Annotated in this window: 104 protein-coding genes, 1 rRNA gene and 2 pseudogenes (1 of these 107 running past the window's edge); 7 read left to right on the top strand and 100 right to left on the bottom strand. The window is 49.7% G+C overall.

Features of this window, described 5'->3' with window-relative positions; genetic code table 11:
- From IEW11_RS08535 to sigI, 15 genes are all read right to left on the bottom strand, one after another.
- Positions 1-257, bottom strand: a 16S ribosomal RNA gene (locus IEW11_RS08535); the annotation flags it as partial.
- A gap of 388 nt (positions 258-645) precedes the next feature.
- Positions 646-1,554, bottom strand: a complete 909-nt coding sequence (locus IEW11_RS08540) for a type II secretion system F family protein (RefSeq protein ID WP_188530652.1) — start codon at positions 1,552-1,554, stop codon at positions 646-648.
- A 6-nt stretch (positions 1,555-1,560) separates the two neighbouring features.
- The gene (locus IEW11_RS08545; RefSeq protein WP_188530653.1) at positions 1,561-2,523 is read right to left on the bottom strand and encodes a type II secretion system F family protein; all 963 of its coding nucleotides are present in this window, start codon (positions 2,521-2,523) and stop codon (positions 1,561-1,563) included.
- 12 nt (positions 2,524-2,535) lie between these two features.
- Positions 2,536-3,927 (bottom strand): TadA family conjugal transfer-associated ATPase, encoded by a 1,392-nt coding sequence (locus IEW11_RS08550; protein ID WP_188530654.1) that lies wholly within the window; start codon positions 3,925-3,927, stop codon positions 2,536-2,538.
- Positions 3,928-3,940: 13 nt separating this feature from the next.
- Positions 3,941-4,789 carry a CpaE/TadZ family protein gene (locus tag IEW11_RS08555; protein WP_229725061.1) on the bottom strand — a complete coding sequence of 283 codons (849 nt, stop codon included), beginning with the start codon at positions 4,787-4,789 and terminating at the stop codon, positions 3,941-3,943.
- A gap of 49 nt (positions 4,790-4,838) precedes the next feature.
- Positions 4,839-5,504 carry a Flp pilus assembly protein CpaB gene (gene cpaB, locus IEW11_RS08560; RefSeq protein ID WP_188530655.1) on the bottom strand — a complete coding sequence of 222 codons (666 nt, stop codon included), beginning with the start codon at positions 5,502-5,504 and terminating at the stop codon, positions 4,839-4,841.
- Positions 5,501-5,950, bottom strand: coding sequence for a TadE/TadG family type IV pilus assembly protein (locus IEW11_RS08565; protein ID WP_188530656.1), 450 nt, complete (start codon positions 5,948-5,950; stop codon positions 5,501-5,503). Before IEW11_RS08565 ends, cpaB begins: the two co-directional genes overlap by 4 nt.
- A 19-nt stretch (positions 5,951-5,969) precedes the next feature.
- Complete coding sequence (locus IEW11_RS08570) at positions 5,970-6,359, bottom strand: TadE/TadG family type IV pilus assembly protein (protein WP_188530657.1); 390 nt, start codon at positions 6,357-6,359, stop codon at positions 5,970-5,972.
- Positions 6,356-6,874 carry an A24 family peptidase gene (locus IEW11_RS08575; protein WP_188530658.1) on the bottom strand — a complete coding sequence of 173 codons (519 nt, stop codon included), beginning with the start codon at positions 6,872-6,874 and terminating at the stop codon, positions 6,356-6,358. The genes IEW11_RS08570 and IEW11_RS08575 overlap by 4 nt, the downstream gene beginning before the upstream one ends.
- Positions 6,875-6,959: 85 nt before the next feature.
- Entirely contained in the window at positions 6,960-7,166 is a 207-nt protein-coding gene (locus IEW11_RS08580; protein ID WP_188530659.1) for a Flp family type IVb pilin, read from the bottom strand.
- Positions 7,163-7,552, bottom strand: a complete 390-nt coding sequence (locus tag IEW11_RS08585; protein WP_188530660.1) for a DUF192 domain-containing protein — start codon at positions 7,550-7,552, stop codon at positions 7,163-7,165. The genes IEW11_RS08580 and IEW11_RS08585 overlap by 4 nt, the downstream gene beginning before the upstream one ends.
- Before the next feature lie 7 nt (positions 7,553-7,559).
- On the bottom strand, positions 7,560-7,769 hold the full coding sequence (locus IEW11_RS08590) for a hypothetical protein (RefSeq protein WP_188530661.1): 210 nt from the start codon (positions 7,767-7,769) through the stop codon (positions 7,560-7,562).
- 115 nt (positions 7,770-7,884) lie between these two features.
- Positions 7,885-9,117, bottom strand: coding sequence for a copper amine oxidase N-terminal domain-containing protein (locus tag IEW11_RS08595; RefSeq protein ID WP_188530662.1), 1,233 nt, complete (start codon positions 9,115-9,117; stop codon positions 7,885-7,887).
- 247 nt (positions 9,118-9,364) lie between these two features.
- Complete coding sequence (locus IEW11_RS08600; protein WP_188530663.1) at positions 9,365-10,840, bottom strand: anti-sigma factor domain-containing protein; 1,476 nt, start codon at positions 10,838-10,840, stop codon at positions 9,365-9,367.
- Positions 10,840-11,583: an RNA polymerase sigma-I factor gene (sigI, locus tag IEW11_RS08605; protein WP_188530664.1), complete on the bottom strand. Its 744-nt coding sequence runs from the start codon at positions 11,581-11,583 to the stop codon at positions 10,840-10,842. Before sigI ends, IEW11_RS08600 begins: the two co-directional genes overlap by 1 nt.
- A 328-nt stretch (positions 11,584-11,911) precedes the next feature.
- Here sigI and IEW11_RS08610 point away from each other — a divergent pair, with 328 nt between their 5' ends.
- Complete coding sequence (locus IEW11_RS08610; RefSeq protein ID WP_188530665.1) at positions 11,912-12,346, top strand: SRPBCC family protein; 435 nt, start codon at positions 11,912-11,914, stop codon at positions 12,344-12,346.
- Positions 12,347-12,433: 87 nt separating this feature from the next.
- Here IEW11_RS08610 and IEW11_RS08615 read toward each other — a convergent pair whose 3' ends face one another.
- Genes IEW11_RS08615 through IEW11_RS08650 form a run of 8 tightly spaced genes read right to left on the bottom strand, consistent with a single transcriptional unit; the run spans position 12,434 to position 22,153 of the window.
- Positions 12,434-13,732 carry an MFS transporter gene (locus IEW11_RS08615; protein WP_188530666.1) on the bottom strand — a complete coding sequence of 433 codons (1,299 nt, stop codon included), beginning with the start codon at positions 13,730-13,732 and terminating at the stop codon, positions 12,434-12,436.
- A gap of 58 nt (positions 13,733-13,790) precedes the next feature.
- Entirely contained in the window at positions 13,791-14,498 is a 708-nt protein-coding gene (locus IEW11_RS08620) for an isochorismatase family protein (protein WP_188530667.1), read from the bottom strand.
- A gap of 16 nt (positions 14,499-14,514) precedes the next feature.
- Entirely contained in the window at positions 14,515-15,780 is a 1,266-nt protein-coding gene (locus IEW11_RS08625) for an MFS transporter (protein ID WP_188530668.1), read from the bottom strand.
- 16 nt (positions 15,781-15,796) lie between these two features.
- Positions 15,797-17,842 (bottom strand): dipeptide ABC transporter ATP-binding protein, encoded by a 2,046-nt coding sequence (locus IEW11_RS08630; RefSeq protein ID WP_188530669.1) that lies wholly within the window; start codon positions 17,840-17,842, stop codon positions 15,797-15,799.
- Positions 17,843-17,887: 45 nt separating this feature from the next.
- Positions 17,888-18,778, bottom strand: a complete 891-nt coding sequence (locus IEW11_RS08635) for an ABC transporter permease (protein ID WP_188530670.1) — start codon at positions 18,776-18,778, stop codon at positions 17,888-17,890.
- 35 nt (positions 18,779-18,813) lie between these two features.
- Positions 18,814-19,761 (bottom strand): ABC transporter permease, encoded by a 948-nt coding sequence (locus IEW11_RS08640; protein WP_188530671.1) that lies wholly within the window; start codon positions 19,759-19,761, stop codon positions 18,814-18,816.
- Between the two features lie 21 nt (positions 19,762-19,782).
- The gene (locus IEW11_RS08645; protein ID WP_188530672.1) at positions 19,783-21,390 is read right to left on the bottom strand and encodes an ABC transporter substrate-binding protein; all 1,608 of its coding nucleotides are present in this window, start codon (positions 21,388-21,390) and stop codon (positions 19,783-19,785) included.
- Positions 21,391-21,439: 49 nt separating this feature from the next.
- A complete protein-coding gene (locus IEW11_RS08650) occupies positions 21,440-22,153 on the bottom strand; it encodes an isochorismatase family protein (RefSeq protein ID WP_188530673.1) in 714 nt (237 codons plus the stop codon).
- Positions 22,154-22,380: 227 nt separating this feature from the next.
- Between IEW11_RS08650 and IEW11_RS08655 the strand changes: the two genes are divergently transcribed.
- Complete coding sequence (locus IEW11_RS08655) at positions 22,381-23,280, top strand: LysR family transcriptional regulator (RefSeq protein WP_188530674.1); 900 nt, start codon at positions 22,381-22,383, stop codon at positions 23,278-23,280.
- 380 nt (positions 23,281-23,660) lie between these two features.
- Here IEW11_RS08655 and dgoD read toward each other — a convergent pair whose 3' ends face one another.
- Both dgoD and IEW11_RS08665 read right to left on the bottom strand, forming a co-directional pair.
- On the bottom strand, positions 23,661-24,809 hold the full coding sequence (gene dgoD / locus IEW11_RS08660; protein WP_188530675.1) for a galactonate dehydratase: 1,149 nt from the start codon (positions 24,807-24,809) through the stop codon (positions 23,661-23,663).
- Between the two features lie 51 nt (positions 24,810-24,860).
- On the bottom strand, positions 24,861-25,298 hold the full coding sequence (locus IEW11_RS08665; protein WP_188530676.1) for a GNAT family N-acetyltransferase: 438 nt from the start codon (positions 25,296-25,298) through the stop codon (positions 24,861-24,863).
- 173 nt (positions 25,299-25,471) lie between these two features.
- Here IEW11_RS08665 and IEW11_RS08670 point away from each other — a divergent pair, with 173 nt between their 5' ends.
- Positions 25,472-25,678 carry a hypothetical protein gene (locus tag IEW11_RS08670; RefSeq protein ID WP_188530677.1) on the top strand — a complete coding sequence of 69 codons (207 nt, stop codon included), beginning with the start codon at positions 25,472-25,474 and terminating at the stop codon, positions 25,676-25,678.
- A 201-nt stretch (positions 25,679-25,879) separates the two neighbouring features.
- On the opposite strand, the gene IEW11_RS08675 is transcribed toward IEW11_RS08670, so the two are convergent.
- The gene (locus IEW11_RS08675; RefSeq protein WP_373289314.1) at positions 25,880-26,227 is read right to left on the bottom strand and encodes a hypothetical protein; all 348 of its coding nucleotides are present in this window, start codon (positions 26,225-26,227) and stop codon (positions 25,880-25,882) included.
- 169 nt (positions 26,228-26,396) lie between these two features.
- On the opposite strand from IEW11_RS08675, the gene IEW11_RS08680 reads away from it, so the two are divergent.
- The gene (locus IEW11_RS08680; RefSeq protein ID WP_188530678.1) at positions 26,397-26,903 is read left to right on the top strand and encodes a hypothetical protein; all 507 of its coding nucleotides are present in this window, start codon (positions 26,397-26,399) and stop codon (positions 26,901-26,903) included.
- Between the two features lie 42 nt (positions 26,904-26,945).
- Here the strand turns inward: IEW11_RS08680 and IEW11_RS08685 are convergent, their stop codons facing one another.
- The 9 genes from IEW11_RS08685 to IEW11_RS08725 form a co-directional block, all read right to left on the bottom strand.
- On the bottom strand, positions 26,946-28,613 hold the full coding sequence (locus IEW11_RS08685; protein ID WP_188530679.1) for an ABC transporter permease: 1,668 nt from the start codon (positions 28,611-28,613) through the stop codon (positions 26,946-26,948).
- A gap of 69 nt (positions 28,614-28,682) precedes the next feature.
- Positions 28,683-29,798, bottom strand: coding sequence for an extracellular solute-binding protein (locus IEW11_RS08690; RefSeq protein ID WP_188530680.1), 1,116 nt, complete (start codon positions 29,796-29,798; stop codon positions 28,683-28,685).
- 119 nt (positions 29,799-29,917) lie between these two features.
- Complete coding sequence (locus tag IEW11_RS08695) at positions 29,918-30,979, bottom strand: ABC transporter ATP-binding protein (RefSeq protein WP_188530681.1); 1,062 nt, start codon at positions 30,977-30,979, stop codon at positions 29,918-29,920.
- A gap of 116 nt (positions 30,980-31,095) precedes the next feature.
- Positions 31,096-31,809 (bottom strand): L,D-transpeptidase family protein, encoded by a 714-nt coding sequence (locus IEW11_RS08700; RefSeq protein ID WP_229725063.1) that lies wholly within the window; start codon positions 31,807-31,809, stop codon positions 31,096-31,098.
- A gap of 326 nt (positions 31,810-32,135) precedes the next feature.
- On the bottom strand, positions 32,136-33,011 hold the full coding sequence (locus IEW11_RS08705) for a radical SAM/SPASM domain-containing protein (protein ID WP_188530682.1): 876 nt from the start codon (positions 33,009-33,011) through the stop codon (positions 32,136-32,138).
- A 406-nt stretch (positions 33,012-33,417) separates the two neighbouring features.
- Positions 33,418-35,589 carry a glycoside hydrolase family 2 protein gene (locus tag IEW11_RS08710; protein WP_188530683.1) on the bottom strand — a complete coding sequence of 724 codons (2,172 nt, stop codon included), beginning with the start codon at positions 35,587-35,589 and terminating at the stop codon, positions 33,418-33,420.
- Between the two features lie 44 nt (positions 35,590-35,633).
- Positions 35,634-36,476, bottom strand: a complete 843-nt coding sequence (locus tag IEW11_RS08715; protein ID WP_188530684.1) for a carbohydrate ABC transporter permease — start codon at positions 36,474-36,476, stop codon at positions 35,634-35,636.
- A gap of 6 nt (positions 36,477-36,482) precedes the next feature.
- Entirely contained in the window at positions 36,483-37,361 is an 879-nt protein-coding gene (locus IEW11_RS08720; protein WP_188530685.1) for a carbohydrate ABC transporter permease, read from the bottom strand.
- Between the two features lie 96 nt (positions 37,362-37,457).
- Entirely contained in the window at positions 37,458-38,813 is a 1,356-nt protein-coding gene (locus tag IEW11_RS08725; protein WP_229725107.1) for an ABC transporter substrate-binding protein, read from the bottom strand.
- Between the two features lie 168 nt (positions 38,814-38,981).
- On the opposite strand from IEW11_RS08725, the gene IEW11_RS08730 reads away from it, so the two are divergent.
- Positions 38,982-40,712, top strand: coding sequence for a cache domain-containing sensor histidine kinase (locus tag IEW11_RS08730; RefSeq protein WP_188530687.1), 1,731 nt, complete (start codon positions 38,982-38,984; stop codon positions 40,710-40,712).
- 40 nt (positions 40,713-40,752) lie between these two features.
- Positions 40,753-42,264, top strand: coding sequence for a response regulator (locus tag IEW11_RS08735; RefSeq protein ID WP_188530688.1), 1,512 nt, complete (start codon positions 40,753-40,755; stop codon positions 42,262-42,264).
- Between the two features lie 197 nt (positions 42,265-42,461).
- Here IEW11_RS08735 and IEW11_RS08740 read toward each other — a convergent pair whose 3' ends face one another.
- From IEW11_RS08740 to IEW11_RS08865, 27 genes and pseudogenes are all read right to left on the bottom strand, one after another.
- Positions 42,462-43,097, bottom strand: a complete 636-nt coding sequence (locus IEW11_RS08740) for a hypothetical protein (RefSeq protein WP_188530689.1) — start codon at positions 43,095-43,097, stop codon at positions 42,462-42,464.
- Positions 43,098-43,161: 64 nt separating this feature from the next.
- Positions 43,162-44,079 (bottom strand): Rossmann-fold NAD(P)-binding domain-containing protein, encoded by a 918-nt coding sequence (locus tag IEW11_RS08745; protein WP_188530690.1) that lies wholly within the window; start codon positions 44,077-44,079, stop codon positions 43,162-43,164.
- Between the two features lie 176 nt (positions 44,080-44,255).
- Positions 44,256-45,065, bottom strand: a complete 810-nt coding sequence (gene zupT, locus IEW11_RS08750; RefSeq protein ID WP_188530691.1) for a zinc transporter ZupT — start codon at positions 45,063-45,065, stop codon at positions 44,256-44,258.
- A gap of 261 nt (positions 45,066-45,326) precedes the next feature.
- Positions 45,327-45,413, bottom strand: a pseudogene (locus IEW11_RS25320) (carbohydrate-binding protein); the annotation flags it as partial.
- Between the two features lie 105 nt (positions 45,414-45,518).
- Complete coding sequence (locus IEW11_RS08755) at positions 45,519-47,252, bottom strand: ABC transporter substrate-binding protein (RefSeq protein ID WP_373289315.1); 1,734 nt, start codon at positions 47,250-47,252, stop codon at positions 45,519-45,521.
- 66 nt (positions 47,253-47,318) lie between these two features.
- Positions 47,319-48,155 carry a carbohydrate ABC transporter permease gene (locus IEW11_RS08760; protein WP_188530896.1) on the bottom strand — a complete coding sequence of 279 codons (837 nt, stop codon included), beginning with the start codon at positions 48,153-48,155 and terminating at the stop codon, positions 47,319-47,321.
- Positions 48,156-48,241: 86 nt separating this feature from the next.
- A complete protein-coding gene (locus tag IEW11_RS08765; protein WP_188530693.1) occupies positions 48,242-49,192 on the bottom strand; it encodes an ABC transporter permease in 951 nt (316 codons plus the stop codon).
- Positions 49,193-49,333: 141 nt separating this feature from the next.
- Positions 49,334-50,860 carry a response regulator transcription factor gene (locus IEW11_RS08770; protein ID WP_229725109.1) on the bottom strand — a complete coding sequence of 509 codons (1,527 nt, stop codon included), beginning with the start codon at positions 50,858-50,860 and terminating at the stop codon, positions 49,334-49,336.
- Positions 50,844-52,685, bottom strand: coding sequence for a cache domain-containing sensor histidine kinase (locus IEW11_RS08775; RefSeq protein ID WP_188530695.1), 1,842 nt, complete (start codon positions 52,683-52,685; stop codon positions 50,844-50,846). Before IEW11_RS08775 ends, IEW11_RS08770 begins: the two co-directional genes overlap by 17 nt.
- A gap of 301 nt (positions 52,686-52,986) precedes the next feature.
- On the bottom strand, positions 52,987-53,643 hold the full coding sequence (locus tag IEW11_RS08780; RefSeq protein ID WP_188530696.1) for a rhodanese-like domain-containing protein: 657 nt from the start codon (positions 53,641-53,643) through the stop codon (positions 52,987-52,989).
- A 153-nt stretch (positions 53,644-53,796) separates the two neighbouring features.
- Positions 53,797-55,077, bottom strand: a complete 1,281-nt coding sequence (locus IEW11_RS08785) for an MFS transporter (RefSeq protein ID WP_229725066.1) — start codon at positions 55,075-55,077, stop codon at positions 53,797-53,799.
- Between the two features lie 34 nt (positions 55,078-55,111).
- Entirely contained in the window at positions 55,112-55,345 is a 234-nt protein-coding gene (locus IEW11_RS08790; RefSeq protein ID WP_188530697.1) for a ketol-acid reductoisomerase, read from the bottom strand.
- A 70-nt stretch (positions 55,346-55,415) separates the two neighbouring features.
- On the bottom strand, positions 55,416-56,108 hold the full coding sequence (locus IEW11_RS08795; protein WP_229725068.1) for a class II aldolase/adducin family protein: 693 nt from the start codon (positions 56,106-56,108) through the stop codon (positions 55,416-55,418).
- A gap of 26 nt (positions 56,109-56,134) precedes the next feature.
- Complete coding sequence (locus tag IEW11_RS08800) at positions 56,135-57,658, bottom strand: ethanolamine ammonia-lyase reactivating factor EutA (RefSeq protein ID WP_229725070.1); 1,524 nt, start codon at positions 57,656-57,658, stop codon at positions 56,135-56,137.
- A gap of 78 nt (positions 57,659-57,736) precedes the next feature.
- Positions 57,737-58,852, bottom strand: a complete 1,116-nt coding sequence (locus IEW11_RS08805; protein ID WP_188530698.1) for a cupin domain-containing protein — start codon at positions 58,850-58,852, stop codon at positions 57,737-57,739.
- 16 nt (positions 58,853-58,868) lie between these two features.
- Positions 58,869-60,017, bottom strand: a complete 1,149-nt coding sequence (locus IEW11_RS08810; protein ID WP_229725071.1) for an ABC transporter substrate-binding protein — start codon at positions 60,015-60,017, stop codon at positions 58,869-58,871.
- Between the two features lie 34 nt (positions 60,018-60,051).
- Positions 60,052-61,194 (bottom strand): ABC transporter ATP-binding protein, encoded by a 1,143-nt coding sequence (locus IEW11_RS08815; RefSeq protein ID WP_188530699.1) that lies wholly within the window; start codon positions 61,192-61,194, stop codon positions 60,052-60,054.
- A 19-nt stretch (positions 61,195-61,213) separates the two neighbouring features.
- On the bottom strand, positions 61,214-62,953 hold the full coding sequence (locus tag IEW11_RS08820) for an ABC transporter permease (protein WP_188530700.1): 1,740 nt from the start codon (positions 62,951-62,953) through the stop codon (positions 61,214-61,216).
- A gap of 152 nt (positions 62,954-63,105) precedes the next feature.
- Complete coding sequence (locus IEW11_RS08825; protein WP_188530701.1) at positions 63,106-63,981, bottom strand: LysR family transcriptional regulator; 876 nt, start codon at positions 63,979-63,981, stop codon at positions 63,106-63,108.
- Between the two features lie 11 nt (positions 63,982-63,992).
- Positions 63,993-64,889, bottom strand: coding sequence for a LysR family transcriptional regulator (locus IEW11_RS08830; RefSeq protein WP_188530702.1), 897 nt, complete (start codon positions 64,887-64,889; stop codon positions 63,993-63,995).
- Positions 64,890-64,914: 25 nt separating this feature from the next.
- Positions 64,915-65,403 (bottom strand): tripartite tricarboxylate transporter TctB family protein, encoded by a 489-nt coding sequence (locus tag IEW11_RS08835; protein WP_188530703.1) that lies wholly within the window; start codon positions 65,401-65,403, stop codon positions 64,915-64,917.
- Positions 65,400-66,887, bottom strand: coding sequence for a tripartite tricarboxylate transporter permease (locus IEW11_RS08840; protein ID WP_188530704.1), 1,488 nt, complete (start codon positions 66,885-66,887; stop codon positions 65,400-65,402). Before IEW11_RS08840 ends, IEW11_RS08835 begins: the two co-directional genes overlap by 4 nt.
- 35 nt (positions 66,888-66,922) lie before the next feature.
- Positions 66,923-67,933, bottom strand: coding sequence for a Bug family tripartite tricarboxylate transporter substrate binding protein (locus IEW11_RS08845; RefSeq protein WP_229725073.1), 1,011 nt, complete (start codon positions 67,931-67,933; stop codon positions 66,923-66,925).
- A 31-nt stretch (positions 67,934-67,964) separates the two neighbouring features.
- Positions 67,965-68,582: a cupin domain-containing protein gene (locus IEW11_RS08850; protein WP_188530706.1), complete on the bottom strand. Its 618-nt coding sequence runs from the start codon at positions 68,580-68,582 to the stop codon at positions 67,965-67,967.
- A gap of 32 nt (positions 68,583-68,614) precedes the next feature.
- Positions 68,615-69,154 carry a cupin domain-containing protein gene (locus tag IEW11_RS08855; RefSeq protein ID WP_188530707.1) on the bottom strand — a complete coding sequence of 180 codons (540 nt, stop codon included), beginning with the start codon at positions 69,152-69,154 and terminating at the stop codon, positions 68,615-68,617.
- A gap of 16 nt (positions 69,155-69,170) precedes the next feature.
- Entirely contained in the window at positions 69,171-70,445 is a 1,275-nt protein-coding gene (locus IEW11_RS08860) for a Rieske 2Fe-2S domain-containing protein (protein ID WP_188530708.1), read from the bottom strand.
- 185 nt (positions 70,446-70,630) lie between these two features.
- Positions 70,631-71,395 (bottom strand): IclR family transcriptional regulator, encoded by a 765-nt coding sequence (locus IEW11_RS08865; protein WP_188530709.1) that lies wholly within the window; start codon positions 71,393-71,395, stop codon positions 70,631-70,633.
- Positions 71,396-71,566: 171 nt separating this feature from the next.
- Between IEW11_RS08865 and IEW11_RS08870 the strand changes: the two genes are divergently transcribed.
- Positions 71,567-72,511 carry an amidohydrolase family protein gene (locus IEW11_RS08870; protein ID WP_188530710.1) on the top strand — a complete coding sequence of 315 codons (945 nt, stop codon included), beginning with the start codon at positions 71,567-71,569 and terminating at the stop codon, positions 72,509-72,511.
- Between the two features lie 139 nt (positions 72,512-72,650).
- Here IEW11_RS08870 and IEW11_RS08875 read toward each other — a convergent pair.
- The 38 genes and pseudogenes from IEW11_RS08875 to IEW11_RS09060 form a co-directional block, all read right to left on the bottom strand.
- Positions 72,651-72,854: pseudogene (locus tag IEW11_RS08875) on the bottom strand (4-oxalocrotonate tautomerase); the annotation flags it as partial.
- A gap of 11 nt (positions 72,855-72,865) precedes the next feature.
- Positions 72,866-73,645, bottom strand: coding sequence for a 2-keto-4-pentenoate hydratase (locus IEW11_RS08880; RefSeq protein WP_373289316.1), 780 nt, complete (start codon positions 73,643-73,645; stop codon positions 72,866-72,868).
- On the bottom strand, positions 73,642-74,667 hold the full coding sequence (dmpG, locus tag IEW11_RS08885) for a 4-hydroxy-2-oxovalerate aldolase (RefSeq protein ID WP_188530712.1): 1,026 nt from the start codon (positions 74,665-74,667) through the stop codon (positions 73,642-73,644). Before dmpG ends, IEW11_RS08880 begins: the two co-directional genes overlap by 4 nt.
- A gap of 24 nt (positions 74,668-74,691) precedes the next feature.
- A complete protein-coding gene (locus IEW11_RS08890; protein WP_188530713.1) occupies positions 74,692-75,579 on the bottom strand; it encodes an acetaldehyde dehydrogenase (acetylating) in 888 nt (295 codons plus the stop codon).
- A 17-nt stretch (positions 75,580-75,596) separates the two neighbouring features.
- A complete protein-coding gene (locus tag IEW11_RS08895; protein ID WP_188530714.1) occupies positions 75,597-76,385 on the bottom strand; it encodes a 2-keto-4-pentenoate hydratase in 789 nt (262 codons plus the stop codon).
- Between the two features lie 14 nt (positions 76,386-76,399).
- Complete coding sequence (locus IEW11_RS08900; RefSeq protein ID WP_188530715.1) at positions 76,400-77,851, bottom strand: aldehyde dehydrogenase; 1,452 nt, start codon at positions 77,849-77,851, stop codon at positions 76,400-76,402.
- Positions 77,852-77,887: 36 nt separating this feature from the next.
- On the bottom strand, positions 77,888-78,982 hold the full coding sequence (locus tag IEW11_RS08905; protein ID WP_188530716.1) for a zinc-dependent alcohol dehydrogenase: 1,095 nt from the start codon (positions 78,980-78,982) through the stop codon (positions 77,888-77,890).
- A gap of 25 nt (positions 78,983-79,007) precedes the next feature.
- Positions 79,008-79,835 carry a DODA-type extradiol aromatic ring-opening family dioxygenase gene (locus IEW11_RS08910; protein ID WP_188530717.1) on the bottom strand — a complete coding sequence of 276 codons (828 nt, stop codon included), beginning with the start codon at positions 79,833-79,835 and terminating at the stop codon, positions 79,008-79,010.
- 152 nt (positions 79,836-79,987) lie between these two features.
- Positions 79,988-80,980 (bottom strand): ABC transporter substrate-binding protein, encoded by a 993-nt coding sequence (locus IEW11_RS08915; RefSeq protein ID WP_188530718.1) that lies wholly within the window; start codon positions 80,978-80,980, stop codon positions 79,988-79,990.
- 93 nt (positions 80,981-81,073) lie between these two features.
- Positions 81,074-82,219 carry an MFS transporter gene (locus IEW11_RS08920; protein ID WP_229725075.1) on the bottom strand — a complete coding sequence of 382 codons (1,146 nt, stop codon included), beginning with the start codon at positions 82,217-82,219 and terminating at the stop codon, positions 81,074-81,076.
- A 54-nt stretch (positions 82,220-82,273) separates the two neighbouring features.
- Positions 82,274-83,176 carry an energy-coupling factor ABC transporter ATP-binding protein gene (locus tag IEW11_RS08925; RefSeq protein ID WP_188530719.1) on the bottom strand — a complete coding sequence of 301 codons (903 nt, stop codon included), beginning with the start codon at positions 83,174-83,176 and terminating at the stop codon, positions 82,274-82,276.
- The gene (locus IEW11_RS08930; RefSeq protein ID WP_188530720.1) at positions 83,173-83,883 is read right to left on the bottom strand and encodes an energy-coupling factor transporter transmembrane component T family protein; all 711 of its coding nucleotides are present in this window, start codon (positions 83,881-83,883) and stop codon (positions 83,173-83,175) included. The genes IEW11_RS08925 and IEW11_RS08930 overlap by 4 nt, the downstream gene beginning before the upstream one ends.
- Positions 83,880-84,158 carry a PDGLE domain-containing protein gene (locus tag IEW11_RS08935; protein ID WP_188530721.1) on the bottom strand — a complete coding sequence of 93 codons (279 nt, stop codon included), beginning with the start codon at positions 84,156-84,158 and terminating at the stop codon, positions 83,880-83,882. Before IEW11_RS08935 ends, IEW11_RS08930 begins: the two co-directional genes overlap by 4 nt.
- A complete protein-coding gene (locus tag IEW11_RS08940; RefSeq protein ID WP_188530722.1) occupies positions 84,155-84,790 on the bottom strand; it encodes an energy-coupling factor ABC transporter permease in 636 nt (211 codons plus the stop codon). The genes IEW11_RS08935 and IEW11_RS08940 overlap by 4 nt, the downstream gene beginning before the upstream one ends.
- Before the next feature lie 87 nt (positions 84,791-84,877).
- Positions 84,878-85,393, bottom strand: a complete 516-nt coding sequence (gene nikR, locus IEW11_RS08945) for a nickel-responsive transcriptional regulator NikR (RefSeq protein ID WP_308422718.1) — start codon at positions 85,391-85,393, stop codon at positions 84,878-84,880.
- Positions 85,394-85,903: 510 nt separating this feature from the next.
- Positions 85,904-87,055, bottom strand: a complete 1,152-nt coding sequence (locus IEW11_RS08950) for a Gfo/Idh/MocA family protein (protein ID WP_188530724.1) — start codon at positions 87,053-87,055, stop codon at positions 85,904-85,906.
- 23 nt (positions 87,056-87,078) lie between these two features.
- A complete protein-coding gene (locus tag IEW11_RS08955; protein ID WP_188530725.1) occupies positions 87,079-87,921 on the bottom strand; it encodes a sugar phosphate isomerase/epimerase family protein in 843 nt (280 codons plus the stop codon).
- A gap of 12 nt (positions 87,922-87,933) precedes the next feature.
- Entirely contained in the window at positions 87,934-88,761 is an 828-nt protein-coding gene (locus IEW11_RS08960) for an aldo/keto reductase (protein ID WP_188530726.1), read from the bottom strand.
- 21 nt (positions 88,762-88,782) lie between these two features.
- Positions 88,783-89,205, bottom strand: coding sequence for a GlcG/HbpS family heme-binding protein (locus tag IEW11_RS08965; protein WP_229725077.1), 423 nt, complete (start codon positions 89,203-89,205; stop codon positions 88,783-88,785).
- 24 nt (positions 89,206-89,229) lie between these two features.
- On the bottom strand, positions 89,230-90,258 hold the full coding sequence (locus IEW11_RS08970; RefSeq protein ID WP_188530727.1) for a zinc-dependent alcohol dehydrogenase family protein: 1,029 nt from the start codon (positions 90,256-90,258) through the stop codon (positions 89,230-89,232).
- A 63-nt stretch (positions 90,259-90,321) separates the two neighbouring features.
- Entirely contained in the window at positions 90,322-91,167 is an 846-nt protein-coding gene (locus tag IEW11_RS08975; RefSeq protein ID WP_188530728.1) for a carbohydrate ABC transporter permease, read from the bottom strand.
- Positions 91,168-91,183: 16 nt separating this feature from the next.
- Positions 91,184-92,113 carry a carbohydrate ABC transporter permease gene (locus IEW11_RS08980; RefSeq protein ID WP_188530729.1) on the bottom strand — a complete coding sequence of 310 codons (930 nt, stop codon included), beginning with the start codon at positions 92,111-92,113 and terminating at the stop codon, positions 91,184-91,186.
- Positions 92,114-92,191: 78 nt separating this feature from the next.
- A complete protein-coding gene (locus IEW11_RS08985; protein WP_188530730.1) occupies positions 92,192-93,673 on the bottom strand; it encodes an ABC transporter substrate-binding protein in 1,482 nt (493 codons plus the stop codon).
- A gap of 96 nt (positions 93,674-93,769) precedes the next feature.
- Complete coding sequence (locus IEW11_RS08990; RefSeq protein WP_188530731.1) at positions 93,770-94,657, bottom strand: alpha/beta fold hydrolase; 888 nt, start codon at positions 94,655-94,657, stop codon at positions 93,770-93,772.
- Positions 94,658-94,928: 271 nt separating this feature from the next.
- Positions 94,929-97,220 carry an AraC family transcriptional regulator gene (locus tag IEW11_RS08995; RefSeq protein WP_188530732.1) on the bottom strand — a complete coding sequence of 764 codons (2,292 nt, stop codon included), beginning with the start codon at positions 97,218-97,220 and terminating at the stop codon, positions 94,929-94,931.
- 320 nt (positions 97,221-97,540) lie between these two features.
- Entirely contained in the window at positions 97,541-98,008 is a 468-nt protein-coding gene (locus tag IEW11_RS09000; RefSeq protein ID WP_188530733.1) for an acyl-CoA thioesterase, read from the bottom strand.
- Between the two features lie 113 nt (positions 98,009-98,121).
- Positions 98,122-99,720, bottom strand: coding sequence for a response regulator transcription factor (locus IEW11_RS09005; RefSeq protein WP_188530734.1), 1,599 nt, complete (start codon positions 99,718-99,720; stop codon positions 98,122-98,124).
- Positions 99,713-101,509, bottom strand: coding sequence for a cache domain-containing sensor histidine kinase (locus IEW11_RS09010; RefSeq protein WP_229725111.1), 1,797 nt, complete (start codon positions 101,507-101,509; stop codon positions 99,713-99,715). Before IEW11_RS09010 ends, IEW11_RS09005 begins: the two co-directional genes overlap by 8 nt.
- An 89-nt stretch (positions 101,510-101,598) precedes the next feature.
- A complete protein-coding gene (locus tag IEW11_RS09015) occupies positions 101,599-102,960 on the bottom strand; it encodes an ABC transporter substrate-binding protein (RefSeq protein WP_188530736.1) in 1,362 nt (453 codons plus the stop codon).
- A gap of 105 nt (positions 102,961-103,065) precedes the next feature.
- Positions 103,066-103,854 (bottom strand): carbohydrate ABC transporter permease, encoded by a 789-nt coding sequence (locus tag IEW11_RS09020; RefSeq protein ID WP_188530904.1) that lies wholly within the window; start codon positions 103,852-103,854, stop codon positions 103,066-103,068.
- Between the two features lie 45 nt (positions 103,855-103,899).
- Positions 103,900-104,850 carry a carbohydrate ABC transporter permease gene (locus IEW11_RS09025; protein WP_373289317.1) on the bottom strand — a complete coding sequence of 317 codons (951 nt, stop codon included), beginning with the start codon at positions 104,848-104,850 and terminating at the stop codon, positions 103,900-103,902.
- A gap of 171 nt (positions 104,851-105,021) precedes the next feature.
- Positions 105,022-110,082: a fibronectin type III domain-containing protein gene (locus tag IEW11_RS09030; RefSeq protein ID WP_188530737.1), complete on the bottom strand. Its 5,061-nt coding sequence runs from the start codon at positions 110,080-110,082 to the stop codon at positions 105,022-105,024.
- A gap of 373 nt (positions 110,083-110,455) precedes the next feature.
- Positions 110,456-111,310: a GMC oxidoreductase gene (locus IEW11_RS09035; RefSeq protein WP_188530738.1), complete on the bottom strand. Its 855-nt coding sequence runs from the start codon at positions 111,308-111,310 to the stop codon at positions 110,456-110,458.
- Between the two features lie 28 nt (positions 111,311-111,338).
- On the bottom strand, positions 111,339-112,418 hold the full coding sequence (locus IEW11_RS09040; protein ID WP_188530739.1) for a substrate-binding domain-containing protein: 1,080 nt from the start codon (positions 112,416-112,418) through the stop codon (positions 111,339-111,341).
- Positions 112,419-112,498: 80 nt separating this feature from the next.
- The gene (locus IEW11_RS09045; RefSeq protein WP_188530740.1) at positions 112,499-112,813 is read right to left on the bottom strand and encodes a DMT family transporter; all 315 of its coding nucleotides are present in this window, start codon (positions 112,811-112,813) and stop codon (positions 112,499-112,501) included.
- 113 nt (positions 112,814-112,926) lie between these two features.
- Complete coding sequence (locus IEW11_RS09050) at positions 112,927-114,063, bottom strand: sugar ABC transporter substrate-binding protein (RefSeq protein ID WP_188530741.1); 1,137 nt, start codon at positions 114,061-114,063, stop codon at positions 112,927-112,929.
- A gap of 111 nt (positions 114,064-114,174) precedes the next feature.
- The gene (locus IEW11_RS09055; protein ID WP_188530742.1) at positions 114,175-115,218 is read right to left on the bottom strand and encodes an ABC transporter permease; all 1,044 of its coding nucleotides are present in this window, start codon (positions 115,216-115,218) and stop codon (positions 114,175-114,177) included.
- 46 nt (positions 115,219-115,264) lie between these two features.
- Positions 115,265-115,343, bottom strand: the 3' end of a protein-coding gene (locus tag IEW11_RS09060) for an ABC transporter permease (RefSeq protein ID WP_188530743.1). It continues 887 nt past the right edge of the window; 79 of the gene's 966 nt are visible here — the last part of the coding sequence; the start codon falls outside the window, past its right edge; the stop codon is at positions 115,265-115,267.

The raw sequence follows: 115,343 nt of genomic DNA on the forward strand, positions 1-115,343 counted from the left end.
CTAATGCGCCGCAGGCCCATCTGCAAGTGACAGATTGCTCCGTCTTTCCCAATTCGGCCATGTAGCCAAATTGTGTATCCGGTATTAGCATTCGTTTCCGAATGTTATCCCGGTCTTGCAGGCAGGTTGCCTACGTGTTACTCACCCGTCCGCCGCTAACCATCAGAGAAGCAAGCTTCTCATCAAGTCCGCTCGACTTGCATGTATTAGGCACGCCGCCAGCGTTCGTCCTGAGCCAGGATCAAACTCTCCATAAAAGGCGTCTTTATCTTTCGGCTGAAAGCCGATGGATAATGAGCGCCGAATGTGAGCTGATTGCTCATTACGTTTATTGCTTTTCTATAGCTCAGTGAGCTATAGGGCATTTCGCTCGTTGTTCAGTTTTCAAAGAACAAATTCATTTCTTTTCTTTCGTTTGTTCCAGCCGTTTCGCGACCGGAATTAGAATATACCATACACTCTTTAAATATTGCAAGTGTTTTTTCTAAAAAAATATTAAACTAACTATTAAATACTTTTTAACTCAGGTAACCAACGGTTGCCTGACTGCCCTTTTCATCGGCCAGTCAGCTATTGACGGCAGACTATGCCAGTGTAAATTATTAATCGTTAGTATTCCGATGGAGCATCGCTTCTATTCGCGTTCTACTCGTAAAAGGTACGGAAGAATTGTATCACAGCAGGGCCCAGAAGCACAATAAACAAGCTTGGAAAAATAAACAGCACCAGTGGAAAGAGGATTTTGATCGGCGCCTTCATCGCTTCTTCCTCGGCTCTTTGCCGTCTTTGTTCCCGCACCTCCTGAGATTGTACGCGGAGTACTTGCGCCATTCCGATTCCTAATTTTTCAGCTTGCAAAATCCTGCTGATAACCAGCTTAAGCTCCTCCAGCTGCAACCGGTCTCGCACCCCGAGCAGTGCTTCCCTACGCGTTTTTCCCAAGCGGATCTCCTCTAGACAGAAAGAAAATTCTTCCGATAACACGCCCGTCTTTCTAGATACCAGCTTGTGCAATGCCGCATCAAAACCAAGGCCTGCCTCCAAACTAACGGTTAACATATCCAGTACATCCGGAAGCTCCTTCAATGCCGCTCTGCATCTTTGCTTTGTTTTCAGCTTAAGATAAAGGGATGGCACCAATACAGCAGCCACCATACCTGCCATAATAAAAATCAAACACCCGCCGAAAGGAATGCCAAGCATTACTGCATAAATCCCAAACAGCAAGGGGATGATCAGCAATAAAATGATCTGAAGCAGCCACAGATCGACCGGACTCATCCGCAGCGGCTTACCGGCCCGCATGAGTTTAAGCTCGACCCGGTCTGCTTTTTCTCCCTGCATCCTTATTTGGGAGTGCCGTTTTAAGCTGTGCCATATCGCTTCGAAAACTTCTGCCGAGGCCCCTAGACGCGGCTTCACTCTTGGTCTGGCTACCGGGGCATCGCCCTTCCCAGCTTGCCGGCGTTTTTTGAGGGAGCTGCGATTCTGCGAAACTAAAAGTGTTGTGTAGGCCAATAGGGTAACCATAAAGAAAAACGATAGATACAACATACAGAATCACACCTCAATCCTGGTGAGTTTGCGGATGAATGCAAATCCAATAACTCCTGAAATCGAACCATAAATTAATAAAACGATTCCGAATGGATGAAGAAACAAAGACTCGATATAATCCGGCTGAATCAAATAAATAAAAATGCCGATTCCAATGGGAAGCGCCCCGATCACGAGTCCTGAAAGACGGCCTTGTGCGGTCAACGTGCGAAGCTGGCGCTGGATTTTATTGCGGTCGCGGATCATCTGCACAATCGTCTCCAAAATAACTGCCAGATTGCCCCCAATCTGCCTCTGGATCAAGATGGATTGAATCAGTAGGTCCAAGTCTTCGCTTGGCATCCGCTCTTGTAACTGCTGGAGCGCTGCCTCCATCGTACTGCCGTACTGCATTTCCCTTAGAACAAGCTCAATCTCCTCTTTCATTGGAGACTCCGAATCTTCAGCCACGATTTTCAGAGACTGGGCAAAGCTGAAACCGGCCTTTAAAGAACCGATAACCGTAGTAATCATATCCTGCAGGCTGTCATTGAAACCGTTCAACCTGTCCCGCTGTTTTTTCCGTACCCACCAAAGGGGCAGCATCAATCCGATAACGAATCCGATTAACCCAAATATTATTTTCCCAAAAAGCAAATAAAAAATGGCTGCGCCTGCAGCACTTGTACCCCATTGAATAAGCATGAAATCTTCCGGCCTTAGAGGCGCGCCCGCTCGCGCGAGAAACAGCGCCAAGCTCTCGCTTCTTCGCTTGCTGATCAACCGCCCACGAACATTTCTCGTATACTGCTGAAATTGCTTCACACGTTGGAATTTATTGTTTGCTGACGTCCTTTGATCATGGAGGGATAAATAGTAGGTTAATCTCTTTCTCGTTCTCCGCTCCGATGAAAACAGCATTTGAAAACTAGCTGTAATTAAAAGAAAGAGCGTGCAGGCGAACAACAAAACAATGATCCATTTCATGCTGCTCTCCCCCTACTCCTCGTTCCATGAATCAAAGGACTGGACGAATATATTGGCAGGCATAGGATTTCCCGTGGTTTCCAGTCGCTCATAAAAACGCGGCCTTACTCCCGTCGGGACCAATCTTCCAATCGTCTTGCCTTCTGTGTCCATCCTTTCCTGCTGGTAGACGAAGATATCCTGCAGGACAATGACATCCCCTTCCAAGCCTTGGACCTCCGTGATATTAGTCACTTTGCGGGAACCGTCCTTCAAACGGGATTGTTGAATAATTACATCAATCGCTCCCGCAATTTGCTCACGAATCGCTTTGACCGGCAGCTCCAGGCCTGACATCAGCACCATCGTCTCCAGACGTGCGATCATATCCCTTGGACTGTTGGAGTGACCCGTAGCGAGCGACCCGTCATGCCCGGTATTCATCGCCTGCAGCATATCAAGTGCTTCGCCTCCGCGCACTTCGCCAATTACAATACGCTCAGGCCGCATTCGCAAGGAATTCCGCACCAGATCACGGATCGTGACGGCCCCTTTGCCTTCGATATTGGGCGGACGCGACTCAAGCGATATAACGTGCTCCTGCGATAATTGAAGCTCTGCTGCATCCTCGATGGTAATGATCCGCTCATCGCTGGGAATGAACGAGGACAGCACGTTAAGCGTTGTTGTTTTGCCGGAGCCAGTACCTCCGCTTACAAAAATGTTTAATCTCGCTTTTACGCATGCCTCCAGAAAAGTTGCCATCTCGCGGGTAACCGTGCCACATCGGATTAGATCTTTAATGGTAAAGGGATCTTGGGAAAATTTCCGAATCGTAATGGAAGGGCCTTTTAACGCCAACGGCGGGATAATGACATTCACACGGGAACCGTCCGGCAATCTTGCATCGACCATGGGACTGCTCTCATCTACCCGTCTGCCGATAGGAGCTACGATTTTATCGATAATTTGCATCACATGCTCATCATCACGGAACTGTATGCAAGTCAGCTCCAATCTGCCGTGTCGCTCAACATAGACCTGCCCCGGTCCATTTACCATCACCTCGGAAATGTCGGGATCAAGCAGCAGCGGATTGATCGGTCCGAACCCGGTAAGATCATTAATCAGTTCTTCGACCACTTTCCTTCGGTCAATCTTGCCCTTGAAAGATTCATCCTCCTTCATGATTTCCATGGCCAAGTCATCAAGCTTTAACACGATCGCCTCCACGTTATCCTCCTTCAATTCCTGGAGTATCTGCTTATGCAGCCGTGTTTTCAGCTCCTGATGTTTGCTTATGTGCGTCTGTGGCTCTCTGCCCGGCTGATCTGCCCGTCGAATCTGCGGCCCGATTTCAGTTTCAGATTTAATCTCGGTACCCATAGGGCCGTTACTGGCTTGAATCCTTCCCAATAAACTCATGTTGTCTGCCCCTTTAACCTTTTAATGAATGTAACCTTCTGGCACTATGAATGAGCTTATTCAGAATGGAAGGGGCCTTCGGCTTGTCCATCTCGATATCACGTCTCGTAATCAACTGCTCAGCCATTTTGAAGATCACCTTAGCGATTTCCGTCTTCCCTTGATTCCAGACAAAAGGAATGCCGGAATCTAAAGACTCGCTCACAACCTGAAGGTCATTCGGGATATATATGGGACTCGCTTCTCCAAGCATATCCGGAACATCCGCCGCTCTAATCACGCTTTCTGCGGTGGATCGGTTAATGATAACTTGTATTTTGTATCTTAAGCCGAGCAATTCCAGCGTCTCCAGCATTTGCTTCGTATGTCTAATCGATGCCATCTCTAATGTTGTAAGCAGAAACACTTGGTCGGCCTTCTCCATAAAAGCTACCGTAGACTCCTGCAGACCGACGCCCGTATCGGCGATCAGATAATCATGACCGGTAAATAATGAATTACAGGCGCGTTCAATCACCATCGGAGTAATGAGCTCTGCATATTCCGGACGGTCTGGAGCAGCAAGGACTTTCACGCCGCTGGCATGGGGAGTCAAAAAGCTGGCTAATGTCAATTTGTCCATCGATTCGATTACGACATCCTTAACCGAAAATACCGGGCGCAAATTCATGGCCATGCTGACGTCGCCAAATTGAAAGTCTCCGTCGATGATACAGATCTGATGATTACTTTTGGACAAAGCAACAGCCAGATTGACAGCTAATACCGTTCTCCCGCTTCCGCCCTTGGCACTGCATACGGCTATCATCTCCCCGCGTTTGGCCTTCATCCGCTCCTCCTGCCCCTTGTCGTCATTCGGCAACCTGATAACCTCCTCATCTGGAATGAGCGATATGCGCGCAGCACCGCTCTTAAGCAGCAGGAATCATCCTGCTGTGCAGTATAAGGCTGAGACTGCCCCGTTCACCGGCGTTGATTACCATGACCGCATCCTGCGGCTTCAACTCTAACGTAACCGAGCTGTATACCTCATATTGCGTATCGGGTCCCGCCTCTACCATCCTGCGTCCGATTGCAAGCACACGAACCCTCTCCAGTAGGATGAAGGATACAGCTGGTTTTCCGTCGTGTACGGCAGGGGTCGATATAACATCCACGTAATCCTCCGGTTCAATGAGATTGGATACGGATTGAACTGCGTTCACCTCAACAGTCACCGCACGATAGCCTTCCTGTATTTTGCGGGAAACAAACATTGTTTCCTCTTCCACCTGCCTCAGCCGATGGGATAGAAGAACCTCGCCTGCCGCCAGATCAGCGACGGCGAACTTCCCTTCTGCTTCTTCCGTGCTTTTGATCGTTTGAGGGTGCAGGCCCTTCTCAGGAACTTGAATCATATACAGCATATCTGCAGAAATGGACTGGTTTTTCATGATCGGCTGCCTCGCTGCTATAACTTCCACCCACACGATATCCACCGCTTGCGCGGCATCGAACTTTTTCATATAACTGAAAAATAACGCCGTTGTAATAAGTCCCATAATTATGGCTAATACCAAGGTGAGTTTCACTCTCATGAATGCTCCCGCTCCACTAGTCGGATGGCAACGATAATTGGCTTGTCACCAGCGCGATCCGTTTGAATTTCCGCTGCCGCTGTTACATCGACAGGGGCGGCCTGAATACCGAGCAAACGGGAAAAAGTAAGCGGCACCTGCTTCTTCAGATGGACGCTTACCCTATGCTCCATAATGACCGTTGTATCCTTTAAACTCGCTGTTCCATCATGGTCTTTTACCACTTTTTGCACCACTGCGTACACAGCGGTCGGTTGATTCGTCAATTCCTGCGCCCCGGACAAGACTGCGGCATTTGCCGCGATCTGCAGTCTGATCTTAGATACGTAAACGGCGCCGCCGTCCAAAATCAATGCCGCCACGACCAAAAGGCCAAGCATCACAAAAGCGGCGAGCACAAGGGCGCTTCCACGCTGCTGGGAAAGTAAACGATAGGTTTGCTTCATAGGTATGCCGCTTCTCCTTTCACTCCACCCGAGTGGTAGATTTGGCAGTGATGACAGGGGCAGGAAGAATATTGGAAATGAGTGGAGTGAGGAAATCAAGCTCCTGGGTGAGCTTTACCGTCACATACTCTCCAGAATTTCGCAGTGAGTCATTAGGAGTGATAGAAACGTGCAGATGATCCGCGTCCCCAAGCTTCACATATTCCCGGGCGAACGCTGTAACTTCGCTGTCTGTTTTGCCCATGCCGCCTAAGCGGACGACTTCCTGGACAGCCATGTTAAGATGCATATATCCATACATGATTCGGCAAATGTCAAAAATCCCGCAGATGAGGAGCAGCAGCAGTGGAAGCAGAAGTGCAAATTCGGTAAGAGATTGCGCCCTATTCTCACGAATCAATCGTTTCATCCGATTCCCCACCCTTTTCCGAGAAGAACCATCATGCCGCCTCCGGCTATTGCAATTCCATATGGGCAGGTCGCGGTGACTGAGCCTTTCAATCCATAGAAAGGAAACTTGAGCCCGTATTTTAACCCGTACAAATACATCACGCACGCATGGAGCGCACTCCGGGATCTCTTTCTAACAATCAGGATAAACAGCGCCATTGCCGCTCCGATCAAAGCCATATAGAACGATGTTGCCAAAACAAACAAAGCCCCCTTTAACGCCCCGACCAATGCCAAAAGCTTAACATCTCCCGCTCCTATCCCCCCAAGTAAATACGGAATCAACAGAATACAAAAACCTGTCAAAAATCCCGTTAACGACATGCTAAGCGCTGACCAACCACCGGTAGTCCAATGTCCGAACCAGGCGGTTAGCAGCGAAGGAAACACAATCGCGTTATAAATTTTTCTCTCTCTTAAATCCGTCACAACGCAAACCATTAATACCCCGATCAAGATAACATTGGGCCACATGCGAACCCTCCACCGCTTTGTCTTATATGTAAGCAGCCCCTTATGGAGCAAAGGCCGTAATGTTATAGACTACGCTGGCCCGTTTTTATTGATCTTTTAGATTTCCGAATGATGCTGAATCTTCACTTCCCTGGACACTGGATACTACACCCTGAAAAATGGATATAATCTCATCTCTCAACAAGACCAGAATCGCCACAACAGCCACTGCCACCAACCCTAATATCAGGCCGTATTCCGTCATGGCTTGACCTTCCTCTTCCATAATTAAAGATTTCATTTGGTTCATCATCTGAATCGCTCCTTTTCTTTCTTCTGAAATCGGACCGTATGCCCGACCCGGGTTTTTGAATTTTCCAGCGTGCCTGCCGGCAGCTCAATAACGGAAACGCTGTTTCGGAATACTTGGCCAAGCTTGCCAGGCTGCAGCTTGTTTTCAATTCCAACGATTTGCTGCTGGTCATCCAAATAAATGACATCGATCGCATAGTTCATAAAGAAAGTGTGTATGGATTGGCAAGGAGCAAGATGAAGCCCTGTACCGGATGGAAGATGGTTGGTGAACATTAAGCCTTTCAAACGCCGCAAGAACGTCTGTGCTTCACGTAGTTCATAAGCCAGCAGTTCTTTAGTCTGTGCATTGATCAATTGGGCGGCCGTATAACCCCTAATCTTCATTAGCCCTCTAAAGAACCTGGCTTTTTGTCATTTCGATTTGCGTGCGGTAAAACTGTTCGAATACGCCGTGCTTATGGCCGATCATTCTAACCGGTTGTTTCTCGCGTTTTAATTCGTCGAGCTCTTTTTCCAACCTCTCAATACGGTCGTACAATTGATCCAACAGCACACTAGCCTTTTGATCATCCAGCTTCCAGATACTTAATACCGGCTTCATCCTGCAGGCCTCCCTTTACACTTCTTTAAAACGGTAACGGATGGTGGGGTAAATCATTCAATCGCTTGAATGATTCACCTGCCGGACAATCCAGCAATACCATCATTCTTACTTATTACTCAGAGATAACGATCATTTTGCTTTCGGATTTCCAATCTACTATAGTGCCAAGTGATTCACCAAGAAAGCGCAATGGAATGACCGTACGGCCGTCTACAACTTTTGCAGGAACTTCAATCGTCACTTCTTGACCATTCACAATGGCCGTGGTACTGTCGATCGTCAATTGAATTGTGGTATCCCCATGTTGAATGGATACCTGCTGATTTGCGCCATCCCATTTAACATCCGCTCCAAGCGCTTCCGAGATCGCTCTGAACGGTACTAATGTACGTCCATTTTCAACAAACGGTTTAACGTCAAATTTTGGCACAACGCCGTTTACAAACGCTTTGAGCTCTGTATTGCCGTTTTCTGCGAATGCTTTGTTTAACGCTTCAAAAACTTCAGGATGCTGCGGATTTAGTGCTGCTGCAGTCATAAGCTCCACTGTTGCCTCGTTATATTTACCTGCGCTAACCAGTTCTTCACCAAGTTTAAACCTTGCAACCGAGCTGGTTGGATTGGACTCGACCGCTTTTTCAAGATAAAGCTGTTTGTTCTCCGCGCTACCTTGGCTGCCTGCGAGCTCAGCTTGCAGCATGAAGGAGAGGTAGCTTTCCGGCGCAAGCTCTGCTAACAGCTCAGAAACCTCCTCAGCTTTACTCAGGTCGCCGCTGGCCAGATAAGTCAAAGCCAGTTCAACATACAGCGCTTGATTATTCGGATCAGTCTCTAAAGATTGCTCAAGCTCGTCAATCGCAGTATCAAAATCAACGCCTTGTTTCAATGTAAAAAGATTATTCTCCGCTTGTTGTTTTTCCAGATATTTACCATAATCTGCTTTATCTAAGTTCGAACGAAAATCTGCCAAGCTCGAGAACATGTCGGCGACATCTTCAAAATCAAAATCAGAATCAAAATCAAACCCGGCAAAACTAGGAATAAAGTCTTCCCCGTCACCTAAGCGGGATTCGTAGTCATATGAATCATCATTGTCCGATTCATCGTATGAATCATCATAATCCTCACTTCTCTCCTGATTGCCGGAATCGAAGTAATAGTCTGGAGCGCCCGAGTTACTTCCGGAATACACCGAGCTGCCAACCGTGTCTTCTTCAGATTTCGTTTCCGTTGTCACAGTGGTGCTGGAATCAGTTTGTGCTCCTGTACTGGCGGCATAACCGGTAGAAAGCGGGGTTACAGCCAGCAGTGCTGCTAAAGATAATACGGTGAGTTTTTGTTTCATTTAATACAACCTCCATTTTGGTTTAAGTTTGTTTGCTTAATTTAAAATACGACAGCTTATTTGTTGAAGTGGGGGTTGGTCGACAAAATTAGACATTATTCTTCATTATTTTTTAAGAAATTTTTAGATATCTCAAGTTTCTATGGTTCGCTCTTATGTTATGGTGACTGACGCCTATGCCGGCTGTACATAAAAAATAACCTTACTTTGTACGAATACTAAAGTAAGGTTATGAATTGTTTATCATTTATCTAGCTGCAGATGAAGAAGGCGGAGTGGATACAGAATTCGCTGAGCCACCTCCAGCAGCCCCCGACGGACTGCTAGAGCTTGGCGGGCTACTCGAGCTCGATGAACCTCCTGAGTCTGATGAATCCGAGCCCGAAGAATTATCGGAGTCAGGTGTATTACCGGTGCCGGATGAATTGCCAGAGCCCGATGAACTGCCTGATCCAGATGAAGCACCAGTATCCGGCGGTCCCTCCGAGCCTGAAGCAGGGGCGGATGGCGCATCATCGCTTGACGGGCGATCAGAGCTGGATGGCGCCTCGAAATCTGATTGGGAATCGGTATCCGAAGGTGCCCCGGCATCCGATGGAACATCCGATCCTGATGGGATACCGGATTCAGAAGAGGCACCGTTATCTGCCGATCCATTAGTTACCGCTGGCGCATGTGATTCTGTCGGCCCGCTCGATCCCGATGGGATACCGGAGCCCTCCGACCCATTAGTTCCCGCTGGTTTACCTGATACTCCGGACACCCCGGACGTTCCGGATGGTTGCTTACGTGTCTTACTATTGTTCACATCCCGGGACTGGCTTGGTGAATCAGTTATACTCTGCTGCTGCCCTTCATTTTCAGTTGAAGGAACCGGCATCCCCTCTGTTTGGTTAGAAGACGATTCGACCGGAAACGTTTCTTCCGTTATGTCCGATTGCTCATCTAACGCTTGGTTTATCGCCGTTCCTGCGGATACAAACCATTGTTCTTTGCTTATTCCTGCTTCTTGTAAAATTTGCGCGATTGACTCCGAAGCGGCTTTTTCCAGGCTCAATTGAATGCCCGACTGCCGCTCTGCCTGTTGGATCAAAAGCCATTTATTAAGAGAAAGGTTATGCTCCTTTGCTTGGTCATAAAATGCCTTGCTGGCTTGTTCCACTTTGATAAACCCGTCAATCTGTGCCGCCTGGAGGGTTTCAGCCACCGCAGCCTCGATCGATTTAGCGTCAAGCAGGGATTTCCCTCTTAGCTTTGCAGCAGTAACCATGATGATATTTTCCCTGTCTTTATGGATGTACCCTAGAGCTACTGATTGAGCGACGACCTGTTCAACTGCTTTTTGTACCGTCAGTTCTTCCGAAGGAAACTCATCTAGAACCTTCTCTGCATCCGGGTTTAGAGCATCGGCTTTTTTTACAAGGCCATCCGAATCCACATACAGCTCCAGACTGGGATTGATATCTATCGCAACGACATAATCATATTTAGGTTGTAATTGCGACCACATGGTCAGACTCAACACAAGGAAGAAACAGGCTGCTGCAGCCCCATATATCCAAGGCGGTAACCGCCGTTTTTTAGGGTTGAGCGGAACAGTGATTCTTTCCCCTACCATTGGAAGCATCTTGGGAAGGGGAAGGTTGCGGAACTTGCCGTCATCACACATCACAACGATAAATTCATCGGTAATTCTAATGACAAGCCCTTTGGTCTCTTCCATCATTTCGCCCTCCTTTCCAAATCGGGGAATGCAATGGACGATTTTAAGTGGGGCAGGTCATTGGCCATGAGAATGACAATAAGGGCGATTAAATACTTTCTCCCGCGTTCGACTGTTTTCCTGCTAACATGAACAAACTCAAGCATTTGCTTAAGCGGCAGCTGCTTTGTCTTTACAAGAAATTCAACTAATTGGGGATATTTCATAAACTCATAAGCAATATGAATCAGATTATTTCTGGCATCTGATCGATCAGGAGAAGCAGCTTCCAATTCTTCGAAGTGAATGCCGAACTCCTCTAACCTGGTGCTATAGATAAAGATCTCATCCATTCGGTCTTGAATCTGCTTCTGTTCATTATACTGATGCCAAGACTGCTTAATCTCAACGGAATTCGATTCGTATTCTTCACCCTCTGTAGCTTGCGGATTATAGTCCAGGCTCACCGCGACCTGCTGCCGGGCCTCTTTTCTAAAATAGTCAATGAGCCGCGATTGAATAATGAGCTTTGCATAACCGAAAAAATTCCCATTTTGCGAATGATCATATCGGTTAATTGCTTCATTAAATGCGATAAGGCTGATACTCATCTCATCATCATTCCATGAGATGATCCGTTTGCAAATGCTGGAGGTTACTCTTTCCAAAAACAGTTTATTACCCCCGATGATTTCTTGTCGGACCTGCTCGTCTCCTCGCTGAGCTCTTCTAATCATATCTTTTAGAGCAGATTCTTCAAGCATTACGCACTCCCCCCTGACGTTACATCTACTAATACGAATCAAGGTTTGCATAACTGTCCGTCCACAGACCCAAATCCAAAAAACTTTCCATTCCTACTAAAGTCCGTTTTTATAATATCGGCGCATACAGGATTTGCATTAATTAATTAATGGAAAACCTGTGTGGAAGTGGTCGATTCAGCCCGGGCAAATGCGCTTGAACGCTATTTTTAATTAACGAAACGAGCAGAATCGCACAATAGCAATCGAAAAGAAACCTAGCTCCCGCTTAAATGTTATAATAGGTGCAGGATTTGAAAAAAATGAATGGGTATAAGGAGGTTATGTAATGGGAACTGGTAATCAAGCAACGATAACCGTAGAAACGATCGTTCATGCTCCTGTTGAAAAAGTATGGGAATACTGGACGGAACCAAAGCATATCACCCAATGGAATAAAGCTTCCGATGAATGGCACACGCCATACGCCGAGAATGATCTTAAGGTTGGCGGTAAATTCGTCTCGAGAATGGAGTCCAAGGACGGCAGTTTGGGATTTGATTTTGGCGGAGTATACGACGAGGTGAACATGAACGAGAGCATCTCCTATACGATAGCCGATGGCAGAAAAGTGAAGATCGTATTTATTCAACAAAATAACGGCACGAAAATCATCGAATCCTTCGAAGCGGAAGAGATTAACGGAATTGAGATGCAGCAAGCCGGTTGGCAGGCGATTTTGGACAATTTCAAAACCTATGCGGAAACAGCCAACGAAGAATAAGAAATTATCACAGCCTTGGAAGCGAATATCGGCATTCGCTTTGCTATGCACAAAAAAGAGCCTTCTCCGCTGTATCGGAGAAAGGCTCTATTTTGTAAGTTTATGCGCGCTTCCCGGCGCTATGGTTACCGGCAGCGGCTTCCGTTCATGCGGATGTCCGCCGTCCTCCTCCTCCATTTCCTGCTCTATCGCGTCCGGTTCCTCCTTAAGGGATTTCTGCACGAACGCGCTGAAAATCAGAAGAAACAGCGCAATCAACCCGAAACCATAGGTCAGGCCAATTGCCGTCGAGAGCCCGCCGATAACAACGGGATTGGTAACCTGAACGACGCGGTTGGCCATCGTACGCAGGCTCATTCCCATCCCCTGCCGCTCGGACGGCACGGTTCTGGCCACCATAATGAGCGCCATCGGCTGATTGATGCCTGCGCATGCGCCCCAGGCGAACACAACAGCGGTAATAATCCATAATCCCGGTTCGAACATAAGGGCAATCAGGCAGGCGGAGCCGATCCACACGCTGCCGACCATGATCAGCCGATGGCCGAGCCGCCCAATCAACATCCCGACAAACGGACGGATGACGACGGAAGCGACTGCGCCGACCGAGAGCATCGTTCCGACCTGTGTGTTCGAATACCCGATGTTCGAGAGGTAAATCGGGAAGAACGTCCCTTTAATATCCACCAAAACAAAGAGCACCCCGTTAAATACAAGCGCCATCGTGAAGGAACGGTTCTGTTTCATCAGCGTCACGCCGCTTCCGTAGCTTTTCCACAAGTTGAATGACACATCGGTTAAGGCGCCGCCCTCCTTATTCGAGGCAGGGATCAGAAAAGAAAAGGCCACCGAAACGACGGAAAATAAGGCGAATACGATAAACACGAGCGTATAATTACCGAAATCGGACAACAGGCCGCCCAGCAGCGGTCCGCCGAATTGAGCCAAGGAGTTGACAAAGGCAAAGTTGGACAGCAGCGTATGGCTGCCATTACCCTTTGGCGCGCTTCTTGCGAGCTGCCCGGCGGAGGCCTGCAGCGCCCCCCAGCTGAGCAGGCTGCCCAGCCCGTTTAGCACCTGGCCGATCAAGATCGGCACGATCCAGGAGAACATCCCGCCGAGAACGTATAACAGGCCGCTGATTACCATAACCGCCGATCCAACAAACACCGCCTTGCGCGGCCCGATCCGATCTATGATTTGCCCCGCAGGCATCGCGAACAACACCGGAATAAAAGCATGCAGGGCCATCAGCGCACCCACCAAAGCGAGCGAATATCCCTCCGCATTAAAATAAAGAGCGACCATCGGGCGCAGCATGCTAAAGCCCAACCAATATAAGGTTGCTGAGACGAATAAAACGATGAGGCCCGCCCTTTTAAACACGTACGCTTCCCTCCAAATCATGCCCCTTCAAAGATGAGAGCGTCAGCCTTTCCTCACTTCATACGTTCAAGGTCCGAGCTTCCGATCTCAGCTCCAAATGCTCCAATGCCTCATCGATATGCATCACATCGGCATATTTGTGGTGGAGATCGAACAGATTGACCTTGTGCGAAAGCATGCTGCGATCATAGCAGCACTCTTCCACCAGTGTCACATGATACCCGTAGGAATAGGCTTCCACCGCACTTGCGCGGACACAGCCGCTGGTCGATTCGCCGCAGACGATCAAGCTGTCCACGCCCATTTTCGTCAAGTATGCCGCAAGAGGGGTGCCGTAAAAGGCGCTTGCCCTGCTCTTGTAGATGATCAGGTCCTCCGGCTCCGGAGAAAAGGCTTCGAAAATGTCATAGGCATCATCCGTAATGTTTTTCAGCCTGCGGTTTGTCGAGCCGATTTTAGTCGGCGCTTTAGTGTGCTGGTCTCTAGTGGTATAGATGACCGGAATGCCTAATTCCCGCACTTTTTGGAACAGACGCTTGGTCGGCTCGATCGCCTCCCACGCATGAATGCCGCAGGAGCTCGGGTACTCGCCCTGCAATTCAATGACCGGCTTGGGTCCTCCCTTGTAGCTGGCATTATAAAGGTCGATCGCAAGCAGCGCCGGACGCTTGCCGATAAAGGTTTCTCTGTGGTAAGGCTTGTAAATTTCCAGAATCTCCTCGCTTACGATATCTTTCCAGCAGTGATCTTCAAAGTCGTATTTCATCGTTTATTCCTCCATATTATAGAATTCTCTCGTTCGATACTGTTTCTCTCAGATTGACCCCTGCTTGCCTGTGCTTCAGCCGGCTGTATGCGCCGAATCCGAGCATGGAGGCTAGCAGCACACCTCCCCCCGAGCAAAAGGCCAGCCCTAATCCAAGCGTATGACCGACCACCCCGAACAAGGCGGGTCCGGCAATTTGCGAGAAACGGTTGGCCAAAAGGCGCAGACCCATGACTTTGCCCCGTTCATTGCTTTGCGTATCATCCACCATGATCATCGTACTAACCGGCATATTGATGCCGACAGCACAGCCAAGCACGAAAGAGATCAGCGCAATCATCAGAAGATGCCAATTCAGCAGCGGCAAAACGATCAAGGACAGCGCGGCAATGCAGCCCGCTCCGATGAGGATTCGTTCCTGGGAAAACCTCTTCATGAGCTGCCCCAGAAACGACCTGGAGATCAGGCTCGCCATGCCCCGCACGGACACCAATATCGAGATAGCCAGCGCACTGTAGCCGAGCGAATCCAGGTAAAGCGGGAAAAAGCCCAGCCAGATCGATTGAATAAAATGAATCAGAAATGTCCCTACGAGACCGAATTGAACACCCGGATGTTTGAATAAATGTGCTCCGTCCATATAACTTGCCACGATTTCCCGGGGCCGTACAAACTCCTTCATTCCGCCGCCTGACGATTGCTTCTTCACTGCATGGCGGCTGCGCCACCGGAAGGTTAAGCCGAAAACAAGCGCCGCGGCGAAGGATACGAGAAAGGCGGTACGATAACCCAATTCCGTCGTGCCTGACCAGCCCCACAGAACTCCGGATGTCACGAGCGCAACGATTCCGCCGCCGATTAACGGCCCTGCCATATTGCCTCCAGAGCACCATGCCGAATAACGAGTAATGCTGCGGTCTCTTTCTTCCTTGCTTCCCTCTGAGACAATCACTTGAAGCGCGGAAGCCATAATCATCGTACCTGCTCCTATGAACAGCTGCGACAGAGCCAGCAGCGGCAGGTTAGGGCTCCATACCATCACAAGCAGCGACAGTACAGTGATGGCATTGCCTCCGCCAAGCATTTTCACCGCGCCGATGCGGTCAATCATCTGGCCCACGGGCATGGCGATAAAGAGAGGGAAGACTGCTTTCAGCATGAGCATCATGCCGATTAGCGCGGTAGAAGCACCCAATTCCGCGGCATAGAGGGAGAAGAACGGCTGCGTCAGCGATATAATGCCGAAATGGATCCCGCCGCCAATTATGCCTAGTCGTCTCAATACGTGTTCCTCCTTCTTAAGAAACCAAGAAACACGCAACTTTACGGGCATCTTCCATTTCGATTAATTCAGGCCTTTCCTCTTTGCAGCGATGTTCGGCTGCCGGACATCGGGTGCTGAAGCGGCACCCTTTCGGCGGATTCGCGGGACTCGGCAAGTCGCCGGACAGCAGCTCCACGTTCCGCTCAGCTTCCAGCTGCGGGTCGGGGATCGGCGCCGCAGACAGCAGCGCTTTCGTATACGGATGCCGGGGATTTCCAAAAATCGCCTGCGTCGGACCAAACTCCACGATCTTCCCGAGATACATCACCGCAATCGTGTCGGAGATATGCTTGACGATGGACAAATCATGGGAGATAAATACAACGCTGATTCCCAGCTTCTCGCGAAGCTCGGCCAGCAGATTAATCACCTGTGCGCGCACCGATACATCGAGCGCCGACGTCGGTTCGTCCGCGACGATAATCGAAGGGTTGAGCGCCAAGGCGCGGGCAATTCCAATCCGCTGACGCTGCCCTCCGCTCAGCTGATTCGGGTATCGGTCCAGATAGGAGACATCGAGGCCGACCGTAAGAATCAGCTCCCTGGCCCGTTTCCGCCTTTCTTCACCCGTTCCGACCTTCATCACCTGAAGCGGCTCGGTAATAATTTGCTCAATCGTGAGCTTCGGATTAAAGGAGGAGTAAGGATCCTGGAACACCATCTGCACTTTTCTGCGAAACTGCTTCAGCTCTTCCCCCTTCAGATGGGCGATATCCACGCCTTCTACAATAATGCTGCCGTCGCTGGGCTCATCGAGCCGCAGCAGCATCCTGGCCGTCGTGCTCTTGCCGCAGCCGGATTCCCCCACAAGGCCGAGCGTCTGGCCCGGCTGCAGCGAGAAATCCAGACCGTCAACCGCCCGGACGACTTTACCGTTCTTGCGGAAGAGCGAAGAGCGGGTTTTGTAATGCTTGGCAAGCGACTTGATCTCCAATACCGGCATGGCCGCATCCTGCGGTTCCTGATGCCGGAGAAAGCTGGCCTTAGGCGGCAAATGGAGGAGCTCCTCCGCTGTCGGCGCCGTTTCTTTCGCAATGCCGCTGAAAATTCCGTCCTCGATCCAGCATGCCGCCCGATGCGTCGGGGACCTGTCCGTAAGCGAAGGGATTTCCGTACGGCACATCGGCTGGGCCGCCGGACACCGCTGGGCGAACGAGCAGCCGACAACCGGCTGCCGCATATCCGGCGGAAAGCCGTCTATTTGCAGCAGTCTTTTAGCCCGGGGCCCTTTCATGCTCGGAATGGTTCTGAGGAGGCTTTGCGTGTACGGATGCTGCGGATTTGCATACAGCTCGCGAACCGTGCCGTATTCCACGATTCTCCCTGCATACATAACCGCCACCTTTTGCGCGAACCGTGCCACCAGCCCCAGATCATGGGTGATAAACAGCATCGCGCAGCCGGTATCCGCAGATAAGTTTTTTAACAGCTCCACAATTTGAGCCTGAATCGTGACATCAAGCGCCGTTGTCGGCTCATCGGCAATAATCAGCTTCGGGCTGCAGGAGAGCGCCATCGCAATCAGCACCCGCTGCCGCATGCCGCCGCTTAACTCGAAAGGATAATTGCGGATTCGCGTCTCGGGGTCGGGAATCCCGACCTGCCTTAACAGCTCGATCGCCCGCTGCACGGCTCCCCTGCGGTCGAGCTTCGTGTGGCGCCTGATCGTATGGACCAATTGCTCCTCAATGGTCATTACAGGATCAAGAGAGGTCATCGGATCCTGGAACACCGTACCGATTTCCCCGCCCCGGACTTCATTCAACTGCCGCTCGCTCATCTGCAGCAAATCCTTGTCTCCGAGCTTTACCGAGCCGGATACAATGCGTCCCGGATAGCTTATCAATTGCAGCAGGGACATCGCCATCGCGCTTTTCCCCGATCCGCTTTCGCCCACAATCGCCAGCCGTTCTCCCTTTTTCAGCTCGAATGAAACGCCGTTGACCGCGCGGACCGTTCCCTGCTCGGTGAAGAAATGCGTATGCAAATTATCGACGATAAGCAAGCTTTCTTTTTCCATCGGAATCTCCTCCTTGTGCCTTATTGCAGCTGCCATCTCGAATCTCTAACGCTTCGAACGCGGGTCCAGCACTTCGCGAATGCCGTCAGACAGCAGGTGCAGGCTGATTGCAATGGCAAAGATGACAAGGCCGGGCAATGTCGATATCCACCAGGCTTCCTGCAGGTACATTTGGCCTTCGCGGATAATATTGCCAAGGGAAGGCTCAGGCGGCGTGATGCCCAAGCCCAGAAAGCTTAAGCTCGCTTCCGTAAGAATCGCATTGGCTGCTGTTATACTCGCGGCGACAAGCATGGGCGCGAGGGTATTGGGTATGATATGCCGGAACAGCAGCCAATGCGTCGGAGCCGAAACCATGCGCGCCGCATCGATGAACGCGCCGGATTTGACGCTCAGCACCAGCGAGCGCTGCAGCCTTATGGCCCTGGGCAGGTCGGCAATCGAGATCGCGATAATGACCGGCAGCATCCCTGCACCGAAGATCGCCACCATGCCAATCGCCAGCAGGAGAGAGGGAAAAGACAGGAATATATCGACGATTCCCATGATGAAGCGATCCATCCGTCCCCCGAAAAAACCCGAAACCGAACCGATTAGCAGTCCCCCGCAGAGCGTGATGGTAGCGACGATGATGCCGACCATCATCGACGTCTGCATCCCGGAAACCGTGCGGCTGAAAATATCCCTGCCGAGCTTGTCGGTCCCAAACAGATTATCCGTGGAAGGCGGCTGCAGGCTCGCCGTAATATTGGATTTCAGCGGATCCTGAAGCGGCAGCACCGGAGCCAGGAAGGCAAAAGCAATCATCGGCAGCAGGATCAAGACCGCGACAAGGCCCTGCCTGTTTCTTAGAATTTTTTGTAAGGCCCTGAGTTTGGGCCGGGGCAGCGAAATTCCCTTGGAGGTTGTGATGGACCCATCCATCCCGTTTTGCATCGTTGTTCATCTCCTTTCCCATCCCTCTTGTAGGGTCAGAACTTGACTCTCGGGTCAAAATATTTATAGATCAGATCGGTCATCATGTTGACCAGGATAAACAGGAACGAGTAGACGAGAATGACGCTCTGCACCAAGGAATAATCCCGGCTGTTAATGCCTCCGATCAGCAGCGTTCCAATCCCCGGAATGGAGAAAATAAATTCGGTAATCACCGTACCGTTGAGCAGATTGCCAAAACCAAGGCCCGCAACGGTTATAATCGGCATCGCCGCATTCTTGAGGGCGTGGCGGAACACAACCAGCAGCTGAGGAGTACCGAACGCCCTTGCGGTGCGAATATAATCCTCGTTCAACACCTCCAGCACGGATGTCCGGGTAATTCTTGCAATCGTCGCAATCTGCCCGAGGGACAGTACAATCAGGGGAAGAGCAATCCGCTGCAGCAGGCCGACCGGATCACTGAAATCAATCGGGCCCGACGCCGGAAGCCATCCCAGCGACAGCGTGAAAACCAGCATCATCAGAAGCGCCATCCAGAAGGAAGGCATCAGGTCGACAAGCATCGCTATCCACGTCAAAACCTGATCGATCAGCTTCTTGCCCTTGTGTGCGCTGAATGCAGCGATCGTCCCCAGCGTAACGGCGATAAGACACGCGATAAGCACGGTCAGAAAAGCAATCATGAATGTGACCGGGAGAGCCTCCATGATCAGCTGACCGATCGGAAGCCCCGACACCATTGTCGTCCCAAAATCAAACTTCAGGATACCGAGCAAATAGTCCAGATATTGCTGCCAGACCGGCACGTCCAGTCCCATCCGCTCCCGCAGCGCGTCCACCGCCTCGCCGGACAAATTATCTCCGGCCATATAAGACGTAGAGTCGCCGGGAATGAGGCGGATGGCAAAGAACACCAGCGTGACAACGCCTAGTATCGTCGGTATGAGCTGTGCCGCCTTCTTGAGCAAATAGTCCGCCATCGCTACCCTCTCCCAACTTCATTACTTATTGATATCCACCTCGTAGAAATTCACCTGCGATAATGGATTCAGCGTTACATTCATGACGTAATCATAGCCGGGCCAGTATCCGTTCGCGGAATAGAGCGGAATATAAGGCAGTTCCGACATGGCGATGTGCTGAACCTCGGCGTACAGCTCCCTCCGTTTGTCCGGATCGATCTCGGCGCGGGCAGCCTCCAACTTCACAGTCAATTCCGGATTATTGTAGCGCGCCCCGTTGAGCCCTTTTGGCGCAATGTTATCCGGGTGGAGATAACTGAACAGAATCATATCCGGATTCACTGCAGGCAGCTGTCTTCCCGCCACCTCAAACTCGCCTTTATTCCGGATTTGGTTGTATACAGCCGCATCCACCAGCTCAAATTGAAGGTCAATGCCCACGGCCTTGAGGAATTCCTGCTCCAGTTGGTCGGAATCGGTCACCCCGTTGCTTGCGTTGAGATGCTGTGTGATTGTAAAACCATTTTCAAACCCGGCTTCTTTCAGAAGCTCCTTTGCCCGTTCAGGATTGTATTCATATCTCGGCACATTCTCCGTATAGACGTCCATCCACTTCGGCAGCAGGTTAAACGCCTCCGATTCCAGCAGCGGATTCGTCGCCTCGCTGATGCCCGTCCAGTCTACCGCATGCGCCCATGCCTGGCGGACCCTGATATCATCAAGCGGCTTGATGCTCGTGTTGAACATTTTGACATTGACTGCGCGGTCATACAGCGCGTTCATCTCGAAGCCGGCATCCTGCAGCCTTACCAGAGCCTCCTGCCGGTTAATCCGCATGACCAGATCGACTTCGCCGTTTTGCAGCGCGATCGCTGCCGTATCGTCGTCTTTAATGATACTGAAGATAATTTTCTCAATCGGCGCAGGCCCCCGGAAATATTCCTCGTGGCGGACCAGCACGATTTCAGAATTCACTTTCATGCTGTCGAACATATAGGGCCCTGTGCCGACCGGAGACCATTTGAACTGGTCGCCGAGTTCCTCCACCGCCTCCTTCTTCACAATCTGTCCCTGGTGGAAATTGGCGACGACGTGCAGGAAGTTGCTGTCCGGGTCCTTCAAACGAATGACAACGGTATAGTCATCCGGCGCTTCGAAGGATTCCACATTGTTGAATTCCGCCGCATAAGGCGAAGCGGTCGCCGAATCGAGAATTCGCTCGTAGCTGTACAGCACATCGGCCGAAGTAAATTCTCCGTAGCCCTTTTGCCATTGCACGCCCTGTCTCAGGTGAAAGGTCCAGGTCTTGTTATCCTCCGTCTCCCAGCTCTCAGCCAAATCCGGAATGATCTGTCCGCTCTCGGAATCGTAGGTGGTCAACCCGCTGAAAACATTAAAAGCGATATTCTCGTTCTCGATCCGGAATACGCTCGCCGGATCAAACCCGGAAGGATCGTCGTAAAATCTGACCTTCAGAACTTTACCCGCTTCCCCTCCGGCAGCGGGAGCCGCGTTTCCTTCGGAATCCGCACCGCTGGCGCCGGAGTTTGAACCTCCTCCGGTTTGAGAGCAAGCGGTAAACATCATGGCAATACCAATCATCAAGATGAATAATGCGGCAGTATGCTTTCTGTTGATATGCGTCATTTCGTGGTAGGCCCCTTTCGGTGAGATCTCTCTATTCTATTGCTGCAACTTAGGAGGAAACAGACTGCTTAAAGTTTGACCCTACCTTCTCGAAGTAGGCAATCGCCTCCGGAAGGTGAATGACATCGGCATACTTCTGATGCATGTCGAACAAATTGACATGGTGTGACATCTGCGTCCGGTCGAAGCAGCATTCCGCAACGACGCCCATGTTGTAACGGTAAGTCGTACCGTCCACAACCGTCGCTCTCACGCAGCCGCTCGTCGATTCGCCGCAGGCGATGATCGTATCAACCCCCAGCTTGCGCAGCATGAACGGAAGGACCGTCCCTTGAAAAGCGCTGGGCGCCGCTTTATGAATGATCATCTCCCCTTCAATCGGCGCGACCTCCTCGACAATCTCGCTGGCCCTGTCCTTCAGCCCCTCCGGCAGGCTCATACGCTTGCCCATTTTCCGACCCCAGCCGATAATGCCATTCTTATCGAGCTTCGTCACATGGATAACGGGAATACTATGCTTCCTTGCCGCCGCCAGCAGCTCGACCGTCCGGTCAACCGCCTCCCAGCCCTCCAGCCCCATCCCGCCGGGAATAGTTTTGATTTGCTCCAGGAGCGGCTCACGCTTAAATCCAAGCACGCCGTAATAGATATCGATCAGCACCAGAGCGGGCTTTTCCCCGAAGCCGAAATTTTCCTTCTTCCCCCACATCTCGTCATGCGCCTTATCCTGCTCCGTCATAAACCTTTCCCATTCCCAAGCCATCGTCCACTCATCTCCTTTTTCATTTAGTTCTTTGCCCTCGGTTTTTAATGTTATATAATATTACATACAAACTCCATATCGCTGTTGTAAGTTAATATTATGTCAGTTCATATAACGTGTAAATGAGCAGAAATGAATGTTATGATTCATAAAATGAATGAAAGCGATATTACATGGGCAAATTCAACTAAAACCTAACTAGAACATAACACAAGAAAGGAATCCCTATGAACCTGGAGCAAATTAAAACCTTTATTTCCGTCCATCAACTGGGAAGCTTCCAGAAAGCAGCGGAGCAGCTATATTTGCCACAGCCGACAGTATCGCACCGCATTCATCAATTGGAGAAAAATTTGGGAAAGCGATTGATTGAGCGAAGAAAAGGGGAAAATCGGCTTACCTTGGAAGGCAAAGCCTTCGTGCCTTATGCGTTAAAAATTATCGAAGCGATCGACCAAGGCCAGGTCGCGGTAGAGAAAGTCGCCTTGGGGGGAAGATCCAAGCTGGAAATTTGCTGTACGAATTCACTCAGCGCTTATGTTTTAACAGATCTGCTGAAAAGCTTTATCGATAAATTCCCTCAAATCCACATCAAGGTCCAATCCTTCTCCACGCTGGAGGTCATTCATCATGTCAAAATGGGCAGCTGCCGGATCGGACTATCCCGTTATTCCATAGAAGACAGCAGCTTAACCTTCCGTTTGATCAATAATGAGCATATTTATTTCATCGTCTCCAGCAAGCACCCCTTGGCCCGGAAAAGCTCCATTTCATTGCGAGAAGTGGCCAAGCAGCCCCTGATTCTTTATCAAAAAGGAACGCAGTACCGGGAGACGATCGAATTCACGTTCAACCGGATGAACATCCCTTATCACATCCATTATGAAATGAACAATTTGGAGCTGATCAAGCAGCTGGTGACGGGAAACTACGGAGCGACCTTGTTCGCGCCTTCCTATATGGGAGAGGAATTGAAGAGCGGCTCACTGGTTAAAATTCCGATCAGAAACAACCCGTTTCCCATGCGCCCGACCTTTATCGTGTGCGATAAAGAGAAGCTCAGCGCCGAGGACAAGCTGTTCTATGACCATGTCATTGCGGCTTTAGCCGTGAACCTGCCCTCTTAAGCACACAGGAATAAAATCGCCTTTCGGGTGACGGGCTCCATCGTCTCCGCCAAGGTTTGCTTAACGGTTGCCACAGCGCCTATCTTGTTCTAAATCGCGTATTTTTTGTTGTAACGGTTGGTAGCACCACTATCTCATGTTTTTCCATCTGTATTCGTGAATTTTACGTCCCCTAAGCTCCATGGCAACCGTTAAGCCTGGGGAAACGATTATTTTGAGCTTAATAGGCGCTGTGGCAACCGCTAGATCCTGCTTCTTCACGAAGAAAAAAGCCCGCCTCGGCACAATCCGCCAAAAACAGACTTTTAAACACAACGACAGCGGAACATAACATCAAGCAGTACCTTGTCATATTCCACCATCATATATAAAATCTTCGATTACCATTCTGCTACGGTGCCATCCTCTTGGCGCCAGACGGGGTTCCTCCATTGATGACCAATGGCGGCCGCTGCGCGCACCTTCTCTTCGTCCACATCGATACCTAGGCCGGGACCAGTCAGATTGTTCACAAAGCCATCCTTATATTCAAAGACGCCGGGGTCCTTCAAATAATCCAGCAGATCGCTGCCTTTATTATAATGTATGCCTAGGCTTTGCTCCTGGATGAACGCATTCGGCGAGCAGGTATCCAGCTGCAGGCATGCCGCCAGCGCGATCGGTCCGAGCGGACAATGCGGGGCAATTGCCACATCGTAGGCTTCGGCCATGGCCGCAATTTTCCGGGTCTCCAGAATGCCGCCGGCATGAGAGAGATCCGGCTGGATAATATCTACGATGCCTTGCGCAAGAAGCTCCTTGAAGCCCCAGCGCGTATACATTCTCTCACCCGTGGCGATCGGGCAGGATGTATGGCGGGCAATTTCCTTCAACGCCTCATTATTCTCGGGAAGCACCGGCTCCTCAATAAACATTGGCTTGTACGGTTCCAACTCCTTTACAAGCACCTTCGCCATCGACTTATGGACACGCCCGTGAAAATCGATGCCGATCCCAATCCCCTTGCCGACCGCTTCGCGCACCGCTGCGATACGGGCGATTGCCGCATCGACCTTTTCGATGGAATCAATATAGTGAAGCTCCTCCGTCGCATTCATTTTCAAGGCGGTGAAACCGTTCTCAACTTGAAGTTTGGCCGCCAGGCCTACATCGACCGGACGGTCGCCTCCAATCCATGAATAGACGCGCGTCTTGTCCCGGCAGGCCCCGCCAAGCAGATCATAAATCGGCGCGTTATAAAACTTGCCTTTGATATCCCACAGCGCTTGTTCAATGCCGGATATGGCGCTGGAGAGGATCGGCCCGCCGCGGTAAAAGCCGCCGCGGTACAGTACCTGGAAAATATCCTCAATCCGCATCGGGTCCTTTCCGATCAGGTAATCCCCCATTTCCGTTACCGCAGCGTGAACCGTATCCGCCTTGCCTTCCACGATCGGTTCTCCCCAGCCGCTGATCCCCTCGTCCGTCTCCACCTTAAGAAACAGCCACCTGGGCGGTACTTTGAACAGTTCCAGCTTCTTGATTTTCATAAATCCACTCTCCCTTTATGTAGATTCAGTTCACTTCTATACGAAAAATGCTTAATCCTGCAACGGTGCAAGCTCCTTTTCCATCGATACGTGCGGTATTCCCTCTTCCATGAACACATCCGATTTTACCCGGTAGCCAAGTTTTTCATAAAAGCTCTGCGCGTGGGTCTGCGCGTGCAGCTTCGCTTTCCGAAGGCCTTTTGTCTGAGCCAGCGATTCCAAAGACGCCATAATTTCTTTTCCTAAGCCGAATTTCCGATACGAGGCCAGAATGCAGATGCGTTCCATCTTGGCTGCACCGTCTGCGATTCTCAGCCTTCCCGTCCCGATAGGCTGTTCTTCATGATAGACCAGAATATGGTCACACACCGTTTCATATTCGTCAAATTCATTTTCTGCCGGCACCCCCTGCTCTTCCACAAATACTTCGCGGCGTATCCGGTAAACAGCCTCTAATTGTTCTTCATTGGTTACAAGTATGTAAGACATGATCATCGCTCTCCCGTAGTCTTTTCCCTAAATATACCTCAATTTTAATAGATCCATAAAGGTATTTCCTGTCTATCCTATGTTGTAAGTTTTGGAATACCATTAAAAAATACTCAGTTACCTGCACCTTCTTTTCGGGTAATCACAGGCATAACCGAAAGGAGAGGTTTAAAATGCGCGAGCCAGATCAAACGCCAAATGAAATTCCGGATATTAGCCGTGACAACAAACCGGAAATTACGCCGCCTCCTTCACCTAAGATTGATCCGGAGCGTCCAGACCCGGAAATCATTCCTGAACCGATTCCAGAAATCATGCCTGACCCTACACCGGAAATTCAACCCAAGATACCTCCGGAAATTACACCACATCAGGAATAAAGCTTAAAATGAAACTGTATCCCATATGGAGTACAGCATAAAAAACTATGTCCGTTGTAGACATCGTCTTGAACTTGTCGATAAACCCCATGAAAGGAATGGAGGGACACCCCTCCCCCTATTCGTTCTCACTTATCATATTAAGGGCTTTATCGACGGTCTAAGACTATGTCCCGAATAACGGACATAGTCTTTTCCTGTTTATATTTTATCTACTTGAAGCAATGTTACTTTTTTGACCGTGAACGTGTCTTTTATGGTATCGTCCGTAATGATATTTAAATGAATTAGACTTGCAACTTTAGCAGGATCAGCCTTGGAGAGCATACGCCACACGGCAGGATCAGGCAGCACGCTATAGAGCTTATTGTCATCGAATTCTTTTCTTTCCTGGGAAATAATTTTGACCTTGTATCCGCCGAGCTCCTGTTCTGCCACCTTCTGATCGGCACATAGGGATAAAATCTCACTTCGCAGGCTGCTTAATTCCTGCTCGATCTCTTTTTGCTGCTTCTTAAGCTTATAGTATCGTTTGATCTTCTTGTCCACCTTGATCACCCTCCTAACGATACTGCATATATATGTTAGTTAAGGACGATATAGTTCAACAGAGAAGATGCAATTTACTCGAGCAGCGGCAGGCTTACAGAAGCAAGGAGGTGTTTGGACATCATGAAACTCTTATTGGTTGGACCGGGAAAAATGGCGATTCCAAACGATGGATGGGGCGCTATCGAGATCGTCGCTGGCGGCTCAACCATGGAATTATGATTATGTACATCTTCATTTTGATGCCTATGCTTCGATGTGGGCCAAGCTTGCAGAAGATTACAGATTCGAGCTGATCGTAACCTCCCATCACTCCTATGTTGCAGCGTCTGAACATTGGAATGCTGATTACCGGCATATTATCCGTTCACTTTCAAAGATTAAATACCATCTGGTGCTTAGTCCAAAAATCAAAGAAATTTATAAAAATGCCGGTTTTACTGGGAAGGTAGCTGTACTGCCCATCACTATTGCTTCTCAGGCCTGCCGGGATAACCAGCAGTTCAGAAGTCAAATTAGAAGCTACGCCAAACAGCAATTTGACTGGAACATCATCGCGGAGCGGTATATTAAGCTATTAAAAAAACGGAAAGAAGGCTTGGGATGCCACCTCTCGGTAAAAGTGCTATTAGCCTCTATTAAGCTATTCGAAAATCATAGTGATCACCTAAATTAACGAGGCCAACTCTCACAGCATGAGAATCGGCCTATGACCATGTTATTTATTAAGCATCCAGCGTAGCGGCAGGGTAGCTACCAAGATGACCAACAGAGCAGCTGGCGCTGCCAGATGATATACTGCCTCCCCCGCTTCCACCCAAATCCGGACAGACAGCGTATCAAAACCCGGGGGACGCAGCAGCAGGGTTGCCGGCAGCTCCTTCATCGAGCTTACGAACACCAATGCTCCTCCAGCCAGAACGCCGGGCATAATTAACGGAAGCGTTATTTTGAATAGAATCTTTAATGAAGAATGCCCCAAGCTTCGGGCCGCTTCATCAATCCTCGGCGAGATGAGATTTAGCGAGGCCTCTCCCGATTGCATCGCCTGCGGAAGAAACCGGACGATATAAGCGATCGCAATGAGGATAAACGAGCCGTATAACAGCTGAATATAATTGTTAAAGATAAAAATAATGCCAAGCGCAACAATGATACCCGGCAGTGCGTAACCGGAATAGGCCAGGCGGTCGATCATCCTGGTGAAAACAGAACGGTACCTGCTCTTCAAATAAATCAACGGAAGCGCAAGCAGCATACTGAACAAGGAGGCCAGACCGCATACCAGAATGCTATTCCACGTATACTGCCAAAACTTCGAATTGATTGCCCCCATGGAAATCCCAATGGATGACCAGTATACAAGCACGATGACCGGAAGCACAACAGACAAGACAAACACGGCCAGTACAATCCCCATGACCAGCGTCTTCCATCGGCCAAGCTTTATGAGTTCAGGCGGTTTATAGGAATTCGACGTTTGATGGACGGTACGTTTGCGTGTTGATGCTTCAATCCACAGCACGACAATCGTGATTAGGATCAGTACCATGCTCAGCACGGTAGCCGCGACACTATCGAAGCTCCCCATCTGGTAATAGATAGCCGACGTAAAGGTCATATACCGCAGCATGCTGATTGCCCCAAAGTCAGATAACACATAGAGTGCAATGAGAATCGCTCCGGCACCGATTGCCGGACGAAGAAAGGGCAGGCTGATCTTCCAAAAGATACTTTGCATGCTGTACCCTTGCGAGCGTGCCGCATCCTCAAAGTTACGGTTCATCTTTCTTAAAGACGCGCTTGCAATTAAAAACACATACGGGTAGGTAAACATCGTTAGGACGAAAACCAGTCCCCAAAATGAATAGATATTAATGGGATAATTCTCGAATATCGACTGCAGCCATGGCTGGGATCCCCATACATCCCACAACCAGCCCCGCGGCCCCAGAATGATGATATACGTCATGGCTCCAACATAAGGAGGAATAACAAGCGGCAGAGCAAGAAGCCACTGCCATGTTTTCCCGCCCGGCAGATCGCAGCGGTTCACGAACCAGGCAAGGGCAACGCCCATTGTCACAGCCAGCGCAGTCACGACGAACGTCAGGCTTAATGTATTCCACAATAGCCCTGGTATTCTCGTATCCAGCAGCTTTAGCCACCGCTCACTGCCCGCAAATAATGACCTCCATATGACATAAATAATCGGCACGGACATCACTAATGCCGTGATGCTTGCAATCGTTAACAAAACATAGTCCGGAGGATGGCCGTTCCACAATTTGTTCCACTTTACGCTGCAGTAATGGAAGAAGGTCCGGAACCATGGTTTCCGAACCTTCGATGTATGTTGTTTTTGAAGGGACTGTTTATTATTCATATAAGTAAACTCCGACGGGCTCATAAGGTTGATATGAAAACATAGAACAATCTCATCATAGATGAACTTTTATTTTATTTCAAGGTCAAGGCCCGCTTTTTCAATCAATTCTTTCGTATCGAGCCATACTTCACCCAGTTTGTTAAGCGGCATGCTCATCGTTTTGTAGTCGCTGATTCTTTTTGCTTCCTCTGTTGTTTGGATCTCCGGATTCAGCGGAACTTCCTTGGAAGCGAAGGAAAATTCTTTTTGGTTCTCTGGAAGCAGGATCCACTCCAGGAAATGCTGGGCATTGCTTTCATTCGGCGCTCCTTTAATTAAGGCAACACCGGCTGCGTTAACAAACACACCCATTTCGTCCTCGCCTTGATCCGGATACAGGGCTCCAACATTGTTATCCGATGGCTCATTTAACTGCTGATGATAGTAGTAGTTGTTAACAAGTCCGAATTTGTACTCGCCGGCGCCTACTGCTTTGCGAATGTCGCCGTGTCCATCTGTGATTGCTCCAGCATTATCCTTCACTTTTGTGAGCCACTCCGTAGTTTTCTCATCTCCCCACTCATTGCGAAGCGCGGATACATGAGCGACCATCGAACCATTACCGCCCCGGGTAATCATGAATTGGTCTTTCCATTTCTCATCCGTCAGCTCCCAGATTGTCTGAGGAAGCTCTTCTTCTGTAATCAAGTCCTTGTTGTAGATCAGTACTCTCGATCTGGCCGATAAGCCAAACCAGGAGTTATCTTCAGCCCGGTACAACGGATCAATGGATTCGATTCCTTCAGGCTCACTGCCTTGCAGCAATCCTTGCAGGCGCAGGTGCTCCATCGAACCAACATCATTTGAAATGAGAACATCGGCTTGCGTGTTATTGCCTTCTTCAATAATTTTATTGACTACTGCATCTCCGGCATGCAGTGCTTTTACAGTAATTCCTGTCTCATCTTGAAACTTTTGAAGCAGGGCATCAACAAACTTTTCGTTTCTTGCAGAGTATACAACTAATTCCCCTGATAGCGGTTCTTCAACAGCTGCTTCACCATTTGTATTCTCTTGCGGTGTCGGCTCAGCTGCTCCCCCTTGATTTACCTCATTGTTCGTGCTTCCCGCGCTGCCGCATGCCGCTGCAAAAACCATTACAAAGCAAAGCATGAGCATAAGTACAATATTTCTCGTTTTCATTTCTGGTAATTCCCTCCTTTATATTTTAGACAATCTTTATTATATTGATAGTGATAATCGTTGTCAATAGGATGATAATGATAATCCTTTTCAATTATGACAAAAAAATAAAAGCCGTATTATACGGCTTCGACAAGCGCTACGAGTTCAGGCGTAATATCAAAATATACCGTATCCCCTACCTGGAGATTCTCCTCTACCTGGGCATGAATGACCATAAGCTGGTCATTGTTCTCCTGCGTATTTAACCGGACAAGCACTTCTTGGTACTCTCCGCAATAGGTAATCCCCTCAACGGAACCATTGAACTTTCCATCGCTCTTAATACGGCAGCCTTCAGGACGGATCGAGAGCATGACCTGATCCTCCTGCTGTGTCGTATGTACAGGTAAGCAAATCTTTCCGATTCCTGTAAATACATGTTTTAAATCCGCATCCAGCTTCCCGGTCAGGAGGTTCGTTTTGCCTAGAAATTCGGCGACAAAACAATTTTTCGGACAACGGTACAAGCTTCTCGGTTCAGCAATTTGCTGGATTTCACCGGCATTCATGACGACAACCCGGTCAGATACCGCGAATGCGTCTTTCTGGTCATGCGTAACCAAAATCGCCGTCATCTTCGCACGATACAGAATTTGTTTCAATTCAAACCGCATTCTTTCCCTCAGCTTAACATCTAAATTGCTAAATGGCTCATCCAAAAGTATAAGTCTCGGATTAGGGGCCATGGCTCTTGCCAGCGCGACACGCTGCTGCTGCCCGCCGGAAAGCTCATGAGGATACCGGTCTGCAAAGTCGAGCAATCCGACGATCTCAAGCACCTCTTCAGCGCGCATTTTCTTTTCTTTGCCACCCCATTTATGTAAACCGAACATGACGTTTTTAATGACACTCAAATGTGGGAACAAAGCATAATCCTGAAACACCATGCCGATTCCTCTTTTTTCGGGCGGCAGTGAAAAATGATTGTCGCAGATCAGTTCGTTTTCAATCGTGATTTTACCGGAACTCGGTCTCTCAAACCCGGCAATCATCCGCAGCGTCGTTGTTTTTCCACAGCCGCTGGGACCCAGAAAGGATACGATTTCCCCTTTATTCATTTCAAGCTCAAACTTCATGACTGCCGGCTTGCTGCCATCATGAAATTGCTTTGTGATATCATGCATCTGTAGATAGCTCATTGCTCCTCCTCAACCCTGGTTACAATGAAAATGATTATCATTATTTATTAATTCAAGTATACGGAATCAGGGTTGCGGAGTCAATGCAATATCGTGACTCAATTAGGCTTTTCTTACTACGAACTTCCGGCAACAATAGCGATTCGGGGAGACTTGCTTTTATCCAACGCCTTAAGCAATGTAAGCAAGTTTTGTTCGGACATGGCAACACAGCCTGCAGTAGGCTTCTCCGGGCTTCGCCAGAGATGGATGAAGATCGCGCTCCCCTTTCCCTTTTTGATCGGCCTCTCATTATAGCCAATCACAATCGCATACTTATATAACGGCTGGTACAATCGTTCGAATGACTTCCATTTCTGTAGGGGATCTTTCGTATAATGAATCCACTTGTTGTAGTCTTTCGATGAAGGATCATCGATCCAATAATGATATTTGGTTGTTCTCTTATAAGCCAGCTTGATACCAGCCGGTGCCGCTGTGCTGCCGAACGCCGTCCCCAAAGGAAAGATGCCCGTCGGTGTTTTCCCGTCACCTTCTTTTTGTTTGTTTATTCCATTCTTCCCCAATACAACAGGAACATTGTCTATGGAGGCTATCCAATTTCCATTTTCTTTCTCTAATAGTGATAGCCGGCCTGTAAAGCTCTTAGTATGGTCCGCCTTAACAAGAATGACTTGAGATGAGCCTGAGTGATCCAGCTTTTGGGCAAATGAACTCGACACCGTCTTCCCGTCGGCCTTTACCGTGCCGGCGGGCAGCATCACTGTCAAACATAAGCATGTAACAACAAAATAAACAAGGATCCATTTCAATGCTGCCATATACTTCATCGTCTTTTCTCCTTATCCTATTATTCTTTTAGCTATTATAGATATTCGAAATGCATCTCCATATATGGGCACAATTTGCGGGAATATGTCGAAATTTACGTGACCACGCAAAAGAATTTCGGTTTAAGCAAGTGTATACGGATAAGGATTTGTCTGCTGCTATTAATTCGGTGGCCCGCATGGCAGAGCAATTAAATAAATCTGCAGCAACCTTAAAAATCAACAAACATCCCTCGGCATAGACCCCTTAATTCTTTGATATAAACAGAAAGGACGAACAGCCAACGCTGCTCGTCCTTGATTGGTAGTATTCTGTTAAAGCACTTTTATGCGCCAAATCGTTGTCTATAGCCGCATTTCCTGCATAATTCCTCAACGGCTTCCCTTCTGGAAAAACCATAAAAAAGGTTATTGGCTCTTTCCCCCTCTACGATTTCAGAGAAAGGCGTATCATTAACATTTCCCAAGTTAATGACACCTTCGCCATCGAGGCAGCATGGGACAACCGTGCCATCAACCAGAACCGCTGCTTGGCTGCGCAGGGCATGACAGAAGCCTTTGCCGTTATCCTCAGGTGCTTGCAGGCTAGGCCATTGGAATTCATGATCCTGATTCAAGTAGATCCGATCGGCGATTTTGACGCCGCTGCCCGGTACCACTTTTTCCTCGATTTTATAATCCAGGCTGAATTCCTTCTCCAAAATTTCCAGCGTCTCCCGGTTTCTCTGCCTCTCCAGGTTCGTCATATTGTCCTGTGTAAGATTCCATAAACGGAAGGATACAATCACCTTATGCTCCGCTATTTCCCGGACAAAGGAAAGTATACTCCTTAAATATCCCTCACGGTCGGTAGACCCCTCATGCCCATCAAAGCTGTGGAGTGAGAAGTTAATTTGGCGCAGGGCCGGCTTCCCAAGCAACTTATGTTTCACTTTATCAATCAGGGTTCCATTTGAAGTCATATTCACATTGAAGCCTTTTTCATGTGCTGCATCCAGCAATTCATCAAGTTTGGGGTGCAGCATCGGCTCCCCCTTGACATGAAGGTAAATGTGATTGGTATGCGGTTTGATCTGATCGAGAATGTTATTAAATGTATCCAGCTTAATAAAATTAGCCTTACGGCTCGTTTGCGGGCAAAAGCTGCACGCCAGATTACATACACTCGTAATTTCGATATATACTTTTTTGAATGTTTTCAAGACTGATACCGCCCTCTGTTTTTCTAGTGGCAAGAACAATGATGAACCGGTAGGATCATGCCGGCCACATATCTGCTATTATAACATAGAGAGGTTAGGCAGGCTTGTGCGGAATTCAAGCTCTCCCGGAGGAAGGCTTCATGATTAATCATTATCTTCATCGTCATCGTCGTCAATTTCGACCGACAGAATCTTGCCTGTCGGTGCGTCGATTTCCCGCTTCCGCGATATCGTTCAGCGCTTGTTCGGTCGGGCCCCCGTTCGGGACTTTCACCCTAGAGATGACGCCCATGCTGGGCGAACAATAAAAAAGCTGACATCTGTAAACAGGTGTCAGCATTTCGAACATGTGTTTTAGACCCTATCGTATTTTCACACAACATTCTCGTATTGAATTTATTCAGCATTAACCATGATACACCCGAACCCCATACTCGTGATTCATCCGCCACGGATGGCCCTCCACATGCACCGGATGGTTAAAGGCGTCTTCGTACGTATTGGTAGCAATGATGGTCCCCTCTTGGTCCTTCACAACAAGCGCGATGCGGTAGGAAACCCCGCTCTCGACTTCAAAGGAGAGATCTGCGACATAGGATGCCGAATCCGCGTCCGCCTCGACAAGCTTTTCATCGGATGTAATAAGCGTATGATTGCCGTCTGTCACGGTCCATTCTACCGTACATGTGCCGAATGACTTCAGAAGATCATTCACAAACCATATGCCGACCGGTTTATCCGCTGTTTGCTCCACGAAAATGCCGACCGGCTGGTTGCTCTCCATAAGCGCTTTCAAGCCCATTTTGGGGACACCCCACCAGTCATAGACGCCGTAGAAGCTCTGCGGGCAAAGATCGATGAACATAAAATGAACATACCCGGAGCAAGGCTGATACTTCTGAATCCGGTAGTGCTCGGTAAAGTATTTAATCAGCCGGTACTGGTAATATTGAATATCTTCGAATTGCCCGCTGATATTTTCGAGCCGTTTATAGACCTGCTTAATCGTTTTTAAATTGGACGCACAGCCAGGCGCATCAAATCCATATTCAGTGTTCAGCTTCTCTTTTGTTCCGTAGATTTCGGTGTAATGAACATTCGGCGCTTCCAGCGAGCCCGTATAGTTGTGGCTGTCGCCGCTTGTCGGATCGTCGTGGCAAAAGGAGCCCTTGATTACCGGCCTGCTCGGATCGATTCGGGTTACCGTCTCATAAAGCTGCGGCCCGGGGCTGATCTGCATCGCATAACCCTCGGTTCTGCCGGCAGGGTCAAATACGCCCGGTTCATTCAAGCAAATCCAGTTGATCACTGAGGGATGATCGTTGAGCATATACACGGTTTCCTGATAAATTTGAATAAAACGCTCCGCCCACTCGCTGTCCACGGGATGCGTCCAGTTGTATTCGGAATCCTGCATAATAGCAATGCCGACCTCGTCGCACAGCTCATAGAATACGGCTTGCTCCACATGCACATGAACCCGGACCAGATTGAAGCCGGCATTCTTGATCGCATGCAGATCCCGCAGATACCGCTCCTTATTCATTTGTGATATGTAGACTTCAGGAAAATATGATGTTCCCCGGATGTACATCTTTTTGCCGTTTACAATGAAGGTCGTCTGCTCTTCATTCCGGATCATGTCAACTTTCCGGAATCCGATACGCTTGGTGACTGCGTACACAACAGCGTCATCCGCTGCCAGCTCCAATTTCAGAATATAGCGATGCTGTCCTCCACGATCCCATGTATTCCACAGCTTGATGGAATCGGCGTCAAAAGCGTACGTAATGCGGTTATGTTCCCCATTTAATTGCAGCGTCTGTGTAAAACGTGTGACAACCAGATGGGTTGAAGCATCGATTAACCTGCAATTCAGGCTGACCTGGCTTGCTTGCGACAAGTTGACAACCTCGGCGTTCACCGTGATCTTCGCAGCCTTTAAATCGTCCGAAAGCTCGTAAGTGACAAACGGCTCACCCGCAAACCGGATTCCGTTATAGAAGGTCAAGCCGACGGAACCGTAAATGCCGACAGGGTTGACATCTCTGGCGATCAGCGTATCATCGTGCTCGTAGGTGCCTTTCGTCAAATCGCGTTTGACGTTGAACGTACGCCGGTTATAATCGTTGAGATGGACATCCTTGTCCCAAGGTGACCAAACCTTTACAATAACATTGTTCTTACCTCCTTTATGAATCAGATGGCTGACATCAAATTCAAAAGGGATTGAATACCCTTCATGCTCGCCCAGAAATTCTCCATTAAACCAAACCTTGCAGAAATAATCTACATTCGTAAACTTCAATACGCAGTGGCTCTCCTTCAGATCCGCGGCAATGTCGAACTCATTCTTATACCACCAAGGCGCCTGGTTGAAATAGCGAAGCTCGCGCCCAAAATACGGTTTGTCAGAAAACAGCAGCTGCAGATGCTTCAACTCGTCTATCGGCTCCCACTCGGAAATTTGATGGCCGATCGCTACATAATTAAAGCCTTCCCGGTAAATGCCCAGCTCCTCCCCCGTATCGTGCACATCCTGCAGAATCATCCAGTTTCTCTTAAGCTCCATATTCATCCTTTTTCTCCTCCAATATATGTCATATTTAGCTGCTATCGAAATCAGCTTTTCACCGCACCGGCCGCCATGCCCTCAATTACACTTTTATTTAAAATGAAATAAATAAGCAGCGTAGGCAGAATTGTCACGGTTATGGCCGCGTACGTCGCTCCCCAATCTGTAAATCCGTACAGCCCTACAAAATCTTTCAGTCCCAAAGGCAATGTTTTCATACTGGACGAGGTCATAAACGTGTTGGCAAAAATAAACTCATTCCAGATAAAAATAAAATTGAACGTAATAATTGTGATTGTCGTATTTTTGGACATCGGCAGGATGATGCTGGTGAAAATTTTGAACGAGCCCGCGCCGTCCAAATGGGCCGATTCAATAAGAGAATTAGGCACATAACGCATAAATCCGCTGTATAGATAAATGCATATCGGCAGGTTAAACCCGACCTGAGGCAAAATAAGTGACGTGAACGTATTTCTCAGGCCTAGCGCATTATAGATTTGGAACATCGGCAGCAGAGTGACGAAGATCGGGATCATAATGCCCAGAAGAAAGAACGCCAGCACTTGATTTCCCGCCCCGAATTTCATCTTCTCAATGGCAAAGGCCGCAGGCGCTCCGATGACAATGGTAAAGAACAAGGTAAGCACCGCAACGATGGAACTGTTCATGAAGTAGGTCGGAATTTGCGAATTTTGCAGCATACTGACATAGTTGCCAAGATAAAAGCTGCCCGGTAGAGAATACGGCGCACTGCTCATCACTTCGGCCTGGGTTTTAAAGCTGGAGATGATGACCCAGAAAATCGGATAGACCTGGATCACAACAAACACAGCCAGGATCATATAGAAAAGGGTTCTGACCCCGATATTCAATGGTGCGGTTTTCATTTTCCATCACGCCTCTACATCAACTTTTGAAATCAGCTTGCGGATCAGCGTCACAATCAGAAGACACTCAATGACCAGAAAAACCGCAATTGCGCTGCCATAGCCGTAATTAACCGAATTGAAAGCAACCTTATACATATAAGTGGATACCAGTTCACTTGACGCTCCCGGTCCCCCGTTGGTCAGGATATAAGGCACATCAAATCCCTTCAATGTTCCGCTGACAAGCATGACCACCGTAATAAAGAAAATGCCTTTAATAAGCGGGAAACGCATGTAAATATACTGCTGCCACCAATTGCAGCCGTCGATCACCGAGGCTTCGATAATATCGTTGGAAATCGCCAGGAAAGCGGCATAGTAGATGACCATATAGATGGCGCAAAACTTGTACGCATCGACAAGCGTGACGATGATTAAGGTCAGATTCGGATCGGACAGGAACGCCGCTTTCAGGCTATCCAGACCTACTGCGCCAAGGGTAGCATTTACAACCCCCTCGGGGTTGATCGACAGCATTTTGGAGAAGATCTGGCTGATCGCCATCGAGGAAATAACACAGGGAATAAAGTAAATCACTTTAATAAAATTTCTGAATTTCGTGATGCTCGTTAAGATAACGGCCATCGTCATGCCGATCACAATCTGCACGACCGTTCCCAGTCCGGTAAAGATTAGATTGTTTTTAAAGGACGTAATGAATACATTATCCGTCAGCATTCTCGTGTAGTTGTCGATGCCGATAAATCGTTTGTCCCCGATTCCATTCCACTCATATAAGCTATAGGTGAACGACCAAATGATGGGTACGATAACGGTAAACAAAAATACGAGCAAAGCAGGCAGTACGAACAGCCACGGTTCAATCCTTTTATTGCTTGTCACAGGTCTCTCACCCCTACCGCTTCTTTATAATCGGCCAAAACGGGACGATGCGGATGCGGCCCCGTTTTGACCGACTTCACATTTAACCGTTATTTATTATTTAAAATACTTCGGCGCATTTTGCGCGATCGCATCATCCATTCTCTTCGCAAACTCTTCAGGCGTGCTTAACCCAAGCGCCAGATTGGTGCTTTCTCTGCCGATCGACTCGTTTGTTTCCGGATCCAGCCTTACATCCCATACCTTCGTGTAGGTTTCAACCTCGGAAATATCCTTCAGCATATCCTTGTAAATTTGCGACAAATCATCCTTGATGGTCGGCTGGACGGACGGAATGACATGGTATTTGTACAGCGCCGTATCCGCATAATTGTCGAACAGGAATTGCAGGAAATTTTTCATTTCTTCGTTGTAGGCATCCTGTCTGATTGCCGTTCCTATACCGGAATTCGCGAAGAAATCGGATACTTTCGTTTTGTCGGACGCGCTGTACTGCGGCATTTTGAAATAACCGAAATTTTCTTTCAGGTTCATGTTCTCGTCGATCATATCCTTCACTTGCCAGGTTCCGATGTAGTACATTGCCGTTTTGCCGCTTAAGAACAGCTCAAGAGACGTATTGTAATCCGCATTGGACCAGCCTTCGTTAAAGTAATTTTGGCCCAGTTTCTGGATGAACTCCGCCGCTTTCATGCCGGCCGGATCCGCCATCTTTGCTTCGCCCTTGCGCAATTTATCTAAGTAATCATTGCCTTCCATGCGGAACGGGATAAAGGCCATATATCTCAGCAGCGGCCAGAAATCTTTGCCGTGTACGGAAATCGGAGTAATCCCTTTGCTTTTTAATGTTTCGCTGATCGCCAGAAACTCATCGAACGTTGTGGGTGCGCTTACACCAGCCTGTTCAAAGAGTTCCTTGTTGTACCAAAAGTACTCCGCATTCGCGTTCCATGTCATCAAGTACAGCGAACCGTCGTCAAGCCGCGGATAATCGATCGATACCTTGAAAAATTTATCCGTCACGCCAATTTCTTTGTAAACGTCATCGATATTGACGACAAGACCCTTTTCTGCAATGCCTTCAAAGAACGGCTCCGGATCCGCATCGAACCAATCCGGCAGCTCATTCGCCGAAGCGAGGATTTTGATCTTCTGAAGATAAGCCGGCCGGTCCGATATGCTCTCCACCTCAAGCTCGAAATTCGGATTGACCTGCTGTTTGTACTGCTCCGCAAGATCCATGATCGTCTGTACCGCACCGTCGCTGAGGAGCTTGGACGTCAAATAGTGAATTTTGAGCGGCTGCGGCCCGTCACTGCCGCCTTCCTGCTGCTGGCCGCCTTGGGCATTCGATGAAGCGCCTGTGGTCTCATTGTTATTGCCGCCGGCGCATGCGGAAATGATCGAGGCCAGCATCCCTATGCAAAGCAGAATAGCAAAGAATTTGTTCATTTTTTTCACTGCTTAACCCTCCCAGAATGTTTTTGTTATGCCTGGCATAGTTCAATTATAAGAGCCGCTTTTTAAATTTAATATTTGAAAATCTTTTGATATTGTTTATAATTTAATGAAAATTAAAGCGCTTCCAGATTGATAAATCAACCGTAGGGGAAAATGGACATGAAACTGTTAAAACGACTTCCGGTACCCGCCACCATCAAGCAGCGATTTATTCTGATCGCTATTCTGATTTCATTCGTCCCTATGATTATCATTTCGATCTTCTCTACCTACACGTATACAAACGCAACCAACGACTATGTCTTGAACGCAATGCAAAATCTGCTGAATTCCATCGATTCCAACCTGAATATTATGTTCGGCGACGTAAAGGATATGGTGAATATCGTCTCTACGCTCGACGTCGTGCAAAATATCAGTGACACGAAAGACCCGAGCAAGTGGGACCTCATGAAACTGATGGGCAACTTCACTATCAACAAAAACTACATCAAGACGATCCTTATTTCCAACCGCAGCACCATGTATTATCTGGACAGAAATACGGTCAAGCTCTTTTCATCCAACTCCGTCACTTATACGTACCATCAGGATTTTTTCGAGAAAATCAACGATTGGTTCAGCGATATCGAGGAAAACAATACGACAGGACAATGGCTGGACGGCAAAAAGGTCGATCTGAACAATAATGCGATTTTCTATGGCCGGGCTTTCAAAAACATGAACACGATGGATTACATCGGGATGATTGTAATCGGCATCGACAAGAACATCTTCGAACGGTTGAACAGCGACAAGGATACGAATGATTACAAAATTGTCATTATGAATCAGGATAATATCCTCTATTCGTCCATTGATGCGCTAAACGGCGGCCAGCCCGCAGGGCAGGAATTCATTCGGCAGATCCATGGCGGCGGCAACAAAAACAGCATTCAGATCGATACCGCGAAATATATGTACAGCGTGAAGACCAATGAGTTGACCGATTGGAAGATCATTTCCCTGGTTAACACCAACGCCATGAACGACAAGAATACATCCGTCATGATTATGACCGCGATTTTAATTCTGCTCTCCCTGTTTCTGACCATCGGATTCGTCCTGCTCAGCAGTGAGAAAATTACGCGGCAGATCAAGCTGCTGACGCTCGCCATCGGCAAATTCGAGAAGATGGAAGAGATTGATTACGAGTTTGACGACAAGGACGAGGTCGGGAAGATAGGCAGTGAATTTCAACGCGTCGTAAACGAGAACAAAGCGCTGACCTCCAATCTGTACAACGCCATCATTAAACAGAAAGAAGCGGAATTAATGGCGCTGCAATCCCAGATCAATCCGCATTTCCTTTACAACACGCTGAACAGCATTTACCTGATGGCCGAGAAAATAAAAGCCAAAAATATTTCCGCCATGGTCCTGAACCTCTCGAAAATCTTCAAGTTTGCCTTGAACCGGGGGGAATCGTTCACCATGATCAAAAACGAGATCAGGCATGTGGAAAGCTATCTGGAAATTCAGAAGATCAGATATGAAGACAAGATCAACGTTCATATCGAGATCTGCGAAGACATTCTGTATAAGAAAATGGTTAAATTCATCATTCAGCCCCTTGTCGAGAATGCCATCTACCATGGACTCGAACAGAAAGAAGGCCCCGGTAACCTTTATATCTACGGTTGTTTAAAGGGTGATAAAATAAACTTTTTGATCAAGGATGACGGCATCGGCTTCGACAGTGAATCCGTGATGAGTGAAGGAAGAGGAATCGGCATTAAAAATGTCGATGAGCGCATTAAGCTCTATTATGGAGACCATTATGGTCTTCAGATTAACAGCCAAATCGGCGTCGGAACGGAAATTACCGTTGTGCTGAAGGACATGAACTAATACAGGCAGCATGTCGAAATCATACGAATGAGGTGGACCCATGTTTAATTTATATCTTGCCGATGACGAGAAATTGGTGATTGATACGTTAACATCGATTGTTGACTGGGAGGAGCATGGCATCAAGCTTGCGGGCTCCGCCACGAACGGGAAGACGGCCTGTAAAGAAATAATGGAGCACGACATCGATATTGCGATTGTCGATATCCGCATGCCCGGTATGAACGGTCTGGAATTAATCGAAAGCGTCAAAGAGATCAAGCCCGATACGATCTTTATTGTGTGCAGCGGCTATAGCGATTTTAGCTATGCCAGAGAAGCCATGAAGCACGGCACCGTCTATTATCTGACCAAACCCGTTGAGATCGACGAGCTGCTCGATGCCGTCCGGATTGCGGTGACCCGGTGCGGAGAGTCCAAGCAGCTATCCAGCGGCGATATCCATCGGTTAAAAACCGAGAAGATGCTCTCCGAAGCGCTGATATACGGGCAATTTTCCGAGGCATGCGACTACGAGCATTTTTTCGTGGCGACGACCAGCATCGAAGCATTGCCGGATTATATGAACGTGCTGGACAGTATGATCAATGACGCCGTCTTATCGGAGCAATATACGGTACACCAGATTTATAACCAGAGCGAAATCATTCTCCTGTTCACCGGTCTGAGCGACTCCAGCCTGGTCTCCCAGACACTGCTTCTGGTCACCCAGGAGCTCAAGGACAAACTGAATATCGACATCAAGTGGGGGATCGGAGCAAGCAAACCCGAGGCCAGCGATATTCATATATCCTACATGCAGAGCAAACATGCTTATGATTATGCGGTATTTGCAGATGAGCGCATCTCGTCCATCCGCGATGTTAATTACTCGAACCATCAGAAGATGGATATTGATTATCCAGCAATCATTGACGCTTTAACGGGAAACGACGGATTACAACGAACGAAAGCCTGTCTTCATGCTTTTATCGACAAAGCGCTAACCGACAGGGTCCGGCCTGATGTCCTGATCTACCATTGCACCGAAATCATTAATTATGCGACCAATTATTTCAAGCAGCTGTACAGCATTCCGCCGGAGGAACTGTATCAGCACAATTATGCCAGCATTAAACAGCTCAATGAGGTGAAAAGTGCGCGCATGATGGGCGAAATTACCTTTGAATGCTTAGAGAATATGGTCGATTTCCTCAACGACAGAATGAAGGACTATAAGGACAAGATTATCAGCCAAATCAAAGAATACATCCATGAACATATAAGCCAGGCCATCTCCGCAGCGGACATCGCTAAAGTCATTAACTTTAATCCTTCGTATATTAGCAGCTTCTTCAAGAAAAAGACCGGGGTTACGCTCTCGGACTACATCACCGAAACAAAAATGGAAAGGGCTAAAACCTTGCTGTCGGGCAGCGTATTGAAAATCAACAAAATCGCCGAGGAAGTCGGCTACGACGATCAGCGGTATTTCTGCCTTGTATTCAAGAAATACAGCGGGCTAACGCCAAGTCAGTTCCGGGACCGGAAGCGGCCGGAGAAGATTGTTTAACTTGATTGCATACTGTTTTACCGAGGGTGGGTTAAAATACTTTCCAACGTTATCCGTGATGGAGACAATCTCAAAAGGCGAACTGATCCATGAAGCCCCCGGTCATTCCTTATCCTAATGAGGACCATGTCTTCATAGAGAAAACAATACTGGAAAGGATCCTCCGATGCCAGACGTATCAGTCAAGTTATAGCAGCTCACTTCGGTTTCAAGGATTGTTTAACAAACAGCGACTGCCGGCGTCGGAGATCATGATCCAGCAGGGCATAAATGACACCAATAGTCCCGAAAATCAGAATAGAGCTGACCATGTTCAAGTCATATTCCCGAATAAAACGGTCATCGTACAACAAATGGAATATCAATCTCCCGCCTATTCCACCCAAGCAAAAATAGAGCAGCACACGAAGCCATGAAACGGTCACGATTCTGCCAATAACAATGGATAACGGCAACAAAACCAAAGGATACAAGACAGACGCCGTAAGGAACATCAATATGATAAAAATAAAACCTATATTACGAAGGCCATAATATTCTGTCGTAGTTATTTTGTAACCTTCTAACCATTCTAATCCCAATGCCCCTGCACTGAATAAAATAATGAAAGCGAGCCATAAAATAAGATACCTTACGATGTACAAGTTAACACCACCTACACCAACTATTTTACGTAATAGACGATGTTTATCTTTACAATGTTTTTCGTGAACAACATTTTCCTGCATCTTCTGCGTGTTTACCAAGATGGGATCGCCCCAGCAAACTGGGCATATGAGGTATTGCCCTGCTAGGCTGAGGAATGAAACCACATGCATATAGCCAAACATCATGACGAATTTCCAAAGCAGCAAAAAGCCCAAGCCATGTAAGCTTGAGCCTGTTAATGCCTGCTAATTATCTTCTGTTGAGCATATAGATCAGCAGCGACTTTTGGGTATGCATGCGATTTTCAGCCTGCTGATAAATGATCGACTTTTCCGATTCGATCAGCTCTTCCTCGATCTCTAGGCCCGGATGAATGGGCATAGGATGCATGATATACGGAGAATGCCCGCCGAGATTTGCTTTATTCAGCTGGTAGGGCAGCATCTGCTGAATTCTACTGTTCTTTTTCTCTTCGTAGTCGGCCGATTGGAATAACTCCATGTCCACCCATGTATCGGTATAAACAAAATCAGACCTCGACACCGCTTCAGACAGGTCAGTCACGTTCTCCACATATCCGCTTTGGTAGGCGGCCTGCATCAGCTCTTCATCCCATGCGGCGTCATTTACGATCGGCGTGACCAATAGCAGCTTAATGCCGAGCTTGATACACCCAGCAACCAATGAATTGGCGACATTGTTATGCACCCCCACATAGGTAAGCGTTACGCCGGAAAATGTCCCTGCAACCTCATAAATGGTCATGAAGTCGGACAAAGCCTGGCACGGATGATATTTATCGTCGCACCCATTGATCACCGGGACTTTCGAATGCTTGGCTAATTCAATCAGATCGGAATGCTTCTTTAATCTTGCCACGATGAGATCGCAGTTTCTTGAGGCATACTGCGCCTCATATTGAATGGGCGAAATGCTGAAGTTGCTTGAACTCCAGTCCATCATAACCGCATAACCGCCCATCTGATTAATCCCGGACTGGAAGGACAGGTTGGTTCTTGTCGAGGTTTTCTGAAACAGCAGCAAAAGGCCTTTTCTCTCGCATTCCTGATAAAACTTCTCCGGATATTTCTTAATTTCAATGCCTCTATGAATAATGGAGTACATAAGATCCGTGTTTAACTCTTTTAAGGACAGCAAATGGTTCACTTTGTTCACCTCATTCGAATATTTATACAATTATATGCATGTATATTCAATTTAATGCCAGAAGAGGCATTTGTCAATCTCTAAAGAATGGAATCGCGCAAAAAAAAGAGGCCCGGCCTTGTTTCGGCCTGCCTCTTCCCTCCCGCGCTTTAGCTGCACGGATGGATAAATAGTCTCTAAATAAACAACAACAAGCTAATCGCCATTACGCCCATACCGCTGATTAAGCCGTAAATAGACAGATGTCCCTCGTCATATTTCTTGGCAGCGGGCAGTAATCCATCCAGCGAGATGAACACCATAATGCCGGCAACAGCGGCAAAGATAATTCCAAACGTGAAATCGTTCAGAAACGGCATCAGAACAAGGAATGCCGCAAGTGCGCCGATCGGCTCGGATAGACCGGACAGAAAAGAGAGCTTAAAAGCTTTCTTCTTATCACCGGTTGCGTAATAGACCGGTACGGATACAGCAATGCCTTCAGGGATATTATGAATCGCTACCGCAACGGCAATAGCGATGCCAAGCGCGGGATCCTGCAGAGCAGAGGTGAAGGTCGCGATCCCTTCCGGAAAGTTGTGAATCGCAATAGCCAGCGCCGTAAATTTCCCCATCTTCAGCAAATTCGCATTTCTGACCGCCGTATCCGAACGCTGCATATCTTCGACTTTCTTTCCCTCATGGGGATTACCCTGCTTCGGCACAAATTTGTCGATCATTGCAATAAGAATCATCCCTCCGAAGAAGGCGCCAACGGTAATCCAGTTACCCATCTGATTTCCCGCTGCAGCTACAAGCGCATCCTGCGCTTTCACAAATATCTCAATCATCGATACATAGATCATAACACCTGCAGAAAAACCAAGCGTCAATGCGAGGAACTTCGTATTCGTTGTAGATGCAAAGAACGCCACCAGACTTCCGATCCCCGTAGCCAGACCGGCCATCAACGTCAATCCAAATGCGAACAACAGATTTTCTGTCATTATTTCTTCTCCTCTTGAATTAGCGGTATGCGAACCTTCGATCGATGTCTCATTTACCCGAAGTAATTGGATAAGCACATATTTGTTTACCTTGGGAAACATTTTACACCGAAGGAAACTTGTCCGTCAACACTAATATTCGCGGGGAAATCGGATCCAATTACAGAACCATATGAGGTCACGTTTCGATGAAAAATAAAACAAAGAAAAAACAGCCGAGGCAAGCTCGGCTGCTCATCTTAAACTCGTTCACTGCAATCCCCACAATGCGGGCACGTTCGGCGGTTCCCAGCCCGTTTGGGAGGTGTGGGCCTGGATACCGTAATAGGTTTTGCCCCCGTAGGTCACCTGGGGGAAATATCTCTAGCAAAGCCAGGCCGCACCGGCAACCATTCTGCTTGACGAAACAGACTGAAGCCCCTCTTGCGAGGGGCCCTATAGATTTTCCTTCTATTAATCATTCCAAAGCTCGAGTCTCTCCTGCAGCAGTCCGTTGAACTCTTCCGTAAGCTGATCCAGGCCTTCCCGCTGGATATCGCTCATGAACGAATCCCATACCGCGTCGAACTGATCCGGCTTGGCAAGAATCGCCTCAGGTATGCGCTTCTTAATAATATCGGAGATGCGCTGCATTTGAACGGCCGCATCCGTTTCTTGCGGGATATTGATTTGCCATGCGGCCCCCCACGGTTTAACCGGGAACTCATCGGCGGCAGGATACAGGTCCATCCACATTTGGGCGCCGTATTTCGACAATACCTCTTTTTCTACATCGGTGTAGTTCTTAGCGATTTGCTCCTTGGAGTTAATGGTGTAGGTTTGGCCAGTCGAATCCAATACGCCGTCACCGTATTGCGGAAACGGGTAGGTGTAAACGCCAATCCCTGTCTTCTTCCCGTATTCGGGGTCTGTCGTGCGTTTGTTCATCTCCTCGTCGGAGATCACTCGCTTGCCGTCATGGATCGTGTAGTGGACGCCTTCAATGCCCCAGTTATTCAATATTTGCGCTTCCTCCGACGCCAGCCAGTCCAGGAATTGAATGGCCCTTACAGGATCCTTGGCGGTGCTGGAGATACCGATTCCCCAGCCGGCTGAATATCCCGCGCTCTGGAAATCCGCGTATTTGACATTCTCATTCATCGTGACCGGATACATGCCGTACATACGGTCCAGCTTGCCTTCCTGGCGCAGCGCCAGTTCCGCTTGCTCGTACTGCCATTTGGCGTCGATCAGACCGACTACCCGGCCGGAAGAGATTTTAGCCTGGTATTGGTCATATTTCTGAATGAAGCTTTCTTTGTCCAGCAAGCCGATGTCGTTCATATGATTCAACCAGCGGAAATATTCCTTTTCTTCCGGTCTGGTATGGTGAAGCGCGGCCTTGTGTGTCTGCGGATCAACATACCATTCGCCGTCATCCGGGCCTCCGGTGGCAAATACGGCCGGATTGGTGACCGAGATGAGGTACCTCCAGTCGTCTGCGATCAACGATAAACCGATGGCTGGCTGTCCGTCAATCGTCGGATTTTTCTCGATATAATCCTTAATTACCTTCTCATAGTCCTGAAGCGTCTTGATGGAAGGGTAGCCCGCTTCTTTTACTGCCGCATGCTGCAACTGAAAGCCGTTATTCGGCTGCCACTGCTGCGCATCGACGCCAAAGCTGCCGACAAAATAGATGGAAGGATCGTCCTTGCTGTAGCGAAGCCGTTTCAGGTAAGGACCGTAGAGCTTTTTCAGGTTAGGGCCATGCTCTTCGATGAGATCCGTCAGGTCTATGAACGCTCCAGCATCCACAAGGATGTTCTGGTCGCCCTTGGCGAAAATAAGATCCGGATAGTCACCGCTCGCCGCCATCAGCGAAATTTTCTGCTTAATATCGCCGACCGGGTATTCAATGTTTAAGGTGACGCCGGTACGCTTCGTAATTTCCTGCCCCACAGGGCTCTGCATATTCTCATAATTCGGATTTAAATCCGCGCTGAACATGGTGAAGGTAATCGGTGAAAGATCTCTCTCCCCGGTCTCTCCGCCTGTGCCTTTTCCGTCCGTGTCGCCGGGTGCATTTGCCGCATTGCCGCTAGGCTGGGCATTCCCTGCGTTGTTGCCGTTATTGTTGGAGCTGCAGCCTGCAATAATCAACACACATGCCAGAATAACAGCCAGTAACCTTGCATAACCCCTCATTTCCTTCATCCTCCTTGTTCTTTTATGCATTGACAGGCAAGACGGGCCCGCCTGTTAATACCAGCATCAGCTCTTTACTGCGCCAAGTGTAAGCCCTCTCACAAAATAACGCTGCATAAACGGGTAGACAATCAGGATCGGTACGGTGGCGACAATCGTGATGGCCATTCGAATCGACTCCGGCGAGACGCGTGTCGCCGCATCCACATCCCCGCTTCGGAACGCGTCCGCAGATTGCGAGGCCGAGGTATTGCTCAAAATTTTCATCATCTCATATTGCAGCGTCGTCAAATGCTCCTTGGAGGAGTTGAACAAATACGTATCGAACCAGGCATTCCATTGCCCGACGGCGATAAACAGCGCGATTGTAGCGAGAACGGGCTTGCAGAGCGGCAGGATGACACTCCAGAAAATCCGCAGATCATTTGCCCCGTCAATCCTCGCCGACTCCTGCAAGCTGGGCGGCAGGCCGTCCATATAGGAGCGGATAACGAATACGTTCCACGCATTGATGATGCCCGGGAGGATATAGATGGCGAAGGTGCCCAGCAGGTTCATATCCCGCATCAGCATGTAGAACGGAATCAATCCGCCGGATACATAGAGCGTAATCGCAAACAGAATGGAAACCTGACGCCTGTAGATAAAATCTCTGCGGCTGATTACATAGGCGAGCATTGAGGAGCTGAATACGCCGATCGCCGTGCCTAATATAGTCCGCAGCACGGAATTTCCGAACGCTGTCAGCAGCAGGTCATATTGGAAGATGGTGCGGTAATTGTCCAGTGTGAACATTCTCGGCCAAATATGGATGCCGCCCCGAATGGTATCCGTCGAATTGTTGAATGAAATCGCAAGCACGTTAAGGAACGGGTATAAGGTCACAATGCCGACCAAGATCATGAACGTATAGAGAAACACATCAAAAATCCGGTCCGAAACGCCTTTTCCTACTCCAACAGGCAATGGATTCCCCTCCTTGTCCTAAATTAAATGACACTTTCTTTCGTCAGACGCTTGAAAATGTAGTTCGATGACAGCAGCAGGGTGATGCTGACAAGCGAATTGAATATGCCGATCGCGGTACCGTACGAGTAACGGCCAAGATTGATCCCGTAATTCAGTACATAGAGATCAATAACCTCCGCGTAGTCCTGAACCATCGGATTGCCGAGCAGAAACTGTTTCTCAAAGCCGATGCTCATCAGCCAGCCGATGGAAAGAATCAGCATGATGAAAATCGTCGGCCGGATGCCCGGCAGTGTCACATGCCACATCCGGCGGAATCTGCCGGCGCCGTCAACGGTTGCGGCTTCATACTGCTCCGGATCAATGCCGGCGATTGCAGCAAGGAAGATAATGGAGTTCCACCCGGTCTCCTTCCACATATCGGACAGCGTAACAATCCACCAGAACCATTCCCCTTTGGCCATAAACTGGATGGGCTGATCAATAATATTCAGCGCCATCAATAATTCGTTGATGGGCCCGCCCTCGGTGGAAAGCATCTTAGTAACGATCCCGGCGACAATAACCCAGGATACAAAGTGCGGCAGATACGAGATGGTCTGCATCGTGCGCTTGAACGTGATCAACCGGATTTCATTTAGCAGCAAGGCGAAAATAATCGGTACTGTATAGCCGACAATAAGCGCCATGAAGCTCATCGCGACCGTATTTCTAAGCACCAGGTAGAACCGTTCATCAGAAAACAATTGAACAAAGTTTGTGAAGCCGACCCAGTCCTGTTCAAAAAACGATCTTCCCGGCCGGTATCGCTGAAAGGCCATCGTCCAGCCCCACAAGGGGAGATAATGGAATATAAACAACCAGACGACAAACGGCAGTGACATCAATAACAGGTATCGCTGCTGAACGATTTTTCTCCAGCTGTTCCGCTTCTTTCTTTCAATTGTTTCCGCTTTCAATTGTAGCTGCATCTTTGAGCCGCCCCTCCTTATGCCTTTTTTAAGGATGTTTAAATCGTATCATGGGTGGAAATGTTCGGCTACCAACACAACTAGACCTATTTTTCATGCTAAAAAAAGAGGTGCGGGCATCAATGCCCGCACCTGTTAAATCTACTTCGAGCCCGAGCTCCGGTAAGTGGAAGGAGACTGCCCGACATACCTTTTGAACTTCGCATGGAAATAATCCGGATTGGGATAGCCCACATCCTTGGCCACCTGATGCACCTTCTGCCCCTGCTTGAGTAACTGCTTGGCATAGCCGATCCGCACCTTATCCAGATAGCAGTTGAAGCTCTCCCCGGTCTGCTTCTTGAACATTTTTCCGAGATACGAGCTGTTATAATGGAACAGCTCCGCCAGCGTTTCCAGCCGAAGCGGTTCGTTATAGTGGCGGTGGATATAATCCAGCAACCGGGGAAGCGCCTGTTCCTGATTTGAAAGCCGGCTTTGGCACAGTGCGCTTAAGCCCGACTTCACCCGCCTGTGTATGCCCCTGAAGCTCGGATGCTTATAGATGTCCGCCGGATCAACGCCAAGCTTTGAAGGCTGGTCATTGCTTGCGTTTGCGTCCAACTGCTTGGCCTCTTTGACCAGTTCGGCGTACCAGGATTTAATACGCGCTTCCTCCATACGCTCGCGATACATCCTCCAGGCGCTTCGGTCCAGCCATTCGATGGCGGGCTTCATATTGCCGGCTTCGATATACGAGAGAATCTTCTGCCTGATTTGATCCAGCTCATCACGGTCCGTTTCGTCCGATTCCGCCCCCTTCGGCAGGGGTGAACAGAACTGCTGCGGAACACCCATGATCGGGCTTTCGTCATCCGAATAATAGAACGGGTTCTTGAGCAGCCTTCTCGCTTCCTCGTAGGAATGCCGGAGCTCCCTGTAATCCGATACAGCCGGACCGGCTGAAACAAGCATGCGATGCCGGCGGAACAGGTCGAGCAGCCACTGGCTGTGTCCGTCGTTATTCATCTGGACATTATTTAGCGCGATGCCGATAAAGCCTTCCCGTTCAAATCCGATGCCCAGTCTGTTGGCCTTCACATACAACGCCAGCTCATCACGGGCACGCTCCTTCTCATCCCGGCTATCCCCCTGCTCCTCCTGCCGATTTGCCAATACAATCTGATAGCTGTCCCAGGGCATCTCCAATTTATCCAGCAGCAGTTCCGCTAATTCGGAGTCTGTGCTTGGGGCCAGCAGCCGGGCGAGCAGCTGCTCCTCCGGAGCATCGTTTGCCTCCTGAAGCAGCTGTCGGGCCTGCTGCTGCTTTCTTTTCTGATGAATGCCCGCAAGCGCCTCCTCCAGCTCCTGTGTGTCGATCGGCTTGAGCAAGTAATTGGAAACCCCCAGTTCAATCGCCTGCTTCGCATACGTAAAATCGGAATACCCCGTCAGCAGAACATATGAAGCATGCGGCAAAAACGATCTTACCTCGCTGATCATATCCAGCCCGTTCAACCCGGGCATCCGCACATCCGCCATGATCAGATCGGGCTGGCATTCCTTGGCCTTTTTCACGCCTTCCCTGCCGTTTGCAGCCTCTGCAGTCACCTCAAAGCCGTACTTTGACCAATCCACGATCGTCCGCAAACCGGCAAGAATCGCCTGCTCATCATCGACTAGAAGCACTTTGTACAACTTCCTCATCCTCTCGGGGCAAATAGATTTCAACCTTGGTTCCCTTATCCATTTCACTTTCGATACGAAGTCCGTATTCCACACCGTAACGCAGCGCTATGCGTTGATGGACATTGCAAAGGCCAATGCTGGAACTGGTCGTATTCTCCTCCTGATCGAACAGCGCCTGTATCTCTTCAAGCCTTTCCCTGCTGATTCCCAGGCCGTTGTCCTGCACCGTAATCAGCGCCCCCGCTCCCGCAAAGCTTACCTTAAGCTGTATAAAGCCTTGCTCCTCCTTGCACTCGAGGCCGTGAATTACGGCGTTTTCGATAATCGGCTGAATGGTAAAAGGCGGGATCGGCAGCTTGTATAACGCCAGGTTCTCCACTTCAATGGCGTACTGCAGCCGGTCGCCGTAACGAAACCGCTGAATCTCCAAATAATCCACGACGAAATCCAACTCATCCTTCAGCGGGATATTATCGGACTTGATGTTCAAGCTTCTCCGCATCAGCATCCCCAGCTGCTGAACGGCCGTGGAGATTTCCTGCTGCCCCGCCACATGCGCCTTCATGCGGATCGTCTCCAGCGTATTGAACAAAAAATGAGGATTGATTTGATTAGCCAGCATTTTGAATTTCATTTCTTTCTGCTTTAGCATCAGCTGATGCTTCTGCGAGTTTGTTTCCGAAACCTTCTGGACCAGATTTTTAATGCTTTGCACCATGTGATTAAAATGAGAAGCCAGCTGGCCGAATTCATCCCGGCCTTGAATCGTGGATGTGACATCGAGATTTCCAAGGGAGACGGTTTTGATCTCCATACATAATTTACGGATGCGCGAGCTCAGCTTCAGGGAGAAAAAATAGATGAGCACAGAGGATAACAGCAAGCTTCCGATCATGATCGCTATTGCCAATAATCCGGTTTTCTTCACATCTCTAAGAATCGTTTCGTACGGAACCATGGCGACGACCGTTATGCCTGAAGCGCTGGTATCCGGAAGAAACCGGTCGACGATCGCTTTCATATGCTCGCCGTTGATCACCACGTCAAAGGACGTTCTTCCGACAAACCCGCTCGTCATCGCGCGGAAATGCTCAGGGTCGAGTCCCGCCCCGCCGATGTTCCGGCCGATGAGAGCGGTATCCTTGGCAGCTACAATCTTATCATTGTCGCTGATAATGAGCGTTTCATATTGCTCTTGGCTGATAATGTTGTCAAGCGCTTCCTGCTTCAGATTGACCACCAGCACGCCGTAGATCGGCTCTTTCTTGCCGTAGGATATTTTTCGCGTAAGGCTCAGCGTCCTGCTGTTTTTGTTCAGCTCATCCACAACCAGATCCCAGCCGATCAGCCCGTTGTTCTCGAGCGCTTCGCGGTGCCAAGCCGTATTGCGTACGGAAGCATCGGATTGCAGCAGGCCCCAGCGATCCAGCACGGTCGGATTATTGGAGTACACGCGGATCGAGTTTATCTCGTCGTACAGACGCTCGTTATCCGTAAACTCATTGTAAGATGTATACGCTTTCACATTATCCCAAGCCGATTCGTACCGTGTCGTAACCAGCTGCTTCAGTTCCTGGTCCAGCTGCACTTTATGCGAGATGACAATCGGAACGTTAAGCAAGTCCGTCGTGCGTTTGAGAATCTTGTCGACATTGTTCTCGGTTTGTTCAATGGCGCGGGTAACCGCACTATTGTACAGCGTATAGGTGAATATAGCGCCCGCAATGGCCAGCGGAATAACGACAACGACAAAAAACGAGATAATCAGCTTCTTCCGCAACAGCATATTATCGATCCGATTAACGATACTGCTCAGGAAGGACATTCACACCAACCCTCCGTCTCTTTGGATTAATGCTGCTTTTACTAACTTTCGATTGTAGCTTCATCATATCACGGTTTTTGCTAAAACTCATCCGTTATGGAGGGAAATCTTTATTTCCTGATCCTGTCCGCTTGCCGATTCATCATCCTTTGCTTGGAAGCTTGTTTTCCTTGGGCTGGAACGAAAAAATGATAAAAAGGACCCGAAGCCACTTCAGCCGCAGCCATTGCTGTCGGTTGGAGAAGCTTCGAGCCCATATGGATTGTCCTGGGTGCTCTGGCTATCGGTATCGTTCAAGCCCTTATTCCTTAATAATCCAGGGCACTGTTCCAAATTCATGCTCTACATATTCACACAAACCGAAGATTCCGGTTTGGATGACACGCAAGTCTGTATAACCGCTCTCAAGCAAATATTCTGCAGCAAAGCTCGAACGTATCCCTTGTGAACAGATTATATAGTACATTTCCGACGGGCGAAGGGAATCCAACCGTTCAGGCAAATGCCTTAGCGGTATGGAAACGCTTCCTAAAAGCTTTACTTTATGGAATTCCCATTCCTCCCGCACATCGATGATGTGTCCTTCGAAATGCGGTGATTGATATAGCCTAACGAATTCTTTAGGGTACATGTCGTACTCGTGCCCGTATTCATCGCCATGGTCATGATGATGGTCATGATGGTGGTCATGATCATGATGATGTTCTTGATCATGACCGTGGTGATGTTCGTGATGATGTTCTTGATCATGACCGTGGTGATGTTCGTGATGCTGGTGATCATGGTGATGGTGATGATCGTGGTCATGGTCGTTATGTGCATGACCGTCATGGTGGTGATTATGGTCATGATCGTGATGTGTGTGGCCTTCTTGATGGTGGTCATGATGGTGGTCGTGATCATGATGGGCGTGTTGATGTCCCCCAATGAGCTGAAAGCGCGGTTTTCGTTGATCCATAGTTATTGTGCTTCCCCTTTACGTCAGAATCATAGCGATTTCAATACGAAGTCCTTTTTTCACTCTAGCAGAAATAAGCAACTATATTAAGGGCTTCGTTCCGCCATGCGGCATTTTTTTTCAATTAGCTCTCGTAAAGATCCTTATCGTTAATTAGCCTGAGGCTGAAGGGGCCGCATCCTTTTTGTTCGTTGTCTGATTCGGCATAAAGAAAATGAGGAAATTGGCAATAACGATCGTTGCGGCAACAAAGTAAAATGTCGAGAACAATCCGAAACGATCCGCAACCAGGCCGGCCGCGGTCGGGGCCAATGCGCTGAACATCGCTTGTACGCCGAACAACAATCCGATGCTTGTTCCGGCCATTTTCTTAGGTGTAGAGTCCATAAGCCACGCCTGCATGACAGGGCGAATCGCGTACAGGAAAAAACCGAGCACCGCAATAAACACGACGAAAAACTTGGAATTCGGCGCTGCGGCCATGACGACCAGGACCGCTGCCGTCATGAGCATACTGGCCATAATAATTCGCTTTCTACCCAAACGATCCGATAGCGTCCCGGATATCGGCGCAGCGATCAAGCCGGCAAGCTGCAGGACGAATAAGGCGACTCCAAGCATCGCTTCCGAAAACATCAGCTCATAGAACAAATAGAGCGGCAAAAATGTATTCAGCGCGTTCTGCGTCATCGAGCGAAAGCCGGAGCTGCTTGAAATAATAAGCAGATTCCGGTTTTTCAGCAGCGACTTCAGACCGCTAAAGTATTCTTTAAAGCTCATGCCTTCTTTAGCTTTGGTCGTATCTGCCGCTTTTCCGGTTCCGGTATCCGCTTCCTTCTTATCCTTCTTTACCACGTACAGATTTCGCAGAAAAAAGAGAATCGCTAAGGCAATAAAAACGCCGGGTACAACATTAAAAGCAACAACCTGCCTCCAATCAAGCACCGCGAGAATCGAGCCGATCGCAAGCGGCGCCAATGCATCGCCGACGTTCGCACCTACCGAATGGATAGACAGGACGAAGCCTTTGCGATCTGGAAACCGCTGCGCCAATGTAGGAATAGCCGTCGGATGCCATAGATTATTTCCAATACCGACCAGTGCGACACAAACGAGCAAGAACCAATAATTTTGCGTAAAACTCATCAAGAGATAGGGGAACCCTACCCAAAACAACGATGTCGCCAGCAGCAGCGATTTCCGGCCGACCATATCAACTAACATCCCGCTGGGGACATTGGAGATCGAGCTGGCGATATACTGGCAGGAAATGATGAATCCGATCTGCGTGTACGTCAGTCCCAGCTCTTTCCCGATAATCGGCAATAGCAAATAAAATGTGGCAGGATACCAATGGGTTAATCCATGCCCAATCGTGATCATCCATACTTCCTTTAACGATCGCTGCTCTCGAATCTCGGCCTCTTTCTCCATGGGCGTATCCCCTTATTCCAGAAGTTCCGATCCTTTAATACCACACCTGGATGACATCCGCCTGATCCACAGCCTTCAACAGGTTGCTGACGGGAAAGCCGTCCTTCTCCGCTGCGGACCAAAATGGATCACCTTCTCTCAAGCCAATCACAACATCAATCCCTCTGCTGCGCAATCTCCTCGCTTGATCTTGGCCGTCCTCATTGTACCCCAGAATAGCAACAACTCTTTGGTCCAAATAATTGTTCATCAGCGTCTGCGTCATCATATCACCGTCTCCTCTCCCGTTTATCTCTAAGATACGATCATACATCTTTGCATATAAGCCATTTGTTCTTTTATACGGAACGCTTCAGCTTGGCATATTCATAGTCCCATACTTTTCGGAGCAGATTGGGCTTCCAAAGATGACCTGCCATCGTCTCCCGCTCCTCTGCGGTGAGCGGGTTCACTGCTCCTAGCTGGGAAGCTAAGTATTGGCGCTCGGCATTGTCCTCCAAGTAACAAGCAAGCGCGAACGTTTCCATGATCCCTTCCGCCGCAATGACTGCGCCATGGGATCGCAGCAGCGCAATCCGGTGAGCGCCCAGCGTATTGGCCACCCGATTCCCCATCTCAGGCGTATTAACGGAGAGCGAAGTCGGAAAATATTGAATTTCCCCGAGTACGGCCGCCTGATTCATGACGATCTCAATCGGCACACCTGCAATTGTAAATAAAGTGGACCATTTGGGATGGGGGTGCGCGATAGCCCCGACATCGTGCCGCTTTTTATAAATTTCTGTGTGCAAATGGCATTCCATCGGCGGAGGGGCACTCCCTTCCATCAGCTTGCCCTCCAGATCGATCATAACAATATCACTCACCGTTAAAGCGCTTCTAATCGACGCCCCGGAATTGATCCAGATATAATCCGAGTCCGGGACGCGCATGCTAAAATGGCCGTTACAATCGAATATTCCTGCCTGCTCCAGCATTAAGATCGCATCTGCCAACTGCTGCTTTAACGATTCATCGCTCAATGGGATCACCAGCCCTCCTCCAAGTCAATGTCTGCTTACATCCGGAATAAAAGTGATTTCACCGTTACCGGGACCGTCATCGAAGGCTCGAGCTGCTGGCCGATATCGATAAAATCGAAATCCTGCAGCATAATGCCGTCGATCGACACAATCGGATTAGAAAGCTTCAGCTCCTCGTGCAGTATACTGCCGACCGTACGGGCCAGATCGCCATCGAGCACGATCAAGAGCGGACGGCCGCCGGCAATCGTACGCTGCAAGCCGTCCACGATGCCTTCAGCCAGCGCGCGTACTCTTCCGTATTCTGGAGTCCCCTTCCAATGAAAGGCGAGCGCAATATCGGCCTTGCCTTCCTGAATGCCGAATGATTTCAGGTGGAAGCGAATCGATTCCGCAAGTTCCTCCGGATTAATCTCGCCCTCCAACTCGAATTCGGGCTTTAATACCTGTACATTCTTCTTGGGGAGCAGCGAGTGGTCGGAAATATAATTCGTGTTGCCGCTGATCTGTACCGTATATTCGGAGGCACCGACAACCGTTGCGCGCATGCATTCTCCCGCCGGCAGCACTTCCCAGGGAAAACGGGAGTTGTCAAACAATTTATGAAAAGCCTGACCCAGATACAGTCCCAGATCGCCAAAATCCCTTTCTTCACGTTCATAGATAAACTCCGCAACTCCGCCCGAGAACATCACGCCGTCGATGCGCCCCAGATCCTGCAGCTCCGGTGTTAAGTAGAGATCCCGGCATCTGTCCGACAACGGCCGCTGAGCAATACAATCGACAACCGCCTGTGCCATCCAATCCCCCATCGCCTGCAGTTGGTCCGGCGTCACGCGATCGCCCAGCTGAAGCCTATATCCTGCCCGCTCGGCGATGCTCGCACCGCCCGGATCCAGACGGACGATGACACCCTCTTCATCCGTGACAACAAGCCGTCCGCCGATATAGATTGCTGCCGTTTGCGTCACCTTCCCCTTCTCCACAACTGCCAGCTTTGTCGTGCCGCCGCCCATATCGATGTTCAGAATCCGCTCATTCTTATCATAGGATCGCCTTGCCGCTCCCGAACCGAAGGCTGCAAGCTGGGCTTCCATATTATGTCCGGCCGTAGCGCAGACGAAATTGCCCACCTTCTCCGCAAGCGCATCTCCGATCGCTTGTGCATTCTCCCTGCGGATTGCTTCTCCGGTTAAAATGACCGCCCCCGTATGAACAGCCTCCGCGTTCATATCAGCCTGCTTGTATGCATCATCGACAATCCGGGCAATTTCCTCATGGTCGATGCGGCTGTTGTCTGAATAAGGCGTGAAGGATACCGGCGAGCGATAAAAAGAGCCTCTGCCGACGACAACATACCGGCTGGACAGATCCTCCCCTCTGCGGGCCAACTGCAGCTTGGAGAAGATGAGCTGGGTTCCGGCGGAGCCGATATCAATCCCTACGGTGTTTAATTCAATGTGGTCGGAGATCCATAACATGTTATTATCCAGATCATGGTCGTGATCTTCATCATCATGCACATGCCCATACGGGCCATCGTGATAAAAGAGGCGCAATCGCTTCAGCTCCTTTACTTTAAAGAACGCCGAACAGCCGCTGGCCGCGGTGTTTCGGCGTTCTGGATATTGGGATAATTACGGCTTCGGCGGCAGATCCGCCAGCTCTGAATCGTAAGCTTTTTCCATTTCAGGCTCCAGTCCGATCTTGGCCAATTCATCCCTGAACATATCCCGGATACTTTGATGCTCATCGGCATAATCGATCTGGTCGCCGCCAACGCGCTGGCTGATCCACGCTTTCGGCACGCCCTGCTCATTACGGATCGATGTTCCCTCATACTTAAGCGCCAAATAGCGAGCCGGTGCATTGCCGGTATTGAAGTGCTGGTGATACCACAGATTCGGCGGCACAATCATGCTGCCCTCCCGCCAGTCGTACCGATGCATATTGTCAGGATCCAGTCCCATCAAGCTGTACCCTTCCCCGCTTAGAATAATAACGTGCGCACCAGGGCCATGACGATGGCATTTCTTGTACGTCGCAACCGGAAACTGTGAAATATGGCTGTTCATCGAGCCCTTTGCCATATTGAAACGAATATGACCGCCCCCTGCTCCGCGTTCTTTGGCGTGGATCAGCGGAATGTTGATCGCATCGGCCACAAAGTTCGTTTCCAGCAGCAGCCCCTTCTGTACGCCTTCATTACTGAAATAATCCGGATCCCCATTAAAGCGGTTCTTAAAGTCGTAAGCCGTGTTAAAAATAAAATTATCGTCGTCGTACAAATTGATCACGATCGGTGAATTCGTCACTGCAAGAAATCTGGCAGCCTCTTGGCCCGATCCATTAAAATGCTGATGCCAAGTGTTCAGCGGAATCGCAAACAACGAACCTGCCTGCCATTCAAACGTAATGCGCTTACCTTCATCATTCCATACGGTCGTAGAGCCTCTTCCATCGAGCACATAGATCATTTCTTCATAGAGCTGGCGCTGCGGCGCCAGCTTCCCTCCCAAGGGAATCTCGCATACATAACAATCGTTGGAGTGGCGTGAAGCCTCGTGGTTAATATAGACGCCTGCTCCGCCTCTGCGTGCCCATGGCTTCAACTCCACTGTGTGCAGGTTTGGAATGTAGTGGCCGCTGATGATCTCCAATCCTTCATTTTTCACCCATTTAGAATAAGCGGACTCTTTCTCCGTTGCGAACTTTTTGGCTAAATCCTCGGATACCCTTGCATCTAATGCCATATGATCTGCCCCCTTCTTATTTCTTCTCCATGATAATTTCTTGCCAGAGCGCTTCCCACTTGTCGAATTCATCCAGGATGATACCTGCGTCCACAAAGCGGATGTCCATATCATTCAACGATGAATCCACCTTGTTGCTCGTCGGCACGAAGTCGATTTCCGCGAGGAACGCCTGTGCCTCATTGATCATGAAATCATAGAACAATACTGCAGCTGCCGGATTTTTCGGATTTTTCGCTACCCCTACCCCGTTAGCACGGGCAATGGCCGGCTCAATCGCATACCAATCGAGCGGCGCGCCGTCGTTCTTCAACTGCTCGGCTTTGTAGTTGTAGACTGTTAATGCGTAAGGCACCTCTCCTGAAGCGACCAATTCGGTTAACAAGGTGTGGCCTTTGCGCAGGGATATTCCGTTTGTCGCCACCAGATCACGGAAGAACTTCGTTCCCTCTTCTTCGCCGAGCTCTTTAATGACGCCTGCGAACCAGTCGATGTCCTCAGCTTCCACCGCGATAAGGCCTTTGAATTTGGGATCGAGCAGTCCTTCCCAGGTGGTAGGGATGTCTTCTTTCTTCAGCTTGCTCGTGTTGTAAGCCTGCACGAAAATATTAAGCCGTGTCGCTGTCCATCCGCCATGCGGCGTAATGGCTTCCGGGATTAAGTCCGATAAATAGGGTGACTTCACCGGTATGAGCAGCTGCTCCCGGTGCAGCGCCTCGAGCTCTGGACCATTTGTCTCTACAACATCGTAGTCAAAGCGGCCTGCTTGCGCTTCTGTGACGATGCGCTGAAGTACGTTTTCCGAGCCTGCACGCCAGATTTGCACTTTGATGCCATACATCTCTTCAAACTTTGCAGCTACCTTTTCCATATCCTCTAATGCCATCGAAGTATAAAGGCTGAGGTTGCCTTCCTTTTTTGCCGCTTCGATTAATTTCTCTTTGCGGTCGTCTCCCTCGTAAGCGACAAGGCCATCGATATCGGTCGGGAAGGCTGGCCCTGCCGCCGCCCCATTGGCCGTGTCCGTTTTTGTCTCTGTGCCGGACGAGGCTGATGATGCCGGTTCTGCATTGCCTCCATTGCCACAAGCCGCTAATATGGACATCATCAGAATAATAGCCATCAACATGGAAACTACCGACGTGCGTTTTGCTGTCCTTCGCATGTTTTTAAACCCCTTTCGTCATGGTTAAAGTCATTTAAGAAACGGCCTTGGATACAACAATCTTTTCTGCCGGAGGCGATTTTGCATCCAGCAGGGCGATGCATTTCTCCGGATCCATGCCCAGATACACCTGGGTGCCTGCCGGATAACGCAGCGATGGATGCGTACGCGCTTGCAGCAAGCTCTCGCCCACCTTCAGCTGCAGGTCTACATATTCACCCAGGAAGATGCGCGTATCAATCTGTCCTTCCGCCACATTCCCGTCGGTTGGACGCTCGTGTGACACGTGGATATTTTCCGGACGGATCGATATGACGACTTTGCTGCCCGGAACAGGCTCTTGCGCCGAGTAGGCTTTGATCAAGCCGATCTTCGTCTTGGCCAGAATATACCCTTCACCAACAACCGATTCCACAACACCTTCTACGAAATTGGTCGAACCGATGAAATCCGCAACGAACTGGCTGCCCGGTTTTTCATAAATCTCACGCGGTGTGCCGATCTGGATGATGCGGCCCGCATTCATGACCGCGATCTGATTAGATAGCGCCAGCGCCTCGCTCTGGTCATGCGTTACGTAGATGGATGTAATACCGAGATCGCGCTGCAACCGCTTCAACTCAAAGCGCATCCGCTCGCGCAGCTTGGCATCGAGATTGCTTAACGGTTCGTCAAGAAGCAGCAGCTTCGGCTCCATAACAAGCGCCCGGGCAAGCGCAAGGCGCTGCTGCTGCCCGCCGCTCAGCTTGGTCGCTTCTCTGGATTCCAAGCCGTCAAGCGCGACGACGTGAAGCGCGCGGAGCACCTTTTCTTCAATTTGCTTTTTGGATAATTTTTTCTTGCCTACTTCCAGCGGGAACGCGGTGTTTTTGAACACATCCATATGCGGCCAGATCGCGTAGGACTGAAATACCATACCGATGTCCCTGCGATTGGGCTGGACGAAAACTTTCTTCTCCGACGAATACATCAGTTTGCCGTCTACTGTAATCTCACCGCTTGTCGGACGCTCCAATCCAGCGATCGAACGAAGCGTCGTCGTCTTGCCGCAGCCGCTCGGGCCAAGCATCGTAAACAACTTGCCTTCCGGAACCTCGAGCGTAATGTCTTGGGCCGCTTTGACCGTCTCGCCTTGATCGTTCGGAAATTCCTTGTACAGCGCTCGTACATTTAACATCCGTAACACCCCCGTAGAATTAAGATTCTTTGACGCCGATTCGTTTCGTGAACAGCTGCATGCCGATAACCAGAATGAACAGTGCAATTATGAACATCACGCCGAGTGCGCTTAGCTTCGTATATTGACCGTTCTCCCACAGCTCCCAGATGACGATGGAAATGACCTCAGACCCTGGACTATAGAGCAGAATGGAACTGGACAGTTCGCGGATGGACACGATGACAACATAGATCCAACCTGCTACGAAGCCGGATTTCATCAAAGGCAGAATGATCCGGCGGAAGGTTGTTCCCCACGTGGCGCCGCTCATCGCCGCCGATTCCTCCAGCTCTTTGTGAATCTGCATCATCGAGGTCGTATTGTACCGCAGGCCATATGGCATGAACCGCGTCAAATACGCAATGAACAAAATCCAGAGCGTACCGTACACGCCAATGTCGAACTGCAAGTACAGAATCATGATCGATACCCCGAGCACGATACCAGGGAATACCATCGGCAGGGATGCGATATTGTCCAGCATCCAGCGGCCGCGAATACGCGTTTTAACGACAATCCAGCAGATGACTGCAGTCAGCAGCATGATCGTGGTTGCGCTTCCAATCGATAAAAGCACGCTGTTGGAAACCGAACGCAAGAAGGATGGGTACTGCAGAACATAACTGTAATTCTCAAAGGAGATGGTCTTGAACGCCTGTACCGATGGAACGCTGTAGAAACGCTGCAAAGACGACCATACGAGCACTAAGAATGGAATTATAACGATCAACAGGAAGTATACAATGAAGATGCCTGCGGTCAGATAACGCCATTTGCCCAGATCCATCGCACGCGGGCGGTATCCTTTGCCCGTCATCGTAGAGTATTTGCTGCCTGAGCTGGAGATCTTGGATTGGAAAAACACGCCGATACTCGTGATGATAAGCAAGGTCACCGCGTAGGATCCTGCCAGGCCAATATCGCTGGGATATCGCTTGATCGCATTGTAGATCGCCGAAGTGAACACTTGAATCCCGGCCGGCATGCCGAGCAGCGCCGGTACCTCGAAGGATTCGATCGACCGCACGAACATGATAAGAACGGCGGCGAACAGCGCCGGCCAGGCCAGCTTCATCGTAATTTTAAATACGATATGCCGAATGCTTGCTCCGCTCATCATCGCCGATTCTTCAAGCGACGGATCCATGGAACGGAACGCGGCGGTCATGAGCAGAAATGCCATAGGCGAGTAGTGGAGCCCCTCCACCCAGATCATGCCGCCCAGTGAGTAGATATTAAAAAATACATAATCTGTGTTGAACAGCCTCTGCAATGCCAGGTTGAAGATGCCGATCTCAGGGCTTGCCAGGAAAATCCACGCAACGGTAAACAGGATGCTGGGAATGATGAGCGGAATAATCGCGAGTGCGTAAAACAAAGATTTGAAAGGCGTATTCGTCCGTTCATTCATCCATGCAAGAAGCGTTCCGAGTACGAGTGAAAATGCGCTTGTGCCTGCTGCAAAGATGAAGGAGTTATAGAACAAGACTAATGTTTGCGGATCGGTGTAAGCCCTTACATAGTTGTTTGCAGTAAATTCCGCGGCTTGCGTCATTGTCTGCGGCGTCGAAAAACTTTGCCAGATCAGAAAGGCGAGCGGCACGATGCCCAGATACGATACAATGAAAATCGTCACGCCGATAATAAACCATTTGAAATCAATCAGCGGTTTTGGCTCTAACGTCGTGGTAGGCCCAAACCAGGTGGTTTTCAGCATCTCTTCCTCCCCCTTATCGTGAGTCTTTAAGAGCGAACCTCTGCAGATAACCGTTACTCCGCCCCTGTTCTCACTATAAAACAATCGGAAACTTCGTTGCATAGCCGTTCTTTTAACTCGCTATTAAAAAATCCGTTAATCAGGGACATGGCCTAAAATAGAAGATTTAGAAAATCCGACACTTGCTTGAGTTGCACATTTTTTCGCAGCGCGATCACATTTACTTCACGCATGAGCGGCACAGGCAGCTCTAAGGGCAGCACAGCCAGCCGGCCAAAGGCCACCTCCTGCTCCGCTGCGCTCCATGGCATAAACCCGATACCGTTTCCCTCCATAATCATCCGTTTCATCGTGTAGGAATCGCTTAGCTCCATCATCAAGTCCGTTCGCATCTTAATGTCTCGAAACAGGTTTTTTATCATATAAGACATGTTGGACTCCAATTTGTACGTAAACAGGAGCTCCTCCCTCAGATCGAACAGCGTGATCATTTCCCGCTGGCACAAATGGTGGCTGGGATGGGCCATAAGATAAAAAGGATCCTTGAACAAAGCATACGTAACCACGTCAGGGTGCTTGAAAAGTCCGTTAATGAACCCGATATGGCACACCTCATCCAATACCATCTCCGTCACTTCCCAGGAACGTGCCGTGGACAGGCACATCTCCCAGTCCGGATGTTCGCGGTATACCTTGCCGAGCAGCTTCGGCACAACATAGGCACACAAATTGGGCGTTCCGGCACAGGATAACCGAATGGTCTCCGCGGAACGCCGTCCTGTACACTGCTCGACCCCTTCCTTCAGCACGCGCAGCGAACGTTCAATATGTTCATAAAATGTCTGGCCGGCCGGGGTCAGCTTCAACGTATTGCCCATCCGTAATATAAGCGGCAGTCCCAGCTCATCCTCGAGCGCCTTCATCCGGATCGTCACCGTCGGCTGAGAGACGCCCATGTCCTCCGCTGTCCGGCTAAAATTGCCTTGCTGCACTAAATTGACGAAGGTTTCCAATTGCAGCATATCCATAGTTCTACCCCTTAAGGAAGCAGATTGTCGGCATAATGAGCCGCAAATTCAAAAAAAGTATGCGCGGTAACAGAAAGCTGCTGGTTGTTTCGGTATGCAAACGAAATTTCTGAACGCGCGCTGAGGCCAGGACTGATCGGCACCTGGGCGAACGTTCCATCTGCGATTTCTTCCATCACAGAAACGCGCGGGAGAAAAGCAACCGCCCGAAATTCCTTCATCAATTGTTTCAACGTTTCCATATGCACGAGTTCCATGATAACCTTCGGTCTGATTCCCTCTAGTTGATACCAACGCAGAACAGCATCCCACTCCGGGTGGCCCTTGCCATAGGCCAACAAAGGGACGTGCCTGAGATCGGTGGCAGTGACAGGCTTGCCTTGGAGAAGTGAACGATCCGGGGCAACAAACATCCATTCGTCTTCATACCATGGATGAAAGCTTAACCCCTTCTCCGCCGTGTTGGCATAGATGATCCCTAGCTCCGCCTGTCCATTGTTCACTTTTTCGATGACCTGATAATTGGGGCAAGCTACAACTCTTAGCCCGATTTGAGGATATTTGAGGCGAAATTCGCGGATGAATCTGGGTAATACATAGCTGGCCACGATCGGCGTAACCGCAACGCTCAGTTCACCGGTCCGCCCTTCCTTGGACAGCTTCACCTTCTGATTGCCTTCCTGCAGAATGGAGATAAAGCGGTCGACATAGGACAAGAAACGCTTCCCGTCCTTGCTTAGCTCGAACCTTCGGCCCGCGCGATGAAACAGCTCGACGTTCAGCTCTTCTTCAAGTGACTTTATTCGCCCTGTCACCGTGGATACGGACAAATACAAATCATCCGCAGCCTTGGAGATGCTTTGCAGGGCCGCTACTCTTTGGAAGGTTTGAAGCAGATCAATGTCCACCGCGAGTCACCTCCATCCTGAAAGCCTACATGAAATAATATACATCCAACCCAACGACAAACGATAAATAGACGATTAGCGCCGTTATAAGAGAGTACAATATCGAAAGTCGCCAGCTTTGCTTAGAAATCCATTTCAAATAAATAAACAGCGAAACGACAATTGCATATATCATGCCAATGTAATAGGTCAGTGCAACAAACAGCACCATCCATACAATAAACAAAAATCTGCTCCTTCTTTCTTCTTTCGTCTCCGTCTCCTCTTCCACAACGCCTTCGCCGCCAATTGTCGAGCTGCCATCTGAGCTTTTACTGAGAAAAGACAGTCGTGAGGCAATCGCAGGAAACAAGTCAATTAACAATTGAACCCCGGAGAAAACAAGAAGAATGGTGCCGACGATCCGCGGAACCAGCACGACGTCGCTTCGCATGCCGATTGTGTTCCACATCAGTACAGCGGTGAAGACAAACAACAGCGCGGTAAACAGGCTTTTTTCGTTCAACCGGATCATGCGCTAATCCCCTTTCCGCGGGACTTCTTCATTTGGCTGCGAACATACGGCCATACAATGGACAGCAGCGTCATCCCGAGCAGAACAAGCGCGATCGGCCGGGTAAAGAATCCGCTGTAGCCAAACGTAGCCATGCTTTGATAATAGGAAGACTCGATGAGACCGCCGAGAACCATCGCAATAATCATTGCGATCCGGGAGTAACCGTATTTTTTGAAGTAAAACCCGATTAATCCAAAGACCAGAGCCACAATCACGTCCGCGATATTCCCCGAAGTCGCATAACAGCCGACAAGCGCAATCGCAATGATGCCCGGAGCCATCAGCGTCCCTTTGATATTCGTGATAAACACCATCCGTGTCCCGATGACAAACGAGAGCACACCGGCGAATATCTTGCCCATGATAGCAGCTGCAATTAATAAGTACGTAAGCTCAATGTCCGTTGTCAGCATCTCTGGACCAGGCGCCAGTCCATGCATCAGCAGTCCGCCGATCAGGACGGCCATGGCCGAGCTGCCGGGTATGCCAAAAGCAAGGGTTGGCAGCAAAGAACCGCCTTCTTTCGCATCATTGGCCGATTCAACCGCAATAACGCCCTCAATGGCTCCCTTGCCAAACTTTTCCGGATTTTTTGAGGTTTGTACAGCCATTCCGTAGGACAAAAAGCTGGCTACGGAACCGCCAACGCCCGGAATGATGCCGATGAAGATACCGATAAAACAGGAGCGCAAAAACAACCAGAAATTTTTGAATACGGCTGCAATGCCCTCGATGGCTCCCTTTTTCCCGACTTTAATGTCGCTCCCATACGCCTCTTGCTGAGTAAATAAGCTAAAGGCTTCCGTGATGGCGAAGAGTCCGATAATCACAGGCACCAAACTGAGCCCGTCCCATAAGTAATCCGAACCGAACGTAAACCGGTCTAATCCCAGAAGCGGATCCGTACCGACATAAGCGAGCATTAATCCAAACATCCCGGAAATCAATCCCCGGAACGTGTTCCCCTGCGTAACGACAGCGATAACGGTTAAACCGAACAACCCGAGCATAAAAAATTCCGGATACGAGAACGCCAGCACCAACGTTCTGGCTACTGGGATCAATAGATCAAGCAGAAACAGTCCGATGAACCCGCCGAGAACCGAGGCGAAGATCGAAGCGGATATCGCCATCTTGGCCTTGCCTTGCTTGGCCAGCGGATAACCGTCAAACGTGGTGGCTGCATTGGCGGCATCTCCCGGGGTATTCACCAATATGGATGTGATTGATCCGCCATAGTTAACAGCGCTGTAAGCCGACATCAGCAGCACAATCGCGGCCTCCGGACTCATGCTGAACGTGATGGGGATGAGGAGCGCCAGTGTGACGCTCCCTCCCAATCCCGGTAAAATCCCGATAATTAGCCCGAACAAGACGGCTCCGATCATAATTACTACATAATCCCATTGTAAAAGGGTGTCTATTTGACCTAAGAAGCCCATAATATGTCCTCCCCGCTCGCGAGCGGTATGTTAGATTATTCTTTCGCGAGAAGCTCAGTAACAACGTCCTTGTAGTTCTGATAGCCCTGTAATGCCGTTTCGACCATTTCCGTTGTATCGGCACTATTTAAATAGCTTGTCGTGAACTCCATCTTCTCCAGCACCTCATGGAATTCCGGGTCATCGATTGCTTTTTTAATCGCTTCTTCCAGAATTGCGCGGATGTCATCGGGCAGCTCCGGCGGAGCGCCGATCAGGCGATGCGTATTGAAGGCTTCGTTCATTTCCTCAGGCAAGCCGGCCTCAGACGGAATCGGTACATCCGGATAATCGGGATGCCGCTCAGAATTGTAGTACATCAGCATCCGCATGTCTCCGCTGTCAATATACTGCTTCTGGCTGTCAATGGAGCCCCATGTAATATCCGCATCGCCACGAATAACTGCTAACAGCGATTCACTGGTTCCGTCATGATTCAGAGGCGTCCATTTTACGCCCATTTCCGCAAAAGTGGCCGCACCGGTCAACGTAGCGTTAGCCGCCAAGCCTTTGGTGGACATAATCACATGATCTTTGGAGGCCAAATCCTCCATCGTTTGATAAGGAGACTTCGAGCTCACTGTGGCGATCGCAGGATCCAAAGACAGACGGGCCAGCCAAGTGACCGTGGACAAATCGAATTGGACCTCGCGTGCCAATTGGGTGCCGGCTAATCCCCCAAGATTGTATATGCCTATCGTATAACCGTCCGGTTTCGCTTTCTGCACATAGTTAGCCGCAATTGCGCTGCCGGCGCCCTCCATGTGACGTACGATAACGTTCACTTGGTTCGGCAGATGCTTCTTTATAAAGGGAGCAATCGCCTGGGCCCAGTCGCTGTAGCCGCCTCCGGGCGCGTAGCCTACTACGAACTCGATATTTTTGGTTGGAAAGTTTGAGGAAGCGCTTGCATCTTTGCTTGCGGGGGATGCACCGCATCCCGCCATAACAAACACCAGAAGCAATGAAGAAGCTAAAAGAAACAGCTGCAGCTTTGTCTTTCTCACACAAACCCCTTCTTTACCGTTAAATTTTAGTTTACGCGTTCTGGCCTTGTTTTGCTTTGTTGATATATTCCGATATCTTATCCGCATCCAGCTTGACGCTCGGATCATATTCCGGCGCGTTCTCAAGCTGCTCCAAATCGTTAAGTCCGCAATATTTATAAATCCGGTTGATCGCAGAGATCAGGCGGGCCGGTTTGTCCGGATCCGCATTGAAGTGCTGGTGAATCGTATTCGGCGGGATGTAGATCACGTCGCCGGCCTTCCACTCGTAGCGCTTCACCTCATCCTGCGGCTTCCAATGATACGTGTCCGTAATTTCCACATCACAATCCTGATGAAGATCGTAACCGCTGCCCTCAAGCACGTACAGGCACTCCTCAGCCAAATGGCGGTGCTTGCCCGATTTGCTGCCTGGCGGAATAATCTGCATGTAAGCATCGACCGTCTCCATACGGGTATTCATCTGTTCGTTAAGAAGATGCTTCAGCAGGCCCTGCGGCGCCATCTCCCACGGCATTTCCTGCGGCCTTACGATCTTCTTGCGCGCTGCATCCCTTACCGGACGCTCTGCCGCATCGTCGAGCAAAAATTGATAATAGTCTCCCTCTTCATTGCCCTGCAGCCATACCTTTGATTCATCCCATGCCATGTGCAGTTCCTCCCCTTCGAATCGATTATTTATTACTTCTCGCCTTCCTCGCGCGCTTTGAATCCTACGCCTTCTGCAGTCGGCTCGATCGGCCGAGGCTCCACCTGCTTCTGGAACAGCATGTTCATGAACATATACATTGGCTTTGTCTTGATGACAAGCGCCCGCGCCGGTTTGTGCGCGTCTGCGTTAAAATGCTGGTGCACGCAGTTATTATGAACGACGGCGATATCTCCCGCTTCCCAGTCATAGCGGATTCCATCATGAATCTCATAACCTTTGCCATCCAGGATATAGAAGGCCGCTTCATTGACATGCCCGTGCTTTTGCGACTTGCCGCCGGGACCGTATTCCTCCAGATGAATGTGGAAGGTCTGCGTCACGCCATCCTCCGGCTCGATATAATGCTTGCTGAACGCTTGGGGCCCGTCGTTAAACTTGATCTCCTCGCCCTTAAACACGCGCGGAATCGCGCGCAAGCGATCCAATTCTTCCTTAAGGCTGTATTGCCCTTGAATCCCTCTGACGAATATACGGTCCTTCTTACTGTGGTAATGTGATTCATGACCCATAGCTCTAGCCTCCATTTTAAAATTTAGCTGCAAAGTCTTCCTTCATCGCTTCGCTCCAGTGCAATTCCTTGGAAATAAGGCGGTCGCAGCCTCGTACATTCCGGTACGTTAAAGGATCGACGCCTCTTGGGCGTCCGCCCTTCTCCACGGTCCTCGTCGCTTCAAGGAGCATCTGACGTGCGGCGATAATCGCGGTATCTGCGGTGCCGAGCTTTTCTTTGGACCGGTCGCAGTAAGGCTTTTCCATCGTCTCTTGCAGCGCATAGTCCTGTGTGTTAATCCCCTGGATGCCGGTGAAGGTTTTGGTGCGCTGAACCTCCCGGTCAATGAGGAAATCATTCGAAGGATTGCGTTTTAACCGGTAGCCCGGAAGCACATCCTCCGGCCCCCGGCCGAACTCCGTTTCATGCTTCAATACGAATTCTTCCGTAAACGGAATACTTGGCTCTGAGGAGTAGATAAAGTTCCACACCCAAGTCGTTGCGTCATCGATCGGAACCCAGAGGTGACCTGCAATCGACGGGAATTCCTCCATCTTCCCATCCTTCCAACGAATGATCGCTCCGCGCATCTGCTGGGCCGGCATAATGTACTGGTAGCCGCGAACATAGTTGCCGTCTTCCTTCAGATCACGGATGCCGACGTAGGAGAAACCATAGTCGGTCTTCACAACTTCAAGCTTCGGTGAAGGCGCCCGCGTACGCAGCGCATTCTTGTCGGCAATGTTGTTGTTGTGCGCAAAGGAGGAGTGGGAGGTATCGATCCCGCCTTCCAAGCCCTGCAGCCAGTTACAGCTCTCATACGTTTTGGATACGTGCCTGTGCGTCTTCGGCGCCCGGATCCACTCATAGTCCGGAACCGGCGGCAGCTCATCGGCAGGTCCCATATAGGTCCAGATGATGCCTGCTTGCTCCCAACATGGATACGAAGTAATTTTTACCTTGTGTTTGAAATTGCTCTCCGCCGGCTCGTTAGGCATATCGACGCATTGGCCGGTCGTATCGAATTTCCATCCATGGTACACACAGCGTAATCCGCATTCCTCATTGCGGGCCCAGAACAGCGGAGCCCTGCGGTGCGGGCAATATGCGTCCACCAGTCCAAGCTTGCCTTCCGAATCCCGGAATGCAATCAGGTCTTCGCCAAGCAGGCGTACGCGAACCGGAGGACAATCTGGCTTTGGAAGCTCCTCCGACAGCAACGCTGGAATCCAGTAACGGCGGAACACTTCACCCATCGGTGTTCCGGGACCGACCCGACATAACCGCTCATTGTCTTCATGTTTTAACATGTCTCGTCCCTCTCCTTTGCAGCGCTTTCATTTTGGGTTGTACAGCTTAGGTGTGACTTTTTCTAAGTGTAAGATGAAGCGCTCCGGAGCCATAGCACCACGTTCTTGCATACGGAACGTGAATGAAAAATTGTATAAAAAAAAAACGGTTTCCTCAAGTGGAAACCGCTCCATACGTGACGTTTTTATTCAAAATCCATGCGCTCGGTAATCAATCTGCTGTACGTTCGCATGTCTTTGATATACGACTGTACTTGCGCCGGAAGAAATTGCGCGGGTGTTCCAGTCAGGCTAACGGCCGCAATCACCTCGTTATCGTCATTGAATACGGGAACGGCCGCAGAACAGATCCCCGGTTTCAATTCTTCGTAACAGACGGCGTATCCTTTCTGCTTCACCTGCATCAACTGTTCTTTTAAGACGTCTACTTTGGTGACGGTTTTACCTGTATGCGCTTCCAATCCAAGACTGCATACGCGCTCCATCTCTTCCTCGCACTGATGGGCGAGCAGGATTTTACCCGATGCCGTGCAATGGGGAGGCACTCTCTTGCCGATCTTGGAAATCGTGCCCTGATGATCCTCGGGGATGCGCTTGATTATATACACTACACCGCCATTGTCGTACACGCCCAGATGAACCGTTCGCCGGATGGAGCGCATCAGCTTATCGAGCAGCGGCAAGGCCACCGTTCGAAGCTCCATCTCATGATACACCGTAAAGCCCAATTCAAAAGCAGCGATTCCCAGATGATACTTCTGGTTTCTTGGATTTTGTTCGACCAGATTGTTCTCGGTCAATGTTTTGATTAACCGGAACACCGTGCTCTTCGCCAAGCCTAATCGTCCGCTCAGCTCACTGATGCCCAGCTCTGGCTGCTCAAGGGTGAATTCTTTCAGGATGCGCATCGCATTGTGGACGGATGAGAGAGTTTCAATTTGTTTAGCCAACAGGAAAACCTCCTGATTATGATCAAACGAATTCCGTATAGAAGAACAGATCTCTTAACGTAAGAAAGGGAATCGGATACGGTAAGAGTAACATGAGCGGTGAAAAAATTCAAACGTTTTGTTAACGCTTTTATTTCCTGTTTTATTAACTGATAAGGAGGCTTTTTTCTCATGTATGATGCGCATACTCATTTTATTCCTCCGGACGTTTTGAACTGGCTTGTCGAAAATAAGCAGAGCGTTTCAGCTGTCTTCGACAAGCGCGATGCGAACAAAGCGGACTTCCTAAGCATCAACGGCAAATGGGCGTTCGAGTTAAAACCGTCGTTCGTCTCGGAGGAGTTGTTTCTCCGGGAGCAAGCCAAAGCGGGCGTCCAGCATACGCTCATCTCCCCAATCCCGCAGCTATTTCTGTATGAGTTCCAAAGCGAGATCACCCGGGAGCTAGTGCAGGTGTACAATCAAGCACTCGCAGCAATTGCAAGCGATAAGCCGGGGCGTCTTGCAGCGCTCGGAACGGTAAGCTTGAACGCTCCGGAGCAGGCGGCCGCCGACTTGGAGACAGGCATGGACCTCGGGCTGAAGGGTGCCATCATCGGACCGGGGCATAACGGGAAGCTACTATCCGATGCCGGCTTTACCCCGTTGTGGGAAGCGGCGAACCGCCTGAAGGCCGTGATCTTTATTCACCCTCTGCTCAATACGGATCCGAGAATTCAGACGCGAATGATGCCGAATCTTGTCGGCGTTCCATGGGAGACAACTGTTGCGGCAGCGGACTTGCTGCTGAGCGGCCTGCTGGATACGTACCCCAATGTCAAAATTTTGCTCGGACATGGCGGCGGTTTCCTGCCTTATCAGATCGGGCGGCTGGATAAGGGTTATGATATGTGGAATCAGGTTTCCTCGAATTTGCAGGCAAAGCCATCGGAGTATTTGAAGCGGTTCTGGTTCGATTCCGTGCTTTGGAACGCGCATGCGCTGGAGTATCTCGTCCAAGTTGTCGGCGAAGATCACATTGTACCCGGTTCGGACTATCCATTCGATCTAAACGAGCTGCCAACGAGGATTCTTAGCGGGGATGGATACCGTTCTTTGCTGGAATTGGATAGATGACATTACAAGATCTTAGTCACCGAATGAGCGTGGCAGGGCATGTTGGATTAACGAAGTCTGGATGATCCACCCTTGTTTCTAAAAATGAATGCCCCGTCAACACAAGCATGGGTTGACGGGGCATTCGCTTTTTTTCATCTCACCGGCCCTGAATATCGGAAACGGGCGTTCCGCCAATTCCCCAATGGGTCTTCGGCACTTCACTTACGAGTACCCTGACGTTCTGCTTTGGAACCTCCAACGTTTCAACAACGGTATCCGTAACATTTTCGATCAATTTCTTTATTTTTTCGACCGGCCTGCCTTCCAACACTTCAATATGAACTATGGGCATGCTCGCCCTCCTCCCGCTCCTTACTCGCTTACTGTAAACCCGATTTCACCGAGGCCGTCCCACTTCGCCGTCACATAATCACCCGTAGACAGCATCACCGCCCCGGTAATTCCACCAGTAAGTATAATATCGCCTTTTTTAATTTTCAATCCTTTGCGAGCCAGCATGTTCGCCAGCATCGCAACGGAATGCGCCGGATGTCCGACAACGGCCGCACCGGCTCCCAGATCCTTTAACTGCCCGTTGATCGATAAAGTGACCCCGACCAAATCCAGCTCCAGCTCCCCTGGTCTGCGCATCGCGCTTCCGAATATGACGCGGGAAGAGCTCGCATTGTCCGCGATAACATCAGGAAGCGTGAATTGGAAGTTCTCGTAACGGCTGTCGATAATCTCAAGCGCAGGAATGACATAATCCGTTGCAGCCAGCGCTTGCGCGCCCGTCACGCCCGGTCCCTCCAGATCCTTGCCCATGATGAAAGCAATCTCCGCTTCTACCTTCGGATGAATGAGGTCGCTCATCGAAATGCGGCCGCTGTCTTCCACCATGTAATCGAAAATGTAACCGTAGATCGGCTCCTCTACATTCATCTGCTTCATCTTGGCGCGGCTCGTCAAGCCCATCTTCGGTCCGACGATGCGGTAACCCTGCTCCAGCTTCATACCGACCAATTGCTCCTGAATCACATAGGCGTCTTCGACGGTCAGCTCCGGATGCTCGGCCGTAATCCGAGTGACTTCGCGCTTTTCCGTCTCGGCGGATACCAGATATTCGGCAAGGGCTTTATTATTCATCGTCATACGGCTGCACCCGCCTTTTGTCCCGCAATCTCCGCAGCTACGTCGATAATCATATCCTCTTGGCCGCCGACGACCTTCCGCTTACCGAGCTCAACCAGGATGTCGCGTGAATCGATTCCAAACTTCTTGGCGGCGCGCTGCGCATGCAGCAGGAAGCTGGAATATACGCCTGCATAGCCAAGCACCAGGCTGTCTTTTGTAATCTCCTGCGGCGAATTCAGAATCGGTGCGACGATATGCTCCGCCAAGTCCATCATTTTGTAAATATCGACGCCGGTTTGGATGCCCAGGCGGTCGCATACGGCAACCAGAACCTCAGTCTGCGTGTTGCCCGCTCCGGCGCCGAGACAGCGCACGCTGCCGTCGATCCGTTTCGCTCCCTCTTCAATGGCTGCAAGCGTATTGGCCATCGCCAGGGAAAGGTTATTATGTCCGTGGAATCCGATATCGATAGACAGATGATCCCGGAGCGCCCGGATCCGCTCTCTTACCTCATGGGGCAGCAGCGCACCGGCAGAGTCTACAACGTACACAACGTCGGCTCCGTAGCTCTCCATCAATTTCGCTTGTTCAACCAGCTTTTCTGTAGGCGCCATGTGCGACATCATCAAGAAACCGACGGTTTCCATCCCCAGATTTTTCGCCATCTCGATGTGCTGCTTGGAAATGTCCGCTTCTGTAATGTGCGTAGCGATCCGCGCCATCTTTGCGCCGATTCGGTGCGCCTCCTTCAGCTCGTTCACCGTCCCGATACCGGGAAGGAGCAGAACAGCTACCTTCGAATGCTTGCACACCGAGACGGCCGCTTCGATCAGCTTCATCTCGTCGGTCCGGGACAGACCGTATTGTAAGGACGAACCCGACAGCCCATCGCCATGGGCCACCTCCATATAAGGAACGTTTGCTTCATCGAGCGCCCGGGCGACGTTCGTCACCTGCTCCACGGTATACTGATGCGCGATCGCGTGGCTTCCGTCCCGCAGCGCCACTTCAGTAATTAATATATCGCGTTGGCCGGTCATGGAATGATCACTCTCCTCTTTCGATTAGACAACCGCACTTTGGATTCTTTTTTTGGCGTATTCCTCAGCAACCTTAACCGCAGCGGCAGTCATGATATCGAGATTTCCGGAATAGGTCGGCAAATAATCGCCCGCGCCCTCCACTTCAATAAACACCGTCACTTTATTGCCTTCGATGATCGGCTCCATCCGCAGGCGGTAGCCCGGAACATAGCTTTGTACCGTCTCAGCCATTTCCGTAACGGATCGTATAACTTCCGCTTCGTTCATCGTTCCGTCCTCCACCAGGCAATACACCGTGTCGCGCATCATGATCGGCGGTTCTGCAGGATTCATAATGATGATTGCTTTACCTTTCTTCGCACCGCCGATTTCCTCAATGCCGCGGGAGGTCGTCTGCGTAAACTCGTCAATATTCGCGCGCGTGCCCGGTCCGGCGCTGCGGCTTGAGATGGTCGCGACAATCTCTGCATATTCAACCGGACAGACACGATTGACAGCATACACGACCGGAATCGTCGCTTGCCCGCCGCACGTGATCAGGTTGATATTGTCCGCATCGATATGCTCATCGACATTAACCGGCGGAATGACGAACGGCCCTACTGCAGCCGGCGTTAAATCCAGAGTGAACTTGCCAGCCTCTCGGAGCATCTTCGCATGGCGGATATGAGCCTTTGCCGAAGTTGCGTCAAATACGATGTCCGCTTGCTCCGGACACTGCTCCAAGAATCCTTTGAGCCCGCTGTCAATCGTTATATAACCACGTTCTTTAGCCCTGGCTAGCCCATCGGACTCCGGATCGATCCCGATCATCACGGACATCTCCAGAACACTTGAACGCTCGAGCTTCAACATCAGATCCGTACCGATATTACCCGATCCGAGTACGGCCACTTTCACTTTGCCCATGTGAACTCAACCTCCTTTTAATCAAGCGTAAACGATACGGATGCTTCCCCCAAATGCGCAAAACGAGCGGTAAATGTATCGCCCGGCTGCGCATTGACCGCAGCAGACAGTGCGCCGGACAAGATGACCTCACCGGCCTTGAGCGTTATGCCGAAACGGAACAATGCATTGGCCAGCCAGGCCACACACGCAGCCGGATTGCCTAAAGCCGCCGCCCCTACGCCGGTATTTTCAATCTGTCCGTTGCGGTACAGCACCATGCCTACCTGCGTCAAGTCGAGCTCCTCAACCTTCATCGGTCTCCCGCCAAGCACATACAAGCCGGATGAAGCATTATCGGCAATCGTATCGGGCAGTTTGATCTTCCAATCGCTTACGCGGCTGTCTACGATTTCCAGGGCGGGCACGACGTAATCCGTAGCCTGCAGCACATCAAGTACGGTCACCCTTGGACCGATCAGATCCTGCTTCAGCACGAATGCGATCTCCCCTTCCACCTTCGGCTGCATGACTCTCCTCATCGGGATTTCTCCGCGATTCTCGATGACCATGGATTCTAACAAGTGCCCGTAATCCGGTTGGTCTACGCCCAGCAGCTTTTGCATCGCTAAAGAGGTCAGGCCGATCTTCTTCCCGACGATCCGGTCACCGGCTTTCACTCTGCGCTCGATATTCGTTAATTGGACGTGATACGCTTGTTCGATAGTCAGGTCTTCATGCAGCGCCGTCAGCGGCTGCGTCCCCTGACCGGTCCGCTCGGCCTCGGCGAGCAGGTCCGCCAGTGCTGAGATACGATGGTCCTCCATCCTGTCGCCTCCTCTTATAATTTGATCGTAATGTTCGTCAGCTCCGAATAAAATTCAAAGCTGTGCATGCCGCCTTCCCGGCCGATCCCGCTCTGTTTCATGCCGCCGAACGGCGTGCGGAGATCGCGGAGAAACCATGTGTTGACCCAGACGATACCCGCCTCGATCTGTCCCGCGACACGGTGGGCACGGCGCAAATCATTCGTCCATATCGATGCGCTGAGGCCGTAATGCGTGTCGTTTGCCTGTTCGATCACCTCTTCCTCCGTGTCGAACGGAATGACGGTAACGACCGGTCCGAAAATCTCCTCCTGCACGACGCGGCAGTTCCGGTCCAGCCCAACGATAATCGTCGGCTCAAGGAAATAGCCCTCATCCAACCCTTCCGGCCGTTTGCCTCCGGTCAGGATCGTTCCGCCTTCCTCCAGCGCTAACTGGATGTAACTCGTCACTCGCCCGAAATGCTCCTCACCGATCAGTGCGCCGACCTTGGTCTTCGGATCGAACGGATCCCCCACCTTCAGCTCCTTCGTCTTCGTCACGAATTTGTCCAGAAAAGCTTCATAGACAGGCCGCTGCACATAAATTCTCGATCCGCACAGGCAGACTTCGCCTTGGTTGACGAAGCTGGATTTCAGCGTTGTCTCGATCACTTCATCCAAATCCGCATCGGCAAAGATCAGATTCGGGTTCTTTCCGCCTAGCTCGTAGGAAAGCCGCTTTAACGTCTTGGATGCCGCTTGCATGATGATCTTTCCGGTTGTCGTTTCCCCGGTAAAGGAAATCGCGTTCACGTCCGGATGCTCCGTCAATGCTGCACCGGCCGAATTCGGCCCGAACCCGTGAACGATATTGACGACGCCATCCGGAACGCCTGCATCCTTACAGATCTGCCCCAGTATGGTTGCCGTCATCGGCGTCAGCTCCGCGGGTTTCAACACCGTTGTGTTACCTGCGGCCAAACAGGGCGCAAGCTTCCACGTCAACAGAAGCAGCGGCAGGTTCCACGGATTAATGAGGCCGACGACACCGACCGGGCGGCGAATTGCATAATGAATCGCCACATCATCCTGCTGGTACGATTCTGTCCCGAGCGAACGCAAATAATCGGCAAAAAATTGAAAATTGTAGCCGGAGCGAGGAATATCGATCGAGGAAGACAACCAAAGCGGCTTCCCTGTATCCAGCGTCTCCAGGTGCGCAAGCTCATCCTTACGCTCGAGGATCAGATCCCCGATTCTGCGGATCACAGCGATTCGATCATGCGTCGTCATCTTTTTCCATGGGCCGTTCAGCGCTCGCTTTGCTGCCGCTACCGCCAGATCGATCTCTTCCTTGCCGCCCTCGGCCACCGTTCCGATAACCTTGCCTGTTGCCGGGTTGACGTTGTCAAATGTTTTGCCATTTTGCGAAGCTGCATATTGACCATCAATAAAATGCAAACAATCAATTGCCTTGTATGACATGCCTGCTTCCTCCTTGAGGGTATGGAATGTACACGCTTACAGCCAAGGGGAAACGGTGACCAGCAGCGGTGAAGGCTCTCCTTCATTGCCGGCGGTCTTCAGCGCCATATCCGTATCCTTAAGTGCGTAATTGTGTGAATTCATCATTGCTAATGGGAATTTCCCCGAAGCGATGAGATCGACGGCCATGCGAACGGACTCGAAGCTGTGTCCTCTTACGCCTTTGATCGTCAATGTTTTTTTGATGACCTCATCCAGCTCGAACGCATCGATCGTTTTGTATTTATAAGCTCCGAACAGGACGGTACCGCCCTTTCCGGCACACTGCATCGATGTATAAACGGGTTCACTGCCCCCGGATGTGACATCGATGACAAGATCCGCCATTTTTCCTCCGGTAATATCGGCTACCCGTTCCACCAATGGCTCCGTGGAGACGTTAATAATGTTGTCCGCCCCAAGGCGGCTCGCCAGCTCCAACCGGTTCAAGCTGGAGTTTCGGCCGGTGACGATCACCCGTTCCGCGCCGGCCGTTTTGGCGGCTAATGCACATGCCAGGCCTTGCTGGCCCGGGCCCTGAATTAACACCGTATGCCCGGGCCGCGTCTTGCCGATGATGGACATCCACTCAAACCCATTGGCAAGCGGGAGCGTCAGCGCAGCCTCCACTGCAGGTACATGATCCGGCATAGGATGCAGCACAGCGTTCGGATGTAAATACAGATATTGAGCAAATCCGCCAAATAATGATGGCTCCACGCTAATCGGCGTCGCCCCGTACCGGATACCGCCGGACCTTGGATCGGTCGAAGGGCAGGACCGGTACATCCCCGTTCGACAATGCTCGCATTGTCCGCACGGAATATACTCCTCCATCGCCACCCGGTCGCCTTCCTCGAGTCCCCATCTTCGGGCCGCTTCGGGCCCGAGCCGTTCGATGCGCCCTACGACATGATGCCCTAAAATTCTTGGATCCTGCTTTTTCGTATAGTATGAAACATCTGTACCGCAAACCCCGACGATCTCCACCTTAAGTATGCCGCCGTCCACCGGAATGTCCGGCATATCGAATTCGCGTAATTCGGTGGTTCGGATGTCCGTCGCTACGGCCGCAAGAGCGTTCATCGCCATGTCTTTCTCCTCCAACTATGATGGATTATGAGGCATTCGATTGCTGTTCCGCCTCCGGATGGAACGTCATGACGACGTTTCCGCTGCCTGATGATTGCGCATAGCCCCAATATTGCGGTTCGTACGATTGCTGCAGGACGCCCAGCAGGGCCGCGATATGGCGTCCGCCGGACTCTACGCCGGCAATCTTCGCATATTGCGGCAGCATATCCTTAGCAGAGGTAAAGTCCTTGTTCATAAGAAACTCGACAAATTGATTATCGAGCGCCTGCTCCGAACGGGTCGGCATCCTCTCCGGCCCTCTCACAAGATTGTGGGACAGCGCGCCGCTGCTCGCAAATACCGCCCTCTTCCCGCTTTCCTCGATCGCCTTGGCGATCGTCTGCCCCCACAGATACGTTTCATCGAGGCTGGCTGCCCAGCACACCGATAGATCAATGACGGGGATATCTTGATTCGGGACCAAATACCGGAGCGGAACGACGGTTCCATAATCCCACACATAAGTCGGATCATTGACCGCCACGGCCGGCAGGCCCGCTTGTTTGCCCGCTTCGATCAACCGCTTCGCCAGATCCTCATCACCCGGATAGTCGTAGGGGACATCAGAGATTAAATCCGGACATTCCATAGCCGTTAAGATTCCTTTATGCCGAGGGGTTGCGTCTACATAATGATGAAAGGTCGCCATGAAGTGACACGATATGATCACCAGCACATCCGGCTTCACGCTGTGCAGCACCTCCGAGGCCTTATACATGGCCTCCGTGAGCGGCTTTTGAAATTCGGCCACGCGGTCCTCGTGACAAATTCGCGGTACATGCGCCACCAGCATTCCCAGTTCTACAGACATCTTGAATCCCACCTCTCTGCTCATTCGCGCTACTAAGACTTCTACTTTTTCAACTTATCGCAGATACGGACGCTTTCACACCATGACGTTCTGTTATGCGGAACATCGAAGAGGGAAGCTTCCACATTTGTCTTGATATATCACTGTGCAGATTACAGCGTGTATTTTTCCAATGTCGATTTTGCAAACAGCTCTTCTATTTCCGGCCTTCGTTTGATCAGTCCCTGCTCGTACTGGTAAGTGACGAACGCCTCTAACGTTTTTCTGTTCTCCTCCAAGCCGTACGGCCAGAAATCCTCGCCCATCAAAGCTTTCGTCCGCTCGATCTCCGCGACTAGCCAAGGCAGCGTTACCTTCAGGGCTGCTGTTTGGCGGAAGCCGTCATATACTTTTTGCTTGGCGCTGACAAAAGCATCATACAGGTTGGCCGCGATCCAAGGATGGCGCTCCAATACCTCATTGCGGATCGCTACGACATGCATAATCGGGAAAATGCCGTGATTGCGGAAGTATTCCTGCTCCACCGCCACATAATCCGCAAACAGCCGCTGCACATTCGGCGAGCCGTTCAGGAAGCAGGATGGCGCACGCGGTGCGATAAACGCATCGATTTCTCCGCTTTCTAGCATGGCGTTTAACGTTTGCTCTGGACCGATCGGCTGAATCCGAATTTCCGGAGGCAGGTCAAGCTTCACCTTCTCAATTCGGCCCGGCTGCTCTTGTCCGCCTGTCAGCCACTGCACATCGGATGCGGCAACGCCGTAATCATGCTGCAAAAATCCGCGAATCCAGACGCATGCCGACAGCTGGTATTCCGGAATGCCGATTCGTTTGCCCTTCAAGTCCCCCGGCTCGCGAATGCCGCTGTTAACGTTTACATAGATGCCGGAATGGCGGAACATGCGGGACATGAACACCGGTATGGCCGTGAACTTCGGATTGCCCCGATCGTTAGCGATAAGGAATGAGGAAAACGACAGTTCCGAAACATCAAACTCCTGATGCCTCATCATGCGCCAGAACGTTTCCTCCACCGGCATTTTCAAGAAGTTCAGATCAATCCCTTCCACCTCGACCGTACCGTTAATCAGTGCCTGCACCCTGTCATAATCCCAACATCCAAAACTGAGCTGAAGCTTTGACATACAAACCCTCCCACCTTTTTTACTGTGATTATATCGCCTGTCTGTGCTGGAAAGAACAAGCCGGTTCCACCATGCGGAACGGGAGCCCGATAATTACTTTATCCGCGTAAAAAATGCCCCGAACAGCAATACCCCTCCGCTTAACCAGAAAATCGGAGATACTCCGGCCGCACTCCCGATCACACCAAACAGGATTGGCGCTCCGAATTGGGAGGCCCGGTTAAAGGTAAGCCGCATTCCGAGCACTTCCCCCTGCCGCCCGCTCGGACTGGAATTAAGCGCAAATACGAGGCTGAGCGGCTGACCAAGCCCCAGTCCCACGCCGAGTGCCATCGCAAGAACGGTTAAAAGAATCGGCCATTCGGAGAGCGGAATGAGCAGATAGGCAGCAGCACTTAGCAGCAGCGTGACAAAAAGCAGCCTTCCCCGGCCGAATCGCCGTACAAGGTAAAACTGCGTTACCCGCACCAGGATCGACATCGCCGCCATCAACGACAGGATGATCCCGATTCTGCCCGAGCTCATGCCCAGATTAGTGGCATAAATGGGAAAATAGGCGACGAACAGATCCTTTGAATACAGCACCAAACCGCTGATGATCAGTGCATTACGAAGGTTGGCGGTGCGAAGCAGCCCCCAGGTGTTGTTCGAGGCAATCGCGCCAGGTTGCTCTTGACGCTCGAGCGGCTCCCCGCTTCTCCATGCCGAACGGGATATCAGCAAGCCCATGAGCAATGCGATGGCAATGCAGGCGGCCGAGGCAGCAAAAGAGACGGAAAAGCCGAACCGTTCATACAAAAACCCGCTCATCAAGGGTCCGATCAATTCCCCGGTGGAGCCGCTCAGGCTGAATGTCGCAAACAGACGGTCCCGGTCACCCGGTAAATTACCGACCGTCTTTTGCAGAGAAATTAACACGCAGATTTGGGAAAATCCCATCATCAATTGGGAAAAAAATAACGTCGGAATATTCGCGAGGAGAGAAGGAAGCGCAATGGCCAGCAGCATACCCGCTCCGCCCCACAGCGTTACGGAACGGGCGCCGAAGCGATCCAGCCATTTGCCTATGCGAATCGCAAGCAGCATTGGCAGCAGGGCATACAAGGAAACCAATATGCCGATCAATGCCTCGGAGCCACCGGTTTCATAGACAAAAAGAGATACGATCGGCCGTGTTCCCAGCAGCGCAATACAATATAACGTGTGCATGGCAAAGTAATAATATAAAAGCTTCTTCATTCTGCTCATCCCTCGTTCGTGTCCCGTCATGCCAAGCGGACTATTTACTTCCTATCATGAACGGGCCCGAAGAGGCAGGGAAGAATTATGTTCCGATATGCAGAACGGCTCCGTAAAAAGGGGGGCGAGTTTGTTTGCGGCCAGCTTCTGTTCCAGCCATCGCTTCAGCTCTTCCATACGAATCGGCATGAGCCGGGGTTCCCCGTCCCATAACGCCGATGCCAGCTCTGCGATCGGGGGCAGCTCTAGCTTCGTCTGCGCGACAAGGCTGCGGTTCGCGAACAGTTCGCCCGGACTCATCACACCGGCACATGCGCCTTCCCGCATGACAATGACATCTTCCGCCCATTCCGCCACCAATTGCATATCATGCGTCGTTACGATGACAGTTCTGCCCATCTCGGACAGCATTTCCATAATACGCTGTATCTCTTTTTTTCCGTGCGGATCCAGAAAAGCCATCGGCTCGTCAAAGACGACGAGCTCCGTTTCAAGCGCCAACACGCCCGCGATCGCCACCAGCTTTTTTTGGCCCAGGCTTAACTCCCCAGGGTGGCGATTCGCAAGCTCGGTAATACCGAGTAGTGCTAAGTAATGCTGTGTCCGCAGGTCTACCTCTTCCCTCGCTATTCCCCGCTGCACAAGGCCGAACGCTATATCCTCATATACCGTTAAAGAAATGATCTGGTCATCCGGGTCCTGAAAAACGATCCCGACATGATCCACCATCCGCTCCCGATTCCGCTTGGTGACCGGTTCCCCGCGGAACCAGACTTCGCCGGAACTCGGCTGGAACAAACCGTTCAAGTGGAAAACGGCAGTTGACTTGCCTGCACCGTTAGCACCGACAATTGCCGTCCTCCGATTGGCGATAATGTCGAACGAGACATTGGATAATGCCGCCCGTTCAGACCGATAGCGGTAATGAACCTCCTTGAATTGTACGATCGGTCTCATAATATCCCTCCAGATATACTCCATAAGAGGAGCCCGAATACCGCAGCTGCCATTGCCCCTGCCTTCCATCCGTCAAGCCGGTGGGGAAGGGCCAGGTCGCGCACCGGAACAATCCCCTTGTAACCTCTCGACATCATGCCCATCGATACCTTTTCCGAGCGGCGGAACGAACGCAGCAGCAGGGAAGCCAGCAAATGGGATAATGTAATATAGCTTTTCAGCGAAAACCAGCGCCCCGTCCGAAATCCTCGGCTGCGAAGGCTTTTCAGCATGGACGAAGCCTCATGCCGGAACACATCCAGGTACCGGAGCGTGAACAGGATCATTTCCACAAAAATAGAAGGCACCCTAAGCCGCAGCAGTGCCCCAAAGAATACCGGCAGCGGCAGCTGATGAAATAAGAGTGTAAGCATTTGTAAGGAAAAGAGCAGCCGTCCGCAATACATCAGAGCTAGCGGAAAGCCAACAGCATATCCGCTCCCGGGCTGCGTCCACGGAAAGAATAGCAGCATGAAGATGAAGAATGGAAGGGCCAGGCGGAACCGGCGCCAAAAAACATGGACGGGCACTCCGCCCGCCACTAGCCACCATTGGCCTAAGATCAATAAAAAAAACAGGATGTCAAGCCGTTCCACCGATACCCCCATTGCAATGATGAGCAGCAAAGCTGCAATCCGCAGCGGTGGGTACTGGATAACCGGATTCATCGGGTTTTTCTCCCCAGCCGTTTGCCGAAAAAGACGAATACTGCAAACGTGATCAGTACGCCTGCAAGGCCTGATATGCTGGAGGAGATCCAGCTGTCGATGCCCGGCAGCGAATAATCCGGCATCGGCGCCGGCAGCAGCGTCGAGGCATGTTCAATATAGCCGGTTTCCTCCCCCGCTTTCTCGAATCCGTCCGGGTGAGAGGAAGCGAATAAGGACAGGATTCCTGCGATCACTAATGAGGCAGCGATCCACGCGATGATCCGTTTACTCATAACAACATCTCCTTATTGTTCGATAGTGTGAATGAAGACCGCAAAGCGAACGGCAGCACAACGGCGGTAATCACCGCTTCACCGATTCCAATGAAGGCATGCCAGAACAGCAGCGTGCCAAGCGCAAGCTCGAGCGGCACCACACCTGACAGTGCCAATAGAAGCGCTCCCACAACAGCAACCGCAATTACGGATACCCATCCGCTGACGACAGCTGACACAACCGCAGGAAGCGACAGCTTCTGGAGCAGCTTGTGCATAAGTACGGCGGCCGCCGGCGCAACGATCGCCATATTGAGGATATTTGCGCCAAGAGCGGTGATCCCCCCATCCTGAAATACAACCGCTTGAATGATCACCACCGTGGACATGATTAGCGTCGAGGGCCAGAATCCGAACAGGATCGCAGATAATGCCGCTCCGATTAGATGGCCGGACGCCGCTGCGCCAAGCAGAGGGAAATTAATCATTTGCGCCGCGAAGATGAACGCCGCCATCGCTCCCATCATGGGTACGGTGCGATGCTCCAGCTTGTGCTTCGAGTAGCGGACGCTGCGGGCTAATACGATACCGGAAACCGCTGCAGCGGTTACCCATACCTTCGGATCGAGAATTCCATCTGGAATATGCATAGTGTTAAGCTCATCCTTTCTCTTCTATATAATAGTTGTGATTATGGCCTTGGAGGCAGTGGCGAACGCGATGAATGAGTGCTGGAGTCAGACGTGATTCTGCTGGTGATGATTGTGATGATTGTGATGATTGTGATGACTGTGATGATCATGGTCATGGTGATCGTCGCCATCGCGACCTGGGCTCTGGGATTTGATCACACTGACGGAAAGCTCGGCGTAGAACACGCCCTTCTGTACGCGGATCGCATCGGTAAGGCTCTGCAGGCTGCCGTATTCGCCATTAACGATAATGATCTCCAGACATTGATGATGGTTGAGATGCACATGCATCGTGGAGATGATGTTGCCATGATATTCATGCTGCAGCTCCATCAGATAATTCGGCAAATCTGTGGCATGATGATCATAGACAATGACAACTGTGCCAGCTACCGGTTCCTTTGGCGAAAGCCGTTCCGGCTGGATCAAAGCTTTGCGCACCAGATCCCGGATCGCCTCCGAACGGTTGTTATATCCCTGCTCTGTAATAAAAGAATCAAAGCGCTCGATAAGCTCCTGCGGCATCGATACTCCAAAACGTACCAAATCAGACTCTTTCAATCCCGTGTTCACCACCAGTGTCATTATTTAGTATCAAAGTAACACGTCGACTGACAGGAGAAAACCAGCTTGTGCCGTATAGCAGAACAGTATCGATGGAACGGGATTGGCAGGGTAAAATAGGGGAGCTTGCTCAAAGCAAATATTGCACAATATCTTACGAGTAGAGTATGCCGCGTAGGGCACATTTTGTGGAACACCTTTATAGCAATGGAGGTTAAGCCAAGAAGGGGGAGTATACGTATCGACAGACATTAGAGGAAAGAATTAAATTCATATATTTTCCATCGAAAATTATATTTTATTTCCTATGTAAACAACAGATTTATTTATAGATTCATATTATCCATTGCGAAAAACTAAACGACCGCTCCCCGGTAGAATAACGGGAAGCAGCCGCCGCATAAAAGCCTAAGTATATATACAATAAATCGAAGCCGAATTTATTCAGTCAGAGCATCACCCTCGAAGGAACGAATGAGCGATTCACTCAATGACCTTCGGATGCGATCAATACAATGCCTCAATCTTCTGCCAGCTTCCGGTTTCGGCACTTTTCACAATGGCCTCCTCGATGAGCATTATGTTGTGGCCCTCTTCAAAGGAAGCGACGGATTGAGAGCGGTTGTCCATGCCAAGCACCTGATCATAAAAGTGCAACATCATATTCTTAAGGCTTTCAGGCCATCCTTCTTCATGTCCGCCCGGGTAGTGAAGATAGGGAAGCGCCGCCGCTTTCACGCATCCGGGGTCTCTGCGGACGGTCTCCGCCGGTTTATCCCGAAACCCCACGTCCAGATGATTGGGTTCCTCCTGCCTCCAACTGACGGATGCCTTCGAGCCGTCGATATGAAGCTCCAGAGCGTTCTTTTTGCCTGCAGAAATCTGCGATACCGTAAACACGCCCCTCCCGCCGTTCTCAAATTTAACAAGCACAGAACCATAGTCCTCGGTATGAATATCGACCAGCTCTGTCTCTTCTTTGCTCCCGGAATGAAAGGTTGACCACTGATGAAGCGGTTTATAACGCTTGGGGATGGCAGTAACCGTATCTGCGAATACTTCCACAATCCGCATTCCCGTCACATACTGGGCAAGATCGAATACGTGCGATCCGATATCTCCAATTGCCCGCGTTTTCCCGCCGTACTCCGGCTCAATCCGCCAATTGTAGTCCGTATCGTAGAAAAGCCAATCCTGCAAATAGCTTCCCCGCACCAAGCGGATATCGCCCAAATCATTGTCCTGGACCATGGCGCGCAGATGCTGGATCATCGGAAACTGGCGGTAATTGAAATTAACGCCGGTAACAAGCCCTTTCTCTCTTGCAAGCAGATATAATTCCTGCGATTCCTCGTATGTCCTTGTTAGCGGTTTCTCCGACAGTACATGTTTGCCATGAAGAAGGGCCTGCTTGTTAATCTCGAAATGCATATGGTTAGGCGTACAGTTATGAATGACCTCGATCTCACTGTCATGAAGCAAATCTCTATAATTTCCGTACGCTTTGGGCACATGCAAGGATGCTGCCGCTGCATCCGCCTTCTCCTGGCCGTCAAGAACTATGGCCGCAAGCTCGACGTGCCCCATACGCCTGATCGCTTCAACATGGGCTTTCCCGATAAAGCCCGTTCCAATGACGGCCGCTTTTACTTTTCTCATGCCCGATTTCCTCCTTTACTTATTCATGGCCTGGAGATTTCGGACAGCTTGCTCTTCAAATAAGAGAGAGAGGTTGCAGCATACCAATCCGGATCTGCTTGGCGGGTATGAAAGCCTACTTCCATCGAGAGATAACCCTTATAATCGAACTCCATTAATGCCTTCAGCACCGCATCAAAATTCCCCGAGCCCTGACCGGGCGGAAGACGGTCATGATCTGAAATATGGACGTGATGCAACTTGTCCCGCATCTTATATACGTAGTCGCTTGGCACTTCATTTCTGTACAACGCATGGTAGGTATCGAACATGACCTTCACATTTGATTGTCCGCTCGCTTCGGCCAGCATTAGAGCATCATCAGCCGTTTCGATCAAATTGCTGTCTGCCGGTGTCGGCTCGACTACCAAATTGACGCCGAGCTGTCCGGCGTATGTTGCACACTCCTGCAGGCCCTCAAGGCTATAATTCCAGGCGTCCTGCTGCGAGGTCCCGAATACGGCCCAGCCCGCAATCCAGATCACGGTCGGGCATTCCCAGTCATGGGCCAGCCGAATAACCTCCTTATAATGGTTCACCGTGAACCTGCGCTCCTCCACGGAGGGAGCGCTCGGATTGTTGCCGGGTCCGCCTCCCGGCGCGGGCAGCATCGCCGCTACGCTTAAATCGGCTTTTTTAAGAAACCTCAGAATCTCCTTCCGCCGCTCGGCAGACACATGATCAGGCCAGGCATGCGGGCTGGCGCATCCAATTTCGATACCGTCATACCCCATCGCAGACAACCGGTTAATTACTTCCTCCAATGGATACGATGGCAGCCAGGACGGGAAGCAGCTGTATACCCAGGTATTAAATGATAGCTTCATCTGAATAACTCCTTAGAAATTAAAATTGTCAGGATCGGCACCGACCCGCTCGTTCCGGTTCAAGGCATCCAGCCTGGCGATATCCTGTACCGATAATTCAAAATCAAAGATATTGGCATTCGATTCGATCCGCTGCTTCGTAACGGATTTCGGGATCGCTACCACTCCTTTTTGCAAATCCCAACGCAAAATAATCTGGGCCGGCGATTTGCCGTATATGCCGCTTAGCTCCATCAAGAGCGGATGAACAAGCAGCTTGCCCTGCATCAGCGGACTCCAGGCCTCCATCTGGATGTTGTTATCTTTACAAAATTGATGCAGTTCCGTTTGGGTCAAGCACGGATGGAATTCCACCTGATTGACTGCAGGGATAATCTCGCTATCGGCCATCAAATCCTGCAAATGATGAATCTGAAAGTTGCTGACGCCGATTGCCCGGACTTTACCGTCCCTGTAAAGCTTCTCAAGCGCCCTCCATGTCTCCTTATACATGCCTTTAACCGCCCAATGGATCAAATAGAGATCGATGACATCCAGGCCGAGCTTTTTGCGGCTCTCATCGAATGCGGCCATCGTTGAATGATAACCTTGATCGGAATTCCATACCTTCGTCGTAATGAACAGCTGCTCGCGGGGAACGCCGCACTTCTTGAGCGCCCTGCCAACCCCTTCTTCATTGCCATAGATCGGGGCATTATCCACACTGCGGTAGCCGGCCATAATCGCCGCAATTACAGCCTGCTCCACCTCGTCACCTTCTGCGGCTTGATAAACGCCAAGTCCGAGCCATGGCATCTTAACCCCATTATTCAGAACTGCGCAATCTGAGATGTGCTTCATTTAACATTCCTCCATCCTCTATCACTGCGTTAAAATGTTCAGAGCCGCTTGGGCGCAGATGGCATCTTGCTCCGAAGTCCCTCCTGAAACGCCGATTCCGCCGATTAACTGAGATGCATAGTAGATAGGCAAGCCTCCCCCAAGCGTTGTCATGCGGTCGATTTGCGCTACACCGTACATAAGCGCGGCATCGTCTTTAATAATTGAGTACCAATCTGCAGTCGGAATGCCGAAGCCTGCTGCAGTATAGGCTTTCTTGCCGGCGATTGCACCGCCCATCAACGGAGCCTGATCCATGCGCATAAACCCCTTCATGTTCCCGCCATCATCCATAACCATAATATTGATTGCGATTTGCAGTTCATTTGCCTTATGCACACCTGCCTCCAACAGCTTCATAACCATGTGCGCTGTCAGTATCGGTTTTTGTTCCTGCAGTCCCAACGATATCCTCTCCCGATCGTCAATTTACCAGATGAATACAGCTTTCTCCGTCTTGCGTTCATCAAACATCCGGAATGCGGTTTCCGCTTCATCGATGGAAAAACGGTGTGTAATCAACTTCTCCACAGGTATGTTATGCTTGACGACGAATTCCGTAATTTCTTTGAATTCTTGCTTTGGAAAATACCAAGACCCCATCACAGTGATCTGCTTGCGGATGAACTGCTCGGACGGCTTTATCGTCGACTCGCGCGATTCTCCGACAAACGCTCCTCGACCATGCGGCCGCAATGCGTCGAGCGCCTGATTGTGGCAGATGCTCGAACCCGAGCAATCAATGAATGCGTCAATCCCGACTCCTCCTGTCAGTTCCAGCAAAGTTCCGACCACATCAGTCTCTTTGCCGTTCAATACGGTATCCGCACCAAGCTCCTTCGCCAGCTCCAGTCGGTGATCAATCACATCGATCGCGATCACCTTTGCCCCCGCCGCTCTGGCCAGCAGCACACCTGCGCCGCCCATCGGACCCATGCCGAATACCGCAACCGTATCTCTGCCCGAGATGCCCAGACGCTTCTGTGCATGATAGAGCGTACCGATGGCATCCGTGATAACCGCTCCAACCTCGAAGCTCATTTCATCGGGAATGATCATGCAATTTTCTTCCGGTACCGCCATGAAGTCGGCATCTCCTCCATGCACGTCAAACCCGACGCACTTCCAGCCCTTACAAAACATCGTGTAGCCGGCCAGACAGTGCGGGCACGTTCCGCAACCGATCGCAAGGTACACCGCTACTCTGTCGCCTACTTTTAAATTGCGCACGCCATCGCCCAACGCTTCAACGACGCCGCACGGCTCATGACCGGGAATAATGCTGCCGCTTCCCGCATGATCCCCTCCGACTACGGGATTCCCGTAATACAAGCTCATATCGCTTCGGCAGATCGCGGAAGCCTTCAAACGCACCAGCACCTCGCCCTGCTTAGGCGATGGAACCGGAACATCCCGGATTTCAATTTGTTTATTGCCAGGAAAAATTACAGCACGCATGAATAATACCTCCAACTATGGATTGTGAGTCGATTCCTGAATGCACGCGCAAGAAACGTGAGTTTAACCTTTAACGGCTCCGAACGTTAAGCCGCGAACCAAATACTTGCGGACAAAAATTGTAAATATAATGATCGGAGATGTAATAACTATCGAAGCAGCCGTCATTTCTCCCCATTGAATACCGTACATAGTGATAAATTCCGCGATCCCGATCGGGGCTGTTTTTGCCATATCCCTCGTTAGTACTAAGGCGAACAAAAATTCGTTCCAGGATTGGATCAATGCCAAAATCGAAGTCGCGGCCATGCCAGGAAGGATGAGAGGAATGACAACCTTCCAAAGGATTTGAAAGGTCGAGCAGCCGTCAACCATTGCCGCCTCTTCGATTGCTACCGGAACATCGAGAATAAAGCCTCTAATCATCCAAATAATAAGCGGCAGATTGAACGCCACGTAAGGGATGATGAGCGCAATATAGGTATCCATTAAATTCAAGGACCCGACTAATAGAAAAATGGGAATCAAGCTGACTGCAGCCGGAACCATCAAGGTCGAGAGCGTCCATGTGCTGATAAAGTCTTTGCCTTTGAATTTATATCTGGCAATGGCATAGGCCCCCATCGTGCCTGTAATCAGGCCCAGTATGGTCGTTACAACGGATACAATCACACTGCTTACCAGCATTCCCGAGAAATCGGCCGATCTGCCTTCCGTGCTTCTGAACAAGGAGATGTAGTTGTTAAAGGTCGGGTGAAAATCCCAAATTGGCGGGATCGCTATTGCATCCGTCCCCTCTTTGACCGACGTGATAATCAGCCATAAAAATGGAAACAGGAAGAGCAGCAGCAATGGGATAATGATCAGGTATGCCAATATATTTTCGATATATCGAAGCCTTATGCCCACGCGAATACCTCCGTGACTAGTCATTTGTGATTTCTTTTTGAAGCCTTCCGATGAGCGGCGTCGTAATGATGCTGAGCAGGATCAGAAATATAAACGCGATTGCCGCAGCGTATCCGATCTGGAACGATTCCAGCGCTTTCCGGTAAACAACCAAGCTTGCCAGCAGCGTAGAATTGCCCGGTCCCCCGTTCGTCAGCCCGAATACGCCGGTAAAATTCTTAAAGGCTTCGATCAGGCGAAGCACGACGGCGATCAGAATGAACCGCTTCAGGAATGGCAGCGTGATGTAAATAAACACCTGATACCGCCTCGCGCCGTCGATCGAAGCGGCCTCAAGCTGATCATGCGGACGCGATTTGAGACCCGCAAGTAAAATAAGCGCGACAAACGGGGTCCAGTTCCATACATCCAGCGCGATCATGCTCATCATGGCGGAAAAGCCGCTGCCGAGAAAAACAATCGGCTGGTCAATGATGCCGAGCTTCTGCAAATAATAGCCGACCCAGCCGAACGGAGGCGTAAGCAGATATTTCCACGTGAGCGCCCCTACGATCGGGGTAATGGACATCGGAATCAGCATCATAATTGTAATCGCTTTCATTCCAGGTAAATCTTTGTCCAGAATCAAAGCAATGAGCGTACCCAATATCATCTGGATACCGACTGCCCCGAATGCGAAGACCAGCGTATTCGTGAACCCCCGGATCACATCGGCGTCTTTAAACAAGGCCGCGTAGTTTCCGAAACCGATCCAGGCTTTGGCGGACGGATTCATCAGATTTTGGGAGAAAAAGCTGGTGTAGAGCAAATACAAGAACGGATAAAGGGTAACGGAGAGCAGCAGCAGGACCGCCGGCGCAAGAAGGATTATAGCCGGAGCGTTCATCTTGCTCTTTTTCTTCCGAGCGATTGGAGCATCATGCGTCCTTGTCGATAGAGTTGCCAAATTCAACACTCCTGTTTGAGATTTAATAGAAGAAGGGGGCTGGGCAATGGAATCTTACCGGCCCCCGCGCTGCTGAAATTACTGTTGGCCAGGCTTATATCCTGCTTGCTCCAGCAGCGTAATAACCTGCTTCTTGGAACTTGCCAGATTTTCTTCGATCGTTCCTTTACCGGTCACGATATTGTTCAGTCCGGTCGCTACCGCTCTCCAGATTTCTTCGGCATTGCTCGTTCTTGGGCGGCCGACGCCGATCGCAAGCGAATCTCCGAGCGTTTTGTAGAAATTGTTGAATCTTTCCGTCAGCGCCGGATCAGCCTGCGCTACTTCGTATACCGAGATGCGCGTAGGATGCAGCTGCTTTTGAAGCATCTTCTGCTGAACTTCCGAGCTGGTTACCCAGGCAACAAAATCGAACGCTTCTTTGTGGTTGCCGCTGAATTTGTTGATGGACAGGTTCCATGTGCCAAAGTGCGGGCCCTGAACCAACCGGCCGTCAATGATATTGCCCGGCACCATGGCGTAATCGATAATTCCGCCCTCCACGTTGGAGGTCAGAGTCTGGGTAAAATAGTTCATGGTCATAGCGGTTAGGCCCGAACCGAATGCCGTGCCGGCCTCAGTCCAGCTGAACGTACTGGTTCCCGGAGGAACGACTTGGTGTTTGTTGATCAGATCGTTGTAGTAGGTCAGCGCCTCAATGGTTTCGGGCGTATCGTAGGTTGGTTCCAGCTTGTCGTTGATGAGCAAGCCGTCCCCGCCCCAAGCCGCGACAAAAGTTTTTAGATCGTCGGCTCCCCAGTCGCCGACTCCCGGCATGAGCGTCGTGCCCCACAGCTGTTCGTTCGGACGGGTGAAAAATTGGGCGACCTCGAGAAACTCATCCCAGGTAACCGGCGGCTCAAGCTCCCTTCCGTATTGCTCTTTAAAGGCCTGACGGTTCTCCGGCTTGTCGAACAGATCCTTCCGGTACGGCATCGTCAGCACGTTGGACTGGATCGGCAAGCCATATATCTCAAAGCCCTGGCTTTTAATATCCTGCAAATCAACTTTATCCATTTCCGATGCGTGCAGCCATGGTTTGGACGGATTATAAACCGTCGTATCGTAGAACACCTTCGGAATAAAATCCTCGAGTTCAATCGTGGCGGCGACTTCAGGGTCCTCCAGGAATTCCGTAATCGGCAGCAGTTTATCGGTCAAATCCGCCATCCATGGCGTATCAATGACCATCAGATCGTAGTGCGCGCTTTTGTTGGCAAGCTCCTGGAAGACTTTCTGCTGAAGATTCGTATAGGGAGCGCTTGTCAGCTCGACTCGAATGCCCGTTTTTTGCTCATAGTCGGGAAGAACGGATTTGATCGCCTCTACGTTTGCTTCGTTCGTTGTATACAGCAGATTCAATACCTTTGTCCCGCTTCCTTCTCCGTCTGTGCCTGAAGAAGCGCTATCGGCGCTGGAATTGGAAGAACCTTCGTTTCTTGACGTACATGCGGACAACAACGTTATCGTGAGAACGGCAATGACAAGCCAGGTAATGCTTGTGAACAGGTTCTTTTTCATCTTTTATTAGCCCCTTTAATAATATTGAATGATTGGCGGGAAAACCGGCGATCGCAGGCTGCGGGAATACCGGCTTCCCATGGAGGCGATTTTCGATTAACCCATGAATTTGCGAAGCATTTCAGCTAATTGGGCCGGGCGCTCCAGGGCCAGGCTGTGTCCGCAATCAAGGAATTCCGTCGTTACGTTTTCTGCAAATATATTTGCTTCACGGTGAACTTCATCACCGATAAAATGAATGCTTCCGATCGCGTAGACAGGCATTTTCAGCTTATTCTTGATCTTCTCATTGACGAAATCGATGTTCTCGAAGGTAGCGCGGTACACATCAAAGATTGGACGCAGTCCCCCGGGACTGGAGCAGCAGCGGACGATTTCATCGACGAGATCCTCATTGATTCCGCTTGGATCGTAACACTCGTCTCTCATCCATTTACCCCAAAATTGTCTTTCTTTTCCGGAAATCAGAAACTCAGGAACCTCAGGTACATGGAAGAAGTTGATATGCCACAGCCAATGGTTGGAGTATACATTCTCGGGCTTCAATACCGACCAGTCCTCCAAACCAAGCCCCGGCAGCAGCATTTCGCACCAGGACAGCTTCTCCACCCGCTCCGGATATTTAGCCGTAAGCGCATATGCAAAGGCAGCGCCCCAGTCTTCTCCGTGAACTTTGTACGTTTTATGACCTAGGTGCTCCATGAGTTGGGCAATATCTTCCCCGATATTGTCCATGTCGTAGCCGCCCTTAGGCTTGCCGGAATCTCCAAACCCCCGCACGTCAGGAGCAATGACCGTATAATATTTTGAAAGCTGAGGAATGAGCTTGTGCCAGTAGAATAATGTCTTTGGTACGCCGTGCAGAAGCAGCAGCGGCTCGCCGGATCCCGCGGTAACATAATGAAGACGAACCCCGTTTACCGTTACTCGTCCATGGGTTACCTCGTTGCCGTTGTGATCGTAAATTTGTTTTGGATTATGCATGTGCTTCGCTTCCCTTCAGATTGGATTTGTTTGTTAAATTTGCAGTTTAGCCTTCTAGACGACAATGGAACATCAACACCATGTTTGTTTGCCTATTCATGCACCCCCAAGCTTTTGTATGGGTCAATCATACGGCCGGGCTGCTGATGTTGTGTAGCTTGACTATCGGGAATTCCTTTCACAAAAACGGAATTTCGGGTTTTTCAAAACCGGCATTTTTATATCAAAACCCAATCGTGAGTCTCACGGCTCTAAACCGATAACCAATACGTTATTCGCCCCGCGGCTGCTCTCTGAATTGGGACGGTGTCATGCCGTGCTTCTTTTTGAAGAGGGTAGAAAAGTAGGAAACATTGTAAATGCCCACCCGCTCCCCGATCTGAGCCACGGTATATGACGTTTCGAGCAGCAACTCCTTGGCTTTCTCCATTCGGATTGAGGTGACATAATCGTTAAAAGACGAGCCTGTTACGGTTTTGAACAATTTACCGATGTAACCGGAAGATAATTCAACATGATCCGACGCCGATTCAAGGGAAATCCCCGGATCCGTGTACTTGGCATGCAGATACTGCTTCACCTCTTCGATGACTTTAGCTATTTTGACGGTAGTCAGATTATTCTTATTTTCTTCGATCATGGACATAATCCGAAAACAGAAATCCTTTAGGCGCTTTCTAATTTCCTCCAACGTCTCAGCCGCGTGAACATCGTTCATGGCTGTATATAATTCATTGGGATCGAGTCCCCACCATTCCGTCATCGTTTCAAACTCCCGTATGATGGCCAGGAACAGAAAGTTCGTGTATTGAATGGCTTGCGAGTAACTGTTGTTCGAAAGATGAACAATCCAGTCATCAATTTCCCTTTGAATCGACTTCGGCTGGCACAGCTTAATGACGTCGATCAGTTTCCTTTCGCTGGAAATCGGATAACGGGAAGGCAACTCCTGCTCCCTCCGGGCCTTGGTGGCATCCAATATAGAGCCATTCCCCCAGAATAACCTTTGCTTCATATACAATTGGGCGGATTGATACGAGTTTCGGATATCCAAAAAATGCGTGCAGGGGTCTCCAATACTGACCGATACCGAAATTTTATAGTAGTTTTGAATCGTTTCCTGGATTTCCGCAAGGGTTAAATATAACGCTTCCCCGAATTCTGAATGAGGCATCTGGACGATGAGAGCGGTCTCCTCCTCCTCGATCATGGCAATTTCGTTAGGATAGACTTTGTTCACTAACTCATGGGCGATATTGCTGACGGCAAACCTGACAAGTCCCCGGTCGATGGCATTGTATTTAAGTTTAAATGCTTGAAACGAATCAATTTTGATCAAAATGGCGAGCAGGTACGGTCCTTTCAGCTCGTTTTGCCATTTCTGTTCAATATCAGGCGAGAAGTACGATTCGTTTGAATTCCCCTTCAATAAATTGAACATGTAGCTGTTCTTCATCGCCTGGGTAGACCGCATCAGATTGTTTTCCAACGTTTTGGCCGATGCCAGAGTATTCGTAAAAACTTCGGAAAGCAGGTTATATTCATCCAGCCGCAAAAGAGAGGCATTTTTTGCCGTTACGCCCCTCTCGCTCACTTTGTCCACCAAAGCTTTAATCGGGTTGTACAAATTGCCTGTAACAACAAGCGCGATCACCCCTCCGATGACGCAAAGGATGACTGCTACGAGCAGCGTCCAATTCCGGAGTTCATAAATATTTGAGAAAAGTTCGTTATAAGGACGTACACTGACAAAATACCAATCGAGCGTCGACGATTTTACATAGGTTATCAGATATTTCTTCTTATTAATCGTACTTTCAATGCTGCCTTGGTCGCTTGTTCCGTCTATAATTGTCTGGACATATTCTTCATCGGAAACATCATTCATGAAATAGGCGGCATTGGAGTGTGAAAGTACGATCCCTCTATTGTCCATGACGAAAGTACTGGTGTGAGGAGATGAAGAACTGATGCTCCGCATCGTATTTTGAATGTAGGCTTCTTCCAAATCCAGAACGATCGCAGACTTCGAATCGCCTGTGAAGGAAGGCAGCGGAATGATCTTGAACGTGAGCAGTCGATTCATCTGTTCATTGACCTGTTCAATCTGCCTGGGATAGAACTGAAAATATTGAACATGCTGCGGAGCCGGCAGATTCGGGTCCTTGCTCTGGCCTGTCGCGTCAATATAATTGCCGTTTTCAAAATTGTATAGGCTTATATTTGAGATAAACGGATATACGCTTTGCACTTTAGACAGCAGCAGTTTCACATTATAGTTAACGATTTTGTCGTTATTGGCATATAGAAACATCGTAACTTGACTGTCATTCAACAGTTGGTTGGTGATGATTTCGATCTGCTTAAATACCACATTGGCGGTATAGCTGACTTGGGAGAGCATTTTTTGAGAAGAGTCGTCAATTTCTTGTACGGCTTTGGCTGAGAATAGGAAGTACAAAATCGTCGTGACCAGTGAAATCGTAATGACAATCAGCAGTACATAGGATAGCAGCAGCTTACGGTACACCCGGTAATTCCGAAATCGCCCCAAAAAACCCATAAAAAAGCCCCCTTGACATTAGAATTTCTTTTTTGTAAACGCTATCATTAATTTTTAAAGATACCCCGAGGCCAATGCCTGTCACTATATTAGCCTAATCCATCGGTTCTGTAACTTTCAAAAATCGATGATCAGCTTTAAAAATCAGAGATAAGATTTTTAAAATTACGGCGCTGTTTTATTATTACGGATAACTAACTTTTGATGTTCGGAATCGACCTTTAGCTGGCTTCAGCATTTCTCCGCTAACGGAAAAAGGCTGCACCAGGCAGCCTTTTGTGGAACCATATATATGAGCTATACACAATATATCTATATCGCTACGATTCAGTCAGAGCATTCCCCTCGAAGGAACGGATGATTTCGCGCGCGGACTCAGGGATTGGCGTGCTTTTTCCGCTCTTCGTATCCATCAGCACGATCGTGCCGCGTCCTGCTGCCTTGAGCTGGCCATGCGCCGCAAGGGCGTATTGAATATCCATTGAAGAACGCCCGATTTTAGCCACTCGAACATGCAGCTTCAGGGGATCCTTCAAATAAATTTGCGCCAGATACTGGCACTCCAGGTCCGCAACGACGGATACGGTCTTCTCGCTGAACAAATCCTCGGTTAATTCCAGATTCTCAAAATACTCGATACGCCCCTGCTCGAAATACATAAAATAACTGACATTATTCACATGTCCGAGCATGTCCGTCTCACAGTAGCGGACCTTGATCGGAATGGAGAAATGGAATTTCTCCATCCAGCTTTGCGGATCCGGCTGGACAAAGGTTTCTTTTTTCATGAGCGGCTCTCCTCTCGTGTTGTAAACGCACACACATGAATAGTTTAAAGTTATTTTAATGTAATCGCAACAAGCCCCTGCTTCCTTCTCAATAGAAACTAAATTGCGGTGTGTTATTTTTGCCCGCGATATTCGATAGGCGATATTTGAAGTACATTCTTAAAACATTTGTTGAAATAACTTTTATTTTCATACCCCAATTGGTCCGATATGTCTTCTATGGTCTTATTCGTGTTGTCCAGAAGCCTGCAGGCTTCCTTCATTTTCACTCGTGTTACATACTTGATGAAGCCCTCTCCCGTGCCTTGTTTATAAATCCGGCTGAAATAACTGGGATTCAGATGCAGATGGCCAGCAACGGTTTCCATGGAGATTTTCTCCTCCATATGATTGGCTACATAATTTTGCGCTTTCACGATGATGGAATTCTGAACCGAGCTGAGGTCCATCGGAAACGTGATTTGCTCCATATAGTTCAACAGCCAGTCTTCCAAATGGTAGATGGAGTCCATCTGCAGGATTTTTTGATGAATGACTTCTTCCGCGTAGGATGAATTATAATGCTTCAGTGTTCTTAATTTGATAAGAATATCCAACATGAGCTTTAGCAGCCATTCTTTCACAGTGGATGGATGATAACGCTTATGGATGATGAACGCGGTCCATTTCTGCAGAACTTCCTTCAATTCAGCGTTATTATCGTTTACCAGGTATCTCTTGAATTCTTGTTCAGCCTCAGCATAATAAATAAACAAATCCTCTGTGGCATATGGCTCTTTGTTAAAACTCCGGATCATCCCGTCTTTATCGTAAAAATGTCGATTCCGCTCGGCCAGCATTTCGGTCAGACCTGACCTCAGCTGCGAATGGTTAATCTTTCCGCCAATAAGATATGAGGTTGAAGATTTCAGATGGTGCGTTATCGCGGCCTGGACACCGCGCAGCTGATCCTTCACCCTATCGAAATCATTAATATGAAGTGAAGAGGATGCCGGAAAGAACAGAACGGCTGTTGTACTGTCCAGCGGCAAAAAAACACCCGACCCACTATCCATTAAAAATTCACTCGCAATATTGTCGATGGCAAACTCGTAGGTTTCATCAGTCAGACGCAGCTCGCGAATGATATCGGAATATCTGTCCACACGGCATAACACCGGGATGATGGAATCGTGGCCGAGAACAACGCCTTGCTGCCTACATTGGCGCATCCAGTCTTGTTCGTCCCATAACGGAGCATATAACAGGTCCCGCAGCAGTTTCTTTTTGATCACGGAACGATGCTGATTTTCAAATTGTTTTAACCGTTCGGTCTGCTGAAAGATCGCGTTCTGCGTTTCCAATTCTTGGACAAGAGATCTAAGAACTTCACTTATGCTGTCCGCATGTATCGTTTCTTTAAGCAGATACTCATGCACATTATACTTGAGAGCTTGCTGGGCATAAGCAAATTCATTGTGGCAAGAAACGATCAGCACTTTAAGCTGGGCGGCTTTCGTCTTTAATTGTTTTACCAATTCCAACCCGTCCAGTTCAGGCATTCCAATATCGGTGATCAAAATATCAGGCATCGAGATCATGGCGGCTTCGAGCGCTTCCTTCGAGCTGTCGTAGACACCCGCCAATTGAAGTCCTAGTGATTCCCAGGGCACGGCTTTCTCGAAATATTCCAAGACGGGCAGGTCATCATCTACCAGCATCACCTTAAACATGGCCATTCTCCTCTTCCGATTTAGTAGGTATATTTAAAGTGATTCTCGTACCTTCCCCAAGCTTGCTTTCCACCGTCATCCCTGACGCGGCACCGTAGATAATCCGGATTCTTTCCGCCACATTGGTTAAACCGATTCCGTTGAGTTTTCTCTCACTCCGGTCGTTGCCAGGACCGTTCATGCCCAATTTACGGTTAAGCTGATCAAGCGCCACCGGTTCCATGCCATCTCCATCATCCTCCACGATGATGATTAAAGCGTCTTCAACGATCTGAGCCTTAACTGTAATGCAACCGCCATGTTGTTTAATGCCATGCATACAAGCGTTCTCGATAAGGGGCTGAATAATAAAGCGCGGCACTTCCCTTAATAATGTATCTTGGTTTAAATCGGCTACCAAATGAATGGGCTGCCTTCTGCGAAAATTCATAAGCTGCAAATAGTGGCCCACGATTTCAACTTCCTCCCGCAATGTGACGAAAGCGTTGTTCCGGTCAATCGTCATTCTCAGCACCGTACTTAAAGACTCGATAATACCGGCATTCTCCTGATCACCCTTCAATAAAATACGCATTCGGATCGAATTCAGGATATTAAACAGGAAATGCGGGTTGATCTGCGCCTGGAGCATATCAATTTCCGCTTTGCGCTTAAGCTGCTGCTCGTATTTGATCTTATGGATCATCTCCTTGATCCGGTCCAGCATATTGTCGAGCGCCCGGCCTAAAACGCCGATCTCATCCATACCGCGAACTTGTGAACGGATTTCCAAATTACCCTCGTCTATTTTCCTGACGATGCCCGACAAACGGAGAATCGGCTTCGTAAATTGACGAATCAACAAGATCAGTATGATCAAGAAAATAGAGAAGAACAAAAGCAGCGTCAGCAGTATGGACCGGCTAATTCCCGTAATTTTCCCCACTGCTTCCTTATAGGGCGTCAGGCTGATCAGATTCCAATCGTAGAAGGATGTTTCCATCCTGGCCATCAGAAAGTCAATGTCGCCCAGTTGGACAAGCATGGACTCCGATTGTTCCGAATAGGAGCGGAAGCTCGGTCCCTGGGTCCCTATCTTCAGAGGATCCAAGTGAGACAATATCTTGCCGTTCTGATCGATCAGCATCATTTCTTGTCCGCTGCGATCGTCTCCCCAAACTTTATGCAATCTTCGTTCATCCATACTTACAAAGATATAAGCATAATTGCTTCCGGTTGTCAGCTTGAGCGGCCGCACGGCCGTAATCAAATAAGGCGAGGCAGATTGATCCTGCCAATAATTTTCATGAACGCCCAGCCATGCCCCTTCGTATGGAAGCTGATCCTGGATGGCAAGAAACCAAGGCTCCGAGATCATGTTCCGGGGTTCATAGCTTTGGTTGGCGTAATTGCTAAACGTCTTTCCATTGGGCAGCAAGATGCTGATAAACAGCTTCTCCCCCGAGAAGGAGAGTGTCTCAAGCGTCCGCATCAGCTTGATCTGCTTGGAATATTGTTCATAATCTTGAATCATAAACGGCTCATCAAGCTGTTCCCGGAGCAAGGTGTTCAATTCCGGATCAAACTGGATAAAATTAGCAACATAAATCATATTGTTCAAAATGGTTATGACCGATTCATTGGCAATCTGAAGAGATTGAAAGGCGTTGTCCTCCGCATTCTTCCGCAGCAGGTCTCTGGTCAGCCATTCCGAAGCGGACAAAGTGATCAACATCGGCACCAAAATACAGACCAATGCCGTAGCGACCAGCTTTGTTCTAAGCGTATGTCTGGGGAAAAGAAACTTCATGTTCACACATCTATCCTCCGGGGTCGGGAAGTGCCAGAAAAGAGAAGACCGGCAGGCCTTCTCTTTCTGTTCATCTATTGTGATCGTTATTAGTTCGCATCGATAATTTTTTGGATTTTCTCTTTGGCATTGCTGATTGTTGTATCGATATCTTGCGAATTGAGCAAATATTTCTCTGCTTCTTCAATAAAAGCACTCTCTAGTTCCGATTGATATGCCGGCATGTTGGCCACTCCTGCTTTGGAACTGCTGAGTACATGCATAAGCGATTCTCTATCAATTAAATCGGGATTTTTAGGGAAGGTCATCATATTGTCGACTACGGTTGTCAGATCGGCCTTGGTCCAAGAAGGGAATTGAGATCCTTGGAACACGATGCCTTCTGTCGTTAACCAGCGGATAAAGGTGAATGCTTCCTCTTTATGATCCGATTTGGCGGCTATACCGTAGTAATCCGCACTTGCGCTTGTATATCCTGTTGGATCATCCGGATTATTCTTCGGATAAGGAGCGAACACCGTCGTGTGCTCATAGTTGAAGTTGTCGTTGCCGCCGACTTCAACGACCATCCAGTTGCCGATTGGAATCATACTGGCCGTTTGATTGGAGTAAACGTTGCGATAGTGCATTTTTTGCGATGTAATATCCGCATAAGAATAAGCAGACTTATCTACATTCATCGTTTGGTTCAAGATTTCCAACGATTTCACAAACCCCGGGTTATCCAGATTTGAACTGCCATCCATCTTGAGGAAACTATTGTTTTCTGCTTGGTTGACCACGGCTTGGTTGAAGAATACGGCCCAATTGTGGAAGTAGGCTCCATAACGTTTGGAAGCGCCTTCGCCTTGGGTCAGCTGTTTGGCATAGTCCATAAACTCATCCCAGGTCCAATCTGTCGGAACCGGAAGTCCCGCCTCGTCCAGGTGATCTTTGTTTAATAATACCATGTACTCCACATACTTTCCAGGAAGCGCATACACGCTGCCATCAAACGTAGGATCAATCTTATACTCTTCCTTCACGGAAATATTGTTGGCTTCCAGCAAGTCATCCATCGGCGCCAAAATTCCCATTGCCGCGCGTTGATTATACTTCGGTGTATCCGGGAAAACCACAACATCCAGATCCTCATTCGATGCGACTAATAAATCCAGCTTCTTGATACTTTCTGTTGCATCGCCATTGTCTACAAGCGGTACATAATTGACCTTAATTCCAGGGTGCTGTTTCTCAAACTCTTCAATCATTCCCTTAAGGTTCTCGTTCTCGAGAATGTGCCAGCTGTGGAAATTGATTGTTACCGGTTCAGCGGCAGGTTCCTCCGTTTGCCCATTGCTGCTAGGAGGCGTTTCCGGAGCTGGAGATGATCCGGTATTATTGTTGCCTGCTGAAGAACAACCCGAAACGACCATGATCATGAGTATGAAAACCACAAACCATTTCTTCATTTTCTCATTCCCCTTAACATATTTATTGGTGATTCTATATGCATTTTGCCATGACAGAAAACCGCTTTTAATCCACTTTTTTTACTCATCCGAAAAAATAATGACTTAACCTTTCACTCCGCCCAGCGCAATGCCCTCGATCACCTGTTTCTGCCCGATCAGGAATACGATGAGCAGCGGGATAATCGCGGATACGGCTGCCGCCATGGTCAGGGAATAAAACTGGCCGTATGTATCCGCGAATTTATTCATGGCCAGCTGTAACGTGTAATACTGATCCGTCCGCAGAAATATCAATGGATTCTGATAGTCGTTCCATGTCCAGATAAATCGCAAGATCGCATAGGTGGCAATCGCAGGCCGGATCATCGGCATTGTAACATTCAGAAAAATGCGGGTATGGCCCGCCCCGTCAATTCTGGCCGCTTCGATAAACTCATTGTTGATACTCATGAAAAACTGGCGGATCATGAAGGTTCCGAGTACACTGAAGCTTCCCAGCAGGATTAGGCCGATATGCGTATCAAACAGATTAATCGAACGCATCAAAATGAATTGGGGAACGATAATGCTTTGCTGCGGCACCATAAATGTCGCCAGCACAATCAGAAAGAGTGCATCACGTCCGCGGAAATGGACTTTCGTGAAGCCATAGGCCGCCATACATGAAACCAGCACCGAGATGAACGTCGTCAGAACCGTCACTTTGATCGTGTTCCAATAATACAGATAAAACGGATAATCGCCTACCCAAACTTTCATATAATTGGAGAAGCCGTTAAAATTGACGGGAATCCATTCAATCGGGTAGTGGAATACATCCTGTTCGAATTTCATCGATGTGCTGATCATCCAGATGAAGGGAAGCAAAAACAGTATACCGCAAGCAAGCATGAGAATGGTCAACAGTATTTTTGATAATTTCAAATGAATCACCTCCTAATAGTTCACCCATTTCCGTTGACCTACCCATTGAAACACCGTAATAGCCAATACGCATAGGAATAACACCATCGCTATTGCGGAAGCATACCCTGTTCTCAAGTTCGTAAATGCAACATCGTATAAATAATAGACCATAACAGAACTTGAGTTGGCGGGCCCGCCTTCAGTTAATACCGCAATCAAGTCAAATACTTTGAACGAGTAGACCACACCGGTTACGAGCAGGAAGAACGACGTGGACGATACGAGCGGAAGCGTGATGTTCCGGAATTGCTGCCACGAGCCCGCTCCATCTATGCTGGCTGCCTCATACAAGTCCTTTGGGATATTTTGCAGACCGGCCATATAGATGATCATATTGAATCCGATTTGAGTCCAGATCAGGATCAGCATCACCGACGGGAGTGAGTAGGAAATGTCCGCCAGCCATTTCGGCGGATCCTCTATGCCGATCTTCATCAAGAACTGATTGATCGGTCCCAGCGAGGGATGGAATAAGACTTGAAATACAACCGCCACCCCGACAACACTTGAAATATAAGGCATAAAATAAATGATTTTGAACAGGTCTTTGAACCATACGCCGTTCTTGATGATGATCGCCAATAAAAGCGATATGGCCATCGTAATCGGGATCGCCAGCATAAGAATAAAATTGTTCTTGAATGAGGTTATAAACGTTTCATCTTGAGTCAGACCTGCGAAATTGTCCAACCCGACAAACCTGATTTCATCTATACCTTTAATAAAACTCCAGTCTGTAAAGCTGATGAGGACCGAAGCAAGGATTGGAATTAATGTCATCAGCGCCGTCCCGATCAGCATGGGGCCGACAAATATCCATCCGGCTATCGTCTCCTGAAGCCGTTTTTTTCTGGCACTTGTACTTTTACTTGCACTTGCACTTGCTCGAGCTTTGTTGTTTGCAGTAATGGCAGGTTCCACGATTGCACCTCTTTCTGTTCGGTTTCCACTATGATATCCCGGGTGAGGGCATGAACATCATCAACAATTATTACTCGTTTGAAAAAAAACTTACTGTTATATAAAACACCGTGCCAACAGGTGATCGTTGGCACGGTGAGCGGACAATTCCCGATATATTATTTCCGTCCTTTACCTTGATCGCGGTGCTTTCGGATTCGGGCGTGCATCCGGCTGCCGTTTACCCGGTGCCGGGCGAAGCGTCCGGACGGTCAACGCCGGTCCGTTCTTCGTCCAGTTACCCGCAGCATCTGCAGCTTCCACCTTGAATTTATATTTCCGCCCCGCTTCCAGATTATCTACCAACCATGTCGTGCCCGTGGGATTGGCCAGAACACGGCCGTCCTGCAGCAGTCTATACGCTGTTATTCCCATTTGATCCGCGGCGGGGGTCCAAACCAATTGCACAGACGTCTGCGTAATGTTATTCGCTCTTAGCTTGCTGCCCGCCGGCCAGGTCGGAGGCGTCGTATCACTTGGAAACGGAATTTCCGGATCATCGGTACCGGGACCATGAATCGTCATATTGCCCATAAAGTCAACCGCTTCCACCTTGTATACCGCATTCAAGTCAGATGCGCCTGCAATGGTGTAGCTTGTCAGCTTTCCGTCAACGGAAGCCATGAATGAACTGTTGCGGTATATGTTGTAATTGTTGATGCTTACATTATCAATGGCCGAATCCCACCGCAAGATCACATCGTCACCCTCTTGCGTTGTCGTAATACGGGATCCTGTAGGCCATACAGGCGTAATCGTATCCAGCTTCAATGTCGATCTCGCCAGCTCCAATCTCGAAGAGCGGTTACCCGCTTCATCCAGCGCTGCAACTGAGAAGGTATATGCAGTATCATCTTCCAGCCCATTGATATAGTAACTCGTAACTGCCCCTTCAAGATCGGCCGCCTTGGCATCTCCTGCATAAACCTCATATCGGGCAACCGCCGTATCGTCGGAAGCTTCAGGCCAATGGAGCAGCATTCCGGTTGTTCCCGCATGAGATGCAATAAACTCGTTGCCTGCTTCCCAAGCAGGAGCAGTTGTATCGGCAGCCAGCGTAGATACGGTGACGGTCAGTCCTGCAGTTTCATTACCCGCCGCATCCTTGGCCGATATCGTAAGCTCGGTCGTTGTGCCTGCCGGAAGACCGGTAACCGTATAAGCTGTCTTGCTGCCGGGCACATGCGCAATCACTTGAGCTCCCTGATAAATCAAATAGTGGTCGATTCCATATTCGTCCTCGGCAGCTGTCCACGAAAGCGCCGCACTAAAGCGGGACACAGAATCAGCCTCCAATGCGGAATCTGCCGGCCACACCGGCGCTTGCCGATCCGCGTCAGGCGTCGTCAGCCGAACCGTTGGTCCGCCTGCACTCTCATGCTTCGTATCCTTTGCTACAATCCTGAACTCATAGGACGCAGACGGATTCAAGCCGATGACCTCCAAGCTGGAGACATCCGCTCCGACGGTTGCAAAAAGTACATTATCTTGATAAATATTATAGCTTGTAATACCTGTTTCATCGGATGCTCCCGACCACGTCAAGGTTACTCTATCCGGTTTAACATGCGAAGCATTCAGCGTGCCGTCGCTCCAAATCGGTGCAGCTGCGTCCTCCTCAACCGCTGCGGTACTAATCAATAGATAAGGCCTTAAGGCCGCATCGCTCGCCTCTTTGGAGTAAATATCCACATTCTGATCCAGCCAGTTGTCATCCTGAAGCATGAAGCTGATTGCCGTATCGCCGTTTATTTTCGTCATAACATAATCGGTCACCGGTATGGTTTTCCAATATCCGGCGTTTCGAACCGTTGAGCTGTCCAGGCGCGTTCCTGCTTCCGGTTTGTTGAGCCAATTGATCGTGCTCTCCGACCAATTGTTGCCGGTTGCATACAAGGCCATGTTAATATCGATGTTCGGCGTTTGCACAGCAGACACATAGAAGCTGAGAGAAGCTTCATAGACACTGCCTGTAACCGTGTTCAGCGGGAATTTCATATATACCCTTCTGTTATTTCCTGTATTTTTGTTCTGTTCGCTGCCGGACGCTCCCGCAGCATTCTTGTATCTGAGATAGGCGAGGTTATTCGTCGTACCCGCTCCTCCGAATACGGCAGGCGCCTGCGGGAACGCGTCATCGCTTGGATGTAATCGATACGCTTGTCTTACGAGCCCTGAATGCGTTCTGACCGATATGGATGGGCCTGTGTTCGACGAGTTACCAAATGCATCAACCGCTTCCACCCGGAATGAATAAGACTGGTCCGCTTCCAGATTGGAAACTGAATAGTTGTACACATTCCCGTCCACACTCGCGATCAAGCTGTTATTTTGATAAATCCGGTATCCCGTTACCCCGATATTATCCTCAGCCTGCGTCCATTGCAGCGTAACTTCTCTATCCGTTAGAGAAGAATACGTCAACAATCTTGTTTTTGGCCATGTCGGCATCACATCATCATTCGCGACAGCGGTTGTAATGGTCAATTGCGGGCTAACATCTGACCAATTATTATCCCCGTCACCCGCTTTTATCTTGAATTCATAGGTGGTGTAGTCCGATAATCCTCTGACCTCATAAGAAGCTGCCGAGGCCGGCAGGGTTATGAGCTCTTGATTGCCTTTAAACACACGATAGGCCGTTACTTCGCGATTGTCCTGTGCAGGCGTCCAATGTAAAGTTAAACTATTCGAAGTGACCCCGGATGCTGTAAAGCCCGGTTCATTCCAAGTCGGTGCGGCAGTATCTACTGTGCCTAATGTTTTAAATACAACAATTGGGCCGCCAGACGATATATTGCCGTGCTCATCCTTCGTCTCTACACGAACCGTATATTGTGTATTCTCCAATAAATCGGTTAAGCTGTAGCTCTGCTCTGCCGTATCCACGATTGACCGGCCATTCACATAAACACGGTAGCTGGCCGCGCGAACTTTATCCACGCCTTTAGGCCAACTAATCACAGCGCCGGACTGATGCAAGTCGGATACCGTAAGATAAGATCCTTTGTACCATCCCGGCTGAACATCATCCGTGCCTGACGGCGTTGTGACGCGGATCGCTTCGCTTTCGACGGAATGGTTCCCCTGCTGGTCCACAGCCTTTATCGTGAAAACATAGGTTTGATTTTGTGCCAATCCTGTCACGTCATAACTTGTCAGATGAGCTGGAATTTGCTCAAGCAAGCTTCCGTCTTTATAAAGCAAGTAATGGTCAACCTCAATATTGTCATGTGCTTTCGGCCAATTCAACGTTACGGATGCAGGGGCAACGTCCGCTGCGCCAAAAACACTTCCATAGGGCCATACCGGTGCTGTAATATCTGCGGTTTGATCAGGTATCGGCAAAGGCACGAACGATGGGCGCTCTTCCGTCGGCTCCTGCCCCCATATAACGGTGACCTTATTGTCTGCTCCTTTTATTAAGGAAGTGCGGTAGGTCTGCTCCGTTCCTTCATAGGTAACTGCGATTTCGTAATCACCATAAAACCCCCGCGTTTTGTAAGTCCCTTCCGCATCCGTTACCCCTCGAACGTCCGTCCACCACGTATTGTAGATGAGCCTTTGCCATTGCTCGCCGGCCGGCTTCAACGTCCAATCCGCACGGTATAAGGGCGCGTTGCTTTGCCAGTGTGCGCCGTCCCAGAAACCCCACATCGTAAATGATTCCACGTTCGGATGACTAAAGGTCGCCGTCAATAGATCGCGGGTGAACATCGCTTGCATGTCTTCCCGGGGGGTGTTCATATCAAATTCCGTTATGGCGATCTCATCGGCGTATTGTGCGAAATGAGTAAGCTGATTGTAAAATGCCATCGGGCTTACCGGCGCGCTTCCAAAGTGAGCCTGAATCCCTATGCCGTCTACCGGAGCGCCACTGTCGACTAACGTTTCAAGAAAATTGGAAAACTCATGAATAACCGGCGAATCCAAACCTAAAATTTGCGTTTCGTTCACATACAGCTTTGCATACGGATCCGCTTCTTTCGCCCGCTTGAACCAATCCGCCGCAATCCCATCCCCGTACACACTGCGAATCGTTTTATTGGCCGTCGGTTCATTCAATACATCCCAATCGACAAGCCTTCCCTTGAAATATCCCGCCACCTCATGAAAATGATCCTGAATCCGCTTATGAATTTGCTCCGGATCATTGACGATCCCGCCGATGTCGCTTGGCATTCTGGTCAAGCCATCCCACAGCAGCGTATGACCCCTGATGGCAAAACCGTTCTCGCCCAACCAGTTATACAGTCTTACCGCTCTGGCCTTGTCGCCTTCCCACCAGGGCCACTTCAATTCATTCTCCATGACAACCGAGCTGAAATTCTCCTTCAGCTTCTCCCGGTAGATTTCCGAATTCGCATCCGTTCCGAAAACCATCGCACTATTCACAGCCGTGCCAAACTTAAAATCATGCTTCGTCATCTTCACATGAACATCGGCGCCTGCAACAGGCTGGCCGTCCGCATCTTTCACGACGATCTCGAGATCCCCTTTGCGGATTTCTTCGATACGCCGGTCGGCCTCTTCACGCCAAGGAGCATCCTCCTCCATCCCCTCGTAGTAAAAAGGCGTACTTGGCAGGTCTTCGATTGTGATCGCTTTCTTATAATTTATGACTTTAATATCCGCCATTTCAATCACTTGCGGCCTGTAGCCGACACGCAGCGTAACGTGAGATTGATTGGCCGGCATATCAAGCGCAGCTTTAATGGGTACAAAAAACTGCTTCCACTGCGTGGGGACCGCCACTTTTTCCGTGATCGATTTCTCCCACGTCCCCACTTTCTCCAGGACAAAGCTGACCGTTCCCTCAGCCGTTTCATGCGTGGAGCTTATCGTTCTTGCATAGAAAGTTGCCAGCATGACATCATCTTTTTCAATAGCGGCTTCTATGGGAATTTCATATTGAAAGTCGTAATCGAATGACGGCTGGACAGTAGTCGTAAAGCGCAGCGCTTCCGGAAATCCTTCCCCCTCCACGGCTACAACTTCCATGCTCCCATAGGCTTCAGACCCTGCTTTGAGGCCGGCGTTCGCAAGGCTAAGAGCTGAAAGAATCACTTCTCCATCCGGCAATTGATTCGGTCCCTCTGCAGTGACCGCTCGCGCCGGAAGCGCTTGCAAAGGAAAAGCCAGTAAGATTCCAGCTAGCAGTAAACAGATAAACTTCCTAAGTCGTATATTCACACTCGTATTCCTCCCTATCCACCGAAAATTGGAAATACCTTAATACAGAGTCAAGCATACTCATTGAATCGCCTCCTCGAAAAAATCAATCTACCCTCATTGTAGTGAGCATCTGCGGGTAAAATAAGTAACAGCCATGACTCATTTGGAAATTTTTTTACGTCCGTGGTCATCGGCGTTACCGGACTTATGTCGCCTAAATTAATCTATTTCATCATAAACAGGCCCCAGTCTGTATGCTAGGCGGGGCCTATTTGACGTTCACTGAAGTTGGATTAAAATGTAAAAATTCGATTTTTCAGGTCTGCTCGAAGGTAAGGTGAAGTTTCAGAGAAGGCTTTGCAGCGGGTTTACTGAAGAAGCGGGAGTGAAATTATCGGTGCACACGATATAATAGCCGGTCAGCCGTCATGTAAGCCAAAGCCATGATCGTTTTCATCGGATGGCAAGGAACAAAGGAAGGCAGCTGGCCTGCGCCGATTGCAAACAGCCCTTTACATTCATGGACTTCGCCATACGGATCGACAACCGTCTCCTTACGGTCCCATCCCATCCTGTGAGTGCCGCAGCCATGAACAAACTGGTCAACAAGCGTAGATTGATACTCCCTTCCATGATTATCCTGCCATTTGTAATGAATCTGTAGTACAGGCAGCCCATAGGCGTCTTTTGTTACCGGATCCAACTTGCAGGACGCCTGACAGTCACTTTGGGCGGAGTAGGGATAAAAGCGCCTGCCCACATCGCCGTTTTTGTTAATTCCAGACACCAATAAAAGCCTTGCATTCTCAAGGGCGTCGCCGGCAAGAATGACGATCTCCGACTCCAAGTCTTCCGGTTCACCTTGGGCATTGAAATACGATACGCCCTTGGCCCGTCCCAATGAATCACGGTGAACAAGCTTAACCTGAGCGAATGGTCGAAGCTCCAGATTACCCGTTTCAACGGCGACGAATCGCAGGAATTCTTCCAGCTTACCATCGGCTGCCGCCCTTGCCAGCTCCTTCTCCACACGGTTATAGCCGGCTTTAAGCTCTTTATCACTAATGGGCCAATCGGACATGATGTTATCATCGGAATCCCACGCTTTGGCGGAATACTTCATCATGCCGCGTTCACCCGTTTTCTTCAGCACGATCACTTTGAGGCCCGCACGGGCTAACTCGGCCGCAACGATGACGGAGGCTTCGCTTATTCCGGCTATGATAACATCATGCTTCTGACTCATCTTTTCACCTCGTATCCGCTGAATAGTCCTAGTAGCCTGTCTTTCCTTTATATTTCTCCACGTTTTCTTTGGTAACCACAGGCGCCTCCAGCTCGATGAATTTCGGCATCTTCTCTCCGGCTATTGTTTTGGCGGCTGCAATAATCCCCATTGGCATAACGATCGGGTACGCAACCGTCGCATCGATCGTTCCCTCTTCAATGGCCTCCAGGGCCGTTTCCTGTGCATCGACGCTTACGACAACAATCTCATCTTCTCTGCCGGCAGCCTTGATCGCCTCAATAGCCCCCATAGTCATCACATCGGCATGGGAGACTAAGGCGTTGATCTGTCCTGAGGGAAAACGCTGGAGGATATGTTCCATAATTTTGAATCCCTTCGATTGTTCGAAATCGGCATTCATGCTCTCAATAATCTTAATATGGGGATAACCTTCAAACGCTTCCAAAATCCCTTTACTTCGATCTATCGCTGTGGTGGAAGCCGGAGTTCCTCTCAATTCAATGACATTGCCCCTGCCGTTCAATAGAGCGACCACCTGCTGTCCGGCTTTTCTGCCCACTTCAACATCCTCAGCCTTAATGAGCGTCAATACCTCGACCGGCGACCAGCGATCAATCAGTATGATCGGGATTCCCGCTGCCTTGCCCCGTTCCAGAGCAGGGTTAACCGTATCCTTCTCTACAAGGTCAATCACCAGAACATCGACTTGCTTGGCAATAAAATCGTCAATGACCGCGGATTGGATGACCGGATCACTTTTTCCATTACCAATCACAACTTCCATATTCGGAAAATACGTTCTGACCGCTTCCTCCGCCATTCTCATCGTACCCGCTCCGTAAGGAAAGGTACCCGAGGCAACAACGCCGACTGTGCCCTTGATCGAATCTCTTGGAGCTTCCAGCGTCAGCATTTCTTGACATAAGTCCCCGCAAAATAATCCGTAGTCTATAGCGACCGGCTCACTCGCAGCACCAGGGCGATGCGTATATTCTGCATGATCGTCCATATTCCGGCCTTCGCTGGAATTACTGCATGCAACCGAGAAAAACAACAGAAAAGACAGCACTGAATACCCGAACATTTTCATTGATTTCATCGCCATGAATCCCTCCTCATGATTAAACATTAGGTATCGTTTAATAGTATAAATCAGAAAGATACTTGGCAATATCGACAACAGTCCTATTCAGATACAGTCATTCCGACAATTCCCGCCATGATCAGCAGAGCGGATACGACTTTCAGGGCCGACATCGGTTCATTAAAGAAGACATAACCTATATAAGCAATAATAGCGATACCCGCCCCGGACCAAACGACATAAGGGACGATCATGCCCAGGTATTTAATGCTTAACGATAATGAGAAATAACAGATGGCTGTAAATACGTACCCCAAAGCATACATGGCCCAATTTTCCTGCTGGGCATGGATTTTAAAGCATACAACTGCCAATACATTTGCAATAATGACGAATAGCACATACAGCCATCCCATGGCCTCCACCCTTTCGGACAAACAACGTGAAGCTTGATCTATTGTGAAAGAAAAGGACCCGACGTTAACATACGGTCATCAGGTCCTTTTACAGACTTGCTTAGGCCAACGTTCTAGTCGTTCCGCTTCGTACTGAGCGCCCAATCGGTGTAGGCCGCCGCAACATCCACATTTTCCTTGTCGATGACAGCCGTAGGCACATTAATGATTTTGTCGACTGTGTATCCCAGCACTTCATGCATGAATACCGCTTTAATAAACTCGCGTCCCATATCGACCGGGCCGACGTTAACGGTAGCAGTCAGCTTCCCTTGGCGAATCGATTCATAACCGGATTTGAGTCCGTCAGCTCCGATCGTAATGATGCCATCCGTGCCATCCCACAGCTTCAGGCCGCGCGCTTCCACTGCCTGCGTGGCTCCCTGCGCCATCTCTTCGTTCTCGCCGTAGATCAAATCTACGTCAGGGTGGGCTTGCAGCAGGTTCTCAGCAGCCTGCATCCCTTTGTCGCGAACGTAGTCACCGCGCTGCTCGCCGACGATTTTCATATCCGGATACGGCGCTATCGCTTCAAGAAAGCCGTTCTTGCGCGAGGTCGACCAGTGGCCGGGAAGTCCCCAGATCAACAATATATTGCCTTTGCCTTGAAGCTTTTCCGCAGCATACTTGCCGACGATATAACCCGCCTGATAGTGGTTGTTGTAACCGATGACGGAGACCGCCTTCAACTCGTCTTCCTCCCACATCTCGGCCGGCATGTTGAACATGAAGATCGCCGTTCCCGCATCCATTGCTTTCTGGTAGACGGCGTTCATCGCGTCAAAATCACCTGCGGAGGAGACCAATATCGCATCATACTGCTTCGCCGTCCAGTTCTCGATGGTCGCCACCTGGGATTCTACGGACTGATGTTCATTGGGCGCAGACATCTCGAACTCGAACTTAACGCCGAAGCGGTCGCTTAATTCATTCATCATCGTATTGGCGCCATGCTCGATAATATCGTAGAATTCCGAGGCTGCCGGCGGGGTGAAGCCAATCTTAAGCGTGCGCCCTTCCGCGGCTGTTCCCACGAATTGTTCAAAATTTTGATCTCCCCATTGATAAGCGGTGGAAGAGCCTTCAGCGACTACGCTGGGCGTAGCCGATTCTTCCGGAGCTTCGTTATTGGTGCAGCCTGCTATGACCAGGCTCGCCACAAGGACAACCAGCATGATAAGCTTCATGCTCATTCTTTTTCTACCCGACATCTGTTTGACCTCCTCAAATTTTCTTGCCTCTCATTGATAGCCGTAAGCCAGTGAAACCCCTGCTGCTAGAATGACGACTAGCTCCTCTGCTTCTTAGCTCTCCTCTGCTTCTTAGCTCTGCTTCACCTCCTTTAAGGCCTTGCGGCTGCCAAGCCTGATTCTTGCGGAGCCGCCCCAAATATTGACCGTAACGGCAACGAGAATGATGACACCGACAACGATCGTCTCCCAGTACGGATGGACATTGAGAAGATTCATCGCATTCTTGATCATGAACAAAATGATGGCCCCAAGCGCCGTTCCGACCAAGCTGCCTTTCCCCCCGGCCAGACTTGTTCCGCCGATGATGGCGGCCGCGATCGCCTCCAGCTCGTAGTTCTTGCCCATCTCGGGATGTACGGTCGTCAGCCGTGAAGCAAGAAGAATGCCTGCGATAGCGGCGATAAGGCCGGATAAGGCATAGACCTTGATACGCAGCCTGTCAACCTTGATGCCGGATATGCGGACGGCTTCCTCGCTGCTGCCCAGAGCCAGAACATGGCGGCCGAACCTCATTCGACGATAGACAAATAGCAGGATAAGAAGCAGCAGTGCTGCAACGATAACCGGAAATTGAATATTTAAAATTCGCCCTTGGCCAAGAAATGTGAAGCTGCTGCTCATGTACTCGCGGATCGGTATGGCTCCGGTCCATACATAGAGGACGCCGCGGGCGATAATCATCATGGCCAGCGTGGCAATAAACGGCGAAATGCCGAGCTTCGTAATGACAAGGCCATTCACAATGCCCACCGCCGTACCGACGATCATGCCGCCGATGACAGCCATCACCATGTTTACATCATGGTAAAGCAGCCATGCTGTCATTCCGCCGGAAATGCCGACGATGGAGCCCACCGACAAGTCAATGCCGCCGGTCGATAGAACAAAGGTCATTCCAAATGCCAATATCATGACGAATGCTGCCTGCTGCAGTATGTTCAGCAGGTTGATATAAGTCAAAAAATGCTCCGAAGCAAAAGACATCACGATCATAATGACAGCCAAGAAAATGATGAGTCCGATGATCTGCCCATCGATTCTCAGCGGTATGCGCAAGCTCTTCAGCCGATCAGAGTCCGGTTGTACGATGGGTTCTGGACTTTGATTTCCCAAGTTTGGCAGCCTCCTTCAGAAGTCGCTTTATATATTCATGGTATAGTTAGGCCGTCTTTGCCCTTGTGGATGTATAACGCTCTACGCCCACCGCAATGATGATGATCAGGCCGGTTATAATCAAA

This window comes from Paenibacillus abyssi (assembly GCF_014640295.1).
In the GTDB taxonomy this organism is placed as follows: Bacteria; Bacillota; Bacilli; order Paenibacillales; family Paenibacillaceae; genus Paenibacillus_D; species Paenibacillus_D abyssi.

Coding starts and splice junctions, on each gene's coding strand:
- IEW11_RS09005 (WP_188530734.1), bottom strand. CDS start 99,720: ATGTTTAAGGTGATGCTGGTAGATGATGACCTGCCCGTCTTGGAATAT.
- IEW11_RS08565 (WP_188530656.1), bottom strand. CDS start 5,950: ATGAAGCAAACCTATCGTTTACTTTCCCAGCAGCGTGGAAGCGCCCTT.
- IEW11_RS08850 (WP_188530706.1), bottom strand. CDS start 68,582: ATGGCATGGGATGAATCAAAGGTATGGCTGCAGGGCAATGAAGAGGGA.
- IEW11_RS08825 (WP_188530701.1), bottom strand. CDS start 63,981: ATGGATATGCTGCAATTGGAAACCTTCGTCAATTTAGTGCAGCAAGGC.
- IEW11_RS08545 (WP_188530653.1), bottom strand. CDS start 2,523: ATGAAATGGATCATTGTTTTGTTGTTCGCCTGCACGCTCTTTCTTTTA.
- IEW11_RS08900 (WP_188530715.1), bottom strand. CDS start 77,851: ATGTCATACAAGGCAATTGATTGTTTGCATTTTATTGATGGTCAATAT.
- IEW11_RS08700 (WP_229725063.1), bottom strand. CDS start 31,809: ATGAAGTATATGGCAGCATTGAAATGGATCCTTGTTTATTTTGTTGTT.
- IEW11_RS08935 (WP_188530721.1), bottom strand. CDS start 84,158: ATGAGTAAACGGATCATCGCGTGGATCGCTGCCTCATTAGTGATCGCA.
- IEW11_RS08995 (WP_188530732.1), bottom strand. CDS start 97,220: ATGGGTTTTTTGGGGCGATTTCGGAATTACCGGGTGTACCGTAAGCTG.
- IEW11_RS08575 (WP_188530658.1), bottom strand. CDS start 6,874: ATGTGGCCCAATGTTATCTTGATCGGGGTATTAATGGTTTGCGTTGTG.
- IEW11_RS09035 (WP_188530738.1), bottom strand. CDS start 111,310: ATGAGTCAGAAGCATGATGTTATCATAGCCGGAATAAGCGAAGCCTCC.
- IEW11_RS08785 (WP_229725066.1), bottom strand. CDS start 55,077: ATGGAGAAAGAGGCCGAGATTCGAGAGCAGCGATCGTTAAAGGAAGTA.
- IEW11_RS08855 (WP_188530707.1), bottom strand. CDS start 69,154: ATGGGTCATGAATCACATTACCACAGTAAGAAGGACCGTATATTCGTC.
- IEW11_RS09015 (WP_188530736.1), bottom strand. CDS start 102,960: ATGAAGAAATGGTTTGTGGTTTTCATACTCATGATCATGGTCGTTTCG.
- IEW11_RS08740 (WP_188530689.1), bottom strand. CDS start 43,097: ATGATGTTTGGCTATATGCATGTGGTTTCATTCCTCAGCCTAGCAGGG.
- IEW11_RS08870 (WP_188530710.1), top strand. CDS start 71,567: ATGTATGATGCGCATACTCATTTTATTCCTCCGGACGTTTTGAACTGG.
- IEW11_RS08585 (WP_188530660.1), bottom strand. CDS start 7,552: ATGAAGATTAGGGGTTATACGGCCGCCCAATTGATCAATGCACAGACT.
- IEW11_RS09040 (WP_188530739.1), bottom strand. CDS start 112,418: ATGGCGATGAAATCAATGAAAATGTTCGGGTATTCAGTGCTGTCTTTT.
- IEW11_RS08760 (WP_188530896.1), bottom strand. CDS start 48,155: ATGATCTTGGTCGGCATTGTGACCTTATACCCGTTCCTTAACGTGCTT.
- IEW11_RS08805 (WP_188530698.1), bottom strand. CDS start 58,852: ATGGCATTAGATGCAAGGGTATCCGAGGATTTAGCCAAAAAGTTCGCA.
- IEW11_RS08645 (WP_188530672.1), bottom strand. CDS start 21,390: ATGACGCATATCAACAGAAAGCATACTGCCGCATTATTCATCTTGATG.
- IEW11_RS08595 (WP_188530662.1), bottom strand. CDS start 9,117: ATGAAACAAAAACTCACCGTATTATCTTTAGCAGCACTGCTGGCTGTA.
- IEW11_RS08550 (WP_188530654.1), bottom strand. CDS start 3,927: ATGAGTTTATTGGGAAGGATTCAAGCCAGTAACGGCCCTATGGGTACC.
- IEW11_RS08940 (WP_188530722.1), bottom strand. CDS start 84,790: ATGCATATTCCAGATGGAATTCTCGATCCGAAGGTATGGGTAACCGCT.
- IEW11_RS08960 (WP_188530726.1), bottom strand. CDS start 88,761: ATGAAGCACATCTCAGATTGCGCAGTTCTGAATAATGGGGTTAAGATG.
- IEW11_RS08650 (WP_188530673.1), bottom strand. CDS start 22,153: ATGGCTTGGGAATGGGAAAGGTTTATGACGGAGCAGGATAAGGCGCAT.
- IEW11_RS08680 (WP_188530678.1), top strand. CDS start 26,397: ATGGATGGGGCGCTATCGAGATCGTCGCTGGCGGCTCAACCATGGAAT.
- IEW11_RS08835 (WP_188530703.1), bottom strand. CDS start 65,403: ATGATCCGGTTGAACGAAAAAAGCCTGTTTACCGCGCTGTTGTTTGTC.
- IEW11_RS08775 (WP_188530695.1), bottom strand. CDS start 52,685: ATGTCCTTCCTGAGCAGTATCGTTAATCGGATCGATAATATGCTGTTG.
- cpaB (WP_188530655.1), bottom strand. CDS start 5,504: ATGAGAGTGAAACTCACCTTGGTATTAGCCATAATTATGGGACTTATT.
- IEW11_RS08640 (WP_188530671.1), bottom strand. CDS start 19,761: ATGGCGGACTATTTGCTCAAGAAGGCGGCACAGCTCATACCGACGATA.
- IEW11_RS08755 (WP_373289315.1), bottom strand. CDS start 47,252: ATGAGGGGTTATGCAAGGTTACTGGCTGTTATTCTGGCATGTGTGTTG.
- IEW11_RS08600 (WP_188530663.1), bottom strand. CDS start 10,840: ATGGAAGAGACCAAAGGGCTTGTCATTAGAATTACCGATGAATTTATC.
- IEW11_RS08810 (WP_229725071.1), bottom strand. CDS start 60,017: ATGCGAAGGACAGCAAAACGCACGTCGGTAGTTTCCATGTTGATGGCT.
- IEW11_RS08765 (WP_188530693.1), bottom strand. CDS start 49,192: ATGCAGCTACAATTGAAAGCGGAAACAATTGAAAGAAAGAAGCGGAAC.
- IEW11_RS08715 (WP_188530684.1), bottom strand. CDS start 36,476: ATGAAAACCGCACCATTGAATATCGGGGTCAGAACCCTTTTCTATATG.
- IEW11_RS08620 (WP_188530667.1), bottom strand. CDS start 14,498: ATGAAATACGACTTTGAAGATCACTGCTGGAAAGATATCGTAAGCGAG.
- IEW11_RS08890 (WP_188530713.1), bottom strand. CDS start 75,579: ATGGGCAAAGTGAAAGTGGCCGTACTCGGATCGGGTAATATCGGTACG.
- IEW11_RS08780 (WP_188530696.1), bottom strand. CDS start 53,643: ATGGATCAACGAAAACCGCGCTTTCAGCTCATTGGGGGACATCAACAC.
- IEW11_RS08685 (WP_188530679.1), bottom strand. CDS start 28,613: ATGAATAATAAACAGTCCCTTCAAAAACAACATACATCGAAGGTTCGG.
- dgoD (WP_188530675.1), bottom strand. CDS start 24,809: ATGAAAATCAAGAAGCTGGAACTGTTCAAAGTACCGCCCAGGTGGCTG.
- IEW11_RS08790 (WP_188530697.1), bottom strand. CDS start 55,345: ATGATGACGCAGACGCTGATGAACAATTATTTGGACCAAAGAGTTGTT.
- IEW11_RS08820 (WP_188530700.1), bottom strand. CDS start 62,953: ATGCTGAAAACCACCTGGTTTGGGCCTACCACGACGTTAGAGCCAAAA.
- IEW11_RS08910 (WP_188530717.1), bottom strand. CDS start 79,835: ATGTCTGTAGAACTGGGAATGCTGGTGGCGCATGTACCGCGAATTTGT.
- sigI (WP_188530664.1), bottom strand. CDS start 11,583: ATGCTTGAAGAATCTGCTCTAAAAGATATGATTAGAAGAGCTCAGCGA.
- IEW11_RS08695 (WP_188530681.1), bottom strand. CDS start 30,979: ATGAGCTATCTACAGATGCATGATATCACAAAGCAATTTCATGATGGC.
- IEW11_RS08985 (WP_188530730.1), bottom strand. CDS start 93,673: ATGAAAAAGAACCTGTTCACAAGCATTACCTGGCTTGTCATTGCCGTT.
- IEW11_RS08860 (WP_188530708.1), bottom strand. CDS start 70,445: ATGTTAAAACATGAAGACAATGAGCGGTTATGTCGGGTCGGTCCCGGA.
- IEW11_RS08880 (WP_373289316.1), bottom strand. CDS start 73,645: ATGACGATGAATAATAAAGCCCTTGCCGAATATCTGGTATCCGCCGAG.
- IEW11_RS09000 (WP_188530733.1), bottom strand. CDS start 98,008: ATGAAAAAAGAAACCTTTGTCCAGCCGGATCCGCAAAGCTGGATGGAG.
- IEW11_RS08570 (WP_188530657.1), bottom strand. CDS start 6,359: ATGAAACGATTGATTCGTGAGAATAGGGCGCAATCTCTTACCGAATTT.
- IEW11_RS08665 (WP_188530676.1), bottom strand. CDS start 25,298: ATGTCTTACATACTTGTAACCAATGAAGAACAATTAGAGGCTGTTTAC.
- IEW11_RS08610 (WP_188530665.1), top strand. CDS start 11,912: ATGGGAACTGGTAATCAAGCAACGATAACCGTAGAAACGATCGTTCAT.
- IEW11_RS08915 (WP_188530718.1), bottom strand. CDS start 80,980: ATGTCAAAGCTTCAGCTCAGTTTTGGATGTTGGGATTATGACAGGGTG.
- IEW11_RS08725 (WP_229725107.1), bottom strand. CDS start 38,813: ATGAACAAATTCTTTGCTATTCTGCTTTGCATAGGGATGCTGGCCTCG.
- zupT (WP_188530691.1), bottom strand. CDS start 45,065: ATGACAGAAAATCTGTTGTTCGCATTTGGATTGACGTTGATGGCCGGT.
- IEW11_RS08735 (WP_188530688.1), top strand. CDS start 40,753: ATGTTTAATTTATATCTTGCCGATGACGAGAAATTGGTGATTGATACG.
- IEW11_RS08730 (WP_188530687.1), top strand. CDS start 38,982: ATGAAACTGTTAAAACGACTTCCGGTACCCGCCACCATCAAGCAGCGA.
- IEW11_RS08710 (WP_188530683.1), bottom strand. CDS start 35,589: ATGAATATGGAGCTTAAGAGAAACTGGATGATTCTGCAGGATGTGCAC.
- IEW11_RS08930 (WP_188530720.1), bottom strand. CDS start 83,883: ATGAATCCGGTTATCCAGTACCCACCGCTGCGGATTGCAGCTTTGCTG.
- IEW11_RS08905 (WP_188530716.1), bottom strand. CDS start 78,982: ATGGCGATGAACGCTCTTGCGGCCGTAGCGACGGACATCCGAACCACC.
- IEW11_RS09010 (WP_229725111.1), bottom strand. CDS start 101,509: ATGAAGTTTCTTTTCCCCAGACATACGCTTAGAACAAAGCTGGTCGCT.
- IEW11_RS08670 (WP_188530677.1), top strand. CDS start 25,472: ATGCGCGAGCCAGATCAAACGCCAAATGAAATTCCGGATATTAGCCGT.
- IEW11_RS08895 (WP_188530714.1), bottom strand. CDS start 76,385: ATGGAGGACCATCGTATCTCAGCACTGGCGGACCTGCTCGCCGAGGCC.
- IEW11_RS08840 (WP_188530704.1), bottom strand. CDS start 66,887: ATGGGCTTCTTAGGTCAAATAGACACCCTTTTACAATGGGATTATGTA.
- IEW11_RS08655 (WP_188530674.1), top strand. CDS start 22,381: ATGAACCTGGAGCAAATTAAAACCTTTATTTCCGTCCATCAACTGGGA.
- IEW11_RS09050 (WP_188530741.1), bottom strand. CDS start 114,063: ATGTCGGGTAGAAAAAGAATGAGCATGAAGCTTATCATGCTGGTTGTC.
- IEW11_RS08925 (WP_188530719.1), bottom strand. CDS start 83,176: ATGAGACCGATCGTACAATTCAAGGAGGTTCATTACCGCTATCGGTCT.
- IEW11_RS09020 (WP_188530904.1), bottom strand. CDS start 103,854: ATGCTTGCTTGCGGTATACTGTTTTTGCTTCCCTTCATCTGGATGATC.
- IEW11_RS08635 (WP_188530670.1), bottom strand. CDS start 18,778: ATGCAAAACGGGATGGATGGGTCCATCACAACCTCCAAGGGAATTTCG.
- IEW11_RS08955 (WP_188530725.1), bottom strand. CDS start 87,921: ATGAAGCTATCATTTAATACCTGGGTATACAGCTGCTTCCCGTCCTGG.
- IEW11_RS08970 (WP_188530727.1), bottom strand. CDS start 90,258: ATGCGTGCTGTAATTTTTCCTGGCAATAAACAAATTGAAATCCGGGAT.
- IEW11_RS08815 (WP_188530699.1), bottom strand. CDS start 61,194: ATGTTAAATGTACGAGCGCTGTACAAGGAATTTCCGAACGATCAAGGC.
- IEW11_RS08590 (WP_188530661.1), bottom strand. CDS start 7,769: ATGAAGCCGGTATTAAGTATCTGGAAGCTGGATGATCAAAAGGCTAGT.
- IEW11_RS08540 (WP_188530652.1), bottom strand. CDS start 1,554: ATGTTGTATCTATCGTTTTTCTTTATGGTTACCCTATTGGCCTACACA.
- IEW11_RS08920 (WP_229725075.1), bottom strand. CDS start 82,219: ATGAAGAAGCTTTTATATTATTACTTTGCCATGCACACGTTATATTGT.
- dmpG (WP_188530712.1), bottom strand. CDS start 74,667: ATGACCGGCCAACGCGATATATTAATTACTGAAGTGGCGCTGCGGGAC.
- IEW11_RS08950 (WP_188530724.1), bottom strand. CDS start 87,055: ATGAGAAAAGTAAAAGCGGCCGTCATTGGAACGGGCTTTATCGGGAAA.
- IEW11_RS09045 (WP_188530740.1), bottom strand. CDS start 112,813: ATGGGATGGCTGTATGTGCTATTCGTCATTATTGCAAATGTATTGGCA.
- IEW11_RS08630 (WP_188530669.1), bottom strand. CDS start 17,842: ATGGAAAAAGAAAGCTTGCTTATCGTCGATAATTTGCATACGCATTTC.
- IEW11_RS08990 (WP_188530731.1), bottom strand. CDS start 94,657: ATGCATAATCCAAAACAAATTTACGATCACAACGGCAACGAGGTAACC.
- IEW11_RS08690 (WP_188530680.1), bottom strand. CDS start 29,798: ATGAAAACGAGAAATATTGTACTTATGCTCATGCTTTGCTTTGTAATG.
- IEW11_RS08580 (WP_188530659.1), bottom strand. CDS start 7,166: ATGATGAACCAAATGAAATCTTTAATTATGGAAGAGGAAGGTCAAGCC.